Source organism: Pseudomonas sp. FG35 (assembly GCF_057809295.1).
On the sequence record NZ_JBMDJR010000010.1, the window covers coordinates 55,810 to 171,152 of the forward strand.

Sequence of the window (115,343 nt, forward strand, 5' to 3'; positions counted from 1 at the left end):
GTGGACAGCAACGGCGCGGGCGATGCGCATGCCGGCGTATTCGTCGCCGGGCTGGCACAAGGACTGGCCGCTCACGAAGCCGCAAGGCGCGCCAACGCTGCGGCTGCGTTAGCGGTCACTCGCTGGGGCCCGGCGACCGCTCCTGGCACGGCGGAGGTTGATGTGCTGATCAGCAAAAAATGCACTGACTGAACGATCGCAATTGCTGGCAGGCCAGCTCCCATAGGTTTCAGTAGGGGGTGCAGTTTTTGCCAGCCCTTTGATTTCTGTGGGAGCGCTTGCCAGCGATAAGGCCTTCATCCGTTACATCCAGTCTGGACCTAGCCGGCTCTGCGCAACGCCGCAATCAACTCATCTTTACGCATCGACGAACGCCCGGGGATTTTCCGCTCCCGGGCCTCCTTGCGCAGGCTGTCGACCGTCTGCACTTCGCGTGAAGCCTTGCTATCGCGCGAATGTCCCTCGCGGCTTGCTGTCGCGCGCCGCGCCGACTCCTTGCGATCCGCAGCTTTGGCGCTGGCCGGTTTCCGACGCCCGGAACCTCCGGCCTTCTCGCCGCCGCCGGACTGTTTGTTCACCGTCGCCCAGGCGCGGGCCTCGGCTTCGTCCTTGGACATCCCTTTGTTTTGATAACTGTCTTCGATGTGTTCGGCTTTGCGCTTCTGTTCTTCAGTGTATTTGGCTTTGCTTCCACGAGGCATGGCGAGTCTCCTGGTGGCTGGATGAATCTCTGAATGAGGTCTGGCGCAGGCGGCGCATTCAACCACTGCCTGCGCCAGTGACTGGAGGCGTCAGGTATCGAGTTTACGGGCCGCTTCCACACCCGCAGCGCTGAGCTTGATCGGCAGATTCAGCGAATGCTCTCCCGCTTCATTGCACGTGATGTGTCCGTGGTGAATCAGTCCACGCTCCTGCAGGGCGGCGAGGGCACTGGCCACGACTTTCTCGCCGCGATAATTGTCCAGCACCTCTTTGCCGAGGCCGCTCGGATGGGCATGCAACAGGCGGGTGAGGACTTCTTTTTCCAGGTTTTTATCGACGTTCATGGTTACCTCTTCAGGGAAGTGGATAAGACACGTTGCGTGGATGAAGCATGGATCACTGTCCTGCGCCTTCAGAACCCGAACCACCCGTGGTGGTTTTCGAGCCGACGCCGGGACCGGCGTTGTCGGGGGCGGCCGGAGCGTCGGGGGTGTTCATGCCGCCCTGGCGACCGGGATCGCTGCCCTGGGTGCGAGGATCGGTTCCCGTCGCGGGTGGCTGATTGATCAGCGGTACACCCGAACCGTCGGTATTCATACCGGGGGCACTGTTGATGGCGGGGGCTCTTGGCTGGGTAACCGGATCGGTCGGCCCGGTGCCGGCGGCGGTAGTCGAGGCGGCGAATACCGCCGGACTGAGGAGGGTTGCGAATACGAGCGCAGTCAACCTTGACGGGATCATAGGGGGTCTCCAGTGATTGAAATCCTTACCTCACGTTGGTCTGCCCTCGTGAAAGATTGGTGCCTGATGAGCGACGAACGGTTCAGAAGGGCTGAGCGCTTTCGAGGCCGATCTCTTCATTGAATTGCTCCATGAAGCCTTTCAGGCGTTGATGGCGGAGCTGTGCCAGACGTTGACCGGCAGCGGTGTGGAAACCGTCGGCAAGGTGCAGCAGTTTGATCTGGAAATGGTCGAGGCAGAATCGCTTGTCGTCGTAGTCCCTGTCCCGGGCCTCGGGATCGTGCGGGTCATACAGCGCGCTGCCCATCCGTCCGGCTGTGTAGAAGGTGCGGGCGACGCCGAGCATGCCGAGGGAATCGAGACGGTCGGCGTCCTGCATCAGTCGGGCTTCGAGGGTTAGCGGGGTGATGTTGGCGGAAAAGCTGTGGGCTTCGATGGCGTGGGTGACGGCATCTATTTTGGCCTCGGGCCAGTTCAGGTTTGTCAGCACCTTTGAAGCTTTTTCCGCTGCCAGACGCGATGCCTGTGAGCGCAGTGGCGAGTTCTTTTCCACCGCCACGCAATCGTGCAGCAGCACGGCCGCGAGCAGTACTTCAAGGTCGCCACCTTCCTCGATCTGCAAGGTGCGCGCGTTGTGCCAGACCCGTTGCAGGTGCGACAGATCGTGGGCGCCGTCCTCCGACGGTTCCAGCGCGTGGGGCAGCAGTTCGGCGGCGAGCTCCGTGAGAGGTGAAAAAACGAGATTGTTCATGGGAGTCCTTGCGAGTCATCGGCCGCGCTAGCCTAATCCGTGGATTGCCATGTGACGAGCGCCGCGCGCCGCCTTAGTATGGCGTTTTACTTTTTCCGACAAGGCCCGTCCATGACGATCGAGATCCGCCCGGCGACCCCCAGCGATGCACCGCAAATCCTCGCGTTCATCACCGAATTGGCAGACTTCGAAAAGGCCCGTCACGAAGTCATCGCCAGCGTCGCGGACATTGAACGCAGCCTGTTCAGCGAAGGCGCCACGGCACATGGCCTGATCTGCCTGCGCGACGGCTTGCCGATCGGTTTTGCGGTGTTCTTCTTCAGCTATTCGACCTGGCTGGGCAGCAACTGCCTGTACCTCGAAGACCTCTACATCACCCCGGAACAACGGGGCGGCGGCGCCGGAAAAACCCTGCTGCGCCACCTCGCAAAAATCGCCTGCGCCAACGACTGCGGCCGCTTCGAATGGAGCGTGCTGGACTGGAACACCCCGGCCATTGAATTCTACAAATCCCTCGGCGCCCAGCCGCAGGAAGAGTGGGTGAGGTATCGCATGGATGGCAAGGTATTGCGGGAGTTTGCCGAGGGCTGAATAAATAGTGGCAATCTGATTATTGATTCGATTGTCCAAACCGCTCTGGTCCGGCATTCTACGCGCCATTTTTGCGCGCTCACGGACGACACCTGCAATGCCTCTGGCACTCTTTCTCCACGCCCGTGGAGCCTTCGCTGCGTCAACGAGTGACCGGCGATGAGCGGACTACGGGCGTCGATCCGCCTGTACGGTCTGGTCAAAAAACTCGGTTCAAGCGACAACCCGAACCGCCAACTGGTGGACATCCTCTGCACCGTTAACCGCCTCGGTGGCAAAGCCATCCGTGCGTTTTTCTCGGGCCTCGATGCCGAGCTGATGACGCCTAGTGCAAACCACCTACGACCAGCATCGACTGACCGGCTACAACACCTTGCTCAACCAGCTCGACGACGCCACATCTACCGAGCTGAACTGGTTTGCCGATGAAACCTGGCAACAACTGCAAACCCTCACCCCGAACAGCCGCGAGCATTGTCACGCGCTTTTCGATTCCGTCGACAACCGCTGGCGTTTCGCCGCGACCGATGTCGACCTCTATCAGCCACACCTGGAACCTCTGAAGCAAGGAGCTTTGAATTGAGTGGTAAACCCGCTGCACGCGTCACCGACCCAACCGGCTGCCCACTGCCTGGTCATGGCAACAACCCGATCGTCTCCGGCTCGCCGGACGTGTTCTTCGACGGGCTCCCCGCCGCGCGCATGACCGATAAATCGGCGTGTGGCAGCCCGATAACCGGCGGTGTTTCCGCCACGGTCTTCATCAACGGCCTGAATGCCGCGATGCTCGACAGCACCGGCGGGCACGGCAATGTCGTGGTCGGTGGGTCGGGGACGGTGATTATTGGACAGAGCGGGGGAGGGGCGGCGTTTAGCGGGTTGTCGCCGATGCCGGTGCATTTCAATGATCGGATGCAGGTGATTAACGAAATTACTGGTGAGCCCATGCCAAATCACCCTTACGCGATTCAACGCGCTGATGGGAGCGTGGAGCACGGCGTAACCAATGACGCGGGGTTTACCCATACCGTGAGTTCGCATTTGCCTGAGTCGATCAAGCTGTTCGTGGAGTAGGAAGATATGACTACTGAAAATCCTGCTCTGAAAGGCTGTAAAAGACTGGTCGTGACCCACGACCTGACCTGCAAAACGGACGGAACAGTCAAGCAGGCCACGATCACTCCCAAAAAGATTGTTCTGTTTTTTGTGGGTGGTGCGGGTGATAAAGAAAGTTATTACGGCACAGGCCCCAATAATAACGTTGCTGACGTCATGAAGGTGTTCGTCAGGGATATGGAGGCTGAGGGTATTTGTTCTGATAATTATGATATCCACCATGTTGGTTATAACTATTTTATTAGTGAAGATGATCTGAAAAAGAATGTGCTGGAGAAGATTGCTGATGTGACCACGCCTGTATATATCATTGGGCATAGCTTGGGCGGATGGAATGGTGCGCACCTGTCAGCTGTATTGACTGATAAGGGATATCGAATTCCGTGTCTGGTTACACTCGATCCGGTTGGCGAAGGAAAAATTGTGTGGGGAGTTTCTAACATCTACCGTCAGGAGCCGAAGCCGAAGGCGGAATATTGGGTTAACGTCAGAGCCGATGCCAAAGACTGGAATTTTTCCGATCTCGTAGCCGATTTTGGAGAGCAATGGGATATGAAAAGTGGGCCCAATATGAACGGGCGAGTGAATGTGAATCACGCCGATGCCTGGGTCATCTTCACATCAGTCCTGCAAAGTGGCCTCTCGGCCAGAGACGCTTTGATGCAGGTTGTTGTTACTCATTTTAAAGGACGGAAATGTGCGTAATATAATTTTATGTATGGCTTTCTTGCTTTGCACTTCCTGTGCGATGAATCATGGTAAGCCCATTGCTCATTTACAATACGTTGGTGTTGAACGTTATTTGGATAGGAATATTTATCAGGTGCGTTTTACGTCTGATGTTGATGTTGTCAATCTTTTTAAATCAAAAATAAGCCAGACGCTGCTGTGTTCTTTTGAGGACGATTTTGATTTTTCGGCACCTCACTCTGCGGGTAGATACGGAGAGGGTTTTGTCGAGCCTGAAATTTCAAGTGCCGGGCCGGTTTACAGGGCGGATGTTTTATTTTTCAAAAGAAAAAACGATACCAGTGAAAAAATCATTGAAGGTGAGGCATTGAGGTCTTTATTAGTGGGCCGAGAGTCTATTGTCTGTAAGGTCAGAATTAATTCCTACTCCTATAAAATATATTTGTCGGAGGACATGAAAGTTCCAACGGCAGATCTGTTAAGAGAGATCGATAAGTTTTAAACGGGATGCGATCCGTCCGGACAGGCGGTGCTCGTTGCTCAATTCGCTGTCCGGGCTTTTAAGAAAGGCAAATCCCAAAATATGGGATGCAAAATTACATATTGAGATTTCCCGCCTGAGAGGTCTATAGTCCAGCTCACTCACTGCCAATAACAAAACAGGTGAAGCGATGCTGGCGCAATTGATCGCGCTCGATTGGGGGACGACCTCACTACGTGCTTACAAACTCGCAGCGGGCGGGCAGGTGCTGGCGCAGCGGTCGCTGTCGTTCGGGATCATGCAGTTGCCGAAGACGCCGCGGGTCATCAACGGTCGTGAATGCGCTGATGGTTTTGAACTGGCGTTCGACGAGGCGTGCGGCGACTGGCTCGACGCGCAACCCGACTTGCCGGTGATTGCCTGTGGCATGGTCGGCAGCGCCCAGGGCTGGCGCGAAGCGTCCTACCGCGATACGCCGGCCAACGTGGCCGATCTCGGAAAATCCCTGCAAACCGTTCACAGTCTTCGCGGTGTCGACGTGCATATCGTGCCGGGTGTGATTCAGCGTTCGGCGCTGCCGAACGTGATGCGCGGCGAGGAAACCCAGGTCCTCGGCGTCCTGCAGAATCTGCCGGTCGAGGCGGGCACTGATCTGTTGATCGGCCTGCCCGGCAGTCATTCGAAATGGGTGGAAGTGGCCGACGGCTGCATCACCCGTTTCGACACCTTCATGACCGGCGAAGTGTTCGCCGTGCTCAGCGAACACAGCATTCTCGGCCGTACCCAACAGCACAGCGCGACGTTCGACGCCGCCGCCTTCGATCGCGGCGTACAGGTGGCGTTGTCGGCAGAGGGCGAGATTGGCGTGCTGTCGACGCTGTTCAGCGCCCGCAGCCTGGGGCTGTCCGGTGAGCTCAGTGCCACCGCGCAACCGGACTATCTGTCCGGCCTGCTGATCGGCCACGAGCTGACGGCGCTGGCCGCCGTGCAACGGCGCCGACGCAACAGCACAGATCTTCCTTCGATCATCCTCATCGGCAACGCACAGTTGTGCGCCCGCTACAGCCGTGCCCTCGACACCTGCGGTTTTGCCCGGTTGACCCTGGCCGAGCAAGCCACCGAGCGTGGACTGTGGCAACTGGCGCTCGCCGCCGGACTGATCGATTCCTCATCCCGTTAACCCTGACTGGAGGCCTGACATGCTCAAGCAAGCACTGGCGCAAAACGGTCTGATCGCGATTCTGCGCGGCCTGCATCCGCAGGAAGCCGCCGCTGTCGGAGAAGTCCTGTATGCGGCCGGATTTCGCGTCATCGAAGTACCGCTCAATTCCCCCTCGCCGTACGAAAGCATCCGTATTCTGCGTAAGGCCTTGCCCGCCGATTGTCTGATCGGTGCCGGCACGGTGCTGACCCCGGAACAGGTCGAATTGGTGAAGGAGGCCGGCGGCCAGGTGATCGTCATGCCCCACAGCGATGCCAAGGTGCTGCGGGCGGCGAAAGCGGCGGGGCTGTACCTGTCGCCGGGCGTTGCCACACCGACCGAAGCCTTTGCGGCACTGGAGGAGGGTGCTGACATTCTCAAGCTGTTCCCGGCCGAACAGATGGGTCCGGCGGTGGTGAAAGCCTGGCTGGCGGTGTTGCCCGTCGGGACGATCCTGGCGCCGGTCGGTGGCATCACGCCGGACAACATGCAGGCGTTTATCGACGCCGGCGTCAAAGGCTTTGGCCTCGGTTCCGGGCTGTTCAAGCCGGGCATGACGACTGAGCAAGTGGCGACCAATGCCAAGGCCTACGTGGCGGCCTGGAAAGCCCTTCGCTAAGACTTTTCCGGCGCTGCGTGCGCTGCATCTAACAAGAGAGACAAGCAGATGAAAATCACCAAACTCACCACCTTCATCGTCCCGCCGCGCTGGTGCTTCCTGAAAGTCGAAACCGACGAAGGCGTGACCGGTTGGGGCGAGCCCGTGGTCGAGGGCCGCGCCCACACGGTCGCTGCTGCGGTTGAGGAATTGTCCGACTACCTGATCGGCAAAGACCCACGCAATATCGAAGACATCTGGACCGTGCTGTATCGCGGTGGCTTCTACCGAGGCGGCGCGATCCACATGAGCGCGCTGGCCGGTATCGATCAGGCGCTGTGGGACATCAAGGGCAAGGCCCTCGGTGTATCGGTCAGCGATCTGCTCGGCGGTCAGGTGCGGGACAAGATCCGCGTGTATTCGTGGATCGGCGGCGACCGCCCGGCGGACACTGCGCGGGCCGCGAAAGAGGCGGTGGGCCGAGGTTTTACGGCGGTGAAAATGAACGGCACCGAGGAACTGCAATTCCTCGATACCTTCGAAAAGGTCGATCTGGCCCTGGCCAACGTTGCCGCCGTGCGCGATGCGGTCGGGCCGAACGTCGGCATCGGCGTCGACTTCCATGGCCGGGTGCACAAACCCATGGCCAAGGTGCTGATGAAGGAACTCGACCCGTACAAACTGATGTTCATCGAAGAGCCGGTGCTCAGCGAAAACTACGAAGCGCTGAAAGAACTGGCTCCGCTGACCAGCACCCCGATTGCCCTCGGTGAGCGGCTGTTTTCGCGCTGGGACTTTAAACGGGTGTTGAGCGAAGGTTACGTCGACATCATCCAGCCGGACGCGTCCCACGCCGGCGGCATCACCGAGACCCGCAAGATCGCCAACATGGCCGAAGCCTACGACGTGGCGCTGGCACTGCATTGCCCGCTGGGTCCGATTGCACTGGCGGCGTGTCTGCAACTGGACGCCGCTTGTTACAACGCGTTTATCCAGGAGCAGAGCCTGGGCATCCATTACAACGAGAGCAATGACTTGCTCGATTATGTGAAGGATCCGCGGGTGTTCGACTACGACAAGGGCTTCGTGAAAATCCCGAACGGCCCGGGCATGGGGATCGAGATCAACGAGGAATACGTGATCGAACGCGCGGCGGTCGGTCATCGCTGGCGCAACCCGATCTGGCGGCATGCCGATGGCAGTTTTGCCGAGTGGTGAGTCGCTGACTCTCTGCCGCATCCAGTAAGTCAGATCTCCAGGGAGCGGAGATCTGCATAACCCTCGACCTCAATAAACATAAAAAGAGGCGCTCCCCATGCAACCGCAAACCCTCACCGGGCAAGCGACGTTAGTCACGCCCAGCCGCAAGCGATTTTTCATCATGGTGTTGCTGTTCATCACCGTGGTCATCAACTACCTCGACCGCAGCAACCTGTCGATTGCCGCCCCGGCTCTGACGACGGATCTGGGCATCGACCCGGTGCACGTCGGGCTGATCTTCTCGGCGTTCGGCTGGACCTACGCCGCCATGCAGATCCCCGGCGGCTGGCTGGTGGACCGGGTGCCGCCGCGCATCCTTTATAGCGTCGCACTGTTGCTGTGGTCGCTGGCTACGGTGATGCTCGGGTTCGCCGCCAGTTTCATCGCGCTGTTCGTGCTGCGCATGGCGGTCGGTGCGCTGGAAGCGCCGGCGTATCCGATCAACAGCCGCGTGGTGACGACCTGGTTCCCCGAGCGTGAGCGGGCCACGGCCATCGGTTTCTACACCTCCGGGCAGTTTGTCGGGCTGGCGTTTCTGACCCCGGTGCTGGCGTGGCTGCAACATGAATTCGGCTGGCACATGGTGTTTGTCGTGACCGGCACTGTGGGCATCGTGTGGGCGGCGATCTGGTACGCGGTGTATCGCGAGCCGCGTGATTTCAAAGGCGCCAACCAAGGTGAAATCGACCTGATCCGCGAGGGCGGCGGGTTGGTGGACATCGCCGCCGAAACCGCCAAGGTGAAGGCGAAATTCAGCTGGACCGATCTCGGCATTGTCCTGAGCAAACGCAAGTTGTGGGGGATCTACCTCGGCCAGTTCTGCCTGAACTCGACGTTGTGGTTTTTCCTGACTTGGTTCCCGACCTACCTGGTGAAGTATCGCGGCATGGACTTCATCAAGTCCGGTCTGCTGGCGTCGCTGCCGTTTCTCGCCGCGTTCATCGGCGTGCTGTGCTCCGGGTTCTTTTCCGACTTCCTGATCCGTCGCGGCTGCACCGTCGGGTTTGCGCGCAAGCTGCCGATCATTGGCGGGCTGCTGATTTCCACCTCGATCATTGGTGCCAACTTCGTCGAGTCGACGCCGTTGGTGATTGCCTTCCTGGCCTTGGCGTTTTTCGGCAACGGGTTGGCGTCGATCACCTGGTCGCTGGTCTCGACACTGGCGCCGGCGCGGTTGCTGGGCTTGACCGGTGGGGTGTTCAACTTCATCGGCAACCTGTCGGCGATTGCCACGCCGATTGTCATCGGCTTCCTGGCCAGCGGCGATTCGTTCGCTCCGGCGATCACCTACATCGCGGTTCTGGCGTTGATCGGTGCTTTGTCCTACGTGCTGCTGGTGGGCAAGGTCGAGCGCATCGAGTTGTAGTCGGCTATGTCGGGCGACCATAATGCCGCCCGTTCCCTCGCTCAACGCTAAAGGCTGGATATGCAGGAAGACGCCCCGAAAACCGCCAAGGACGCCGCGCCGACCGGCACCCAGACCCTGCTTCGCGGGTTGGGTGTGGTGCAGGCCGTCGCCAGTGGCGCCCGTGATCTCAAAGAGATCGCCCGCCTGATCGGCACCACGCGCAGCACCACCCATCGTCTGGCCAGTTGTCTGGTGGACGAACGTTACCTGCGCGTCGTGCCGCAAGTCGGTTATCTGCTGGGGCCGAAGCTGATCGAACTGGGTTTCCAGGCGCGCGAAGAGTTACCGCTGGTGACCCTGGCCGGGCCTTATCTGGACGAGTTGTCGGCGCTGACCGGCGACACCGTTCACCTGGGCATTCGTGAAGGCGACGAGGTGCTTTATTTGCTGAAGAATCCGGGGCGCAACGGCCCGGAAATGCGCTCGCGGGTCGGCCATCGCATGCCGCTGGCGCGGACCGGGATCGGCAAGGCGCTGATGCTGGATGACGCGCCGCAGGACTGGCAGCGTCTGTATGACATCAGCCTGCCGGCGGCTGGGAAAAGTCAGTTCTGGCCCCAGCATCCCCAGCAGTCGTGGGAGCAGCTTGAGCAGCGGATGACCGAGTACGTGGCCGGTGGCTATGCGTTCGATCTGGAAGACAACGAGCCGTCGATCCGCTGCGTGGCGGCGCCGATCCGCGACGCGAGCAAGCGCATCGTCGCGGCCATCAGCATCGCCAGCACCGTGCCGTACATGCCGCTGGAAAAAATGGCCGAGCTGATTCCCCTGATCAAAGGGGTCACGGCCCGGCTCTCGGCGGAGCTTGGCTTGAAGGTCTGAGGAATCAGAGCTTCAGAGTCGCCATATCGATCACGAAGCGGTACTTCACATCGCCAGCGATCATGCGGGCGTAGGCCTCGTTGATCTGGCGGATGTCGAGCATTTCGATGTCGCAGCTGATGTTGTGCTCGGCGCAGAAATCCAGCACTTCCTGGGTTTCGGCGACGCCACCGATCAACGAACCGGCCAATACGCGACGACCCAGCACCAGTTTCGCGGCGTGGACCGGCGGATCGATCGGTTCGATCAGACCCACCAGAATGTGCACGCCGTCGAAGCGCAGGGTGTCGAGGTACGGGTTCAGATCGTGCTGCACCGGAATGGTGTCCAGCAGGAAGTCGAAACGGCCGGCAGCGGCTTTCATCTGCTCTTCGTCGGTGGAGACAATGACGTGATCGGCGCCCTGTCGACGACCTTCCTCGGCTTTGCTTGCCGAACGGGTGAACAGCGTCACTTCGGCGCCCATGGCCTTGGCGAACTTGATGCCCATGTGGCCGAGGCCGCCCATGCCGAGAATCCCGACCTTGTCGCCGGCCTTCACGCCGTAGTGCTTGAGTGGCGAGTAGGTGGTGATGCCGGCGCAGAGAATCGGCGCGGCAGCCGCCAGATCCAGCTTCTCGGGAATGCGCACCACGAAGTGTTCGCTGACCACGATGCTGTCCGAATAACCGCCCATGGTGTTACTGCCATCGACCCGGTCCGGAGTGGCGTAGGTCATGGTCGGGCCTTCGAGGCAGTATTGCTCGAGGTTCGACTGGCAGGCTTCGCAGGTGCGGCAAGAGTCGACCATGCAGCCGACACCGACCAGGTCGCCGACCTTGTGTTTGGTGACGTTCGCACCGACGGCGGTGACTTTTCCGACGATCTCGTGGCCGGGCATCAACGGGTAAACGGCGATGCCCCATTCGTTGCGCGCCTGGTGGATGTCGGAGTGGCAGACGCCGCAGTACAGGATCTCGATGGCGACGTCGTCGGCCCGTGGGCTGCGGCGTTCGAACTTCATCGGGGCGAGGGGGGTGGTGGCCGTTTGAGCGGCATAGCCGATGGCGGTGTACATGTGAAACCTCGCAAAAGCAGTGACAGGTGAGGCGGCGCATTCTGGGCGCCGTCCGGTCGTCCGGCCATGGCGATTCCTCCGGGTGTCATGCCTAATCCTCCGGCATGCGGGGTTGATCGGCCGCATTGGCAAAAGGATCTGCGATGATGCTTTTATCCCTTTTTCCGTGATTTTTTCTGAAGAGCCACCCGATGCAATTGACCCGTCACCTTGATGCCAACGCCACCCTGGTTTCGCTGATCGAACCGCTGGCGCTGCGCGATGGTTACAGCCAGACCGGGCTGCCAGGCGTGCAGGTGTTGCGCGCCAGTTGCGACGTCGCCCGTGGCCCGCACATTTATGAGCCGAGCCTGATGATCATCGCCCAGGGCAGCAAACTGGCGTATCTGGGGCCGCGCACCATGGAATACGGCGCCGGGCATTACCTGATTCAGGCTTTGCCGGTGCCCTTTGAGTGCGAGACCTACGCGTTGCCGGACGCACCGCTGCTTGGCGTATCGGTGGCGATCGACCGGGTGCTGCTCGGTGAACTGGTGCTGGCCATGGGGCTGGCGCCGGGGCGGCATATTCCGGCGCAGACACCTGAGTCGATGACCTCGGTGGTGCTCGACAATGACATGCGTGGTTGTGTCGAACGCTTGCTGCGTTGTCTGCACGATCCGCTGGAATGCCAGATTCTCGGACCGGCGCGGGTGCGAGAGTTATTGTTTGTGGCGTTGCGCGGTCCCCAGGCGGATGTGTTGCGAGCGCTGGTGGAGCAGCAGGGGCAGTTCGCCCGGGTGGCGGCTTCGATCAGTCATCTGCATGCGCATTACACCGAACCGTTGAACGTCGAGACATTGGCCAGTTGCGCGAACATGAGCGTTTCGACCTTTCACGAACACTTCAAACGCAGCACGTTGCTGTCGCCGGTGCAGTACCTGAAGCGTTTGCGCTTGTTGAAGGCGCAGACGTTGTTGATCGCCGAAGGACTGGGGGTGGCGCAGGTGGCGCATCGGGTGGGATACCAGAGCACGTCGCAGTTCAGTCGCGAATACAAACGCTATTTCGAACGCAGTCCGGGGGATGAGCGTGCTGCGTGATTTTCACCAAATCGCGGGGAACAAAAAGGCCCCCGTTTCGGGAGCCTTGATGTTCAGCAATTCGACTTACATGTTTGGATAGGTCGGGCCGCCAGCGCCTTCCGGCGTCACCCAGGTGATGTTCTGCGAAGGATCCTTGATGTCACAGGTCTTGCAGTGCACGCAGTTCTGGGCGTTGATCTGGAAGCGCTTCTCGCCGTCTTCCTTGGTGATCACTTCATACACGCCGGCCGGGCAGTAGCGCTGCGCCGGCTCGTCGTACAGCGGCAGGTTCTTGCTCAGCGGGATGGTCGGATCGGTCAGTTTCAGGTGGCACGGCTGTTCTTCTTCATGGTTGGTACCGGAGATGAACACCGAGCTCAGCTTGTCGAAGCTAATCTTGCCGTCGGGTTTCGGGTAGTCGATCTTCTTGCAGTCGGCCGCGAGCTTGAGGCAGGCGTAGTCCGGCTTGGTGTCGTGCAGGGTGAACGGCAGTTTGCCGCCGAAGATGTTCTGGTCCAGCCAGTTGAAACCGCCGCCGACGATAGCGCCGAACTTGTGGATCGCCGGGCCGAAGTTGCGGCTGGCGAACAGTTCTTCGTAGAGCCAGCTCTTCTTGAAGGCGTCGACGTAGGTGGTCAGCTCTTCCGTGCCGTCCTTTTCAGCGAACAGCGCGTCGGCCACGGATTCAGCGGCGAGCATGCCGGACTTCATCGCGGTGTGGCTGCCTTTGATCTTGGCGAAGTTCAGAGTGCCGAGGTCGCAACCGATCAGTGCGCCGCCCTTGAAGACCATTTTCGGCAGCGAGTTCAGGCCACCCTTGCAGATCGCACGTGCGCCGTAGCTGATGCGCTTGCCGCCTTCCAGATATTGCTTGAGTACCGGGTGATGCTTGAGGCGCTGGAATTCGTCGAACGGCGACAGGTAGGTGTTGCTGTAGGAAAGGTCGACGATCAGACCGACCACCACCTGGTTGTTTTCCAGGTGATAGAGGAAGGAGCCGCCGGTGTTCTCGGTGCCCATGATGTCCATCGGCCAACCGGCAGTGTGCACCACCAGGCCTGGCTGGTGTTTGGCCGGGTCGATTTCCCAGATTTCCTTCAGCCCGATGCCGTAGTGCTGGGCGTCGGCATCGCTGTCCAGGTTATAGCGCTTGATCAGTTGCTTGCCGATGTGGCCACGGCAACCTTCGGCGAACAGCGTGTACTTGCCACGCAGTTCCATGCCCGGGGTGTACAGGCCTTCTTTCGGATGACCTTCGCGGTCGACGCCGAGGTCGCCGGTGATGATCCCGCGCACCACGCCGTTTTCATCGATCAGCGCTTCCTGAGCGGCGAAGCCCGGGTAGATTTCCACGCCCAGGTTTTCGGCCTGCTGAGCGAGCCAGCGGCACAGGTTGCCGAGGGAGATAATGTAGTTACCTTCGTTGTGCATGGTCTTGGGCACAAAGAAGTCAGGAATTTTTTGCGCGCTTTCGGCGTTTTTCAGCACGAAGATGTCATCGCGGGTGACTGGCGTGTTCAGCGGGGCGCCGAGTTCTTTCCAGTCCGGGAACAGTTCGTTCAAGGCCCGTGGTTCGAATACGGCACCGGACAGGATATGTGCGCCGACTTCGGAGCCTTTTTCGACCACGCAGACGCTGATTTCCTTACCGGCTTCGGCGGCCTTCTGCTTCAGACGGCAGGCGGCGGACAGGCCAGCGGGGCCGGCACCGACGATGACCACGTCGAATTCCATGTATTCGCGTTCCACAGGCTATCTCCTACTCAAGGCTCAACAGTTTTTTTTCTAATTTGGAGGTTCGGTGTCGTATCCGTTATTGCCTTTACGTTAACGTCAAGGGTAATAATGGGCAAACCACCTTTCTCTCTAGGCGGCGCATTATATCTACACCACTCCTAGCGTCCAATACAAACGTTTGTTTGAATCGGCTCCAGCCCAGAGAAATCAAAGAAGCGCGGCTTATGACAGGGCATTTTGGCGTATTGACCAGAATGGGCGTTCCGGTCAAGATACGGGCGGTTTTGCGCTCGCCGTAGGCTGAATGGTGGTTTCAAGAGCACCTCTAAAGACAGGGCGTAGGCGGTAACCGGTGATGCGCAGCGCAGGTTCGGCGCGCAGTTTACACACCGCGAAGCGGCATGACTCGTCGGTCACGACTGACGAACGGTCATCCCGTTCAGCCGGCGTTTTTAGAGGTGCCCTTGTGCCCGATGAGCATCAACCGCCAGGTTCGCCTAGGCGACTTTCTTTTCACCGGAGAGTAACGAGGAATCCATGAAGGTTCTTGTAGCTGTCAAACGCGTTGTGGATTACAACGTCAAGGTTCGCGTCAAGGCGGACAATTCCGGCGTAGACCTCGCCAACGTCAAGATGTCGATGAACCCGTTCTGCGAAATCGCAGTGGAAGAAGCCGTACGCCTGAAAGAAAAAGGCGTTGCGACTGAAATCGTCGTCGTCTCCATCGGCCCGTCCACCGCTCAGGAACAGCTGCGTACCGCACTGGCTCTGGGTGCCGATCGCGCCATCCTCGTCGAATCCGCTGAAGACCTGACTTCCCTGGCCGTGGCCAAGCTGCTCAAGGCCGTGGTCGACAAGGAACAGCCTCAGCTGGTGATCCTGGGCAAACAGGCCATCGACAGCGACAACAACCAGACCGGCCAGATGCTCGCTGCACTGAGCGGCTACGGTCAGGGCACTTTCGCCTCGAAAGTCGAAGTCTCCGGCGACAGCGTTGCCGTGACCCGCGAAATCGACGGCGGCGCGCAGACCGTTTCTCTGAAACTGCCAGCGATCGTCACCACCGACCTGCGTTTGAACGAGCCGCGCTACGCGTCCCTGCCAAACATCATGAAAGCCAAGAAGAAGCCTCTCGAGACGCTGACTCCGGACGCTTTGGGCGTTTCCACCGCCTCCACCAACAAGACTCTGAAAGTCGAAGCGCCAGCTGCACGCAGCGCGGGTATCAAGGTCAAGTCGGTGGCTGAACTGGTCGAGAAACTGAAAAACGAAGCGAAGGTAATCTGATCATGACTATCTTGGTAATCGCCGAACACGACAACAAGGTGCTGGCTCCGGCCACCCTGAACACCGTGGCTGCCGCTGCCAAAATCGGCGGCGACATCCACGTTCTGGTTGCAGGCCAGGGCGCTGGCGCCGTGGCTGAAGCCGCTGCGAAAATCGCTGGCGTGAGCAAAGTCCTGAACGCTGACAATGCTGCCTACGCGCATCAGCTGCCGGAAAACGTTGCTCCGCTGGTAGCCGAACTGGGCGCTGGCTACAGCCACATCCTGGCTGCCGCTACTTCCAACGGCAAAAACATCCTGCCGCGCGTTGCCGCCCAGCTGGACGTTGACCAGATCTCCGAGATCATCTCGGTAGAAAGCGCTGACACCTTCAAGCGTCCGATCTACGCCGGTAACGCCATCGCTACCGTGCAATCGACCGCAGCGATCAAAGTGATCACCGTGCGTGCCACCGGTTTCGACCCGGTTGCCGCTGAAGGCGGTTCGGCTGCCGTTGAAGCGGTTGCTGCTGCTCACAACGCCGGCACTTCCAGCTTCGTCAGCGAAGAACTGGCCAAGTCCGATCGTCCTGAGCTGACCGCTGCCAAAATCGTCGTTTCCGGCGGCCGCGGCATGCAGAACGGCGATAACTTCAAACACCTCTACGCGCTCGCCGACAAGCTGGGCGCTGCTGTGGGTGCTTCGCGCGCCGCGGTCGACGCAGGTTTCGTACCGAACGACATGCAGGTCGGTCAGACCGGCAAGATCGTTGCGCCACAGCTGTACATCGCCGTCGGTATCTCCGGCGCGATCCAGCACCTGGCCGGCATGAAAGACTCCAAAGTGATCGTTGCGATCAACAAGGACGAAGAAGCACCGATCTTCCAGGTGGCCGATTACGGCCTGGTGGCGGACTTGTTCGAAGCCGTACCTGAGCTGGAGAAGCTGGTCTAATCCGGCTGCTTCACTTATAAAGAGCCCGACCTTTTGGTCGGGCTTTTTTTTGTCTCGGATTTGAGTGGGAGCGTTTCGCCATGGATCTGCATCATCGGTTGAGCTGCTCGTGGTTGCTGGCGCTGGCATTGTTGCCGGGCCTGTCGGTGGCGGCGGGCAAATGCGAGCGGCTGGTCGTCACCGGCAGCCCGGATGCGCCGCCGTACCTTTGGCAGGATCCGCAGAACCCCAAGCAACTGATCGGTGCCAGTGCGGACCTGTTGCGACAGGTGGCCAAGGAGCTGGGGATCAAAGTCGATCTGCTGTACGCCGGCAAGCGTTCCCAGGCCCTCGACGAAGTGCGCAGCGGGCGCATGGATATGCTGGCCGACGCGCCAATGAACCTCAATGAGCTGGAAAACCTTGACTACATTCACCCGCCGTTGCTGGAAAACGATTATCTGGTGTGGACGCGCAAGGGCTCGACCCTCGTTTATAGCGAAGCCAGGGACCTGCACGGGCATACCGGCGGTTTGTCGGAAAAGTCTCGAATGACCCCGGCATTTGGCACTTTTGCCGAGCAGCAATTGACCCTGACCCGTACGGCAAACCTGACCCAGGCGTTTCAGAAACTTCTGCTGGGCGAGGTGGAATATGTACTAGCCGGTCGCTACTCGGGCATGGCGGCCGCGCAGGCATTGGGCATGGCCAATGATCTGCTGGCCTTTGAACAACCCATCGACCGCCCCGGTCTGTTCCTCGCGGTTTCGCACAACTCGGCCTGCAACGATCCGTGGTTGCGCGGACAGCTGGCCAAAAAGATGACAGAATTGCCCGCGTCCGGCCTGACGGAAGCCGCGCTGCAACGCAACATCGAGCGCTGGAAGGCGCAGCAGCAACAGCCGCCGCAACCACCTGTCAGCGCCCCAAAACAGTAGGGATTCTTAGTGAGTAATCGACTTCTTTTCGCGGCCATGGCCGTCCTGGCCCTGGCCGGTTGCGCCAGCGATCCGGCACCCAACGAACAAATGCGTCTGACCGAGCAGGCCCTTGAGCAAGCCAAGGCCGTCGGCGCCACCGCCGAAGACGTGCCGGAAATGAAACTGGCCGAGGACAAGTTCAACCGGGCCAAAGGCAGCATGGCGGGTGAGTCTTACAAGAATGCGCGGATGCGCTTCGAACAGGCCGAACTCGACGCACGCCTGGCGGAGGCCAAAGTCCTGACCCAGAAGAGCGAGGAGCAAGTGAACGTGCTCAACACCCGCATCGTCCGACTGCGCAAGCAACTGGGGAATGCCCAATGAGCCTGAAGTCCAAAACTCTCGGCGCTCTGATCCTCGCCGGTTGCGCCAGCCTGTACGGCTGCGCCGGTCAGCACAGCGAAACGGCATTGCAGCAGGCCAGCAGCGACTTCCAGAAGGTCAAGGAAGATTCCAACGTGCTGCGTATCGCGCCGAAAGATGTGATCCGCGCCGGTGAGTCCCTGGCCCGCGCCGATCGTCTGTCGACGTACTGGGGCAGCGGCTCGGACGTGGTGCATTACGCCTACCTGAGTCAGCGCTACAGCGAAATCGCCCGTGAGCACACCAATCAGGTGCTCAACGAAGAACGTGTGGCGAAGCTGGAACTTGAACGCCAGCGCCTGCAACTGGCCCTGCGCGAGTCCAAACTGTTGAGCGTGCAACAGCAGGGCAAATGGCTGGAAGAGCAGATCGTTGCGCTGGCCACCACCCAGACCGATCGTGGTCTGGTGATGACCCTCGGTGACGTGCTGTTCGATACCGGCGAAGCTGAACTGAAAAACTCGGCCAACCGCGTGGTGCTGAAGATCGTGCAGTTTCTGCAACTGAACCCGAAACGCATCGTGCGCATCGAGGGCTACACCGACAGCACCGGCGGCAAGCAGGAAAACCTCAAGCTTTCCCGCGACCGCGCACAGTCGGTGGCCAACGTGTTGACGGACCTGGGCATCGACGAAAAACGCATTCAGGTCGAAGGCTACGGCGATGAATACCCGGTGGACGCGAACGCTTCCGAGCGTGGACGTGCGCAGAACCGTCGGGTGGAAATCGTGTTCTCCGACGAAAAAGGCCAGCTCGGCGCCGCCCGCTGAGGGGGGCGTTACTGGAAAGCCCGGGCTGTCAGGCAGCGCCGGGCTTTTTTACGTCTGTCGATTACCTCACAAAGCAGTACAGATTTAACCGACACAGCACTGTATGGTTGACTAATATGGCAACTGTCCCAGTACACTTCCAAACTGTTCCGGTATTGTTTCACACAAGAATAAAACGCCCGTGAAATCGAGTGCTGCGTCATGACCAATCTCTTGCTCTACCAACGTATTGCTCAACAGCTGGCCGAAGATATCCGCCGTGGCGTCTATCAACCGGGCGAGCGCGTACCTTCGGTGCGCAAGATGAGTTCGCAGCTCAACGTCAGCCATGCCACGGTGTTGCAAGCTTACGCCAATCTCGAGGATCAGGGCCTGATCCGTGCGCGGCCGCAGTCCGGTTACTACGTGCACCAGACTCCCGCACTGACGGCGCCCACGCCGGACATCGCCCGGGTCGAACGGCCAGGCCTGGTCACCCGCAGCAGCATCATTCAGCAAGTGCTGGTCGAATCCCGTCGTGAAGGCGTGTTCCCGCTGGGGGCGGCGGTGCCGAGTGTCGATTATTTGCCGGTGCGCGCCCTGCATCAGCAGTTGGCCAAGGTCACCCGGTTTCACAGCCCTCGGGCGTTCAGCTACATGTTCAGCCCGGGTTTCGAGCCGCTGCGCCGGCAGGTCGCGATTCGCATGCGCGATGCAGGCGTGGTCGTTGACCCTTCGGAAGTGGTAATCACCCACGGCTGCGTCGACGCATTGCAGATGTCATTGCGAGTGCTGACCCGCCCCGGCGACCTGATCGCCGCCGAATCCCCCACCTATTACGGCCTGTTGCAACTGGCCGACCTGCTGGGCCTGAAGGTCATCGAGATTCCCAGCGACCCCGCCACCGGCATGAGCCTCGAAGCCCTGCAACTGGCGGCCAATCAATGGTCGATCAAGGCGCTGGTACTGACCACTCGCCTGAGCAATCCACTCGGCGGCACCATGCCCGAAGAGCGGCAGAAACAGCTGCTGCGACTGGCCTCGGATTTCGATATCCAGATCGTCGAAGACGACATCTACGGCGAGTTGATGTTCGAGCAGGGGCGCACCAAGTCGCTCAAGGCTTACGACCGGCTAGACCGGGTGATTTATTGCTCGAGTTTTTCCAAGACCTTATCGCCCGGTGTGCGCATCGGCTGGATGATCGCCGGCAAGTACCAGCAGGAAATCCAGCGCTTGCAGACCTTCAGCACTCATTCGGCGTGCAGCGTCACCCAAATGGCCATCGCGGCGTACCTGGAAAACGGCGGCTATGACCGGCATTTAAGGTACATCCGCCAGGAATACCGAAAAAATCTCAGCGCATTCCAGCTGGCGGTTCAGCAGTATTTTCCCGAAGGCACGCAGATGACCCGGCCCACCGGCGGATTCATTCTGTGGGTCAGTCTGCCGGGGCGGGTCAACACCCAGGAGTTGCACGTGCGGGCACTGCAACAGGGCATCAGCATTGCGCCGGGTCTGATCTTCAGCAACACCGAGCAGTTCAACCACTGCATCCGGTTGAACTGCGGCATCCCGTGGAATCGCGAGGCGGAACGGGCGCTGATGACCCTCGGCATGTTGGCGACACAGCTCTGCCAGGAGATGGCCGGCGGATTCTGAAACAATGGCGGAGCTTGTCATGTGGCGTCCAACAGGCGAGCATATGGCCCTCTGCCGTCAGCTTCGTTGGGTTCATGAAAGCGAAATTTTCTGCCGCCTGGGTTGTGCTATGCCTGCTGTTGATGGGTCATGTACCCGGTGTTTTGGCGGCTGCAGCGCAGGAAAAGGCGCCGGCCACTGCCAACGCGAAGAAACCGGCGACGACCAAAAAAATCGCTCCAGCGAAAACCACGCAGCAGAAAAAGGCTGCTCCGGTCAAGAAGCGCGCACCGGTCGCTACCAAGTCAAAGTCGGCGAAAGAAGTGGCCAAGACGCCATTGCCGTCTGCGAAGCTCGACTTGAGTCTGCCCAAAGACATGGTTCAGGAATTGAAACCCCCCGGCTCAGTGACGCTGCCCAAGCGCGAAGCGATCCTGCCGCAGATGTTCGGTGACAAGAACAGCGGGTTCCAGCTCAATGGACGCTTGCTCAGCAACGAAATGCAGCTGCAACTGCGCAATGAAGAGCGCCGGGAAGTCGAAGGCGCGGCGCTGGATTTCGAGTTCAAGCAATAAATCGTCCCCGTCGGTGACCCGCAGACCAGACGCTTTGTCGGAGACTGGTCAGTCATTTTCGTTTCTGCGTAAAAACCCCGGCTCAGGGAATTTAAAACAGCCGTTTAAGCGGTTACCCTGTCCCGCGTCCCTTTAACACATTGCCCGCTGCGAGGAACGCGTCGTCATGAAATGCCGTGAAGGCTGTGGCGCCTGCTGTATTGCCCCTTCCATCAGTTCGCCGATTCCAGGCATGCCCGATGGCAAACCTGCCGGTGAACGCTGCGTTCAGTTGTCGGTCGATAACCTGTGCAACATTTTCGGCCGACCGGAGCGTCCGGCGGTCTGTTCAGGATTCAAGGCCGATCCGGAAGTCTGCGGCAGCAGCCAGGAAGATGCGATCAGACTGCTCGGCTGGTGGGAGCAGATGACGGCGGCGTGATGTGTCAAACGAACGGAACTTCAACAATAAGGAATAAGACTATGGGTTCGCTGCATCGTATCGCTGTGTTGTGTGGTTTGACTGCCGTGCTGGCCACCTCGGCTGCTCAGGCTGAAGACTGGAAAGTCGCCAAGAACGAAGACGGCATCAAAGTCTCCCTGAGCGAAGTGCCGGGTTCGGACTACAAGTCTTATCAAGGCGTGACCGTGATGAAGACCACCATCGCCAAACTGCGCGCCCTGCAGGAAGACGTCTCCGGTGCCTGCGCCTGGATTCACGAGTGCAAGACCCAGAAACTGCTCAAGCACGAAGGCGATCAGAGCTGGACCTACACTCAGTTCAACACGCCATGGCCGGTGACTCCGCGCGATTCGATCCTGCACGTCACTACTGTTGAAGGCGCCGATGGCAGCCTGACCCGTAATCTGGAAGGCGTTCCGAAGTACCTCCCTGAAGAAAAGGGCTTTGTGCGTGTCGCGCAGGTCAAAGGCTTTTGGAAGTTCGTGCCAAAGGGTGATCAGGTTGAAGTGACTTATCAGGTTCACACCGAGCCGGGCGGCAGCGTGCCGTCGATGATCGCCAACAAGTTTGTGGTCGACGCACCGTTCAATACCCTGAAAGCCTTGAGAGAACGCGCCGAGAAGTAAGCACCGCGTTCCTCCGTAAACGCCCCGAAGAACTCGGGGCGTTTTGTTGTGCAGGTTTTATTGTGTTTCCGAATATGCGTTGAACGAAATTTTCACAAACGCTTCAAGACAATTCGCCCGCACTGTTCGCACCTGTATCGATGCAGCATGCCTTGAATGAAAGCGTCCGGCGGCGGGCACTAATCAATGGCAATGCCGTCGGTGATCGTGCAACATTTGCGCTCCGCGCAAGCCCCGGGGCCTGGAATGGCCAACAGAGGGCAGGGCGCAGCCGTATTTTTTGCAACTTCAACTTCCAATGGGTCCTAAAACGACATGGCAAACCCGGACGCCCTGAGTCAGCAGCGATCTTCCAGTCGCCTGCTGCAACCGACCGTCAAATCGCATCTGGCCTACACGCTTCTGTGCGCGCTGGTCATGATGGTGATGTTTTCCGTGCTGCGCCTCGCGCTGCTGGTCTACAACCGCGAGATGATCCTCGACACCCCGGCCTCGACTTTCCTCGAAGCCTTCGCCAACGGCCTGCGTTTCGATGTGCGCCTGGTGGTGTATGTCTGCATTCCGCTGGTGCTGGCGCTGTTCAGTGCCCGGGCCATGGCGGCGCGCGGGTTCTTCCGTCTGTGGCTGACCATCGCTTCGAGCATCGCGCTGTTCCTCGGCCTGATGGAGATGGACTTCTACCGCGAATTCCACCAGCGCCTTAACGGCCTGGTGTTCCAGTACGTGAAGGAAGACCCGAAAACCGTGATGAGCATGCTCTGGTACGGTTTCCCGGTGGTGCGTTACCTGCTGGCGTGGGCCGTGGGCACGCTGATCCTGACCCTGGCGTTCAAGGGCGCCGACCGTCTGACCCGGCCGCGTGGCCCGTTCAGCGGCGGCAACGTCGGCACCCGTCAAGTGGCGCCATGGTATGCGCGTCTGGCGGTGTTCGTGGTGTGCCTGCTGATCTGCGTGGTGGCCGCTCGCGGCACCCTGCGTCAGGGCCCGCCGCTGCGCTGGGGTGACGTGTACACCACCGATTCGAACTTCGCCAACCAGCTCGGCCTCAACGGCACGCTGTCGCTGATCGCGGCAGCCAAGGACCGGATGGGCGAAGATCGTGACAACATCTGGAAAGCCACACTGCCGCAGGATCAGGCGCAGAAAGTGGTGCGCGAGATGCTGGTGATGCCGGACGACAAACTGGTGGATGCCGATATCGCCGCCGTGCGTCGTGAATACACACCGCCTGCCGACAAGACCCTGCCGATCAAGAACGTCGTCGTGATCCTGATGGAAAGCATGGCCGGTCACTCGGTGGGCGCACTGGGCGCGCCGGGCAACATCACGCCGTACCTCGACAAGCTGTCGAAGGAAGGCCTGCTGTTCGACCGTTTCTTCTCCAACGGCACCCACACCCACCAGGGCATGTTTGCCACCATGGCGTGCTTCCCGAACCTGCCGGGTTTCGAATACCTGATGCAGACCCCGGAAGGCAGCCACAAACTGTCCGGCCTGCCGCAGTTGCTCAGCGCTCGTGACTATGACGATGTCTACGTCTACAACGGCGACTTTGCCTGGGACAACCAGTCCGGTTTCTTCAGCAACCAGGGCATGACCAACTTCGTCGGCCGTAACGACTTCGTAAACCCGGTGTTCTCCGATCCGACCTGGGGCGTGTCCGACCAGGACATGTTCGACCGTGGTCTGGTGGAGCTCAAGTCGCGGGAAAACGGCAAGCCGTTCTACGCGCTGCTGCAGACCCTGTCCAACCACACGCCGTACGCCTTGCCGACGCCGCTGCCGGTCGAGCGCGTCACCGATCGTGGCCCGCTCAACGAGCACCTGACCGCCATGCGTTACGCGGACTGGGCGCTGGGCCAGTTCTTCGAGAAGGCCCGCAAAGAGCCGTACTTCAAGGAAACCCTGTTCGTCATCGTCGGCGACCACGGTTTCGGCAACGAGCGTCAGATCACCGAAATGGATCTGGGCCGCTTCAACGTACCGATGCTGATGATCGCACCGGGCATCCAGGAAAAATTCGGTACCCGTGACCACACCGTGGGCACGCAAATCGACATCGTGCCGACCATCATGGGTCGTCTGGGTGGCGAAGTGCGCCATCAGTGCTGGGGCCGCGATCTGCTGAACCTGCCGGCAGGCGACACCGGTTTTGGTGTGATCAAACCGTCGGGCAGCGAGCAGACCACCGCTATCGTTACCGCCGACCAGATTCTGGTGCTGCCGAAAGAGAAGGAAATGGCGCCGAAGATCTACCAGTACCAACTGGGCGCGAACCCTTCTGCCGAAATCATTCCGGACGCCCCGCGTACTGCCGAGCTGAAACTCAAGCTCGAAGCGTTCCTGCAAACGGCCACCAAGAGCCTGATCGACAACACCGCCGGTGTCATAAACGGCAAGCCGGACTGATCATTCGGCGCAATAAAAAAGAGGCCCTCTAGAGGGCCTCTTTTTTTGTCGGTCAAACAGTCATATCCGACCGAGTAACAACAGCACCAGCAGTACAACCAGCACTACGCCGATAATGCCCGAAGGACCATAACCCCAACTTCTGGAGTGCGGGAAGACCGGCAGACCACCGATCAGCAACAGGATCAGGATAATGATAAGAATTGTGCCCATGTCGATTTCCTTGTTGATAGCGTCTGAGAAGTCTTGGTGTTCAAGGGCAGCTGGAAGTTGAACTAAATCCAGCCGGCTTATAAATTCCGACTGGTGCGCATGAAAGAAAATTCAATGTTTTTTTAAGGTATTTGGCTCGCGCTCTTATTTCGTTTGCTGTCGCGGTTTGCTCTCGCCATTCAGCAATCTGATGGAGCGTGGGTCGCCCCGTATCCTTCGCTACACTCCGCGGATCTTCCCCGGAACAACAAGGCTGTCTGCTATGCAAAATCGCATGATGATCACTGGCGCGGGCTCAGGCCTGGGTCGCGAAATCGCGCTGCGCTGGGCGCGTGAAGGCTGGCAACTGGCCTTGTCCGACGTCAGCGAGCCCGGTTTGCAAGAGACCCTGAAGCTGGTTCGCGAGGCCGGCGGCGACGGCTTCATCCAGCGCTGCGACGTGCGCGATTACAGCCAGCTGACCGCGTTTGCCCAGGCTTGCGAAGTGAAACTTGGCGGCATCGACATCATCGTCAACAACGCCGGTGTCGCCTCGGGCGGTTTCTTCAGCGAGCTGTCGCTGGAGGACTGGGACTGGCAGATCGCGATCAACCTGATGGGCGTGGTCAAGGGTTGCAAGGCGTTCCTGCCGCTGCTGGAGCAGAGCAAGGGCAAGATCATCAATATCGCGTCCATGGCCGCGCTGATGCAGGGCCCGGCGATGAGTAACTACAACGTGGCCAAGGCCGGGGTAGTGGCGCTGTCGGAGAGCCTGTTGATCGAACTGGCCCAACAGGAAGTCGGGGTTCATGTGGTCTGCCCGTCGTTCTTCCAGACCAATCTGCTGGATTCTTTCCGTGGCCCGACGCCGGCGATGAAAGCCCAGGTCGGCAAGTTGCTGGAAAGTTCGCCCATCACCGCCAGCGATATTGCCGATTACATCTACAAACAGGTCGCAGCCGGCGAGTTCATGATTCTCCCCCACGAACAAGGGCGCATGGCCTGGGCGCTCAAACAGAAAAATCCGCAGCTGCTGTACAACGAAATGACCGCAATGGCCGAAAAGATGCGCGCCAAGGCCAAACAGAACAACGGCTGAACTTGCCCGGGGTTCGCCGCATCGTTAGGGTGGCCGCAACAGTCACCCTGACGAGATGTCTTGCATGCTCAATTACCTGTGGTTTTTCCTCGCCGCGCTGTTCGAAATCGCCGGCTGTTTCGCGTTCTGGATGTGGTTGCGCCAGGGCAAGAGCGCCTTGTGGGTGATCCCGGCGCTGATCAGCCTGACCCTGTTCGCGCTGCTGTTGACGCGCGTCGAAGCGACCTACGCCGGTCGCGCCTACGCCGCTTATGGCGGCATCTACATCATTGCTTCGATTGGCTGGCTGGCGGTGGTCGAACGCATCCGCCCGTTGGGGTCGGACTGGATCGGTGTGGCGCTGTGTGTGATCGGGGCGAGTGTGATCCTGTTCGGTCCACGATTCACTGCGACTTGAATGGCTGGCTTGAAGGAAATGTCTGAAGGCTTGCGCGCCTTGCTGTGTAGGGAATGACTGAATTGCCCACAGCGCATTGTAGGGCGGTCGAAACCCGCGCATCTTCAAGGCTCGCAAACCTTGAAGGACACCTCCCATGCTTGTACTCAGCCGTGTTGTCGGTGAACTGATTTCCATCGGCGACAACATCACTCTGCGCGTTCTGGCGGTCAACGGCTCCAGCGTGCGGTTCGGCGTCGAAGCGCCGGAGCAGGTCGGCGTGCACCGCGCCGAGGTCTACGAACGGATCCAGCGCAAACAGGCCAGCGGCAAGGCCCGCTGACCGTTTTCAGTCGAACAGGTGCTTGGGCACGTCGTGCTTGAGCATCAACTGGCATTGCTCGCTTTCCGGATCGAAGACAATCAACGCCTGGCCTTTGGTCAGCGCCTGGCGAACCCGCAGTACGCGAGTTTCCAGCGGCGTGTCGTCACCGTTGTCGGTACCGTCGCGGGTGACGAAATCCTCGATCAGGCGGGTGAGGGTGTCGACTTCAAGCGCGTCGTAGGGAATCAGCATGGGCACCTCGGCTAAATCAATGTCGGGATGCTACGGCGAATGATCGCCGAGGGCCAGACTCAACTGTCCGAACGCTGCCCCACCAGGCTGTCCACCGACGGCACACGGGTGTCGCTCTCCATCTGCGTTTCGTGTTCGATCTGATGACTGAAGCGATCCAGTGACCCGGTGGCCGGTTGCGCATCGCTGGCGAACACCGGCGGACTCAGAATGTACGCTCCCAGCAAGCGACTGAGCGCCGCCAGGCTGTCGATGTGCGTGCGCTCGTAGCCGTGGGTCGCGTCGCAGCCGAAGGCGAGCAGGGCGGTGCGAATGTCGTGACCGGCGGTGACCGCCGAGTGGGCGTCACTGAAGTAATAGCGGAACAGGTCGCGGCGCACAGGCAGTTCGTGCTCACCCGCCAGACGCAACAAGTGCCGCGACAAGTGATAGTCGTAGGGCCCGCCGGAATCCTGCATCGCCACGCTCACCGCGTGTTCGCTGGAGTGCTGGCCCGGCGCGACCGGGGCGATGTCGATGCCGACGAATTCGCTGACGTCCCACGGCAACGCCGCCGCTGCGCCGCTGCCGGTTTCTTCGGTGATGGTGAACAGCGGATGGCAGTCGATCATCAGTTCCTGGCCGCTGTCGACGATGGCTTTCAACGCGGCCAGCAGCGCCGCGACGCCGGCCTTGTCGTCCAGGTGACGGGCGCTGATGTGGCCGCTTTCGGTGAACTCCGGCAGCGGATCGAAGGCCACCACGTCGCCGACGCTGATACCCAGCGAATCGCAATCGGCACGGGTCGCGCAGTAGGCGTCCAGACGCAGCTCGACGTGATCCCAACTGATCGGCATCTCGTCCACGGCTGTGTTGAAGGCATGCCCGGACGCCATCAGCGGCAACACGCTGCCGCGAATCACACCGTTGTCGGTGAACAGGCTGACGCGGCTGCCCTCGGCGAATCGGCTCGACCAGCAACCCACCGGCGCCAGGGTCAGACGCCCGTTGTCCTTCACCGCGCGCACGGCGGCGCCGATGGTGTCCAGGTGCGCCGAGACCGCACGGTCGGGGCTGTTTTTCTTGCCTTTAAGGGTGGCGCGGATCGTGCCGCGACGGGTCATCTCGAAGGGAATGCCGAGTTCTTCCAGACGCTCGGCGACGTAGCGCACGATGGTGTCGGTGAACCCGGTCGGGCTCGGGATGGCGAGCATTTCCAGCAGGACTTTCTGCAGGTAGTTCAGATCCGGTTCGGGAATTTGGGTGGTCATGGAAACTCCTGTTGCGGGGCGTCATTCGCGCGTTGAACGCGTGAATGACGCTGAAGAGAGATCAAACGGCCGGCTGACTGTGCGGAAACAGCAGATCGACAAACCGCTCCGCCGTCGGCTGCGGCTCATGGTTGGCGAGCCCCGCCCGTTCGTTGGCTTCGATGAACACGTACGTCGGTTGATCCGCCGCCGGCACCATCAGGTCGAGGCCGACCATCGGGATCTCCAGCGCCCGAGCCGCGCGCACGGCAGCCTCGGCCAGGGTCGGGTGCAGAATCGCCGTGACGTCTTCCAGTGTGCCGCCGGTGTGCAGGTTCGCCGTGCGCCGCACGAACAGATGCTCACCGGCCGGCAGGATGCTGTTGTAGTCGTAACCGGCGGCGTGCAAGGTGCGTTGGGTTTCGTGGTCCAGCGGAATCTTGCTTTCGCCGCTGGTCGCCGCTTGCCGTCGCCGGCTCTGTGCTTCAATCAGTGCGCCGATGGAATGATGACCATCGCCGACCACCTCCGCCGGGCGGCGAATCGCCGCTGCAACTACCTCGAAACCGATCACCAGAACCCGCAGGTCGAAGCCTTCGTGGAAGCTTTCGAGCAGCACGCGCGTGTCGAACTGCCTGGCCGCTTCGATGGCCTGCTGCACTTCCTCGATGGTTTGCAGGTCGACCGCCACGCCCTGGCCCTGTTCGCCATCCAGCGGTTTGACCACCACTCGCTGGTGTTCATCGAGGAACGCCAGATTGTCGTCCGCGTTACCTGCCAATTGCTGCGACGGCACATTCAACCCGGCGGCTTTCAAGACTTTGTGGGTCAGGCTCTTGTCCTGGCACAGGTTCATGCTGATGGCGCTGGTCAGGTCGCTCAGCGATTCGCGGCAACGCACCCGGCGCCCGCCATGACTGAGGGTGAACAGCCCGGCATCGGCATCATCCACTTGCACGTCGATGCCGCGCCGATGCGCTTCCTCGACGATGATCCGCGCATAAGGGTTGAACTGCGCCTCCGGGCCAGGGCCGAGAAACAGCGGCTGATTGATGCCGTTCTTGCGCTTGATGGCGAACGTCGGCAGGTTGCGAAAGCCGAGTTTGGCGTAGAGGTTTTTCGCCTGGCGGTTATCGTGCAGCACCGATAGATCGAGGTAGCTCAGACCGCGACTCATGAAGTGCTCGATCAGGTGCCGCACCAGCACTTCGCCGACACCGGGACGCGAACACTGCGGATCGACCGCCAGGCACCACAGGCTGCTGCCGTTTTCCGGGTCGTTGTAGGCTTTCTGGTGATTGAGCCCCATGACGCTGCCGATCACCGCGCCGCTGTCATCGTCTTCCGCCAGCCAGTACACCGGGCCGCCCTGATGGTGCGGGGTGAGCAGGGTGGCGTCGATTGGCAGCATGCCGCGCGCCTGATACAGCTGATTGATCCCCTGCCAGTCCGCGTCACTTTGTGCACGGCGAATGCGAAAGCCACGAAAAACGCGGGTGGCTTGACGATAATCGCTGAACCACAAACGCAGGGTGTCGGACGGGTCGAGAAACAGTTGGGTCGGTTCCAGCCCGAGAATCTGCTGCGGCGCGGCGACGTACAAGGCGATATCGCGCTCGCCCGGCTGTTCGTTAAGCAGTTCCTGAGCAAGGCTGGCCGGATCGGGAAAGGTATGACCGATCAGCAGCCGGCCCCAGCCACAGTGCACTGCAATCGGCTCGGCAGCCGGCTCGCTGCCATCTTCGGCCAGACGCGCCTGCAAGCGTTCGTAGGACGGTGTCTGACCGCGCAGCAGGCGTTGGCTGTAAGCCGTGGCGTGAGGTTTCATCGATCAGATTCCTTGTTCGCTGAGCCACAGGTTCAGGGCCGCCAGTTGCCACAGCTTGGAGCCGCGCAGCGGGGTCAACTGGCCTTGCGGATCGGTCAGCAATTTGTCGAGCATGGCCGGGTTGAACAGGCCGCGATCCTGACTCGGATCGAGCAGCAGTTCGCGCACCCAGCTCAGGGTATCGCCCTGCAAATGCTTGAGACCCGGCACCGGGAAGTAACCTTTCTTGCGGTCGATCACTTCGCTCGGAATCACCCGTCGCGCGGCTTCTTTCAACACCTGCTTGCCGCCGTCCGGCAGTTTGAACTGGCCCGGAATGCGGGCCGACAATTCCACCAGGCGATAGTCGAGAAACGGCGTGCGCGCCTCCAGGCCCCAGGCCATGGTCATGTTGTCGACGCGTTTGACCGGGTCGTCCACCAGCATCACCGTGCTGTCCAGGCGCAGGGCCTTGTCGACCGCCGCATCGGCGCCGGGCTGTGCGAAATGTTCCTTCACGAAGTCGCCGGCAGCGTCATTGGCGGTCAGCCATTTTGGCTGCACCGTGGCCGCATAGTCGTCGTAGCTGCGGTCGAAAAATGCCTCGCGATAAGCCGCATAGGGATCGGCTGCACCGTCGACTTGCGGATACCAGTGATAACCGGCGAACAACTCGTCGGCGCCCTGGCCGCTTTGCACAACCTTGCAGTGCTTGGCCACTTCGCGGGACAGCAGATAGAAGGCGATGCAATCGTGGCTGACCATCGGCTCGCTCATCGCGCGGAACGCGGCGGGCAGTTGCTCGATGATCTCTTTTTCGTCGATGCGCAGTTGATGGTGCTGGGTGCCGTAGTGCTTGGCGATCAGATCGGAGTACTGGAATTCGTCGCCGCGCTCGCCGCCGGCATCCTGAAAACCGATGGAAAAGGTCGACAGGTTTTCCACGCCGACTTCGCGTAACAGGCCGACGAGCATGCTCGAATCGACGCCGCCGGAAAGCAGCACGCCGACATCCACCGCCGCCCGTTGGCGGATGGCCACGGCTTCACGGGTGCTGTCGAGCACGCGGTCGCGCCAGTCTTCCAGGGTCAGGTTTTTCTCGTCGTCGTGGGGGCCGTAGGGCAGGGTCCACCAGGTTTTCTGCTCGGTGGTGCCGTCCGCTTCAATGCGCATCCAGCTCGCGGGTGGCAGCTTTTCGATGCCCGCCAGCAAGGTGCGCGGCGCAGGCACCACGGCGTGGAAATTCAGGTAATGATTGAGCGCCACCGGATCGAGGATCGGGTTGATGTCACCGCCCTTGAGCAGCGCCGGCAGCGCCGAGGCAAAGCGCAGGCGCTGGCCGGTGCGCGACAGGTACAGCGGCTTTACGCCGAGACGGTCGCGAGCAATGAACAGACGCTGGGCATCGCGCTCCCAGATGGCGAAGGCAAACATGCCGTTGAGTTTCGGCAGCAGCGCTTCGCCCCAGGCGTGATAACCCTTGAGCAGCACTTCGGTGTCGCCGCCGGAGTAGAACGCATAACCGAGCGCTTCGAGTTCGGCGCGCAGTTCCGGGAAGTTGTAGATCGCGCCATTGAAGGCCAGGGACAGGCCCAGTCGGCTGTCGATCATCGGCTGCGCCGAACCGTCCGACAGGTCCATGATTTTCAGGCGTCGATGGCCCAGGGCAATCGGCCCTTGGGCATGGAAGCCCCACGCATCAGGGCCGCGAGGGGCCAGGTGATGGGTGATTCGCTCAATGGCTGCAAGGTCTGCAGGTTGTTGATCAAAACGTAACTCGCCAGCTAATCCGCACATAAAGTCCTTACCGGTTTTTCCGTTGGGGAAGGTGTCGCTGTACCGCGCCGAAATGGCCGGTACCCAGAAACTGACCCGGCTCGGATGTGGGAGTTTTAGAACGATCAGTTATAAGTACATCGATCTGACCGGTGGGCCGTTAACATCTGGGTTGAGGTTGCGGGTGGTAGATATGTATTCAAAACATACGGATTGCTGCTGGTTTTCCGGCTCGAACATGCAGGTTTTCGTGTTTTTTATTCGCCCTCGGGATCGCTAGGGTGGGGAGACTCAATAGCAATAAAGGAATATTGCCCATGACCACTCCACTGCTATCGGGGACACCGGCCACCCTCACGGAAGAACAGACACTGAGCATTTTGCTGGAGGCCACCGGCGATCTGGACACGGCCCAGGCCTTGCAGAAAAACCTGCCTCCCGCGCTGCTCAAAACCGGTGCCGACACACTGGCCGCGCTGGATAAGGCTGCGCGTGATCTGCAGGCCATTCAGTGGAAAGTCGAGACGCATCTTGACCGGCTGCAACCGCTGAACAGTTTTTGCATTGATGTATTGAACCGCGCTCTGAGCGCCCGATGGCCCGCAGTGTTCAATGTCGAGAAAGATCATCTGCAATTGCCCGGCAATTACTGTGGATGCGAGCCCGTGGTCCCGCCGGGGGGCGGTCCGGCGATCATTCCGTTCGCCACGCCCACGCTGCTCGAGGCCGCGATGCAGAACTTCACGGAGGACGAGGCGCAGCCCGATTATTTCCCCGAGGGCAGTGAGATACGGATCTCCAGCGCGCCTGCCGGGGTTCCGGGCCTGACGCCCACATCGTTCGCCGCCTTTTGTCGAGAGCTGAACCTGGGGCAGCGGTATCAGCAACATTTCCTGCAGGTGTTCGGTGTCAAGGAAGTGGATGGAAACCTGGCGGCCACTGGTCCCGTGGTTCTCGACATCACCGCAATGAAAAAACAACTGCTGCAACTGGACCTGCATCTGGCGATGTTGAGGGAACACGTCTCTCGGGAGGGGGTGCAGACGATACAGCGCTTGATTGATGCCGGTGGCGTCGCCACTGCCAGAAGCCTTCAGTTCAAGGGGCGTGCGCTGATCATGCAAGGGATCGAATTGCTCGGCAGTTGTATCTGGGGTGTGGTGGTGTTCTCTGAGTCTTCGGTCGAGCTGAACCCGGATCAATGGTGCCTGGTGTACATGCCGGGAGAGCCGGATCAACCCCTTTACGAGTACGCCCGTTTCACGGCGTTCATGGCGTATCTTGAGTTCAGGCTGAGGGTGGGCAGCTACAGAAGCTATTTCACGCATTGCATCGGCGAAGGCGACAGGCTCGACTTTTTCAAGACCTTCGCGGATAACGGCAGCCTGGGGCACGTCAGGCAATTGGAGATGCCTGGTCCGCTGTTCGAGTTCATGCTCAAGAGTCATGTCGGCAAGCTGCAACTCGATGCCCGTGTGCTCGCTGTACCGACTGAAGATGTCGATGAGGAGGCGCGCAGGACGCGACTGCTGCATTACCTGGACGCCGGCATGACGGTGGCTAACGTAGCGGGTTTTGTCGTACCGGTGCTGGGAGAGTTGATGATGGGCGTTGCCATCGGGCAGATGCTCGCCCAGGTATATGAAGGCGTCGATGACTGGAGCCGGGGAGATCGTCAGGAAGCGTTTTCACACCTGCTGAGCGTCGCCGAGAACCTTGTCCTGATGGCCGTCGTGGGGGCCGGCATCAAAGGCTTGAAATCCCTGGCGATCAGAACGGTTCGAAAACATCCTGATTTCTTCCAGCCATTCACTGCCATTCTCGACGGGAAGGGGCAGTCACGGTTGTGGAAGCCGGACCTGCAAGCATATGAACAATCCTTACCGGTGGGGGCTGCCCCCGATTCTGAAGTCATGGACTTGTACCGGGGCGACGACAGGTTTTTTGCCCGTGTCGACCAACGCTTCTATGAGGTGGTGCATGATCCGGCTTCCGATACCTGGAGTATCCGGCATCCTGTCCGTCCCGATGCTTACGCTCCGCCACTCAAGCCCCATCGACATGGAGGCTGGCGCCATGCCTGGGAGGAAAGCGAGCAGTGGAGCGGTGCCTACACCCTCAGGCGCATCGACCCGAGCCTGGGCAGGTTCGAGGACAGTCGCCTGGAGATGATCCGGCGGTTGACCGACACTCGATTCGAAGAGTTGCACCGTCTGAGTGACGACAATCTGTCTTGGCCCCCGCGTTTGCGCGACATGATCGAGCGCTTTGGCATCGAACGCAGATTGCGTGATTTCGTTTCCGCCATGGAACGGGGCGAGGCAACCGATGCCCGTCATGTTCAGGAGCAATTGCACGCGTTGCCCGAACTCGCCAACTGGCCGACTGATCGCTACATCAAGGTCGTGGACGAAAAAGGCCGTCTCACCGCGACCTATCCTCCCGTGTCAATTGACGATGACACTCTGAGCATTGTCGTGAGCCATGAGCAACTGGAAAAAGGCGAGTTGCTGCAAACCGTTCTGGACGGCATCTACCCCAGTGAAGCCGAAGCATTGGTGGGTGCGAACATTGCCCCGGCTGATGCAAGCGTCAAGTTGGCGCAAGTGATCGGGGCGGCGGTCAAGGCTGATCGTCGCTCGGTTTTCGAGCACCTGTACCGGCAGTTCGATCGTGTTCTCGCCGGTGAGTCGGTCAAGCTGCACAGCGCCTTTCCCGGGCTGCCGGTACGGTATGCGCGAGAATTGCTCAGGCGCACGCCGACTGTCGAGCGGATGCACCTGCGCAGCACCGGGCGAGTGCCCATGGGCCTGGCACAGAGGGCCCGTCAGGCCTTGAGCGATGTCCGTGTGGATCGGGCGCTGGCCGGCTTTTACCTGGCGGACATCGCCAGTGCCGATACCAGGAAACTGGCGCTGCGCCTGTTACCCCGGCTCGCTGGCTGGAATACCGAGTTCTACCTTGAACTGCGGGCCAACACACTCAACGGTGAGGTACTGGAGACGTCAGGCGAGAAACCGCTTTTGACTTCGAATTCATGCACGCTGGTCCGACTCGACAATGGTTACGAAGTGTTCGGCAGCGACAGGAAGTCGCTCGGCAAAGTGGTGCCCGGACCGGAGGACGTCTATCTCGCGATCCTCAAAGGCCTTCCAATGCGGCAGCGCAAGGCCATCGGATTTGCGCAGCCGAAGCCGGAAGATGGCTGGCGCTTGCGCCATAAACTGTTGGCAAGCGCTCTGGATGAGCGTGAAGGCTGTGCCCGGGTGTTGGCAGGCGGTCGGATGCCACCGGCGATTTCCGAGCCTGCGTGTACGCTCGCCAATTCGCCCGTCGGGCCGGCAAGGCATTCGCAACGTTTGCTGCGCAAAGTGAAGAAACTCTATCCCTTGATGACTGACGTACAAGCCGATGAGTTTCTTGACCAGGCGGGCAGCGAGCCAGTGACCAGGGCGATCCGGGTTCGGCAGTTGCAGGAGGATCTGCGCCGGCTGCAGGAAGTTCTGGACATCTGGAGCGAGGATGAAACGGCCATGAAGGCCTTGGACGGCGATCTGAATGAGGTACACGAGTGTCGACAGGTCGTGGCGTTCGAAATCGAAGACTGTTTTCGACGTCTGGTTTTCCTGCCTGATGACTTTCAGCGTCCCGTCTACGGTCTGAAACTCGACGGCATGCAATTCGGCAAGTTTCCGACCTTGCCGACCGGCCTGAATTTCGATCATGTCAGGCAATTGTCGCTGCGGGACATGCAGCTGGACAACGACGCCGCTTACTTTCTCAAGGCCTTCAGGCAAGTCGAATCGCTGGAACTGGACCGTAATCAACTGACCTTGTTGCCCGAGGTCATTTCGCATATGCCCAACCTCAAACGACTGAGCCTGGCCAACAACAGGATTCAATTGACCGAGCATTCGCTGGTGAAACTGGCGAAGTTGTACTCCCTGCAGAGCCTGAATCTGAGTGGCAATCCCCTGGGGGCGACAGTGGATGTCAGTCGTCTGTTCGAGTTGACTCACCTCTCCTTGCGCAATACCCGCACCACAGAACTGCCCGAAGGCCTGCAGTTTCTACCCAACCTGGATTGGGTGGACCTGCGTGACAATGAAATACGCGATCTGCCTGCCTGGCTTTTTGAAACGCCCCGACGTTTCAGTGAAACCATCAATCTGCGTCACAACCCGATTTCCGCTGCCAGCAGAATTCACCTCGATGACTACCGGAAGACCTTCGGAGTCGGCATGGGCTATCTGGATAACGATATCGCGCGACTGGACGAAAACCAGGCCCGCTCGATCTGGCTGACTGAAACGGGAGGGGAGGAGGGCTCCCGGCATCTGCAGACGTGGAACGCGATCAAGGATGATACGAGGGCCGAAGGACTGTTCAGTCTGCTGGCGGAACTGGGCAATTCCGCCGAATCCGCCAGCGTACGCGAGGATATGACCCGGCGGGTCTGGACGGTGCTGGATGCGACACAGGCCGATACCGAACTGAGGGAGCAGATTTTCGATCTGGCGGCCAATCCGATCAATTGCACGGACAATGCGGCGTTGAACTTCAGCCACCTGGAAGTGGCGGTGCAAGTGCACCATGTGACCCGTGCCTCAAGGGGGCAACGGTCTTCTGCGGCGGCGCTCGTGAAGCTGGCGCGAGGGTTGTTCCGGCTTGAGCAGATTGACCGGATCGCAGCCGAACATACGCAGGCACATGGGGCCGCTGATCCTCTGGAAGTGACGCTGGCTTACCGCTCCGGTCTGGCGCAGGCACTTGAACTGCCCGGGCAGCCTTCGCACATGCGTTATGCCTCGCTTGCGCAGGTGACAGGAGCGGATCTGGTGGCGGCGATCAATCGAATCCAGACCGCGGAGCTGTCTTCCGAGTGGTTGGCGTTTCTGGTTCGCCAGCCCTTCTGGAGTGAATACGTGAAAAGCAGTTTTACCCGGCAGTTCGACGATGCGCGCGCACCTCACCAACAGGAAGCACTGGCGTTATTCGAGAAGGCTGAAACACTCAGCTCGGCCGACTACCTGAGTGAGATGCACCTGTGTGCCGCCCGACAGGAGCGAACGGAAAGCGCCTTGCTCGAGCAACTGACCGACCAGGTGTTGCGGCTGCTGGAGGGCAACCTCTGCGTGTTGCCCGCTGGTTGATCATTCTCCCGATGATCCGCTCATTTGCCCCGGATCAGTCGCCGCAAGGCAAACCGGTTCGGATGACACGCCTCTGCGACACTTCTGGGCAGGGGCAGCGGTTCGTTGTCCAGCCAGGCCGCAAGCAGTTCACCGGACAAGGGTGCGGTGATCAGACCTCGGGAGCCATGACCGCTGTTGACGTACAGTCCGTCGAGCCAGGGACAAGGCATGTCCGGCACCTGCCGTGCATCCTTGCTCAATGCGGCGTAGATCCGGGTAAACGCTTCGCGGTCGGCGAGCGGGCCGACCATCGGCAGGTAATCGGGGCTGGTGCAACGGAAGGCTGCCCGGCCCTGAAGACTTTCGGCGTCGCGCTCGCTGACGTGCAGGCGCGCGACCAGATCGGTGGAGATCTCTTCGAGCATCGCCAGATTGCCCAGGTGTTCGGCGGTGGTCGGGGTCAGGTCGTCGCTGCTGAAGTCGAAACTGGCGCCGAGGGTGTGCTCGCCCCATCGTGCCGGTGCGACATAACCTTCGGCACACACGACAGTGGCCAGCGCCTGGCTTTGCGCAGTCTGCGCCAGGCGGGTGATCTGCCCGCGAATGCGCTTGAGGGGCAGCTCGCCGCTTTGGGCAAAACGCTTGATTTCGGCGGCACCGGCCAGCACCACGACGGGCGCTGTTGCAATCAATCGTTCACCGTCGAAGGCTTGCCATTGATCGCCCACTTTGCGCAGCTCGACGGCTTCCTGATGGGGAAGCAGTGTGACGCCCGGCTGTGCCGATTGCGCCTGACACAACGCCGGCGGATGTACCCAGCCACCCTCGGGGTAATACAAACCGCCGTGAGCCAGACCGACTCCGGCGCGGGCCTGTGCCTCGGGTTGATCGAGCCATTGCAGCAGGTCTTCGGGAAACGCGGCTGCCAGTTGTGCCTGACGCTCGCGCTCCTTCTCATTGAACGCCAGTTGCAGCACCCCGCAATCATCCCAGTCGGTGCCACGCTGCAAGGTTTCCAGCACGCGCCGGGTGTAGCCGAAACCGCTGACGATCAACTGCGAAAGTGCCGTGCCATGGGCGGACAGTTTCAGATACAGCACGCCCTGCGGATTGCCCGACGCTTCCTGTGCCACCGCGTCATGCCGTTCCAGCAGACTGACCTGCCAGCCCCGCGCCGCGAGGCTGGCCGCCGTGGCACAACCGGCCAGACCGGCGCCGATCACCAGGGCTCGACGGTCACCTGTCAACGGTGTCGGGCGGGCGAACCACGGTTTTGCCGCCGCAGGTGGCGCAACACCCTCGGGCCAGCCGAGAAATTCGCCGCGCAGGATTTCCCATTTGTGGCCGATGCCCGGCGTGCGTTTCATCTTGAAGCCGGCGGCGTTGAGCAGGCGTCGCACCCAACCGGTGCTGGTAAACGTGCTGATGGTCGAGCCGGGTGCCGCCAGCCGGGCCAGTTCGGCGAACAGTTCGGCGGTCCACATCTCGGGGTTTTTCGCTGGCGCGAAACCGTCGAGAAACCAGGCGTCGATCTGGCCGTCCAGTTGTGGCAACTGCTCCAGCGCGTCACCGATCAACAGGGTCAGGGTTATGCGCCCGTTATCCAGAACAATGCGCTGAAATCCCTGATGGATTGCCACGTAATGCTTGAGCAACTGATCGGAGAATCGCTTCAGGTCGGGCCACAACGCCAGCGCCCGTTGCAGGTCGGCAGGGCTCAACGGAAATTTTTCGATGCTGACAAAATGCAGTCGCGCACCGGCCACCGCGTGCTGTTCGAACAACTGCCAGGCGCAGAGAAAATTCAGCCCGGTGCCGAAGCCGGTTTCACCGATCACCAGTCGCCCACCCGCCGACAACGCGGCAAAACGCTCGGCCAGACGGTTCTGTTCAAGGAACACGTAGCGGGTTTCATCCAGCCCCGACTGGTCGGAAAAATACACATCGTCGAACACTCGCGAACGCGGGCGTCCCTGGTCATCCCAGTCGAGTTGGGCGTGGGGCATTACAGGTTTCATGGCAGGCTCGGCAACGGCAAGGCGGCCATTCTAGCCGATCACGCGGGCGGCGCTTGATCCATGGCAAACCTTGCCACAGATGACTCAAGGACAATCCGCCGCCGGCGGGAATTTCTGTGCCGCGTCAGAGCCCAATCCGCTAGTCTTGCTGAATCCTGGAAGGAGCCGTCCCATGTTCGAATCCGCTGAAATCGGTCACGCCATCGACAAAGACACCTACGAAGCCGCCGTGCCCGCCCTGCGTGAAGCGTTGCTTGAAGCCCAGTTCGAGTTGCAGCAGCAAAAGCGTTTCCCGGTGATCGTTTTGATCAACGGTATCGAAGGCGCCGGCAAGGGCGAGACGGTGAAGTTGCTCAACGAGTGGATGGACCCGCGCCTGATCGAAGTACGCACCTTCGATCAACAGACCGATGAAGAGCTGGCGCGGCCACCGGCCTGGCGCTACTGGCGGATGCTGCCGGCCAAGGGGCGGATGGGGATTTTCTTCGGCAACTGGTACAGCCAGATGCTGCAGGGCAGGGTACACGGCTTGTTCAAGGACCCGCGTCTGGATCAGGCGATTGCCGGCGCCGAGCGCATGGAAAAGATGTTCTGCGATGAAGGCGCGCTGATCTTCAAGTTCTGGTTCCACCTGTCCAAGAAACAAATGAAAGCGCGGCTCAAGGCGCTGGCCGATGACCCTCTGCACAGCTGGCGCATCAGTCCGCTGGACTGGCAGCAATCGCAGACCTACGACAAGTTCGTCAAATACGGTGAACGCGTGTTGCGCCGCACCAGTCGCGATTACGCGCCGTGGCATGTCATCGAGGGTGTCGACCCGTATTACCGCAGTCTGACGGTCGGCAAGATTCTGCTCGAAGGCCTGCAAAACGCTTTGAAGCGTCCCGATGTGCATCCCCATGAGGTCAACGCTGCACCGCTGGGGACTTCCGTAGACCAGTTGAACCTGCTCGATAGCCTCGACCTGACCCAGCGTCTTGAGAAGAAAGACTACGAAGAACAACTGATCACCGAACAGGCGCGGCTGTCCGGCCTGATGCGTGACAAACGCATGCGCCGGCATGCGCTGGTGGCCGTGTTCGAAGGTAACGATGCGGCGGGCAAGGGTGGTTCGATTCGCCGGGTCGCGGCGGCGCTCGATCCGCGCCAATACAGCATCGTGCCGATTGCCGCACCGACCGAAGAAGAGCGGGCGCAGCCTTATCTGTGGCGGTTCTGGCGGCACATTCCGGCGCGGGGCAAATTCACCGTGTTCGACCGCTCGTGGTACGGGCGGGTGCTGGTGGAGCGGGTTGAGGGCTTTTGCAGCACCGCCGACTGGATGCGCGCCTATGGCGAGATCAATGACTTTGAGGAGCAACTGGCCGATGCCGGGGTGATCGTGGTCAAGTTCTGGCTGGCGATCGACAAGGACACGCAGATGGAGCGGTTCCAGGAGCGCGAAGAAATCCCGTTCAAGCGCTTCAAGATCACTGAAGACGACTGGCGCAACCGCGACAAGTGGGATGCCTATCGTGCCGCCGTGGGCGACATGGTCGACCGCACCAGCACCGAAATTGCGCCGTGGACGTTGGTCGAGGCCAATGACAAGCGCTGGGCCCGGGTCAAGGTGCTGCGCACGATCAACCGCGCGTTGGAAGAGGCTTTCGAGAAGTCCGACAAGCGAGCCAAAAAGCACAAGGACTGAACCGATGGGCCCGCATACGCGAGGTGAATGATTGTCGCGGTCGGCGATCGGGTGGACTTATGCTCGGTCCACTCTCAACCGATTGCAACAATGAGGTATGCCATGCGTGAAGTGGTGATCGTCGACAGCGTACGGACCGGCCTGGCCAAGTCCTTTCGCGGCAAGTTCAACCAGACCCGTCCCGATGACATGGCGGCCCATTGCGTCAATGCGTTGCTCTCGCGCAACGACATTGACCCGGCCAGCGTCGAGGATTGCATCGTCGGCGCCGGCTCCAACGAGGGCGCCCAGGGCTACAACATCGGCCGTAACGTGGCGGTGCTCTCGCAATTGGGCACGGGCACGGCGGGCATGACTCTCAACCGTTTCTGCTCTTCGGGCTTGCAGGCGATTGCGATTGCCGCCAACCAGATCGCGTCGGGTTGCAGCGACATCATCGTCGCCGGCGGCGTCGAGTCGATCAGCCTGACCCTGAAAAGCGTCAACACCGATCACCTGATCAACCCGTTGCTCAAGCAGCAGACGCCGGGCATCTACTACACCATGGGCCAGACTGCCGAAGTGGTGGCGCGCCGTTATGGCGTCAGCCGCGAGGCGCAGGATCGTTACTCGCTGCAAAGTCAGATCCGCACCGCCCAGGCGCAGGCAGCCGGCCTGTTCAACGATGAAATCGTGCCGATGGCGGTGAAGTACCGCGTTGAAGACAAGACCAGCGGTGACGTGCAGATCCTCGACGGCATCGTCGATCGCGACGACTGCAATCGCCCGGACACCACCTATGAAAGTCTCGCCGGGTTGAAACCGGTGTTCGCCGAGGACGGGTCGGTGACCGCCGGCAACTCGTCGCAGTTGTCCGACGGCGCCTCGATGACGCTGGTGATGAGCCTGGAAAAAGCCCTGCAACTGGGGCTCAAGCCGAAGGCGTTTTTCCGGGGGTTCACCGTGGCCGGTTGCGAGCCGGACGAAATGGGCATCGGCCCGGTGTTCTCGGTGCCGAAGCTGCTCAAGGCCAAGGGCTTGCAGGTAGCAGACATCGATCTGTGGGAATTGAACGAAGCGTTTGCCTCGCAGTGCCTGTACGCCCGTGACCGGCTGGAAATCGACAACGAGAAGTACAACGTCAACGGTGGCTCGATTTCCATCGGTCACCCGTTCGGCATGACCGGGTCACGGCAGGTCGGGCATCTGGTGCGCGAGTTGCAGCGGCGCAATCTGCGCTACGGAATCGTGACCATGTGTGTGGGCGGGGGGATGGGCGCGACCGGGTTGTTTGAGGCCGTACGCTAGGCCGGCCTGCCGGAATCCATCAATCGCATCCGCGCGATGTACGCGCGGATTTCCTGCTCGGCTTTCTCGGGGCTGTCGAACGGCCCTTCGAGGGTGTTTTCCCGGGTGCTGAAATACAGTTCGCCGTTGACCCGGCACACGCGGTCGCTGCGAAAGTGCGTGGCGGGGGCGGTGTCCTGGGCGCGCATGCCTAACATGTCGGGGTCTCCTTGGTGAGTGTTGTCCCGGGCTGGATCCAATCAGCTTATGCCTGAACCACTTACCTTGCCCGGCCGGCCGATCAACGGCCCATCGTCAATTTTCTGCTGCGACCTGCACAGTTTCATTTGCGGCTGGAGCGCAACTGTCCCTGTGTCGCGCAGGGTCTGTGCGCCTAGAATGAGCGCTCCTGTCTCTGGCGCTTGGGGTTCTCATGCACGTTTCATCGGGTCGTTGGGTGTACGGCATGTTCCTGGCGTTATTGACGGCGTTTCTGTGGGGAATCCTGCCGATCAAGCTCAAACAGGTGCTGGTGGTGATGGATCCGGTCACGGTGACCTGGTTTCGTTTGCTGGTGTCCGGCGGTTGCCTGTTCATTTATCTGGCCGCGACCAAACGCTTGCCGAGTCGCAAGGTGCTCGGGCCGAAGGGCGGCTGGCTGGTGCTGATGGCGGTGCTCGGGTTGGTGGGCAACTACGTGCTTTACCTGATGGGCCTGAACCGGCTCAGCCCCGGCACCGCGCAACTGGTGGTGCAGATGGGGCCGATCATGTTGCTGATCGCCAGCCTGTTCGTGTTCAAGGAACGCTTCAGTATTGGTCAGGGCATTGGTCTGGCAGTGCTGCTGATCGGTTTTGCGTTGTTCTTCAATCAGCGTCTGGCGGAATTGCTCACGTCTTTGTCTGATTACACCGCTGGTGTGTTGCTGGTGCTGCTGGCCTCGACCGTCTGGACCTTCTATGCGCTGGGCCAGAAACAACTGCTGACCGTGTGGAATTCGCTGCAGGTGATGATGGTGATCTACCTGTTCTGCGCCCTGTTGCTGACGCCTTGGGTGCATCCGCTCGAAGCACTGTCGCTGAACCCGCTGCAGGGCTGGCTGCTGCTGGCGTGCTGCATGAACACCCTGATCGCCTACGGCGCGTTTGCCGAGGCGCTGGCGCATTGGGAGGCTTCGCGGGTCAGTGCGACGCTGGCGATCACGCCGTTGGTGACGTTCGGTGCGGTGGCCGTGGCGGCGGGGGTGTGGCCTGAATATGTGCATGCCGAGCAAATCAATCTGCTGGGGTATGGCGGGGCGGTGCTGGTGGTGCTGGGTTCGGCGCTGGTGGCGCTGGGGCCTTCGTTGATTGCCGGGCTCAAGGCCCGGCGGGCAAAACTGTTGGTCGGATGACCTTCCCGTGCGGGGCACGGGAAGGATCGGTATGACTCAGCCCTTGGCGCCGGCTTCGATCATGTTCTCCGGCCGCACCCAGGCATCGAACTCTTCATCGGTCAGGTAACCCAGCTCCAGCGCTGCTTCGCGCAGGGTCTTGCCTTCGCTGTAGGCTTTCTTGGCGATTTCCGCCGACTTGTCGTAGCCGATGTGCGGGTTGAGCGCCGTCACCAGCATCAGGCCGCGCTCCAGATGTTTCGCCATGACGTCGGCATCCGGCTCAAGACCGGCGATGCAATGCTGCTGGAAGTTGCTGCAGCCATCAGCCAGCAGGCGGATCGATTGCAGCAGGTTGTGGATGATCACCGGTTTGAACACGTTCAGTTGCAGGTGACCCTGGCTGGCGGCGAAACCGATCGCGACGTCGTTGCCCAGCACCTGACAGGCCAGCATCGACAACGCCTCGCACTGGGTAGGGTTGACCTTGCCGGGCATGATCGAGCTGCCCGGTTCGTTGGCCGGCAGGCGCACTTCGGCGAACCCGGCTCGTGGGCCGGAGCCCAGCAGGCGCAGATCGTTTGCAATTTTCATCAGCGCCACGGCGAGGGTTTTCAGGGCGCCGGAAAGGGTGGTCAATGGTTCATGACCGGCAAGGGCGGCAAACTTGTTCGGCGCGGTGACGAACGGCAGGCCGGACAACGCCGCCAGTTCAGCGGCAATCGCTTCGCCGAAGCCGTGGGGCGAGTTGAGCCCGGTGCCGACGGCAGTGCCGCCCTGCGCCAGTTCGCAGACCGCCGGCAACGCCGCGCGAATCGCCCGTTCGGCGTAATCCAGCTGCGCTATGAATCCGGAAAGCTCCTGACCAAAGGTGATCGGCGTGGCGTCCATCATGTGGGTGCGACCGGTCTTCACCAGTTTCATGTGCCGCGCCGACAGTTCGGCCAGTCCGCCAGACAGCTCGGCGATGGCTGGCAGCAGTTGGGTCTGCACCGCTTGCGCGGTGGCGATGCTCATGGAGGTGGGGAAGCAGTCGTTGGAGCTCTGCGAGCGGTTGACGTGATCGTTGGGGTGCACCGGCGTCTTGCCGCCGCGCGGGTTGCCGGCCAGTTCGTTGGCGCGCCCGGCAATCACTTCGTTGACGTTCATGTTGCTTTGCGTGCCGCTGCCGGTCTGCCAGACCACCAGCGGGAACTGGTCGTCATGCTGGCCGTCGAGCACTTCGTCGGCGGCCTGTTCGATCAGGCGGGCAATGTCGGCGGGCAGGTCGCCGTTGCGGTCGTTGACCCGGGCCGCGGCTTTCTTGATCAGGGCCAGGGCGTGCAGTACCGGCAAGGGCATGCGTTCCTGGCCGATGGCGAAGTTGATCAGCGAGCGTTGCGTCTGAGCGCCCCAGTAAGCGTCGTCCGGGACCTCGATCTGGCCCAGGCTGTCGGTTTCGATACGGCTCATCGTGCACACTCCTGTTGGTCTGTTTGCGCAGTTTAGGCCGGTGTCGGCCCAGGTGGTTCCATCCAGTCGATTGTTGACCGGCAAATCCCCGCCAATCAAGCACGGCAAGGGCCAGGGGTTGAGCCGCAGCGTTATTCAGGCGCAGAATGGTCGCCCTTGGGGTTTTACCTCGCCTAGCTGAAAAGGAAACTCGATGACTCGTCTTCGTGCCATCTGCACCGCGGTTGCCCTGGTCTGCGCCAGCGGCCAGGTGCTTGCCGATACCGCCAGCCACAACGCCAGTGCCGAAACTTTCCTGACCCTGGCGCACGCTGACAAGCTGGGCACTCCGGTGTACATGCAGGTGCAGCAGATGTTTGCCCAGCGTTTTGAACAGACCAAGGCGCCGGAATCCAAGAAAGCCGTGCTGGATACCTACCAGGCCAAGGCCAACGCCGCTCTGGACCAGGCCATCGGCTGGAACAAGCTGAAACCGGACATGGTCAAGCTCTACACCAGCAACTTCAGCGAGCAGGAATTGAAAGATCTGGTCGCGTTCTACCAGTCGCCACTGGGCAAGAAAGTCCTGGAAAAAATGCCGCAACTGACCCAGCAGTCGGCTCAGATGACCCAGGCCAAACTGGAAAGCGCCGTACCGGTGGTCAACAAGTTGCTGGACGACATGACCAACGAGCTGGCACCGAAAGGCGCAGCTCCAGCCAAGAAGAAGTAAGCGGAGTTCGTGATGACCATGCAACAACGCATCGAATCGACGCTGGCGCTGCTTCAGCCTGAGCATCTGCAAGTGCTGGACGAAAGCCACATGCACAGTCGCGGGTTGCAGACCCACTTCAAGGCAGTGGTGGTCAGTGCGCAGTTCGAAGGCCTGAACCGGGTCAAGCGCCACCAGAAAGTCTACGGCACGCTTGGCGAGCTGATGGGCGAGTTCCATGCGTTGGCGCTGCACACCTACACCCCGCAGGAATGGGCAGAGACAGGCGTCGCTCCGGCGTCGCCGACCTGTGCCGGCGGCAGCAAGCATTGAGCCTTGCAGCAATGAACTGAGGTTTTTTGCTAGAATCCGCAACGCGCCGCTCACCCGGCGCGTTTTTTTTCGCATCCGGTTCACCCTTTACGAGGGTAGCCACCTGGAGAAATACCCATGACACAACCGATTGTCGTGGCGGCACTGTACAAGTTCGTCACCCTCGAAGATTACGTCAACCTGCGCGAGCCCCTGCTGCAAGCGATGGTCGACAACGGCATCAAAGGAACCCTGCTGATCGCCGAAGAAGGAATCAACGGCACGGTTTCCGGCAGCCGTGAAGGCATCGACGGCCTGCTGGCCTGGCTGCGCAACGATCCGCGCATGGTCGATATCGATCACAAGGAATCGTACTGCGACGAGCAGCCGTTCTATCGCACCAAGGTCAAGCTCAAGAAAGAGATCGTGACCCTGGGCGTTGAAGGCGTCGACCCGAACAAGAAAGTCGGCACCTACGTCGAGCCCAAGGACTGGAACGCACTGATCAGCGATCCGGAAGTGCTGCTGATCGACACCCGTAACGATTACGAGGTCTCGATCGGCACCTTCGAAGGCGCCATCGATCCGAAAACCACCAGTTTTCGCGAATTCCCCGACTACATCAAAGAACACTTCGATCCGGCCGTGCACAAGAAGGTCGCGATGTTCTGCACCGGCGGCATTCGCTGCGAGAAGGCCTCGAGCTACATGCTCGGCGAAGGCTTCGAAGAGGTCTATCACCTCAAGGGCGGCATTCTGAAGTACCTCGAAGAAGTGCCGCAGGAAGAAACCAAATGGCAGGGCGACTGCTTCGTCTTCGACAACCGCGTGACCGTGCGGCATGACCTGAGCGAAGGCGACTACGATCAATGTCATGCCTGCCGTACCCCGGTCAGCGTTGAAGATCGCGCCTCCGAGCATTACGTGGCCGGCATCAGCTGCCCGCATTGCTGGGACACCCTGAGCGAGAAGACCCGCCGCAGCGCCATCGACCGTCAGAAGCAGATCGAACTGGCAAAAGCGCGCAACATGCCGCACCCGATCGGCTACAACTATAAGCAAGCATCCACCGAGGCTTAATCATGTCTGCACGCCTGCTCTATGTGATGGATCCGATGTGTTCGTGGTGCTGGGGATTTGCCCCGGTGGCCAAGGCATTGGTGGAGCAGGCGCAGGCCGCCGGGGTGGAACTGCACCTGGTGGTCGGCGGGTTGCGCACCGGTAGCGGTTCGGCGCTGGAGCCAACCACCCGGCGCTACATTCTCGAACACTGGCAGGCGGTCACCGAGGCCACCGGCCAGCCGTTCAAGTTCGAAGGCGCGTTGCCCGACGGTTTTGTCTACGATACCGAGCCTGCCTGCCGGGCCATCGTTACGGCGCGCAGCCTGGCGCCGGATTGCGCGTGGAAACTGGTCGGGCTGATCCAGCACGCGTTTTACGCTGAAGGTCGCGATGTCACCCAGGCCAGCGTTCTGGTGGAGCTGGCGGAGAAGGCCGGCGTCCCGCGCATCGAATTTGCTGCCCTGTTCGATCATGCCGATCAACACAAGGCGACCCAGGCCGATTTTACTTGGGTCCAGGATCTGGGCATCGCCGGATTCCCGACCCTGCTCGCCGAACGCAACGGCCAACTGGCGTTGCTGACCAACGGCTACCAGCCGCTCAGTGAACTGTCGCCGCTGCTCGGTCGATGGCTGGAGCGCGCGGCCTGTGTCTGACCCGGCCGATGACACGCCAGCCGTCAAGCGTGTCGACCGGCTGAGCTGGGCTGAAGTCCGGCGACTGGCACTTCATCACAAAAAATCCCTGTGGATCGCCAACGGCGTGGCCGTACTGGCGACGCTGTGCAGCGTGCCGATTCCGCTGCTGTTGCCGTTGCTGGTGGACGAAGTCTTGCTCGGCCATGGCGACGCCGCGCTGAAAGTCATGAACCATCTGCTGCCCTCGATGTGGCAGCAGGCGGCGGGCTATATCGGCCTGATGCTGGTGGTGACGCTGACCCTGCGTTGCAGCGCCCTGTGTTTTGGCGTGTTGCAAGCGCGATTGTTTGCGCGACTGGCCAAGGACATCGTCTACCGCATCCGCGTTCGGCTGATCGAGCGTCTGAAACGGATCTCGCTGGGTGAATACGAAAGCCTGGGCAGCGGCACCGTTACCACGCACCTGGTCACCGACCTCGACACCCTCGACAAGTTTGTCGGCGAAACCCTCAGCCGTTTTCTGGTGGCGATGCTGACGCTGGTCGGCACTGCCAGCATCCTGATGTGGATGCACTGGAAACTGGCGCTGCTGATCCTGCTGTTCAACCCCTTGGTGATTTACGCCACGGTGCAGTTGGGCAAACGGGTCAAACACCTGAAGAAACTGGAGAACGACAGCACCTCACGTTTCACCCAGGCGCTGAGCGAAACCCTCGATGCGATCCAGGAAGTGCGTGCCGGCAACCGTCAGGGCTTCTTCCTGGGGCGCCTTGGCCTGCGGGCTCAGGAAGTGCGCAACTACGCGGTCAACTCACAGTGGAAGACCGACGCTTCGAACCGCGCCAGCGGCCTGTTGTTTCAGTTCGGCATCGATATCTTTCGCGCGGCAGCCATGTTGACGGTGTTGTTCTCTGACCTGTCGATTGGCCAGATGCTCGCGGTGTTCAGCTACCTGTGGTTCATGATCGGCCCGGTCGAACAACTGCTGAACCTGCAATACGCCTATTACGCGGCAGGCGGGGCGCTGTCGCGGATCAATGAACTGCTGGCCCGCGCCGACGAGCCGCAATACCCCGGCGGCGTCGACCCGTTCAAGGGCCGCGATACGGTCGGGATTCAGGTGCAGGGTCTGAGCTTCGGTTACGGCGACGAACTGGTGCTGGATCAGTTGAACCTGTCCATCGCCCCCGGTGAAAAAGTGGCGATTGTCGGCGCCAGCGGTGGCGGCAAAAGTACCCTCGTGCAATTGCTACTGGGCCTGTACACGCCACTGGCGGGGACGATCCGTTTCGGCGGCTCGAGCCAGCAGGAAATCGGCCTGGAAACGGTTCGGGAAAACGTCGCTGTGGTGTTGCAACATCCGGCGCTGTTCAACGACACCGTGCGCGCCAACCTGACCATGGGCCGTACCCGCAGCGATGAAGCCTGCTGGCAGGCACTGGAAATCGCCCAGCTCGAACCCACCATCCGCGCCTTGCCGGACGGCCTCGACAGCATCGTCGGCCGCTCCGGCGTGCGTCTGTCCGGAGGGCAGCGGCAACGGCTGGCTATCGCCCGGATGATCCTCGCCGAACCCAAAGTGGTGATCCTCGACGAAGCGACGTCAGCCCTCGATGCCGCGACCGAGTACAACCTGCACCAGGCCATGGCGCGCTTCCTCCATGGCCGCACAACGCTGATCATCGCCCACCGCTTGTCGGCGGTGAAACAGGCAGACCGGGTGCTGGTGTTCGACGGCGGGCAAGTGGCCGAAGATGGCGACCATCAGCAACTGATTGCCGATGGTGGGTTGTACGCCAAGCTTTATGGGCATTTGCAGCGGTTGTAGTTCAGCTCCATAAAACCTGTAGCGCGCCTGCTTCGCCTTTATGCCCGAACTCCTTCATGACCAGTGAACATGACCCGCAGGGTGGCATCGTGGTTGCGACGTCCACCGACTTCAATTCCAGCGGGTCAGGATATTTCTCGCGTATCACGCGAATCAGCTTGCTTTCACTGTCCAGAGAGGTTGGCCGGGCTGCCAGCTCAGGTGTGTAGTTGTCGATGTCCTTGATGGTCAGCGGTACCGCAGCCAGACGCCCTCTATCCGTCAATTCCAGGTTGGTCTTGCCGACAGTCAGGCTGTAGTCGATGTTGATGTAGGTGGTGTCGCCGATTTTTACGTGATTGGCACCCAGATGGCGGAAAACCGGCAGGTGTCTGGTTGTGCCCTGAGCACCGGAGACGCTGACGTAAACCTCTCGCATGCCTTTTGCGTTGATGACTTCGGCATAGGCGATGTTTCGAGCGTTGCCTGTACGGTCAAATCTGCGCATCAAATGTTGCAACTTTTGCATCGTGACCTCGATGCGCAGCGCCGCGTTGGTGTCCGGTGGTTTGATCACCGGTGACAGGAACAAGGTGTCGAAAATTTCTGCTGTGCGCTTTCGCAAGGCTTCTGGTGCGTCTTTGCTTCGCGCCCAGGTCGTGGCGCCTTCGGCACGGCGGGCGACGATCATCCGCGTCGAATGGTCGAACATCAGGGCTTCGCCGGGGCTGGTATCCACTTTGAGCCATTTCATCCCGGCCGGCGGGCTGGCTGCGGTGCCCAGCGCAATCGCGATGTCGTCCATGGTTGTCAGGGCGCGTTCGACCTCTGCAGCCGAATGGATTCGTGCGGTGTTGTTGGCGTTGAGCGACCCGGTATAAACCCTCTTCAATTCTTCGGCCAGGTCAGCGGGCAGGGTTTGAGCCTTGCGCAAAACCAAGGGGTCGGAAAAGGCCTGTGTCGGCAAGCGCTCGGTGACGTAGAAGTCTGCGGCGTTCAGTCGGGTAAATACATAGTGCTTTGAATCGTCCTTCGCAGGCACGATGATCGCCCCGACCTCAAGCGTATCGAACTGTTTTGAACCTTTGGACGGGAGGCTGACCTTGATTCGTGCATAGATTCCCTTTTGAAACGCTATCGAGGCATTGAGTTGTTTGTAGGTCCTTATGACACTTTTCGGCAAGGGTCGCGTCGAGTTGGCCGGTCTATAGAGGGTATCCCCGAACCAGGGGGCCCAGCCTTTGCTGTCATCGAAGCTCCCGGCTGCGGGCGTCGGCGCCGGATTGCGGGTGACATAACTTGTTCGGCAAACGTCCCCTGGCGCACGGCTCACCCGACATGGCAGGGGTTTGAAGAGGGCCTTTTCCTCAATCAGATCGGCCCGACGCAATTGATCGCCATCCAGACGATAGGGGATGTCATCAATCAACAGCGTGGTTCGGCCATCGACCTCCAGCATTTCACGAACATGGGCGTGTTCCGGGACTTCGGCCAGAGCGTGGGATTCGGTGGGCGGCAGCTTCCTGAAAGTGGATCTGCCCTGGATGAGATCCCGGCTGTTGTTGCGCAGGCGCGGGCCATAGGGCAGGGATGTCAACGGGTCGACCAGATGCAGTTGTTCCAGATCCAACGCATTTGTGTGACGCACAATGACGTCATCGATGCCGTTGACCGTTGCCAGCTCGTCAGTATTGGCCAGCGGCTTCCAGTTCCCCGGATCGATGGCCTGGGGCAGGTTATGAACCAGTCGGTAGCCGTCAGCATGTCCCGTGAGTTTTCTGATGCCGCCGATACTCGCCCGACCGATGAACAGCAGTCCTCTGCCGGCACCGCTTCCCAGACTTTTAAGCAGTGTGGGAATGCCATCGAGCGGGTTGAGATTTGCCAGTGAATTGGTCAGAAGCTTGCGAGTCAGCGTCGAGAAGGACGGCAGGCTCGCTTTGATAGCCATTCGACTGCTGCCGACAGTGGCACGAAGCAGGCGCACCGAGCCCGAGATGAATTTGCCGATAGGGCAAAGGAACGATGCGAGATCAAACAGGAGTCCGACCCCGCCCATGATTTTGCCTGAGGTGCTGTCCGACAGTAGATCATCGATGCTGCCCCAGAAAGGCACGAATCCCTTGACGATGGAAACGAACGTTTCCAGGCGCTTCTCGGTTTTCGCCCGAGCGGCGTCGAAGGACGTCATGCCGCGGGCCTGTATGTGCAGTTGCTGTTCATCTACATAGAGAAAGTTCGTTGCGATATAACCCGCCAATTCATTCAGTCGGGATGTCGTCAGGAGGGCTTCACCCTCGGCATCCGTCGAGCCGGATGATACCGCTGCCGGCATGAACCCCATGATATCGAGGTATCCCGGACACGATGCCCGCTCTGCCGGCACTCTGCCGTGGAAGTGGGCTGACCAGTCGAGCAGGAGGGAAGTGCTCAGATTGCGCTCGGGCGAATAGCTTTGTCCCGGGATCGAGGCGTGCAGTGGAAACTCTGTTCGAACGCCATCGATTGTGGAAAACCTCAAACCGGTTCGCTGACGAACGACGCCCGCGCTCGGGATGAGCTCGTAGTAAGTGATGTCTGTGTTGCAAATCACTTTCAGAACGAATCCTTTCCTTGCCCGGATCTGCTCCGACTTCTCGTTCGGCGCGGTTTTCTGCCGCAGGCTCAGCACCTGGACTTCACCTCGAGCCAGCGCCCGGCGATCTGCCGCTGGCAGTGATCTCAGCAAGCTGGCAATCAGCGATTGATAAGCCTGCCTGATGGTTGTCAGGTAGTCGTTGAACGCAGTTTCGAACCGGGCGTTGATGTCAGGCAAGAAATTGCCGGCCCAACTGTAGACGCCGTCTTCGACCCGGTCATAACCGCCGCGCCAGTTTTCCCGCTCGGCATGGAGCACTCGCTGTCCATCGAGCCTCAGTGCTGTGGTCGAACGCGTTGTACCATCGGGCATGGAGACGATCCATCGCTTGCTGCCATCAAGCTGACCGTCTGCATAGACGTCGAGAAAGTCCTGGCCCTGCTGCTTGTTCAGATCCAGTGGTGCCCTGGAATGGCTGTGACTCGGATCCGCCGACAACAATTTGCGCCCGTCCCGTGCGAACGTGACGCCTCTGAAAACGTTCGTCATGACCTGCCTGGCCATCTGCAGTCGCTCAGGTGGACGCAAGTCCAGTGTCTTCACGGCGTTGTTCAGGCGCTCGGTGTGTTCTTCCAGAGCCGACAGTGCGCGGTTGATATCTTCCTGGTCGTAAGCGGTTGTCGTTCGCTGCGCAATGGCGCCCGTGCAGACGGCCCATTCCAGGGCAGGAGCCATACGCAGTCGTGCAATCGCCTCGAGTTGTTCGGCCGATGCGCCGGCGCTGCGTTGCAGCGGCAGATCAACCAGTTGCTGGAAGGACAAGGGCGCTGATTGATCCAGACCGGTTTCCTCGGCCAGCAGTACGCCGTGCATGAAGTTCACCCAGACCACGGAGGTCTTGTAACGAAGCTCCGGTGGTACATCGCGCACGCTGAAGTCTTTCGAAAGGCGGGTCTGGAATACCCGAGCCAGAAGGATCGCCTCTTTGGTGTTGGCAACCCGGCCGCTGCGCAGCAAATGCTGTTCGAATTCGTGGCGCAAGGTCTGGTAGCTCTTGCCCCAGTGGGCCGGGTCTTGCCAGTGAAAACCGGCGAGCGCTTGCGGCTCGTCAGCTGAGGGGGTGTGCAGATAGAGGCAGATGGCTTTGCAGATCAATTGATAACGCACCGACGCCGGCGTCTGTTCGCCTGGGGAAGCGCCGTACCATTTGAGCTTTTTCAGTAGCCGTTCTGTCAGATCCAGTGATTCCGGGGTATTGAGTATTCGCTGGAGGAAAACCGAAGGTGTTGCGCGCAGCGCTTCCGGGGCTGCGAGGCGCAGGATATCGCCGCTCAAATGACGAATCAGCGAGGGCTTGCCGATCAGAAAGGATTTGACCGTTTCGATCATTCGTTCATTGATGCTTTTCGCCGTGTACTGTTCAAGGGTCATGGAGGGCGCAGGGGCTGGTGTCGCAAGCTGCGCGGCCTTGAACCTTTTCCGGTCCCTGGCGGTCGGTCGGGGAACCAGGGATTCGATATCCGGGCCGGCATCCAGACCCAGCGTCTTGCGAGCGCTCGATTCTGCGATTGCCGATGGATCGATTGAAGCTGGAGACGTCGAGGTCATGTCACACTCCTTGTGAAAGCATTCCCGCCACAAAGGGAGAATGCCTGGAGTGCCCAGTTAATCGGTCCCGCCTGCGAGTGTGGCCGTATATATGTCTATCCGGCTTCTGTCCTGAACTGAGGCGGATCCGTCGCTTGCCGGAACCGGGAAGGCCTCCTAGTCTTGGGGGGATGTTCGCAGGACGATCAGGCAGTGCTCATGCAAGGAATACCATGAAGCAAAAGCGGACTCTCGGAACGCCTCGGTTGTTGGGCATCGTCTGGCCATTCATCGCCGTCGTGTTGTTTCAGGCGTTGCTGGGGGGCGTGAGTCTTTATGTCCTGTCGGCCGTTCGCGGTTATGTGGCGGGCGAGAGCCTGTGGTCCAAGGGCCAGAAAGACGCCATCTATTACCTCAACCTGTACGCCGACAGCCGTGATGATGCGATCTACCTCAAGTACCAGAACGCCATTGCCGTGCCTCAGGGCGGTCATCAGTTGCGTCTGGCACTGGACAAGCAACCGCCCGACCTGCAGGCGGCACGCGAGGGCATTCTCAAGGGCGGCAACCACCCGGACGATGTCTCCAGCCTGATCTGGCTGTACCTGAATTTCCGTCACTTCAGTTATCTGGAAATTGCCATCGACCGCTGGACCCTGGGCGATGCCTATCTGGTAGAGCTCGACGGCGTGGCGCAGGAGATGCATCAGCGCATCACCGCCAATGCCGCCACCGAGGCCGATATCCGCCGCTGGAAGGACCGGATCTTTGCGATCAACGACGGCGTGACCCCGGCCGCCAAGGCGTTCAGCGATGCCCTGGGTGAAGGCTCGCGGATGATTCTGCGTCTGCTGCTGTTTACCAACCTGGCCACCGCGCTGGGCCTGATCGTGCTGGCGCTGCTGCGTACCCGCAAGTTGCTCAAGCAGCGGCATGCCTTCGCCGAAGCGCTGCAACTGGAAAAAGATCGCGCGCATGTCACCCTGCATTCGATTGGCGACGGGGTGATCACCACCGATGTGAGCGGGGCGATCGACTATATGAACCCGGCGGCCGAGGCGTTGACCCACTGGAAGGCCGAGCAGGCGTCCGGTCTGCCGCTGGCGGCGTTGTTCAATTTGCTGGATGACAACGCCCAGACGGAAGGGCTGACCCTGATCGAGCACATTCTCAGTGGCCAGTTGACCGGCGGCAGCGAACACTCGAAGCTGATCCAGCGACTGGACGGCAGCACGGTGTCGGTGACCCTGGTCGGCGCGCCGATCCGCAATGCCGGCAAGGTCAGTGGGGCGGTGCTGGTGCTGCATGACATGACCCAGGAGCGGCAATACATCGCCAATCTGTCATGGCAGGCCACCCACGATGCACTGACCGGGCTGGCCAACCGTCGCGAGTTCGAATACCGGCTCGAACAGGCGCTGCACAACCTGACGCGCCAGGCCGGGCGGCATGCGCTGATGTTCCTCGATCTGGATCAATTCAAACTGGTCAATGACACCTGCGGGCATGCGGCCGGCGATGAGTTGCTGCGGCATATCTGCGCGTTGCTGCAATCGGGTTTGCGCGAAGGCGACACCCTGGCGCGGCTGGGCGGCGACGAGTTTGGCATCCTGCTGGAGAACTGCGCACCGGAGGCGGCCGAGAAGATCGCCGAGAGCCTGCGTCAGACCGTGCAAAACCTGCATTTTGTCTGGAAGGGGCGGCCATTCCTGACCACCGTCAGCATTGGTCTGGTGCACGTCGCACAGACCCCGACCACTCTCGAAGCCTCGTTGCGGGCCGCCGACATGGCTTGCTACATGGCCAAGGAAAAGGGCCGCAACCGGGTGCAGGTCTACCATGCCGACGATTCGGAACTGTCCCTGCGTTTTGGCGAGATGGCCTGGGTGCAACGCCTGCATATGGCTCTGGAGGAAAACCGCTTCTGTCTCTACGCCCAGGAAATCGCCCCGTTGGGGTCGGTTGCCGGGGGCACCCGCGGACACATCGAAATTCTGCTGCGTCTGCATGACGAAGCGGGCCGGATGATTCTGCCGGACAGTTTCATACCGGCGGCGGAACGTTACGGTTTGATGACCTCGCTGGATCGATGGGTTGTTCAGAATGTATTTAAGGTTATTGCTCAATGTATTAACGATAAGTGCGAAGGCCCTCTGGCAATGTGTGCGATTAATCTTTCAGGCATTACTATCGGAGATGACGCGTTCTTGCACTTTCTGCGGGAACAGTTTGATAACTACGGCATACCGCCTGAAATGATTTGTTTTGAAATTACAGAAACCAGTGCCATTGCAAATCTCGGGAGCGCAATCAGATTTATTAATGAACTCAAAGGCTTGGGCTGTTATTTTTCGCTGGATGACTTTTGCGCCGGAATGTCTTCATTCGCTTATCTGAAACATTTGCCTGTAGACTTCCTGAAGATCGACGGGAGTTTCGTAAAGGATATGCTGGACGACCCGATTAACCGTGCAATGGTCGAAGTGATCAATCACATCGGGCATGTCATGGGTAAGCAGACAATTGCCGAGTTTGTCGAAACAGCGCAGATCGAGCAGGCATTGCTTGAAATCGGCGTGGATTACGCTCAGGGTTATGTAGTGGAGCGTCCGCAGTTGTTTACCTGTGACAGTTTGCAAAGTCGGCCCGCCAGACCGCAGCCGTTGTTATTCAAGGCGCCTGGCACGTTCCGTTGAAATCTCTTGCCGATCCTTACAATCACAAATCAAAAGGAGCCGAACAGTGATCGACACATTCAACCGAACCGGACCACTCATGGAAGCTGCAAGTTATCCCGCCTGGGCGCAACAACTGATCCAGGATTGCAGCGAGAGCAAACGCCGGGTTGTCGAACATGAACTTTATCTGCGCATGCGTGATAACAAGCTCAGCGCCAGAACCATGCGCCAGTATCTGATCGGGGGCTGGCCCGTCGTTGAGCAATTCGCGTTGTACATGGCGCAGAATCTCACCAAGACCAAATTCGCCCGTCATCCGGGTGAAGACATGGCGCGGCGCTGGTTGATGCGCAATATTCGCGTCGAACTCAACCACGCCGATTATTGGCTGCACTGGAGCCGGGCCCATGGGGTGAGCCTGGAAGATCTGCAGGCGCAGCAAGTGCCGCCGGAATTGCACGCCCTGAGCCACTGGTGCTGGCACACCAGTTCGGCGGATTCACTGATCGTGGCCATCGCAGCCACCAACTACGCCATCGAAGGCGCGACCGGGGAGTGGTCGGCGCTGGTGTGTTCGACGGGTGTCTATGCCGCCGCTTTTCCTGAAGAGGATCGCAAGCGGGCCATGAAGTGGCTGAAGATGCACGCCCAGTACGATGATGCCCATCCGTGGGAAGCGCTGGAGATCATCTGCACCCTGGCCGGGATGAACCCGAGCAAAGCCTTGCAGGCGGAGCTGCGACAGGCGATCTGCAAGAGTTATGACTACATGTACCTGTTCCTCGAGCGCTGCATGCAGCTCGAACTGTCGGAGCGGGTGATGGTCGGGCGTGAGCGTCGGGCACTGGTCGAGAGCTAGTTTCGGCGACATCAATAAAAAAAACGGGAGCCCTGGCTCCCGTTTTTTGTTGGCAGCGAATTTCTAGCCCGCCATGGTCAGGCGATTGCGACCCTCGCGCTTGGCCACATACAGCGCGCTGTCGGCACGGCGCAGCAGGCTTTCGGCGGATTCGCCCGGCAACAGGGTCGAGCAGCCGAGACTCACGGTCAGTTCGATCAATCGATTATTGGCATAGTAATCCTGGGCCTGGGCTGCCTGACGCAGGCGCTCACCGACCATGGCGGCCGCATCACGCCCGGTGTTGGACAGCAGAATCAGAAACTCTTCCCCGCCATAACGGAACACCATATCGACATTGCGCAACTGGCCCTTGATCGATGCCGCCACGGCTTTGAGCACGTCGTCGCCGGCGCTGTGACCATGGAGGTCGTTGACCTGTTTGAAATGGTCGATGTCCAGCATCAGCAACGACAACGGTTGCAGGTGCCGGCGGGACATCTCGATTTCACGTTGCAGTGTCTGCTCCATGGCAATGCGGTTGCCGGCACCGGTCAGCGGATCACGCAGCGCGCTTTGCGTGGCGGCGCGGTACAGCAGGGCATTGCGCATCGGATACAGCAGCGCAGACAGCAACGATTCGAGATTGCCCAGTTCCTGTTCGCTGAAGCGCTGGTTGCGGCGGAACACCAGCTCACCCATGTGCTCGCCTTCGTGGCTGAGGCGGTAGCTGGCCGAGTGGTGGCCGCGGGCACCGAACTCCAGGCGCAGGTCGCAACCGTTGTGCACGTAGGTCAAGGCGTCCAGCGGCACCAGACGCTGAACTTCGCGGAAAAACAGACCGAGGATGCGTTGAGGCTCAAGGCTGGTTTGCAGTTGCAGGCTCATTTGCTGGCGCAATTGCGCCAGGCTGACAGGTCGCGCCAAGAGAGGTGGCTGCTGACCAAAGCCCAGGCGTTGCAATTTGGCATTGTCGAAGTCAATTGCAGTGGTCTGGGAGGGTGATTTCATATGGCGTGAGCCCCTAAGCAGTAAGTCTGTCTTACAGGCTGGGTGAGAGCGGCTATGGGCTGCGCGTCATACTGATCCATCAGTCCCGTAGGACATTTGGCGTAAGTTTAGTCTGCCCGATGACGATTAGTCAGCTATCGAATCAGGCCTTGCCCGACTGCCTTCACACGGCGTGCTTTGAGGAAATGTAGAGCGAAAGTCGTGCCATACGGTTCATATTTTATTAAAACCGTTTTGGATCAATGGCTTGAGATACTTTCGAAAGGAGGGGCGGTGGTTATTTGACTGAATTTGCCGCGTTCAGACCGGCAATTGCATGCCGCGACGGTATTCCGCCACGGCAACAAATGCGACGTATGGCACTACTGGGCGTTGAAGGCCTGGCCATTGATACCGGTGCTGTCGGGTCCCATCAGGTACAGATAGACCGGCATGATCTCTTCCGGTGTCGGGTTGTTCAGCGGGTTTTCGCCCGGGTAAGCCTGCGCACGCATGCTGGTGCGAGTGGCGCCCGGATTGATGCTGTTGGAGCGTACCGGAGCGACGTTTTCGACTTCGTCGGCCAGGGTTTGCATCAGGCCTTCAGTGGCGAACTTCGATACGCCATAGGCGCCCCAGTAAGCACGCCCCTTGCGCCCGACGCTGCTGGAGGTGAACACCACCGAGGCATCCTGCGAAAGTTTGAGCAGTGGCAACAGCGTGCTGGTGAGCATGAACATCGCGTTGACGTTGACCTGCATGACGCGCATGAAGTTTTCACCGGACAACTGCTCGATCGGCGTGCGCGGGCCGATGATCGAGGCATTGTGCAGCAGACCGTCGAGGTGGCCGAACTCGGTTTCGATCATCGCCGCCAGCTCATCGTATTGATGGGGCAGGGCGGTTTCGAGGTTGAACGGGATCACGGCGGGCTGTGGATGCCCGGCTGCTTCGATCTCGTCGTAGACTTCGGTCAGGTTGGCTTCGGTCTTGCCCAGCAGCAATACGGTCGCGCCGTGGGCGGCGTAGGTCTTGGCGGCAGCCGCGCCGATGCCGCGCCCGGCACCGGTGACCAGAATGATCCGATCCTTGAGCAATTCGGGGCGAGCGGAGTAATCAAACATAAGAAACCTCTAATCCATTAACTTCTGATCGCTCCCGCGTCTTGCGCGGGAACGCAGCGATGGTCGCTTTGCAGCACCACTCAGCAACTGCACAGAGCGTTATCCAGCACCTTGCGCAACTCCAGCGGATGATCCACCACCACGTCCGCGCCCCAGTGCCGAGGGTTGTCGTCCGGGTGGATGTAGCCATAGGTCACGGCAGCGGTTTTGGTGCCGGCGTCACGGCCGGATTCGATATCGCGCAGATCATCGCCGATAAACAGCACGGTCGACGGATCCAGATCAAGCATCTTGCAGGCCAGCGTCAGCATCTCGGGATCCGGCTTGCTGTTCTTCACGTGATCCGGGCAGATCAACAGGGCAGAGCGTTCGGCCAGCCCCAGTTGCCGCATGATTGGCTCGGCGAAGCGCAGCGGCTTGTTGGTGACCACGCCCCAGACCAGATTGGCCTTCTCGATGTCGGCCAGCAATTCGCCCATGCCGTCGAACAGCTTGCTGTGCACGGCGCAACCCACGAGATAGCGTTCGAGGAACTCAAGACGCAGTTCCTCGAAGCCCGGCGACTCCGGATCCATCGAGAACGTCACCGCGACCATGGCCCTGGCGCCGCCGGAGATTTCATCGCGGATGTGTTTGTCGTTCATCGGCGGCAAGCCACGATCCGCGCGCATCGCCTGGCAGATGGCGATGAAGTCCGGCGCGGTGTCGAGCAGAGTGCCGTCCATGTCGAAAAGGACTGCTCTGATGGCCATCGGCTTACTCCTCGCGCAGGGTCTGGATCATGTAGTTGACGTCAACGTCCGCCGCCAGCTTGTAGTGCTTGGTCAGCGGGTTGTAAGTCAGGCCGATGATGTCCTTGACGGTCAGGCCGGCCATACGGCTCCAGGCGCCGAGCTCGGACGGGCGGATGAATTTCTTGAAGTCGTGGGTGCCGCGCGGCAGCAGCTTCATGATGTATTCGGCGCCGACGATGGCGAACAGGTACGCCTTCGGATTGCGGTTGATGGTGGAGAAGAACACCTGGCCGCCGGGCTTGACCATGCGGAAGCAGGCACGGATCACCGAGGACGGGTCCGGCACGTGTTCGAGCATTTCCAGGCAGGTGACGACGTCGAACTGCTCGGGCATTTCTTCGGCCAGGGCTTCGGCGGTGATCTGGCGGTACTCGACGTTCACCCCGGATTCCAGTTGGTGCAGTTGCGCGACCGCCAGTGGCGCTTCGCCCATGTCGATACCGGTCACGGTCGCGCCGCGCTGGGCCATGGCTTCGCTGAGAATGCCGCCGCCGCAACCGACGTCGAGAACCTTTTTGCCGGCCAGATTTACGCGCTCGTCAATCCAGTTGACCCGCAGCGGGTTGATGTCGTGCAGCGGTTTGAACTCGCTTTCGCGGTCCCACCAGCGATGGGCCAGGGCTTCGAATTTGGCGATTTCGGCGTGGTCGACGTTGCTCATGATTCAATCCTCTAAAACTTGAAAAAGGCTGTAGCCCTGGAGTTTGACCCAGGGTGTTTACGATTCGGTGTGGCCGCTGATGCGTCGGCCCCAGGCCCGGGCGGTTTCGCCGAGCAGTTGTTCGTCAAGTCGGGTCAGGCGGCGGTCGTCGAGCAACTGCTTGCCGGCAACCCACAGGTGTTTCACGCAGTCGCGACCGGTGGCGTATATAAGCTGCGAGACCGGGTCATAGACCGGTTGTTGCGCCAGGCCGGACAGGTCGAAGGCGACGATGTCTGCGGCCTTGCCGAGCTCCAGCGAGCCGGTCTCGGCTTCGATTCCCAAGGCACGCGCGCCGTTCAGCGTGGCCATGCGCAAGGCCCGATGGGCGTCCAGCGCGGTGGCCGAGCCGGCGACGGCTTTGGCCAGCAGGGCGGCGGTGCGGGTTTCGCCCAGCAGATCCAGGTCATTGTTGCTCGCGGCGCCATCGGTGCCGACCGCGACGTTGACCCCGGCCTGCCACAGGCGCTCCACCGGGCAGAAGCCGCTGGCCAGCTTCAGGTTCGACTCCGGGCAATGGATCACGCTGGTGTTGCTTTCTACCAGCAACGCCAGGTCGTCATCGCTGATCTGGGTCATGTGCACGGCCTGGAAGCGCGGGCCGAGCAGGCCGAGACGACCGAGGCGGGCCAGCGGGCGTTCGCCGCGCTGTTCGACCGCTTGCTGTACTTCGAAAGCGGTTTCGTGGACGTGCATGTGGATCGAGGCGTCCAGTTCTTCGGCGATCACGCGGATTTTTTCCAGGTTCTCGTCGCCTACGGTGTAGGGTGCATGAGGGCCGAAGGTGATCTTGATGCGTTCGTGATGCTTCAGGTCGCCGAACAGTTCGACGCCCTGACGAATGGCTTCATCGGCGCTGGCGGCACCCGGAATCGGGAAATCGAGGATCGGAATCGCGATCTGCGCGCGGATTCCGCTGTTGTGCACGCGCTCGCTGGCAACCTTCGGGAAGAAGTACATGTCCGAGAAACAGGTGATGCCACCTTTTATCTGCTCGGCGATGGCCAGGTCGGTGCCGTCACGCACAAAATCTTCATCGACCCATTTGCCCTCGGCCGGCCAGATGTGGTTTTCCAGCCAGGTCATCAGCGGCAGATCGTCGGCCAGGCCACGGAACAGGGTCATCGCGGCGTGGCCGTGGGCGTTGATCAGGCCGGGGCTGAGCAGGACGTCCGGCAGTTCGCGGACTTCGGCGGCGTTACACTTCAGCGCTTCGGCACGCGGGCCGATGAACACGATGCGCCCGTCGCGGATGCCCAGGCCATGCTCCTTGAGCACAACGCCTGCGGGTTCGACGGGTACCAGCCAGGTCGGCAGCAATAATAAGTCGAGCGCAATGGCAGGTTTCGGCATCGAGGGTCGGTTCCAGTGCTTTTGTAAAGGATGGCGAAGTATACCCGAGCGTCTTCGCGGGGGGATCGCTATAATCGGCGGCTTTTGTTCATGAGTGCGGGGTGAGGGATGCGCGATCGACTGTTGGCTGCGGAGAAAGTAAAGGCCATCGATTGGCGTGATGGCGCGCTCCACCTGCTGGATCAGCGCGTTTTGCCGTTCGAGGAAAACTGGATCGCCTACACCAGCGCCGCCGGCGTGGCCGAAGCGATTCGTTCGATGGTGGTGCGCGGTGCACCGGCCATCGGCATCAGTGCCGCCTACGGCATCGTGCTGGCGGCCCGTGCCCGGATTGCCGAAGGTGGCGACTGGTATGCGGCGCTGGAAGAGGATTTCATGTTGCTGGCCGATTCCCGTCCGACAGCGGTCAACCTGTTCTGGGCGTTGAACCGCATGCACGACCGGCTGGACCGCTTGAAGGAAAACGCCGATCCGCTGGCGGCGCTGGAAGCCGAAGCCATTGCGATTCATGAAAGCGATCGTGAAGCCAACCTGACCATGGCCCAGCTCGGTGTCGACCTGATCCGCAAGCATCAGGGCAATGCCCAGGCGATTCTGACTCACTGCAACACCGGCGCCCTGGCCACTGGCGGTTTCGGCACGGCACTCGGGGTGATTCGCGCAGCGTTCATCGAGGGCATGGTCGAGCGTGTCTACGCCGACGAAACCCGGCCGTGGCTGCAAGGCTCGCGGCTGACCGCGTGGGAGCTGGCCAACGAAGGCATTCCGGTGACCCTGAACGCTGACTCCGCCGCTGCGCACATCATGAAAACCAAAGGGGTGACCTGGGTGATCGTCGGCGCCGACCGGATTACCGCCAACGGTGACGTGGCGAACAAGATCGGCACCTATCAACTGGCGGTCAACGCCATGCACCACGGCGTGCGTTTCATGGTGGTGGCACCGAGCTCGACCATCGACATGAATCTGGCCAGCGGTGACGACATCCCGATCGAAGAGCGCGACGGCGCCGAGTTGCTGGAGGTTGGCGGCAAGCGTGTCGGGGCTGACGTTGAGGCGTTCAACCCGGTGTTTGACGTGACCCCGGCGGATCTGATCGATGCGATCGTCACCGAAAAAGGCATCGTCGAGCGCCCGGACACCGCGAAAATGGCGCAGTTGATGTGCCGCAAGCGCTTGCATTGATTGGTTTGATGTCTACGTTGTCTTCTTCGCGAGCAGGCTCGCTCCCACAGGTTTTGTGATCGTTACAGAACCTTGTGAGAGTAAGCCTGCTCGCGAAGAGGCCTTGAAAGTCAATAAACATCCGCAATTTCGTCCCGAAATTTGCATTCAGGGAAGCTCTGAGCCTCTCTCGTCCCCGTTAAGCCTGTCATCGGTCATCTAACTATGCTCCATGCGCATCTGGGGGATAGGTGCGTGGCGGCTCTTGTGATAACATCCGGCGTTTTCCGAGGCAGTCCCACGGGGTTGTCTTCACTGCGCAAATCCAGGGTCAACTTGTCGATTTGTCGTAAGTCGGCGCATGGCACTCGGCCTGCATCGACGAGCTTCGTGCGTCCCCTATGGATATGGCGAAGTTTCACCAGAAAAAGGAATCAGGCTTCTCATGGGCGAACTGGCCAAAGAAATCCTCCCGGTCAATATCGAAGACGAGCTGAAACAGTCCTATCTCGACTACGCGATGAGCGTGATCGTCGGCCGTGCACTGCCGGATGCGCGCGATGGCTTGAAGCCCGTGCACCGTCGCGTGCTGTTCGCGATGAGCGAGCTGGGCAACGACTTCAACAAGCCGTACAAGAAATCTGCCCGTGTCGTCGGTGACGTGATCGGTAAGTATCACCCGCACGGTGATACCGCGGTGTACGACACCATCGTCCGCATGGCGCAGCCTTTCTCCCTGCGTTACCTGCTGGTCGACGGCCAGGGCAACTTCGGATCGGTGGACGGCGACAATGCCGCGGCCATGCGATACACCGAAGTGCGCATGACCAAGCTGGCGCACGAGCTGCTGGCCGACCTGCACAAGGAAACCGTGGACTGGGTGCCGAACTACGACGGCACCGAACTGATCCCGGCGGTCATGCCGACCCGCGTACCGAACCTGCTGGTCAACGGTTCCAGCGGTATCGCCGTGGGCATGGCGACCAACATTCCGCCGCACAACCTTGGTGAAGTCATCGACGGTTGCCTGGCCCTCATCGACAACCCCGAGCTGACCGTCGATGAGCTGATGCAATACATTCCCGGTCCGGACTTCCCGACTGCCGCGATCATCAACGGTCGCGCTGGCATCATCGAAGCCTACCGCACCGGCCGTGGCCGCATTTACATGCGCGCCCGCTCGATCATCGAAGACATCGACAAGGTCGGTGGCCGTCAGCAGATCGTCATCACCGAACTCCCTTACCAGCTGAACAAGGCGCGTCTGATCGAGAAGATCGCCGAGCTGGTAAAAGAGAAGAAACTCGAAGGCATCACCGAACTGCGCGACGAGTCCGACAAGGACGGTATGCGCGTCGTGATCGAACTGCGTCGCGGCGAAGTGCCTGAGGTGATCCTCAACAACCTCTACGCCCAGACCCAGCTGCAATCGGTATTCGGCATCAACATCGTTGCGCTGATCGACGGCCGTCCGCGGATCCTGAACCTCAAGGACCTGCTGGAAGCCTTCGTCCGTCACCGTCGCGAAGTGGTTACCCGCCGTACCGTGTTCGAACTGCGCAAGGCGCGCGAGCGTGGTCACATCCTCGAAGGTCAGGCCGTTGCCCTGTCGAACATCGACCCGGTCATCGCTCTGATCAAGGCTTCGCCGACCCCGTCGGAAGCCAAGGAAGCGCTGGTCAGCACGCCGTGGGAATCCACTGCCGTGGTCGCGATGGTGGAGCGTGCCGGTGCCGATTCTTGCCGTCCCGAAAACCTCGATCCGCAATACGGTCTGCGCGACGGCAAGTACTTCCTGTCGCCAGAGCAGGCGCAAGCCATTCTGGAACTGCGTCTGCACCGCCTGACCGGTCTGGAACACGAAAAGCTGCTGGCCGAGTATCAAGAGATCCTCAATCAGATCGGCGAGCTGATCCGCATCCTCAACAGCGCCGTGCGCCTGATGGAAGTGATCCGCGAAGAGCTGGAAGTGATCCGCGCCGAATACGGCGACGTGCGCCGCACCGAGATCCTCGATGCCCGTCTCGACCTGACCCTGGGCGACATGATCCCGGAAGAAGAGCGCGTCGTGACCATTTCCCACGGCGGTTATGCCAAGACCCAGCCGCTGGCGGCTTACCAGGCCCAGCGTCGTGGCGGTAAAGGCAAATCGGCTACCGGCGTGAAGGATGAGGACTACATCGCTCACCTGCTGGTCGCCAACAGCCATACCACGCTGCTGCTGTTCTCCAGCAAGGGCAAGGTGTACTGGCTGAAAACCTACGAAATTCCGGAGGCGTCCCGCGCCGCCCGTGGTCGTCCGCTGGTCAACCTGCTGCCGCTGGATGACGGTGAATACATCACCACCATGCTGCCGGTCGAGGAATACACCGAAGGTCACTACATCTTCATGGCCACCGCCAACGGCACCGTGAAGAAGACCCCGCTGGAATCCTTCAGCCGTCAGCGCAGCGTCGGTCTGATCGCGCTGGAGCTGGACGAAGGCGACGTGTTGATCTCCGCGGCCATCACCGATGGCGAGCGTGAGGTAATGCTGTTCTCCGACGGCGGCAAAGTGACCCGCTTCAAGGAATCCGACGTGCGTGCCATGGGCCGTACCGCCCGCGGTGTGCGCGGCATGCGTCTGCCGGAAGGGCAGAAGTTGATTTCGATGCTGATCCCGGAAGAAGGCAGCCAGATCCTCACCGCTTCCGAGCGTGGTTATGGCAAGCGTACCGCGATCACCGAGTTCCCTGAGTATAAACGTGGCGGCCAGGGCGTGATCGCCATGGTCAGCAACGAGCGTAACGGCCGTCTGGTCGGTGCGGTCCAGGTGCTCGACGGCGAGGAGATCATGCTGATTTCCGACCAGGGCACGCTGGTGCGTACCCGTGTCGACGAAGTCTCCAGTCTGGGTCGTAATACCCAGGGCGTGACCCTGATCAAACTGGCCAAGGATGAAACCCTGGTCGGTCTGGAGCGGGTTCAGGAGCCGTCGGAAGTCGAGGGTGAAGAGCTGGAAGGTGAAGAAGGTGTCGAACTGGAAGGTGGCGTGATCGGCGCCGAACCGGACGATGCGGTCGACAACCTGCAGGCGGACGCCGCAGACGAAGAAGAGTCGCAAGACTAACCAAATCGTAGCAGGGCAGAGTGTTTGCTCTGTCCGCTACCGTGATTGCATAGCGAGAGTGGATGTGAGCAAACGAGCCTATAACTTCTGCGCAGGTCCCGCTGCGCTGCCTGAAGCTGTCCTGTTGCGTGCCCAGTCCGAGATGCTCGACTGGCACGGCAAGGGTCTGTCGGTCATGGAAATGAGCCATCGCAGTGATGACTACGTGGCCATCGCCGAGAAGGCCGAACAAGACCTGCGCGACCTGCTGTCCATCCCCTCCAATTACAAAGTGCTGTTCCTGCAGGGCGGCGCGAGCCAGCAGTTCGCCGAGATTCCGCTGAACCTGCTGCCCGAGAACGGTACTGCCGACTATGTCGAAACCGGCATCTGGTCGAAGAAAGCCATCGAGGAAGCGCGTCGCTTCGGCAACATCAACGTTGCTGCCAGCGCCAAGCCTTATGACTACCTGGCCATCCCTGGCCAGAACGAGTGGAAGCTGACCCCGGGTGCGGCCTATCTGCACTACGCATCCAACGAAACCATCGGCGGCCTGCAGTTCGACTGGGTTCCCGAGGCCGGTGACGTTCCGCTGGTGGTCGACATGTCCTCCGATATCCTCTCGCGTCCGATCGATGTGTCGCAGTACGGCCTGATCTACGCCGGCGCGCAAAAGAACATCGGCCCGAGCGGTCTGGTGGTAGTGATCGTCCGTGAAGACCTGCTGGGCCGCGCCCGCAGTTCGTGCCCGACCATGCTCGACTACAAGATCTCGGCCGATAACGGTTCGATGTACAACACCCCGGCCACCTATTCCTGGTACCTCTCGGGTCTCGTCTTCGAATGGCTCAAGGAGCAGGGCGGCGTCGCCGCGATGGAGCAGCGCAACAAGGCGAAGAAAGATCGCCTGTACGGCTTCATCGACAACAGCGACTTCTATACCAACCCGATCAGCACCAACGCCCGCTCGTGGATGAACGTGCCGTTCCGCCTGGCTGACGAGCGTCTGGACAAGGCGTTCCTGGCTGGCGCCGACGCCCGTGGCCTGCTCAACCTCAAGGGTCATCGTTCGGTCGGCGGCATGCGTGCCTCGATCTACAACGCCTTGGGTCTGGACGCCGTCGAAGCGCTGGTCGACTACATGGCTGAATTCGAGAAGGAGCATTCCTGATGTCCGAGCAGGAGCTCAAGGCGCTGCGCGTTCGCATTGATAACCTGGATGAGAAGATTCTCCAGCTGATCAGCGATCGCGCGCGCTGCGCCGAAGAAGTTGCCCGGGTCAAGATGGCCAGTCTGGCCGAAGGCGAGCAGCCGGTGTTCTACCGTCCCGAGCGTGAGGCGCAGGTCCTCAAGCGCGTGATGGAGCGCAACAAGGGGCCGCTGGGCAACGAAGAGATGGCGCGCTTGTTCCGCGAAATCATGTCTTCGTGCCTGGCCCTCGAGAACCCGCTGAAAGTGGCTTATCTCGGTCCGGAAGGCACCTTCACCCAGGCGGCGGCCATGAAGCACTTCGGTCACGCGGTGATCAGCAAGCCGATGGCGGCGATCGACGAAGTGTTCCGTGAAGTGGCAGCCGGTGCGGTGAATTTTGGCGTGGTGCCGGTGGAAAACTCCACTGAAGGCGCGGTCAACCACACCCTCGACAGCTTCCTCGAGCACGACATGGTGATCTGCGGCGAAGTCGAGCTGCGCATTCACCACCACCTGCTGGTCGGTGAAAACACCAAGACCGACAGCATCAGCCGTATCTATTCCCACGCCCAGTCGCTGGCCCAGTGCCGCAAATGGCTGGACGCCCATTATCCGAATGTCGAGCGCGTGGCGGTGTCCAGCAACGCCGAGGCGGCCAAGCGGGTCAAGGGCGAGTGGAACTCGGCGGCGATCGCCGGTGACATGGCGGCTGGGCTCTATGGCCTGGCCCGTCTGGCCGAGAAGATCGAGGATCGCCCGGACAACTCCACGCGCTTCCTGATGATCGGTAACCAGGAAGTGCCGCCGACCGGCGACGACAAGACTTCGATCATCGTGTCCATGAGCAACAAGCCCGGCGCACTCCACGAGCTGCTGGTGCCGTTCCATGACAATGGGATCGACCTGACCCGGATCGAAACCCGTCCGTCGCGCAGCGGCAAATGGACCTACGTGTTCTTCATCGACTTCGTCGGTCATCACCGTGATCCGCTGATCAAAGGTGTACTGGAAAAGATCAGTCAGGAAGCAGTAGCACTCAAGGTGCTGGGTTCCTACCCGAAAGCAGTTCTTTAAGGGGTGGTAGCAATGAGTGGCAACTTCCTCGCTCTGGCACAGCCGGGCGTGCAGCAACTTTCGCCATACGTGCCGGGCAAGCCTGTGGACGAACTGGCCCGCGAACTGGACCTGGATCCGGCAAGCATCGTCAAGCTGGCGAGCAACGAAAACCCGTTGGGCGCCAGCCCGAAAGCGCTGGCCGCGATCCGCGAGGCGCTGGATGAGCTGACCCGTTATCCGGACGGCAACGGCTTTGCCCTGAAATCCCTGCTGGCCGAGCAGTGCCGTGTCGAGCTGAACCAAGTGACTTTGGGCAACGGTTCCAACGACATTCTCGAGCTGGTGGCGCGCGCCTATCTGGCGCCGGGCCTGAATGCGGTGTTCAGCGAGCACGCGTTCGCGGTTTACCCGATCGCGACCCAGGCGGTCGGTGCGCAGGCCAAAGTCGTTCCGGCCAAGGATTGGGGGCATGACCTGCCGGCGATGCTGGCGGCCATCGATGCGAACACCCGTGTCGTGTTCATCGCCAACCCGAACAACCCGACCGGCACCTGGTTCGGCGCCGAAGCGCTGGAGGAGTTTCTGCAGGACGTGCCGGAGCATGTGCTGGTAGTGCTGGACGAGGCCTACATCGAATACGCCGAAGGCAGCGATCTGCCGGACGGTCTGGATTTCCTCGCGGCTTATCCGAACCTGCTGGTCTCGCGCACGTTCTCCAAGGCCTACGGTCTGGCGGCGCTGCGCGTCGGTTACGGCTTGTCCACCCCGGTGGTGGCGGACGTGCTGAACCGGGTACGTCAGCCATTCAACGTCAACAGCCTGGCCCTGGCCGCGGCGTGTGCGGCGTTGAAAGACGAGGAATATCTGGCGCAGAGCCGCCAGCTCAACGAATCCGGCATGCAACAGCTGGAGGCGGGTTTTCGCGAGTTGGGTCTGAGCTGGATTCCGTCCAAGGGCAACTTTATCTGCGTCGACCTTGGTCAGGTGGCGGCTCCGGTGTTCCAGGGCCTGCTGCGCGAAGGCGTGATTGTGCGTCCGGTGGCCAACTACGGCATGCCGAACCATCTGCGGGTGACCATCGGTCTGCCGGCGGAAAACAGCCGCTTCCTCGAAGCGCTGCGCAAGGTTCTGGCTCGTGGGTGATGTCACTGCGCTGCAATCTGCTGCACCTATGATCGGGCGCCTGGTGGTGGTTGGTCTGGGGTTGATCGGTGGTTCGTTTGCCAAAGGCTTGCGTGAAAGCGGCGTCTGTCGCGAAGTGGTCGGGGTCGATCTCGACCCGCAATCGCGCAAGCTGGCGGTCGAGTTGGGCGTGGTGGATCGTTGCGAAGACGACCTGGTGGCGGCTTGCCGGGGCGCGGACGTGATCCAGTTGGCGGTGCCGATCCTGGCCATGGAAAAAGTGCTGGCCCGTCTGGCCGGCATGGATCTGGGGCAGGCGATCCTGACGGATGTCGGCAGCGCCAAGGGCAATGTGGTGCGTGCGGCGACCGAAGCGTTCGGCGGCATGCCGGCGCGTTTCGTGCCGGGCCATCCGATTGCCGGCTCCGAGCAGAGCGGGGTGGAAGCTTCCAACTCAGAGCTGTTCCGTCGTCATAAAGTGATTCTGACCCCGTTGGAGCAGACCGATCCGGCCGCCCTGGCCGTGGTCGATCGCTTGTGGCGTGAGCTGGGCGCCGACGTCGAGCACATGCAGGTCGAACGTCACGATGAAGTGCTGGCCGCGACCAGTCATCTGCCGCACCTGCTGGCCTTCGGTCTGGTCGATTCACTGGCCAAGCGCAATGAAAACCTTGAGATCTTCCGTTACGCTGCGGGCGGTTTCCGTGATTTCACAAGAATCGCCGGAAGCGACCCGGTCATGTGGCATGACATCTTTCTCGCCAACCGCGAGGCTGTCCTGCGCACACTCGATACATTTCGCAGCGACCTCGACGCCTTGCGCGACGCGGTCGATGCAGGGGATGGGCACCAATTGTTGGGCGTCTTCACGCGCGCCCGGGTTGCCCGCGAGCATTTCAGTAAAATCCTGGCCCGCAGGGCCTATGTGGACGCTATGAATTCCAACGATCTGATTTTCCTGGCTCAACCTGGTGGCCGCCTGTCCGGTCGGATTCGCGTACCGGGTGACAAATCGATTTCCCACCGTTCGATCATGCTCGGTTCTCTGGCTGAAGGCGTCACCGAAGTCGAAGGCTTCCTCGAGGGCGAAGACGCCCTGGCGACCTTGCAGGCGTTCCGCGACATGGGCGTGGTCATCGAAGGCCCGCATCACGGCCGCGTGACCATCCACGGTGTCGGCCTGCACGGCTTGAAGCCTGCGCCGGGCCCGATCTATCTGGGCAACTCCGGCACTTCGATGCGCCTGCTGTCCGGCCTGCTGGCCGCGCAGGACTTCGACAGCACCCTGACCGGTGATGCGTCGCTGTCCAAGCGCCCGATGAATCGCGTCGCCAACCCGCTGCGGGAAATGGGCGCCGTGATCGAAACCGCTGCCGACGGTCGTCCACCGATGACCATTCGTGGCGGTCACAAGCTCAAAGGCCTGACCTACACCATGCCGATGGCCAGCGCTCAGGTTAAATCCTGCCTGTTGCTCGCCGGTCTGTATGCCGAAGGCAAGACCACCGTCACCGAGCCGGCTCCGACCCGTGACCACACCGAGCGCATGCTGCGCGGCTTCGGCTATCCGGTGAGCGTTGACGGTGCCACGGCATCGGTTGAGTCCGGCGGCAAGCTGACCGCGACCCACATCGAAGTGCCGGGCGACATCTCGTCGTCGGCGTTCTTCCTGGTGGCCGCATCGATCGCTGAAGGCTCGGAGCTGGTGCTTGAGCACGTTGGCATCAACCCGACCCGCACCGGCGTGATCGACATCCTGCGTCTGATGGGCGCCGACATCACTCTGGAAAACCAGCGTGAAGTGGGTGGCGAGCCGGTAGCGGATCTTCGTGTACGGGCAGCTAAACTCAAGGGTATCGAGATTCCGGAAGCGCTGGTTCCACTGGCCATCGACGAATTCCCGGTGCTGTTCGTGGCCGCGGCCTGTGCTGAAGGGCGCACCGTGCTGACCGGCGCCGAAGAGCTGCGGGTCAAGGAGTCTGACCGTATCCAGGTCATGGCGGACGGTCTGCTGGCGCTGGGCGTCAAGTGCGAACCGACCCCGGACGGCATCATCATCGACGGCGGCCAGATCGGCGGCGGCGAAGTGCATGGTCATGGCGATCACCGTATCGCGATGGCTTTCAGCGTGGCCTCGCTGCGCGCCACGGCACCGATCCGCATCCATGACTGCGCCAACGTCGCGACATCGTTCCCGAACTTCCTGGCGCTCTGCGCGCAGGTCGGCATTCGTGTGGCGCAAGAGGCTCAGTCGTGAACAACATTGCACCGGTCATCACCATCGACGGGCCAAGCGGCTCGGGCAAAGGCACCGTAGCCGGGATTCTGGCCAAGCGTCTTGGCTGGAACCTGCTGGACTCCGGTGCATTGTATCGCCTGCTGGCGTTTGCGGCGCACAACCATGGTGTCGACCTGACCAATGAAGAGCTGCTGAAGAAACTGGCCGCTCATCTGGATGTGCAGTTCATTGCGGCGACCGACGGTCAGTTGCAACGCATCATTCTGGAAGGTGACGAAGTCAGCGATGTCATCCGCACTGAAAGCGTCGGTTCCGGCGCTTCTCAGGTGGCGGCATTGCCGGCTGTACGCGAAGCGCTGTTGCAGCGCCAGCGTGCTTTTCAGGAAGCCCCTGGCCTGGTGGCCGATGGTCGCGACATGGGTACGGTGGTATTTCCGAATGCCCCCCTGAAGATTTTCCTGACCGCCAGTGCCGAGGAGAGGGCGCGCCGTCGATATTTGCAGTTGAAGGGCAAAGTCGAGGGTGTTAGTCTGTCGAGTCTGCTAGATGAGATCCGTGCGCGCGACGAGCGTGACACCCAGCGAGCGGTGGCCCCGCTCAAGCCGGCGGCCGACGCGATACAGCTGGATTCCACGGAGTTGTCCATCGATCAGGTGCTTGAACGCATCATGAGTGAGATCGCCATTCGCGATATCGCCGGGTGACCAAGAAGGCCGCAGGGGACCAGTCATAGTCCTGTGGCGCTTCTTTTAAATGAAACTAACCCACATTGTCTGGGATGTGGAGATGGGCGTATTTTTCGCCCTAATCAACAGGAATTAAAATGAGCGAAAGCTTTGCGGAACTCTTTGAAGAAAGCCTAAAGACCCTGAACCTTCAGGCAGGCTCCATCATCACCGGTGTTATCGTTGATATCGATTACCAGGCTCGCTGGGTAACCGTTCACGCTGGCCTGAAGTCCGAAGCACTGATCCCTCTGGAGCAGTTCTACAACGACGCTGGCGAACTGAACATCAACGTCGGTGACGAAGTTCACGTTGCTCTGGACTCGGTTGAAGACGGTTTCGGTGAAACCAAGCTGTCCCGTGAAAAAGCCAAGCGCGCTGAATGCTGGATCGTTCTGGAAGCAGCCTTCGCAGCTGAGGAAGTGGTCAAGGGCGTTATCAACGGTAAGGTTAAAGGCGGCTTCACTGTCGACGTTAACGGCATCCGTGCGTTCCTGCCAGGTTCCCTGGTTGACGTCCGTCCAGTGCGCGACACCACGCACCTGGAAGGCAAAGAGCTGGAATTCAAGGTCATCAAACTGGACCAGAAGCGCAACAACGTTGTCGTTTCCCGTCGCAGCGTCCTGGAAGCCGAGAACTCCGCCGAGCGTGAAGCTCTGCTGGAATCCCTGCAGGAAGGCCAGCAAGTCAAAGGTATCGTCAAAAACCTCACCGATTACGGCGCATTCGTCGATCTGGGTGGCGTGGACGGCCTGCTGCACATCACCGACATGGCCTGGAAGCGCATCAAGCATCCTTCCGAGATCGTCAACGTTGGTGACGAAATCGACGTCAAGGTTCTGAAATACGATCGCGAACGCAACCGTGTTTCCCTGGGCCTGAAGCAACTGGGCGAAGATCCATGGGTTGCTATCAAAGCCCGTTACCCAGAAGGCACTCGCGTTACCGCTCGTGTAACCAACCTGACCGACTACGGCTGCTTCGCTGAGCTGGAAGAAGGCGTTGAAGGTCTGGTACACGTTTCGGAAATGGACTGGACCAACAAGAACATCCACCCTTCGAAAGTCGTACAAGTCGGCGACGAAGTGGAAGTCATGGTTCTGGACATCGACGAAGAGCGTCGTCGTATCTCCCTGGGCATCAAGCAGTGCAAGTCGAACCCATGGGAAGACTTCTCTGGCCAGTTCAACAAGGGCGACAAGATCTCCGGCACCATCAAGTCGATCACCGATTTCGGTATCTTCATTGGTCTGGACGGCGGCATCGACGGTCTGGTTCACCTGTCCGACATCTCCTGGAACGAAGTGGGCGAAGAAGCCGTACGTCGTTTCAAGAAGGGCGACGAGCTGGACACCGTTATCCTGTCGGTTGACCCGGAGCGCGAGCGTATCTCCCTGGGTATCAAGCAACTGGAAAGCGATCCATTCTCCGAGTACGTCTCGGTTAACGACAAAGGCGCAATCGTTAAGGGCACTGTGAAAGAAGTTGACGCCAAAGGCGCCATCATCGTTCTGGCCGACGATATCGAAGCGACTCTGAAAGCCTCCGAAATCAGCCGTGACCGCGTTGAAGACGCGCGCAACGCTCTGAAAGAAGGCCAGGAAGTAGAAGCCAAGATCATCAGCGTTGATCGTAAGAGCCGTCAGATCAGCCTCTCCATCAAGTCGAAAGACGACGCTGAAGAGAAAGAAGCCATCCAGAGCCTGAAAGCAGCTCCGGAAGGTGAAGCAGCTGACACCACCATGGCGGCACTGCTGCGTCAAGCAATGGCCAAACAGAACTGAGTTCTGTCTGATCATTAAAAAGGGCGACTTCGGTCGCCCTTTTTTGTGCCTGGAATTCGACAAAAAAAAACGCCGGATCACAATATCCGGCGTCTTTTGATGGCTGAACGATAAGAGCATCAGCTGATGTTGTAGAAGTCCTTGTACCAGTTCACAAAGCGCTGTATCCCGCTTTCAATCGGCGTGTCGGGTGCATACCCGGTATCGATCTTCAACTGCTCGACATCGGCATAGGTGTGTTCGACATCGCCCGGCTGCAACGGCAGAAGCTCTTTATGAGTGGTTTTGCCGAGCGCTTGTTCGATGTGCTTGATGTAGTCCAGCAATTCGACCGGTTGACTGTTGCCAATGTTGTAAAGCCTCCAGGGCGCCGCACTGGAGGCCGGATCCGGCTTGAGTCCTGACCATTGAGCGTTCGGTGCAGCAACATGGTCCAGGACCCGTATGACGCCGTCGACGATGTCGTCGATGTACGTGAAGTCTCGGCGATGCTTTCCGTAATTGAAAACCTTCAGCGGTTTGCCTTCAAGGATTGCCCGCACGAACAGGAACGGCGACATGTCCGGCCGGCCCCAAGGGCCGTAGACCGTGAAAAAGCGCAATCCGGTAGTCGGCAACCGATAGAGATGACTGTACGAGTGCGCCATCAATTCGTTGGCTTTCTTCGTGGCGGCATACAGCGAGACGGGATGGTCAACGTTGTCTTGCACGGCGAAGGGCATGCTCTCGTTAGCGCCATACACTGAACTGGACGAGGCATATACCAAGTGTTTGACGTGAGTTTGTCGACAGCCCTCGAGAACGTTCAAGAAGCCTGTAAGGTTGCTGTCTGCATACGCGTGAGGATTCTCCAGCGAGTACCGCACGCCGGCTTGCGCCGCGAGATGGACAACTTTTTCAAAGCCTTCTGTCTCGAACAGTTCCGCCATCGCAGTCCGGTCGCCGATATCCATGCGGATAAACCGGAAGCCCTCCTGCGGCGTCAATTGCGCGAGGCGAGCATCCTTGAGAGCCACTTCGTAATAGTCGTTCAGATTATCGATGCCAACGACTTCATCGCCGCGGGCAAGCAGCGCCTGGCTGACATGAAAGCCGATGAAACCGGCTGCGCCAGTCACGAGTATCTTCATGGGACAGCTCCTTAAGGTTGCAGAACGGGCATGAGCGAGTCAGCACGACCGATTGCGTAGTACATGAACCCTGCCTCCTTGGCCGCGGCAGGGTCAAACAGGTTACGCCCGTCGACCAGTACCGGGTAATTAAGGCAGGTTTTCAGCTTCTTGAAGTCGACAGTGCGAAATTGTTTCCATTCTGTGCAAATTACCAGGGCATCGGCGCCTTCCAGTGCCATTTCACGATTGGCTGTCAGTTGCAGATCGTCGCGTGCTCCGTAAATGCGCGTGGCCTCGCTCATGGCGGCCGGGTCGAATGCCTGGACTTTTCCACCTGCCGCCCAGATTGCTTCGATCAGATTGCGACTGGGCGCTGCGCGCATGTCGTCAGTGTTGGGTTTGAAAGACAGGCCCCAGACAGCGATGGTCTTGTTCTTCAGGTCGTGATCGAAGGCGAGGGACAGCTTCTCGAACATCACGTTCTTCTGGCGGTTGTTGACGGCCTCGACGGCGTTCAACAGTTGCGCCTCATAGCCGATTTCCTGAGCCGTGCGGGCAAGCGCCTGAACGTCTTTCGGGAAGCATGAGCCGCCGTATCCACAACCGGGGTAAATGAACTGGAAACCGATACGTGGATCGGAGCCGATACCCAGCCGGACCTGTTCGATATCGGCCCCCAGCCGCTCTGCCATCTGTGCGATTTCGTTCATGAAGCTGATCTTGGTCGCCAGCATCGCATTGGCCGCATACTTCGTCAGTTCGGCGGCGCGCACATCCATGAAAATCAATTTGTCGTGGTTGCGGCTATAAGGTGCGTAGCACTCGCGCATGATTGCTTTGACCGTTTCGGATTCGGTCCCGACGATAATACGGGCACCTTTGGCAAAGTCCTCGATGGCCGAGCCTTCCTTGAGAAACTCGGGATTGGAACAGACATCGAAGTCGAGCCCGGCGTCTCTGGCCTGCAGGATCGCGTCGACGGTCCGGCTGACTTTGTCGGCAGTGCCTACTGGAACCGTCGACTTGTTCACGATTACTTTGTGCTCGGTCATGTACTCGCCGATGGTGCGAGCGACGGCCAGCACATGCTGCAGGTCGGCAGAACCATCCTCGTTGGGCGGGGTGCCCACCGCGATCATTTGCAATTGGCCAAAGTCCACGGCTTGCCTGGCGTCGGTTGTGAAGTGCAGGCGGCCCTCGCGTTGGTTCTGTGCCACCAGTGCGTCCAGTCCCGGTTCGTAGATCGGGATGATGCCTTGCTTCAAGCTCTCGATTTTCGCGTTATCGACATCGACACACATCACGTCATGTCCAACATCTGCAAGGCAAGCGCCCGTGACGAGTCCGACATACCCGGTGCCGAAAACTGTAACTCGCATAATTTACATCCTGATAAATTCGGGGCCGCTATCAAGGGGCTGATTAAAGAGAATCACTGCGTGAGAAGGCGAATTTGATCCGATTGATCAGTTTGTGTACCAGCAAACGTATTCCGCCTTGGGAATACACGGTTGCTGCGCGTACCCAAAGCGATTCGAATCGAAGAAAGCGCGTCATGACGTAGGATCTGAGTCGGTTGGTTCGCAACGGACTGATCTTGCGGCGTTTCATGTGCTGATGAACTTGAGCGAAGTGCTCGGACCATATGGTCGCCACGTGGGCGACCGAGTGTTTTTTGAAAACATCGTCGTAGGCTTTTGCTGCGATGCGTTCTCGCAGCGTCTTGTCTTCAATCAACCGACTGATCGCCGAATACCACGCGTCGGAGGTATTGGGCGAAAGAACCCCGGTTTCACCCTGGACGATTGATCGTTGATAGGGCGGCATGTCCGAATAGACACCGGGCAGGCCGCATGCCGAGTATTCCCTGTACTTGTTATTGGTCTTGCAGCGATTCGATGCATTGTCGATGAGCGGCGCGAGGCCTATCGACCATTGGCGCTCCTGCTTGAAATGCAGGAAGCCCGCATAGTCCGCAGTGTGGGGGAAGCAGCGAATACGATCGTTGAGCTCAAGATCGTTTGGGGCAGCACCGATAAACTCGAAAACGACCTGCGGGTAGGCTTGAAGAAGAGGGGATATGACAGGCTTGATAATATCCAGATCGTCAGCCCTCGAAGGGCTGCCGGCAAAACCTATTCGCAGTTCATCAAGCTCGATCTTTCGGGTGGGCTGCAACAAGGAAAAATCGAAGAACGAAGGCAATATTTCGATCTTTTCATTGAACTGAAATAAAAACTCCGCAAGCAAGTCAGAATTCGTCAGTACTCTGTGAGCGCTTGAAACGGCCATTTCCAGTGTGTGCCGAATCAATGGGTGCTGGTAATACTTGGCGATCGGTGAGTCGCCTTCGATTTTCCAGAAGTTGTCATCGATGTAGTAAATGTAAGGATGATTGGCGTTCTGCAGTTTCTCTATCCACAGTCGCAGGGAAGGATCGCCGCTGCGCACGAACAGTGGAATAGTGGTTTTGCGAATATCCGCTATCGTCAGTTCGGACAGAAACTTCTTCCGGTAGACAACACCATAGGATCGACAGGCGGACAGCATGTGCTCAATTAAATGAGTCGTTGCTATCTCGCCTTCGATAACCATCAGGATATCTATTTTTCCCTTCATCAAGCTGCGACCTTTGACCATTACTGGAGAGCAGCAAACGGGAAGTATTTGGTGCGCTTTTTCATGATGGAATACTGGCTGACTTCGTAAAGGGCAACCGGTACATCGGAGTCCCTGACGAAGACACGCAGATACCAATTGGCGTCCAGGGTGGCCGCTGTCGGAAGTTCGAATCGAGTCGGCACCTCGGGATCGATGTCGGCGAGAGGTAGAACGACATGGGCAACAACTTCGTCATTGCTGGAGACGATCTCTACGCCCAGCAGGCCGAGTTGCCCGCGCATCAACGGTCGAACCGCGAGCAATACGCCGCCCAGGTTCTCCTGACGAAGTGGCATCAGGTATTCGCGATAGGGAACGTTGCGCAAGTCATCGCCAAGTGTCAGCACGGGCCGAGAGGTCTTGAGCAGGTGTTTCTCAGTAAAGCTTCTGAGCGGCGTGAAGGCCGGGGAAATCGAATTCCACAGCGAGCTTTTACTCTTGTACAGCGACACCAGTTGCAGGGAACGCGAGGAGCGATACTCCCGGACTTCCGATTGAAGACTGTCAATGACCTGCAATGCTTCGTGGCGCGATTGACTGGCCTGGCTCTTTGCAGTGCTGAGAGCCAGGTTCAGATGTTGCACTTCCTGGGCGAGAGGCGATTGAGTCAGTGCTGCTTTCTTCGTCGCCTGCTGGGCGTTGATTACGTCCTGCTGGAGGCGATGCTGTTCGATGTTCCAGGTTTCTTCCTTGGCGCGATACCAGTCGATGATGCCGTTGGCTGCAACGAGTTCGGCTTTGACCAGAGCAACTTTGGCATTGGCAATGGCCGACACTTCCAGGCGGGAGCGCAGCTCCTTGTTTTCCTGCGTCTGATCCAGCAGGGCCTGATGAGCCGCCGAGGTATTGGACTGGGCTTCTGCCAGGCGTTCATGCAGTTCATTGACGAGCAGCAAGGCGTCGACATTGTCGCTTTCAAGTTTGGCGTTCTGTTCGCTCAGGCGGTTTATCTGTTCGCTCAGTTGTTCCTGTTCCAGTTGAGACTTCATCAACCGGGTCTTGCCTTCGTGGATCTGAGCCGAGAGGGCTTCAGCCTTTTCATAGGCACTCATCACCTGCAACCGCAACTGGTGGTTGTCCGCCCGGGCTTCATGCAGCAGACGGTCAGTCAGTGCACGGTCCTCGGTCAGCTCATTGATGCGCCGCTCCAGCAGCGTATCGGTGGTAATCGCCGAGGCCGCCGCAGCGGCTTGTGCTGCCAGTGCCTGAGCAGCTGCGGCTGCTGTCGATTGTTCCGCCGCCGCGGCTTGTGCCGCGTTTGTCGCTTGTGCCAGTTCGGTTTTCAGGCCCTCGATTCGCTGACGAAGAGCGGCTTCCGACTGAGTGAACTTCTGGATGATTTCGTTTTGCTCGTGCATCTTGAGGTGCCTGATGTAATGAGGTTCATAAGGTTTGAATGCGCTGACGTGATCTTCGTAGCTGACGCCAGGCGAGCATTCATCACCTTTCCAAACGATCAACTGGTACATGATCTGGTCACATACGTTGAAGCGCTCGTTACGAAACTTTCTCTTTTGCTCGAGCGGTAGATGCAGGTACTCGGGGAAGTAGAAGAACTCCATGTTGATCAGTCGAATATCGAGACCGGGATTGGAGTTGTCTGACTTTGAAAGTCCCCAGGGGCGCTTTACCGGATCCGCATAGTCCGCTTCATCCACCGGTGTTTCCGTGTGGTCAGTCCAGAAGCGAGGCGTGTGCTCGTTGAAAATCGTGATGTGGTAAGGGTTGGCGATATTCAGTTTCTGTTCGTTATAGGGGGCGATAATGCATACCTGTGCCCCATGCTTACAGACGCGATAGATTTCGCGCATGGTGAACATCAGATCCCGGGCGTGTTCCAGGAAGTGCGACGAGAACAACATATCGACCGAATCATCTTGCAGCGGAATGCCAAGATCGATATCGGCCAGCATATCGACTTCCGGCATCGGGAATCGATCGATGCCGAAAAATCCTTCCTGTTTGCGTTTCCCGCAACCCAGGTCAACGTTCACCACTTCATTCTCTAATGTCATTTATCCAGCGCTCTGCTTAATTGGCTGATCTGACTGCGGGTGGTGTTCAGAGTTGCAAGCAGCATCTGTTCATACGAAGACGCCGAGGTCCTGGACGAGTTGTCGCCGGGCTTTTGTGCAGCTTTGCGGTGCCGGGCGAACTCCTCGAATGCCTGGTTGTACAGATCCACCAGTTCGGAGCGGACGTAGGTCGGGCGGGCAAGGAATTTCATGGATCGCTGCGCACGATCGATGATTTCCAGACGCTGCAATTGTGACAACCGGATGTACTGCGATACTGCCGCTGCCATGGCCTCTGGACTGTCGTCCTGGGCGAGGAAGCCGCTGTAGCGATGTTTGATGATTTCCCCTACGCCGCCGACAATTGTTGAAACAACGGGTATACCCATGGCCATTGCCTGCAACATGGTTTGAGGCATGGACTCATCGGTAGCCGATATCAACAACAAGTCGCACTTATCATAAAACGGTTTTGGATCATCGATAAAACCATGAATGATGAATTTATCTTTATATTGGCTGGCTTCAATTAATGAAGTGCACTCGGCCAGGTATTGATTGTGAAACACCGTGTAGCCGATCAGGTCCAGCGAAACATCGAAGCCGGCATCGTTGAGCAGGATTGCCGCCTGAATTGCGCCGAGTTGGTTCTTTCGCGGCTGCAGCGTGCCGGAGACAAGAATTCGCAAGGCATTGCCGCTCTTGGCTGCACGGGCGCGATTGGTAGCGAAACTGGCGAAGTAATCGTCGGCGACCGGGCAGACGATACGCCGGGCCGGACTTTTCGACAGGCTCGACCATTTGAAGCCATGAGTCAGCGAGGAGCAGTGGATCGAGTCGGCAAAGTGAACGATGGAGTTGCCGGCGCCCTCATAAAACTGGTGGACACTGGCGCTGCAGGGAATGCCCAGTTGTTTGGCCAGCAGGCTCATGGTCGGTGACCATGTCGCAAAGTGCAGGAAGCCGACTCTTTCCGGCTCGAGGCAATTGGACAGATGCCTTGCTGCCGCCTCATCCTGCGGCTGAAACGGACGCTGCGGTTGCGGACTGTCGATATACCCCGAAGGCCATTGCTCTTCGAGCAGGCACGCCCCATTCGTTGCGGCGTCCCAGCGCGCCTTGAAGATCGGGCCGTAGGTGGCATCCTGCGGAACGATGCCGACAACGCGGAAACCCAGCGAAGCCACGAGGCTGGCGTGGCGGATCAGGTGCAGCGTGGCGCCGCCCAGCGCTGTTTCGTGGAAGGCATAGGCAATGGCTTTGTCACCCAGTCTGGAATGCAGGCGAACGGCTTCGCAGCTGGCAAGGAAGTCGTAGAACTGCGATTCGGTGGTATAGCGCGAAAGCACCAGTTCCCGGGCGTTTTCCAGCATCTGGTCACGCTTTTGCTGGCCCATTTCGTAGCAATGATTCAGCGCCTGTTCCCAGGCCTCGACCGTGTTTTCGACCTTCACACAACAGGCATCTGGAATGTCGGAGTAGGGTACGGCATCGGTGAAGATGCCGATGGCGCCGGCGGCGACTGATTCCAGCAATTTGACCGGGCTTTTGCTGCGCGCGGCGCGGGTGCTGAAGTCCAGGGGAACCAGTGCGATGTCGAAGCTGGTTTCGCTCAGGTCGCGAATATAGCTTTCGTAGACGTGAGTGAACGGTTTGAAGAAGACCGGACATTCCAGTGTGCCGAATTTCTCCGGATCCAGACCCCAGAAGTGAAACTCTACCGAATTGGCGTGGGCGCTGGCGAAGTTCGCAAGTGCTTGCCAGAGCTCGCGCAGAATATCCTCGCGCACGGCACCGGACATGATTGCAACTTTCAGACGCTTGCCGCGGCTATAGGTGCGTTTTTGCACGAACCGGGCATGAATGTTGGTATTGAGCCGAACTGTTTTACTGTTGAGCTCGCGCAGGTCTTCATTGATTGCATCGCTGTAACCGATGCAGGTGTCGACCGACTGGATCTGTTGCGCGATGTTCTGATAGGTCGGTGTGCCAGGCGCAAGAAAGCTGTGTTGGGGACCGACTTCATGGAAGTGCAGCATGTTGTCGTCCATCAAGTAGGCCAAAGGCATATTGCCTTTCTGGTTCTTGACGAACTGGCTGCCGGCAACGCCGACAGTGCGATAGAGCACGGTCACATCCACGCCCGCCAGATCGATGACCGGCAGGTCGTTTTCCTTGACGAAAGTGCTGGTGATCGCCCGCTGTTCTGCCAGTTGCGTGAAGTTGTGGATCGTGACATCCACCGATGTCGAATAATCCGGTTTCACGGTCAACAAGTGCAGCTTGCGTCCTCGAGCGGCCGCTGCGACCGCCATTTCGGAGTCGCTGCAGTAATCATTGAACTTGGTCAGGAACGGCGCGGCTTCCATGCGCCGGTATTCAATGATTTCCGCATCGGTGAACGTATCGGCAAATTGCGACAGATCGATGACGTCGTAGTCGTTGATTTTTGCAGGGGTCAGCAAATGATCGCGTGATATCGCCAGGCTCTTTCTGTACCGCGCGAAGAACAATGGAATTTCCTTGCCCAGCGAGTCGACCAGGTTGGCCCGTACATGCGACGTCACTTCGTCGACCCAGATAAAGTCGGCGTGTTTGGCGAATCGCAACCACAGATCATAGTCCGAGTAACGGCGCATCATGACGTGCGAGTCATACATGCCTGCGATATCAAACAGGGACTTGTGGTGCATGACCGTGTTGTTGGCAATGTAGTTGCCGTTCATCAACAGGCCATAGTTGAACGGTCCGCCCAGCTTGCGGGTAGTGATCGACCCGTCGGCGAGAGCGATGTCGACGCTGGCGTTGGCATAGGCCACTGCAGGTCTGGTGCACTTTTCCAGCTGCTCGACACGCACTTGCAGGCTGTGCTCGGTCCACATGTCGTCGTCGAACTGGTAGGCAATGTATTTGCCTTTCGCCCGCAGTGCCGCCTGGTTGACGCGCAAGGCCGGCAGGCCGCTGTTCTTGTGGTACGAATGAACAATGATGCGCGGATCTTTCTTCAGGTATTCCTGCAGGACGGCCGCAGAGCCGTCCCGTGAACCGTCGTCGACAATGATCAGTTCAAAGTTTCGGTAACTTTGTGCCAATACACTGTCGATGGATTCCTGCAGCGGCCCGTGGCCGCGGGAATAGGTCGGGAGAATCACCGTGACCTTCGGTTTCGACGGTGCCTTGGAACTGGCATGAATCTTCAGGTCAGAGGAGAAATCACTAAATTTCATGGCTGCTCCAGGGGCTGGTTCTGATGAAGCGAGCTTTGGCGGGTCAGAAGTTTATCTACGGCCGGGCGAATTTTGGTCTGATAGAGCCAGTACTCGAACTTGCCGAACAGAAAGGCTGCCGGCAATGCAATCGCGGTCATGATCGCAATCGAGGTGTAGAGATCCACACCGTGAGGTTTGAGGGCCAGGAACAGGCAAAAGATCACCGGCATGTGCATCAGGTAGATGCCGTAGGAGTAGTCGCCCAGTTTGATGAGAAATGCTGGAAGTGCGGGCAGTCTGATCAGTGCCAGGATAGCGATGGCGCCCATTGTGCAGATGATGGCGGTATAGCGCTGTTCAGGAAAATACACCGCCTCCAATGCCATGACGAAGAGAGCGGCATAGGCAATCCCGTTTGTCGGCTGGAAAAGCAGGCGCGACAGGAAGAAACCGACGATGAAGTAAATGTTCAGCGTCGAAATAACGATTTCACTCAATGTCGGCATGGCGACACTGGTCTTGATGCCTGCATTGGCAAACCCAAGGATGACCAGCAACCAGGCAAACATGGCAATGTTCAACAGTTGTGGTCTGGCCTTGAAGGCAATCATCGCCAGGAACACCAGTGCGTAGAAAAATACTTCGTAGATCAATGTCCAGTATGGGATCTGGAACGTCCCGTTCAGCGAGCCGACCGGAATCAGCAGCATCGAAAGTGTGCCGCTGTTCAAAACAGGACGGTAACTGGAGAAAACAAGGAAAATCAGCGAGGCAACAATGACGGCAATGAAAAAGGCCGGGTAGATGCGCGCGAGTCGGTGCGCAGCGAACAGGCTTGGTTTCTTGTCTGTCTGCAAGGCGATGACGAAGCCGGAAATGATGAAAAATACGAAGACACCGATCGATCCGAAGCTCAGTCGCAAGAAGCCTTGCAGGGAATCGTTATTGATTTGTCCGGAGAAGTACACCGCGTGTTGAATGAAAACCAGCAGTGCAGCAAGCCACCGCAGGGCTTGAATGTTCTTTAAGTTATAGGGGGTCGTCATGTTGGCTCGCTATCCTAGCTGTAAGTCTTGGCCGGAAAAGGTTGAGATTTTTATTGAGCGTTGGTGTGCGCTTCGTTGTAACGCTTGACGATTTCGTCGGTCGGGCCATCCGCGACAATCTGGCCTTTATGCAGCCACACCGTGCGGGTGCAGAAGTCATTCAGCAGATTGAAGTTATGGGTGGTGAACACCAGGATTTTTCCCTGTTCCATAAATTCGAACATGCGGCGTTTGGCTTTTTCCGCGAAGGAAATGTCACCGGCGCCCATGACTTCGTCGATCAGCAGGATTTCCGGGTTGATGCTGGTCGACACGGCAAATGCCAGACGAATGAACATCCCGGAGGAGTAAGTACGTACCGGGTAGTCGAGAAAGTCGCCGAGCTCAGTGAACGCGGCGATTTCCGGCAGCTTTTCTTCGATGGCATCGGCGGACATGCCCAGCAACAGTCCGCGAATACGGATGTTGTCCCAGCCCGACTGATTCATCTCGAAACCGGTGGCGAACTCGAACATCGGGCAGACGTGCCCTTTGATCGAAACCGATCCTGCGGTGGGCGGATAAATGTCCGCCATGACTTTGAGCAAGGTGCTCTTGCCGGCGCCATTGAGCCCGATCAGCCCGACACGCTCACCATGGTTGATTTCCAGGTTGATGCCTTTGAGCGCTTCGATACGATAGTTGGTGGCCGTATCGACATTGCGCGTCAGCAACTTGCGCTTGAGCCAGCTTTTCAGTCCCTCTTCACTGCTGAGTGCACCTTCGAAGGTGATGTCGACGTTTTTCAGAATCAGCGATGCACGAGTCATAAGAGGAAAACCACACGAGAATCAAGCTTGTAGGCGACAAGCAAAGCGGCTACCCAGGTGGCCAGTACATACACACCGGCGTACAGGTAGTTTTCCGGCAGGGCAAGTTCACCCTGAATGATGGGGTGTCGTACCACGTCGATGAGGTAATAGAGCGGGTTGAACTGATAGATGAACCCAAGTCCTTTCTCATGGAGCAGTTTGATCGGGAACATGATCGGCGTGATGAAGAACATCATCTGCAGCATGACGGCCATGGCATGGGGAAAGTCGCGAAAACGTGCGCCCAGATAGGCGCTGACCGCGATATGACCCAGTGCCGCCATGATCAGCAGGGCCAGCCCCGGAAGAGCGTACAGCCAGCCGAGCGGAGTGATCTCGTTGAAGAACAGTTGCACGGGGATCACGACGGCAATGCCGATCAACAATACGATCACGCTCGAGATCAGCGTTCTCAGCAGGTAAATCTGCTTTGGATAGGAGAACTGTTTTATGTAGCCCTCGGCCCTGACGAACGTGGCGCTGGCATCGGTGATCGATGCCACGATAAAGCCCCAAAGGGCGAAACCGCAGGCCAGGTAAGGCAGAAACTCGTGAACAGGTTGGCCGAACAGCAGACCGTAGATGAGCCCGACACCCGTCACAAAAAAACCGGTCGTCAGCACGATCCACAGGGGACCGAAGAATGACCGGTGAAATTTTGCCTTGATGTCCTGAACGCCCAGGTAAGTCCAGACGCGCCACATTTTCAATGCGCGCGTGCTATCGATAAACAGCCTCGTGACACTCGTCATTCAGTTCTCGCCTGTTTTTTTCGAAGGCCCATTCTGATGAGGCCGTCGTAACGCTGCTCTTCACAAAAACCGTGTTTGCGGTAAAGGTGAATGGCGCGATCGTTGGTCTCGATGACTTCGAGAAAGACATAGTCCAGATCAAGCGTGTGCCAGCAGATATCCAGCAGTACACCACAGGCACGACCGATATGGCCGCGACCCGCCTGATCGGCGTCAACCAGAAAACGACCGACTTCAGCGGTGCGGTTCTGCCAGTCGATGCCATAGACGGACGCCTGGCCGACCAGCTTGCCGTCTGCTTCGACGACAAACAGAAAGTCGGTCTCGCTCGGCTGATAACGCTGATGAAACCAGTTGGCATGCTGCTCGTAAGTGAGAGGCGTCGAAGTTTTGAACCAGACACGTGCCTCGTCCCGGTTTCTCCAGGACAAGGTCTCGTGCAGGTCACTCTCTTCGATCAAGCGAAGGCGCATTGCGCCTTCATCAAACGAGGGGAGTGAGCGCTTCATTTTGCGTAGCGGATCAGCAGTTCGCACACGGTGTCGACGTCGGCACGGGTCAGCCCCAGATGCATCGGCAGCGACAGGATTTCCTGGCTGGCCTTGGCTGCATTCGGGCAGGTGCCGGCACCGAACGAATACATCGAGTACTCGGTGTTATCGCGGTAGTGCACGCCCGGGTAGATCTGGTGCTCGTTCAGCGCGAGCATCAGAGCATCGCGATCCTTGACGCGAATCTGCAGCAGGTGGGTCGAGGACTCGCAACCTGGTGTTACGTTGACGATGTCGATCTTGGTCTGGCCGGCCAGGTTCTCACGGTACCAGCTCGCCAGCTGACGACGGTAGGCGTTGTCCAGGTCCAGGTATTTGAGCTGAACCAGGCCCATGGCCGCCATGATCGAGTTGCCGTGGTATTTGTAGCCCAGCTCTTCAACGTCGTACATCCACTTGTACGCGCCTTGTGCGGCGGTGCGAGCGAAGGTGTCTTTGTTGATGCCCAGCCAGCTCAGCTTGCGAACCCGCTCGTCGTCTTCTTTACTCTTGAAGCAGATCATGCCGGAGTCGGCGGTCGGCAGGTTTTTCACAGCCTGGAAGCTGAACACGACGCAGTCGGCTTCTTGGCCAACATGTTTGCCGTTGACGCGAGTGCCTGCCATGTGGGCGGCATCCAGGATCAGCTTGATGTCGTGCTCTTTGCAGATTTCGACGATTTTCTGGTACTGGCCGATGTTGCCACCGATGCCGACAAAGATCAGAGCCTTGGTTTTTGGCGTGATGCGCTCGATAACGCTTTCCGGGTCAAGGCACAGCGATGCGTCGACGTCCGCGAATACAGGCTTCATGCCCGCATACAGAATGGCGTGGTTGGTCGAAATGAAGGTCAGTGGCGTGGTGATGACTTCATCTTCATCGCTCCAGCCGAACTTGGTCTTGTACAGTTCTACTGCCAGGTGCAGGCCAACGGTGTTGGAGCTCAGGAAGTGGGCATTCGGCAAACCGGTATAGGTTTTCCATTCCTCTTCCATGGTCGCGGTTTTGAAGCCGAGACCGGTCCAGCCTTTTTCGAGGCATTCGCGAATGGCAGCGAGGCATTCATCAATACGGAATTTTGGTACGAACAGCTGAATCGACATGGAATGTCCTTATAGGTAGATCAGGCTACAAACTGGGGGGTTGCCTTACTTACCGATCGAGGTTGTGCAAGAGTTGGGCGTATGAACCTGGATCAATGCGGTGACATCGACACCAGATCGCAATTTTTTTGAGGGTGGATCCGGTCAAGCTGGGTATCGCGGTGCTGGCAGATATGTGAACTCCATGTCTCGACTCCAGTAAAAGCTGGAGAAAAGTCTTCTCACAGGTGAACGTCAGTTTTTGCAATGACTCTGCTGGCCTCGCAACGTCAGAAACACGTATACGCTTTTGAGCCAAACCTCGGCATTCGAGCTGCGGAGGCTTTGAAAAACTTCGTGAGTTGCCTATATGCAAGGTAAAACATCAGCGCTTTTCGTGGGGGCCAAGTCGGCTTTTTCATCACTTAACTCGTGACTTTTCCGATGATGCGTACAGGTTTTTCCTACGCTTGGCGCGGCGATAATAACCATTTATGACGGTCTAGACCATCATTGGGATCCGACTGGTATCGGTTCTCGTCTGAAAGTGGATTGCATTTCGCGCCCCCGTGGCGGCAGGTTTGGGGCGTGACAGGCTGTGCTTTTGTGGTGTTTGGAAGTGTTCATTGAATTATTTTGTAACAAGAACGGGGTAAGGTTTTAAGGGGGTTGGTCGGGCTGAATCCGTCTTTTTTCTCGTGAGGCGTGCGTCCCGTTCTGCCTGAGGTGAAATGGGCTTTTTCAAGTGACGGGCATTAAAAAGGAAACCAAGTTCGGTGCCTTGTGGTCTTTTCTGGACGGGGCGGATCTGAGCTGCCTTTGCAGGGTGTTGGTTGTGTCGGGGGTAGGTAGGGGGATGAACAGGTTTATCGTTGTTGCGATGTTGCTGATCCTGGCGGGCTGTACAACCAACAGTAAAACCCATGTCGTTCGTGGCGAAACCGGTGTACGTATCGATTGTTCGGGGCTTGGCTCCAGTTGGGAGAAGTGCGAAAAGCGTGCGGCTCGCGAGTGTCCGGCGAAGGGGTACAAGGTCGTGGCCAGGTCCAGTGATTCCAAGGAGGACGCCGAGGACTATCCATTCGGCTGGAACCCGGCCGGATACCTGACGCGAACGATGTTTGTGATCTGCAAACCGTGAAAAACACTGCCGGGACGGGGTCGGAGTTCCTGAGGTTCGGGCTGGCGCCCGCCGCGGCTCCGGGCCCTGTAAAGTTGAACTTGCGGGTTCGTCAATACTCAGGCTGTTCAAAATCTTCAGCGCATGCTAAAACCCTTTGTAGCGCGGATCTAGCTGCTTGAAAAAGAAGGGAAAAACATGACGAAGTCGGAGTTGATCGAACGAATTGTCACCCATCAAGGGCTGCTCTCATCCAAAGATGTGGAGTTGGCCATCAAGACCATGCTTGAGCAAATGTCCCAATGCCTTGCTACCGGTGATCGCATAGAGATCCGCGGGTTTGGCAGCTTCTCCCTGCACTATCGCGCACCGCGTGTTGGGCGGAACCCGAAAACCGGGCAATCCGTCAGCCTTGACGGTAAGTTCGTTCCACATTTCAAGCCGGGCAAGGAGTTGCGTGACCGCGTGAACGAGGAAGAGGAGGGCGAGCTTTGATTTCGTCGAGATTTCGGAGTGTCGGTCATGCGTAACTTCAAGCGTGCAGGCTTCGTCGTATTTTTCCTGTTATTGGTCCTGATGCTGCTGGCATTTGTCCTTGAGAATCAACAATCGGTCTCGTTGCTGTTTCTGGGATGGGCGGGGCCCCAGTTGCCTGTCTCTTTGATCGTGGTGCTGGCATTGCTGGCGGGCATGATAGTTGGCCCGCTTATAAGAGGTATTCTACGTATTGTGCCGCGTGTTTCACGCAAGCGGCCTGTTTAAGGCCGATGCCCTTCAGACGTGCGTATGAAATTGCACAGCAGCTTGTCCATATCCATTAGTAAATCTTCCGGTAAACTGTAAAATGCTACGCCGTTCCGATGGTGGTTATCCCTGTCGGTGCAGGCTGTTTCTATCGAAAGCCTCCGCAAAGTTGATGGCTTTTGCATTCATGGATCAGGCAGGGCCCGGTTGGCGGTCCTCTCAGTAACTCAAGGGTATGGTTTCGCGTGAAAATTCTAGTCACCGGCGGTGCAGGTTTTATCGGTTCGGCAGTCATCCGACACATCATTTCCAATACCACCGACTCCGTTGTCAATGTCGATAAGCTCACCTATGCCGGCAACCTTGAGTCGCTCGCCGAAGTCAGCCAGGATTCGCGTTACGCATTCGAGCGAGTCGATATCTGTGATCGTGATCAGATCGACCGTGTTCTGCGTGAACATCAACCAGATGCCATCATGCACCTGGCGGCCGAATCCCACGTCGATCGTTCCATTTCCGGCCCGTCCGAGTTTATCCAGACCAATATCATTGGCACCTACACTCTTCTCGAAGCGGCCCGCCACTACTGGGCGGCCCTCGATGATCAACGCAAGGCCGCTTTCCGTTTTCACCATATCTCCACCGACGAAGTTTACGGAGACCTTGAGGGTCCCGAAGATCTCTTCACGGAAACCACGCCGTATCAGCCAAGTTCGCCTTACTCGGCCAGCAAGGCCAGCTCCGACCACCTGGTTCGCGCCTGGGCTCGTACCTATGGCCTGCCAACGCTCGTTACCAACTGCTCGAACAACTATGGTCCTTGCCACTTCCCCGAGAAGCTGATCCCGCTGATCATTCTCAACGCGCTGGAAGGCAAGCCGCTGCCTGTTTACGGCAAGGGTAACCAGGTGCGTGACTGGCTTTATGTCGAGGATCACGCACGCGCCCTGTACAAGGTCGTGACCGAGGGCGTTATCGGCGAGACCTATAACATTGGCGGCCACAACGAAAAGCAGAACATCGAAGTGGTGAATACCCTTTGCGCCCTGCTTGACGAACTGCGTCCTGACTCCGCTCACCGTCCGCATGCCAGCCTGATCACCTATGTTCAGGATCGTCCGGGACACGATCAGCGTTACGCGATTGACGCCAGTAAAATCCAGCGTGAGCTGGGCTGGACGCCCGAGGAGACCTTTGAAAGTGGAATCCGTAAAACGGTCGAGTGGTATTTGAGCAATACTGAGTGGGTCGCTCACGTGAAGAGTGGCAGCTACCAACAGTGGATTGACCAGAACTACGCAGGTCGTTCGACAAAGGCATGAGAATCCTCCTTCTAGGAAAAAATGGCCAGGTGGGCTGGGAGCTGCAACGCTCCCTGGCGCCACTGGGCGAGCTGTTGTCCCTTGATCGTCAAACCGTGGGCGGTTTGTGTGGTGATCTCACTGATCTCGAAGGTCTGCGCGCGACCATTCGCACGGTCAGGCCAGACGTGATCGTTAATGCCGCCGCCTACACTGCCGTAGACAAAGCCGAATCCGAGCGGGAGCTGGTTGATCTGGTGAACGTCAAGGCGGTGCAGGCCTTGGCCGAGGAGGCATTATCCCTGGGCGCATGGCTGGTTCACTATTCAACGGACTACGTTTTCAGCGGAGAGGGCACTACCCCCTGGCTGGAAGACGCTGCAGTTGCACCGGTCAATCACTACGGTGCCAGCAAGTTTGCCGGGGAAGAGGCGGTCGTTGCATCCGGCTGCAAGTACCTGATCTTTCGTCCAAGCTGGATCTACAGTGCTCGCGGCAACAACTTCGCCAAGACCATGCTTCGCCTGGCCAGAGAGCGTGAAGAACTGAATGTGATCAACGATCAGATCGGTGCGCCGACCGGTGCGGATCTGATCGCCGATGTCACTGCACACGCCATTCGCCAGGTTTTGCAGCGCCCGGATCTGGCAGGTGTCTACCACCTGGCGGCGGCGGGTGAGGTGTCATGGCATGGCTATGCCCAACATGTTGTCGAAGTGGCGAAAGCGCATGGCGAGACGCTGGCTGTGATGTCGATCAATCCGATTGAAACGGCAGCCTATTCGACGCCTGCGCGTCGTCCCCGGAATTCGCGATTGAATACCCGGAAGCTGCGTGACAATTTTTCTCTACACTTGCCGGATTGGCAAAGTGGTGTAACCCGAATGCTTATGGAAGTTCTGAATAAATGACCACGACAAATCGTAAAGGCATCATCCTCGCTGGCGGCTCGGGCACTCGTCTGCATCCGTTGACCCTTGGTGTTTCCAAGCAGATGTTGCCGATTTACGACAAGCCGATGATCTTCTATCCGTTGTCGGTACTGATGCTGGCCGGCATGCGTGAAATCCTGATTATCTCCACGCCGGAAGATTTGCCCTGTTTCAAGAAGCTGCTGGGTGACGGCAGCCTGTACGGTATCAAGTTGAGCTATGCCGAACAGCCATCTCCGGATGGTCTGGCGCAGGCGTTCATCATCGGCGAAGAGTTCATCGGCAAGGATCCTTGCTGCCTGATTCTGGGCGACAACATCTTTTACGGTCAGCACTTCTCGGACAATCTGCGTTCTGCCAGTGCCCAGGCGTCCGGTGCTACCGTGTTTGGCTACCACGTTTCCGATCCGGAGCGTTTCGGTGTCGTCGAGTTCGACAAGACGGGCCAGGCACTGAGTATTGAAGAGAAGCCACTGAAGCCGAAGTCCAACTACGCTGTTACCGGCTTGTACTTCTACGACAACGATGTGGTCAGGATCGCCAAAGGCATCAAGCCATCGGAGCGCGGAGAGCTGGAAATCACCGACGTCAACCGTGCCTATCTCGAGCAGAAGTCGCTCAAGGTGGAGATGTTGGGTCGTGGTTTTGCGTGGCTCGACACCGGTACGCATGACTCGCTGCTTGAGGCCAGTCACTTCGTTCATACGATCGAGCAGCGTCAGGGCTTGAAAGTGGCATGTCTCGAAGAGATCGCCTATCACAATGGCTGGATCACTGCCGAGCAGCTGTCCGCTCAGGCCGACGCGTTGAAGAAAACCGGATACGGGCAATACCTGCAGAAACTGCTGGATTCACCTGCTCACTGATTGGAAATTCGTTTTCCTTTCAATGCTGCGTTCAACCGGTAAGCAGGATAGGCATGCCAGTAAACCCTCCTAAAGTTGCCGTGTTGCTGGCGGCCTACAACGGCATGCAATGGATCGAGGAGCAACTTTGCTCGATCCTTTCTCAGACAGGCGTTGATGTGACTATTCACATCAGCGTCGATCCCTCCAATGATGGCACCGAATCCTGGTGCGCATCGTTCGCCGCTCGGCATTCGAATGTCGTTCTGTTGCCGCCGGCAGGGCGTTTCGGAGGAGCATCGCGCAACTTCTTTCGTTTGATGCGTGATGTCGAGCTGGGCGCTTACGATTATGTCGCTTTCGCCGATCAGGACGACATATGGCGTCTCGACAAGCTGGAGCGTGCCTGCCGTTTGTTGCGCCAGCAGAGCGCGGACGCTTACTCGAGCAATGTGTCGGCTTTCTGGCCTGATGGTCGTACTCACTTGCTGGACAAGGCTCAGGCTCAAGTCGAATGGGATTATCTGTTCGAGGCTGCCGGCCCCGGCTGCACTTATGTTTTCACTCGGTCATTGGCAGGCGCGATCAAGGCGTCCATGGTTGCCAACTGGCAGGCGTTGCAGGAGGTCAGTCTGCATGACTGGTATTGCTATGCATTTGCCCGAAGTCATCGGTATTCATGGGTGATCGATCCTGAATCGACCCTGCAATACCGGCAGCATGAGCGCAATCAGGTCGGTGCCAACACTGGGCTCGGTTCATTGGTTGTCCGGTACAAGAAAATCCACAACGGTTGGTGGTTTTCCCAGGCTCGACTGATCGCCCTGCTGGTTGGTAAGGAGCAGGATCCTTTCGTTCGTGGCTGGCAGGATTTGCGACGCTGGCAGTTACTGAAGCTGTCCCTGAGTGCCTGCAGGTGCCGGCGCCGGGGCAGGGACAAGTTGTTCTTTTTCTTCGTGTGCTGGCTGACCGCGCTGGTTGGAAACAAGGCCGAATGAACATGCCAAGAGTGTTGGTAACCGGCGCCAGAGGATTTGTCGGTGAGGCGGTGGTCTTCAGGTTGCTGCTTGATCGGCGAGTGGTTCCGGTGGCTGCCGCCAGGGGCGAGACGCGTCTCAAGGGTTTGTGTCCGATTGTGTCGCTGGAGCTCGGCGATCAAGCTGCGCTTCCTGATTTGAACGGCATTGACGTCATTGTGCATGCCGCTGCGCGGGTGCACGTCATGGACGATTCGTCCTCTGATCCGCTGGCGGAATATCGGCGGGTGAATGTCGATGGGACCCTCCAGCTGGCGCAGCAGGCCTCAGCGGCGGGCGTCAAACGGTTTATTTTCATCAGCAGTATCAAGGTCAATGGCGAGCAGACCGAGCCTGATCGGCCATTTACTGCGCTGGATCGGCCCATGCCGAAAGACCCGTATGGCGTTTCCAAGCTGGAGGCGGAGCTTGCCTTGCAAAAGCTCGCTCAGGAGACCGGCATGGAAGTGGTCATCATCCGGCCGCCGTTGGTCTACGGGCCGGGAGTCCGGGCAAACTTTCTCAGCATGATGCGCTGGCTCGATAAAGGCGTGCCGTTGCCGTTCGGTGCGATCGATAATCGTCGAAGTCTGGTTTCGCTGACCAATCTTGTCGATCTCGTGGTGACCTGTATCGATCACCCGAAGGCTGCGGGGCAGGTGTTTCTTGTCAGTGATGGCGAGGATCTGTCGACGACCACGCTCTTGAGCGGCATGGCGCGTGCGCTCGGGAAAACAGCGGCGCTGGTGCCGCTCCCTGCGGTATTGCTGACATGGCCTGCCAAGCTGCTTGGAAAAGGAGCGTTGGCGCAGAGGCTCTGTGGCTCCTTGCAAGTCGATATCAGGCATACACGAGAGGTGTTGGGTTGGACACCTCCCTCTAGGGTGGAGAGGGCATTGCGCCAGACCGCTGACTACTACCTGGATACCAAGAACAGATGATTTTCTGGAGTATTTTGCTTGTCGTTTTTCTCCTGTCCTGGGGGTTGACGCTGGTCTTGCGGCGTTACGCGCTGGCCAGAAGCCTGATGGATGTGCCGAATGAGCGCAGTTCCCATTCGATTCCAACGCCCAGGGGAGGCGGTGTTGCGATTGTGGTGGCATTTGCCCTGGCTTTGCCGTTGCTGGTCGCGGCAGGGCTTTTCGAACAGGCCGCGATGATCGGTATTCTGGGCGCCGGATTGTTGGTTGCAGTGATTGGCTTCGCCGATGATCACGGACATATCGCTGCCCGTTGGCGTCTGCTTGGGCACTTTATTGCTGCCGGCTGGGCGTTGTTCTGGATCAAGGGTCTGGCGCCTGTCCCATTGTTTGGCGCACTGGTTGACCTGCGATTGCTTGGCGACCTGCTTGCCGTGATCTATCTGGTGTGGATGCTCAATCTGTATAACTTCATGGATGGCATTGACGGCCTGGCCAGTGCTGAAGCCATCAGTGTCTGTCTGGCGGTCTGCGTTGTTTACGGCTGGTGCGGCCATCCCGACTTGATCGGTGGCGCGCTGGTTCTGGCTGCGGCTGTCGCCGGTTTTCTTTGCTGGAATTTCCCGCCTGCACGGATCTTCATGGGGGATGCGGGCAGCGGGTTTCTCGGCATGGTGCTGGGAGCCATGGCGCTTCAAGCGGCGTGGGAGAAACCGGAGCTGCTGTGGAGTTGGTTGATTCTGTTGGGGGTTTTCATTGTTGACGCTACCTGGACGCTGGTCCGGCGGTTGCTAAAGGGCGACAAGGTGTATCAGGCTCACCGTAGTCATGCCTATCAGCATGCTGCGCAACGCACTTCGAGTCATCTGGCCGTCACATCGGCGGTGGTGGTGATCAACGTGGTCTGGTTGTTGCCATGGGCGTTGCTGGCTGGAACCGGTGTTGTGCCAGGTGTTCTGGGCTGTATGGTCGCCTACGTGCCGTTGGCATTCATCGCCTGGAAGTACAGGGCTGGCCTGGCAGCGTAAATCGTCGTACTGACAGGCGCGGGCCCGTCAGTCGTCCGCTTAGATCTTGTTCATCAGCGTAGCGACGATCAGGCTGATGTTGCCTTTGAGTGTCTGGCGGTGGACTCCGCTTTTTCGCATCCGGTAAAGCCGTCCCGGCAGGCTGCTGCGTCGAGCGGTTTCGAACAGCTCCAGTACCTGCCTGTTTCTGTCGGTCAACCTGTCGCGAACGGTATGCAGGATGCTGAGGTTCTGGGTGCTCCACTGGCTGAAGCGTCCCGTGAACATTTTGCGCAGTCGCAGGATCTGGTTTTTCAGATCGGCGTTGGCGCCGATCAGATTCCCTTCATGCTGACGGTAATGGAGAGAGGGGGTCGGGTCGTAGATTACCCGTCCGCCGCAGCCGGTGACCAGCAAGTAGGTCAGCCAGTCATGTGCGACGACCGGAGCGTCATCGGCTACTCGCAGCAAAAGTGCGCGTGCAGCATTATTGATCAACATTGTGTTGGCGCCGGCGATGCTTTGAACCAGTGCGTTCTCGAAGCAGGGTGTTCGCAGAAACAGAGGCGAATAGCCGATAGGCTCGAGACTTGAATTGACCAGTGCAGTTCGAGAGCAGTACAGGGCTGGGGCATTCCCTTCTTCAGGCAGCAAGTCGAGACTTCGGCTAAGTTTGTTTTTAAACCATATATCGTCTTGGTCGCTGAAACAAAAATAGTCGGCAATGATTGACGGGTTTTTCACAAGTGACAGAAAGTTTCTGGCAAACCCCTTTCGAGGTCCCTGCAGAATGACCAGTCGCTCACTGCCCAGTCGAAGTTGGTAGTCTTTCAATATGTCCAGTGTTTCGTCAGACGAACCGTCATCCGAGACGTAGATTGCCCAGTTCTGATGGGACTGTTCAATAAATGAATCGAGTTGCTCTTTTAGAAAACGCGCGCCGTTATAGGTACAGACCAGAATTGCAATTTTCTTGTTGTTTTGATCAGGCGTATCGGGTGCTGAGGAGTGCTGTATTTCAGGGGTTGATTCTTGGTTCGGCTTGTCCATGAATTTGATCTCTGGCTCCCTGATCATGCAGCGATTCGACATAAAGATATTACGGAAAGAAAAAGGCGTTAACGGCTGGCTTTGATATCGGGCGGGGTCGCTGAGCAGCAGGCGTCGAGCGCCGGTAAAGGGGTGCAGCTTAACAGACGCGCCGGGGTGCTGACGAGCGGTCAGGGCGCAGATGGCGTAACGCGGGGCGCCGGCCGGTCACTTGGCAGTCGTATTCTCTGGTTGAAGGAGGATACAATGCAGGTTGGTTTATAGTTCATGGAGTGGGACGGTGATCGGGCGATTCAATGGATAAAATGCGAGCATTTCTGCTGGGTTTGCCGCGTCGTCAAAAACGACTGCTGCAGGTGGCCACCGACGTCGTTCTCGTCTGGGGGGCGCTGTGGCTGGCATTCATCGTTCGCCTCGGAATCGATGATATGTACAACCCCATCAAAGTGCATGCCTGGCTATTCGTCTGTGCCCCGCTTGTTGCAATACCGCTGTTTATTCGATTTGGCATGTATCGCGCGGTCATGCGCTACTTCGGCAATGATGCACTAATTGCCATCATCAAGGCGGTCAGCCTTTCTTCACTGATACTCGCAGTAGTTGTCTACTGGTACAGCAATCATGAAAGTGTTGTCCCCAGATCCATCATTTTCAACTACTGGTGGCTGAGTCTGGTGATCATTGGCGGATTGCGCCTGTGCATGCGTCAGTATTTCATGGGTGACTGGTTCACCGCAGCCCAGCACGTACCGTTCACCAGTCGCGACGATGGCCTGACCAAGGTGGCGATCTATGGTGCCGGAGTCGCCGGTAATCAGTTGGTCGCGGCTCTGCGAATGGGGCGAGTCATGCGCCCGGTGGCGTTCATCGATGATGATGCGAGTATCGCTGATCGGGCCATTTCGGGTCTGCAGGTCTATAAGCCCAAGCACATTCAGCAAATGATCGACGTGACGGGAGCGCAGGAAATTCTCCTGGCGCTGCCTTCATCCACTCGTGCCCGTCGCCGGGAAATCCTCAATTTGCTGGAAGGATTCCCACTGCATATTCGCAGTGTTCCAAGTTTTACCGACCTGGCCAGCGGCCGGGTGAAGGTCGATGACATTCAGGAAGTCGACATCGCGGACCTGCTGGGGCGCGACTCGGTGCCGGCCCAATCCGACCTGCTGGCTCACTGCATTACCGGCAAAGTGGTGATGGTGACAGGCGCGGGCGGGTCGATCGGTTCGGAGCTCTGCCGGCAAATCTTTCTGCTTGGGCCGATAACGCTTCTGCTGTTCGATCACAGTGAGTTCAATCTATACAGCATTCTGTCCGAGCTCGAACAGCGCATCGCGCGCGAGTCTGTCTCTATTCGTCTACTGCCGATTCTCGGTTCCATCCGGCATCCTCACAAACTCCTGGATGTCATGAAGACGTGGGGCGTGGACACTGTCTATCACGCGGCCGCCTATAAACATGTGCCCATGGTTGAACACAATATTGCCGAAGGTGTGCTGAATAACGTGATCGGCACCCTCAATACGGCGCAGGCAGCACTGCAGGCAGGTGTTTCCAACTTTGTTCTGATTTCCACCGACAAGGCTGTGCGCCCCACCAATATCATGGGCAGCACCAAGCGACTTGCCGAGCTGACCCTGCAGGCGCTGAGTCGTGAGCTGGCCCCTGTACTGTTCGGCGACAAGGCCAATGTGTCTCGCGTCAACAAGACGCGATTCACCATGGTGCGTTTCGGAAATGTGCTGGGTTCGTCGGGGTCGGTGATTCCGCTGTTCCATAGCCAGATCAAATCCGGCGGTCCGCTGACGGTCACTCATCCCAAGATCACCCGCTATTTCATGACGATCCCGGAAGCCGCGCAGTTGGTGATCCAGGCCGGCTCCATGGGGCAGGGGGGAGATGTCTTTGTGCTGGACATGGGAGAGCCGGTCAAAATTGTCGAGCTCGCTGAAAAGATGATTCACCTGTCCGGCCTCAGTGTGCGTTCGGAAAAGAATGTGCACGGCGATATTGCAATCGAATTCACCGGGTTGCGGCCAGGGGAGAAGCTCTATGAAGAACTCCTGATCGGTGACAATGTTTCGGCGACGCCTCACCCCATGATCATGAGTGCCAACGAGGACCTCATTCCCTGGGACGTGCTCAAGGTTCGGCTGTCGGAATTGCTGGCTGCAGTCGAAAAGGACGACTACTCCCGCGTTCGGCAGATTTTGCGCGAAACCGTCAGTGGCTATGCGCCTGATGGAGAAATTGTCGACTGGATCTATCAGCAGCGTCGCCTCGACCCTTGAACGTGCGCGTGTGAGTAAAGAACGCGTTGCGAGTGATAGCTGATCCGGCCTGTAAGCGTCATTGCCAGCCGCCCGGTTGGTGGAGCCCCAACCGGGCGGCGGTGTTCTCCGATGGCGTTTTACGGTATCCTCGGCGGGCCTTTCTGGCTGGGGTCAGGGCGCTGTTTTTTATATTTGCACAGGATTGCGCGGATGTCCGGATTCAACAAATCTCATGCTTCTCATTGATAATGAAGGCATGGATTTTTCATATTTCGAGAAACTTTCGAACTGTAAACCTTTAGATGCTATTTCGTGGCCATGGACTGCAATAAAAAGGGCGGCGTTGTTGTGATTGTCGCGTTTTTTTGTCGTTCGTTTTTGTATTCAAAGAATGGAAGATGTTTGGTATGACGGGCAGTGCGGTCCAGCGTAAGTTTGGTGTCAACTCAGAGGCCATTGCCTGATGCAAGATTTTTCTACATTACCGCGTGAAATGGTTGCCAGTCTGGTTCGTAACCGGACGTTGATAAGGGCATCTATCAAGCGGGAGGTACTGGGGCGCTATCGTGGATCGGTTCTGGGTGTGCTCTGGTCGTTTTTCAACCCGGTCTTCATGCTGGCTGTCTACACATTTGTCTTCAGTGTTGTATTCAAGGCGCGCTGGAGCGGTGGCAGCGATTCGAAAACCGAGTTTGCCCTGATCCTGTTCGCCGGTCTGATGGTATTCAGCCTGTTTGCGGAATGCATCAACCGGGCGCCGGGCCTTATCGTGTCCAATGCCAACTATGTGAAAAAGGTGGTGTATCCCCTGGAAATTCTTCCCTGGGTAAGCCTCGGCGCAGCCATGTTCCATGCGTTGATCAGCCTGGGTGTGTGGATGCTGGCCTACCTGATTTTCTTCGGCGTGCCACACCTGACGGCTCTGTATCTGCCCCTGGTGATCATGCCCCTGGTGTTGGTGATGATGGGGCTTTCCTGGGGATTGGCGTCTCTGGGAGTCTATTTGCGGGATATCGCGCAGTTCATCGGCATTCTCACTTCCGTGCTGATGTTTCTGTCGCCTATTTTCTATCCGGCCAGTGCGTTGCCCGAGGCGTATCGGCCGGTACTGATGCTTAACCCGTTGACGCCAGTCATCGAGCAGGCCCGGGATGTACTGTTTTTTGGCCGTGCTCCGGATTTTTCAATTATCGGTATTTATTTCCTTATAGGGCTGCTGGTCATGTGGTTAGGCTTTGCCTGGTTCCAGAAAACACGCAAGGGGTTTGCCGATGTCCTCTGATTCGGATATTGCGATCAAGGTTGAAAATCTGAGCAAGTGTTACCAGATTTACGACCAGCCCCACGATCGTCTGAAGCAGTTCCTGGTGAAGGGCCGCAAATTCTATCGAGAGTTCTGGGCGCTCAACGACGTTTCCTTTGAGATCAGGAAAGGTGAGACAGTCGGTATCATCGGTCGTAACGGCAGTGGCAAGTCCACGCTGTTGCAGATGATTTGCGGCACGCTCAATCCAACCAGCGGCAGTGTACAGACCCATGGTCGTATCGCTGCGCTTCTGGAGCTGGGTTCAGGGTTCAACCCCGAGTTCACCGGACGCGAAAACATCTACATGAATGCTGCGGTGCTGGGTTTGAGCACCGAGGAAACCGACGCCCGCTACGACAGAATCGTCGAGTTCGCGGACATCGGCAGCTTTATCGAGCAGCCTGTCAAAACCTATTCCAGCGGGATGATGGTGCGTCTGGCGTTCTCGGTGGCGATTCACGTGGAACCGGACATCCTGATCGTCGATGAAGCGTTGTCGGTCGGCGACGCCTACTTCCAGGCCAAGTGCGCAAAAATGATCCAGGGGATCATCGCGGCAGGCTCGACGGTCTTGTTCGTCAGCCATGACACCGCCTCAGTCAAGTCACTTTGCAGTCGGGCCCTGTTGCTCGAGTCCGGGCGAAGTCAGTATCTGGGCGATGTGAACACGGCAGTGGAAAAGTATTACTCTGCCTTGATCGAAAGCCAGCGTGTGGACCGAGGCCCCGAGGAAGTTGTCAAGCAGACTGCGGCGGTGGCGTCGGAATATACCGATGGTGTCGAGTCATTCCAGTCCATGGCCAGTTTTCAGCGGATACAGAATGGTGTTGCCGAATTCATCAACGTAGCGTTGCTGAACGAAAGCGGTCTGATGATCGACACTGTGGACTTCGGCCAGACGGTGGTGCTGCGCCAGGTGGTGCAGGTCCACAAGTCTGTTCCCAGCCTTGGCCTGGCGTACCACATCCGTGACAAGAATGGGCAGGACATCATCTACTCCGATACCGGTATCGAAGGTAACCGGCATCTGGTCGATGTCAAGGCCGGCAGTGTGCACGTGATTGAGTGGACGTTTACCGCGCATCTGAGAGAAGGACACTACTCTGTTTCTTCAATGCTCGCAGAACCGGTCAATCTGAATATCGGTGAGGTCGTCGTCGCGGACTTTGTTCCCATTTCGACGAAGTTCTCACTTTCCAGCGCGGGACATCCACAGATTTACGGAGCCGCGTACTGGGGTAACAAGGTAAGCATGCGAGAAATCAAAAATGGCACAGACTGATCAGAAACTTCACCTCGGATGTGGCTCGGTCACATTCCCCGGCTGGATCAATATCGATCTTGACTCCCCCACGGCCGATCGATTGCTCGATCTCACTGAGCCGTTGCCGTTTGCGGATTCCTCGGTCAGCCATATTTTCAACGAGCATTTCATTGAACATGTCACTCGGGAACAGGCCGTAGCGTTCCTGAAAGAATGCTTTCGGGTACTGACGCCTGGTGGCGCGATTCGGATCACCACGCCCAACCTGCGTTTCCTGACCCACTCCTATTTTTCGGACAGCAAAAACGAGTGGGGCGATCTCTGGCAACCGAATTCGCGATGCCAGATGATGAACGAGGGAATGCGTTCCTGGGGGCATCAGTTTGTCTACGATGCGGAAGAGCTGACCCGGGCGATTGGTGAGGCCGGATTCAAGTCCATTGTCTTTCAGTCGTATCGCAAGAGTGCGGATGAAGTTTTTTCCGGCCTTGAGTCCCGTCCGTTTCACAACGAGCTGATTGTCGAGGCACGCAAGTCTTCGGCCGTTGACGTGGACGTCGATTTTTCCGCGGTCACTGAAAATGAAGCGACCTGGCTTTCAAGCGGCGCCGGCAGCGTACAGGCCAATGAACACGCTTCGGTGCAAATGGCGCTGGAGTCTGCTGCACGCGCGGAGTTCATCGAAGTTCAGTCCGCGCGCATTCGCGAGGTCGAAGCGGAGTTGCTTGCCCAGCAAGCGCTCGTTCAGCAACAGGCCGGCAATGCCGATGCAAGGGTTGCGGAAGTTGCGGGCATCTCCCGATCGCTAGCGGCTCAAGTGCAGGCGAACGAAGCGCTCAAGTCGCAACTCGATGAGGCCAGGGCTGAGCTGCAGGCCTATCAGGCGTCCTGGTGTGGACGCATCAAATCTTTCTTTAACAGAACTGCACAATAAGTTTCGATTTCGGGGCGCGCATGAATATTACTGTTACCAAGCCGTTTGTTCCTCCTTTCGACGAGTATGAAAAGTACCTGCGAGGGGTTTGGGGCCGTGAATGGTTCACCAACAATGGACCATTGGTTAACGAGCTTGAATTGAAGCTCAAGGAAAAGCTCGACGTCGATCATCTGCTGTTTCTGAGTAACGGTACCATTGCCCTGCAAATTGCAATTCGAGCCTTGGAACTGAAAGGTGAAATCATCACCACGCCTTTCAGCTATGTAGCCACGACGTCCAGCATCGTCTGGGAAAATTGCACGCCGATCATGGTGGATATCTGCCAGGACACGCTGAATATCGATCCGGCGAAAATCGAACAAGCGATCACTCCGCGAACCACGGCCATTCTGGCTACCCATGTGTTCGGCAATCCCTGCGATGTCGAAGCGATCGATGCGGTGGCCAAAAAGCATGGCTTGAAAGTCATCTATGATGCCGCTCACGCCTTTGGTACGACCCATAAAGGGCGTTCCCTGCTGGCGTACGGCGATATTGCAACTTGCAGTTTTCATGCAACCAAGCTTTTTCACACCATCGAAGGTGGCGCGGTCGTTACTTCCGATCCTGAAATCCTGAAAAGCATGGCCATGAAGAGAAACTTCGGCCATACCTCGTTGACTGATTTCGGTGGCGTCGGCGTCAATGGCAAGAACTCGGAAGTTCACGCTGCAATGGGACTGACGAATCTGAAGTACGTCGAAGAGATCCTGGAGAAGCGCAAGGAACTCTGCGACTACTACAAAGAGAACCTGACTGACCTGCCTGTCGAGTTCCAGAAGATTGCAGCGGATACGCAATACAATCACTCCTACTTCCCGGTGATCTTCGAAAGTGAAAAAGTGCTTCTGGCTGTCATGGAAGTGCTCAACCTCCACAATATTTATCCTCGGCGCTATTTTTACCCGTCGCTTTCCGAGCTTCCGTACGTCGAGGGGCAAAGTTCTCCGATCTCGGAGGATGTTTCCCGCCGCATCATTTGCCTGCCGCTCTACCACACCCTGTCGCGGGAAGAGATCGACATGATCTGCCGACTCATCAAGCGCTCTGTCAGGTATTGAGTGAATTTTCGGATCAGGAGATTTTGATGAAAAAGTATTACGGAATCATCGGTGCAGGAGGTTATGGCAGAGAGGTCATTCCCCTGGCGCGTGCTTCTCTTTCAGCATCGCTTGCAGGCGGTGACGCGGAGCTGTTTTTCGTTGTTGAGGGCGAGGGTTCGGCCGAAACGGTCAATGGCTTTCCGGTGGTGAGCATGGATGCGTTCCTGGCGCTGTCCGGGGAGCGTTATTTCAGTATCGCTATTGGTGCTTCCGATGTCAGGGAGCGTATCGCCCGGCTGTGCGAAGAACAGGGCGCGATGCCTTTTTCCGTGATTGCTCAAAACGTCGTGATCCTCGATGCCAATGAAATCGGTGAGGGGGCGGTGCTGTCCCCGTTCGTGACCGTGACGTCGAACGCGAAGATCGGCAAACATTTTCACGCCAACCTCTATTCCTATGTGGCGCACGACTGTGTGGTCGGCGACTTCGTGACCTTTGCCCCTGGCGTCAAATGTAACGGCAATGTCGTCATCGAAGATCATGCCTACATCGGTACTGGCGCCGTGATCAAGCAAGGCACGTCCAAGCGACCCTTGACGATCGGGCGTGGGGCCATTGTCGGGATGGGGGCCGTGGTGACCAAGAGTGTCGCGCCAGGCGACACGGTCATCGGCAACCCCGCACGGCCTCTGCGCGAGGCGCTGCGCAAATGACAACGCTGAATGATTTTCTGAGCGGGCTCTCCATCGAGCAGATTGAAGTCGGGATGCAGGTTTCCTATTCCCAGACCATCACGGATGCCGATGTGAAAGCCTATGCCGGGTTGTCCGGAGACAATAACCCGGTGCACATGAGCGACGAGTACGCGAAGGACTCGCGGTTCAAGGCGCGTATTGCTCACGGGCTGTTTTCCGCCGGGTTCTTTTCCGCATTGTTCGGCACCCGATTGCCGGGTCCGGGTTGTGTGTATGTCTCGCAGAATCTGGTGTTCAAGGCGCCGGTCTATCTGCAGGACACCGTCGTTGCCATCGTCTGTGTCAAAGACGTCAACGTGCGCAAGAGAATTGTCACGTTCCGTACCTACTGCACGGTCAAGGACCAACTGGTCATTGATGGTGAGGCGCAAATCTATGTTCCGAAGAAACCAGCAGCTGCAGAGGGTTCGGTAAGTGCTTAAGGAAAAGGTTGCTCTCTCGGTTCTACTGGTTTCCTACAACCATGAAAACCATATCCGTCAGGCGTTGAATGCCTTGTTCGGGCAGGTTTTCGACGGGCCGATAGAACTGGTGGTCGCGGATGACAAATCGACGGACAGTACGCTTTCCATCATCAGGGAATATGAAGGAATCGACAGTCGCTTTACATTCAAGTATCTGGATTACAGCGAAAACCTCGGTATTACCAAAAACTATAAACGCGGCTTCAATGCCTGTTCCAATGAATACGTGGCAGTGCTTGAAGGCGACGATTACTGGGTCAGTCCGCACAAGTTGAGTCGCCAGGCAACATTCCTCTCGGAACATTGGGAATCCGACGTGTGCGGGGTCAACTACTTTGTCTACGAAGAAGACCGCGCCCAGCTTACCCCGCGGGTGCCTGTTTCCACCGGGCACCGGTTCATCACCGCCAGAGAGCTGATTGCCGACAACATCATCGGCAATTTTTCCACGTGCATGTATCGCCGCTCGGCGTTTGCCAGGCTGCCGGATGCCTTGTTCGATATCAAATCCTACGACTGGATCACCAATATCGTACTGGCACGCACCAGCGTGATCGGTTTTCTACAGGAGCCCATGTCTGTCTATCGTCTGCACACCGCCGGCGTCTGGACGCAAACACCTCACGTGGAAAAGCTCAAGGCCCAGCTCGATGTGTTGCCTGCGTACGATGAACTGACCGACGGCGTGTTCCATGAGGACTTTGAACTGCTTGCCAGTCGTCTGCGCCACGTCATTACCGCGTCGCAGATCGGACACGTGGCCGAGACGGTCAGTCAGCCGGTCATTCGTGCCGTCCCGACGCTGCTCAACTTCATGCCGCCGATCCTGATTGTCGTGATCAAGGCGCTCATGCCTGTTGCGCTCAAAAATCTTATTGTCAGAGTTGTGAAGCGGAGTCGGTCGGTATGAGTTCCCCTACAGTTTCCGTGATCATGGCGACCTATAATCACGCCCCTTTTGTGGCCGAGGCGATCCAGAGTGTCCTTGGGCAGACCGGTGTGGATTTCGAGTTCCTCATCTCTGATGACGGCTCGGCCGACAACACGCGGGACGTGGTTGCGTCCATCAAGGACGAGCGGATCAGGTTCTATCCCAATGAAGTCAACCGCGGCGCCGGTGTCGTCACCAATGAACTGATCCAGCGTGCATCGGGCGAGTTCATCGCACTGCTCAACTCGGACGATTACTGGTGCGACAGCGACAAGCTGGCTGTCCAGGTTCAGTTCCTTCGGGATAACCCACAGGTAGGCGCCTGCTTTGGCCGGGCTCGTTTTGTCGATAAGGACGGCCGCCCAATGGACAAGGCGAGCATTCCGTCCGGCGATGTATTCGACCAGCCGAACCGCTCTCAGGGTGAATGGCTGCGGCGGTTCTTCGAGCTGGGCAACTGCATCTGTCATCCGACCATGCTCATCCGCAAAGCGTGCTACGACGAGTTGGGCATGTACAGCAACAGGATGCGCCAGCTCCCCGATCTGGATATGTGGATACGTCTGCTCAAGCATTACCAGATCCATATTTTCGACAAGGAAATGATTACGTTCCGTTTAATGCCGGGTGAAAACGCCAGCAGCCAGACCGTGACCAACTCGATCCGGACCATCAACGAACATTACCTGATTGCCGAGAATTTCTTTGAGGGTGTGACGGCCGAGCAGTTGACTGACGGGTTCTCGGATCTGTTGCGCATCAAGCCCATCGCGTCCGACATCCACCTTGATATCGAAAAGGCACTTCTATACCTGGCTCACAATCAGTGGCTCGGAAAGCCTTACCAGATGATCGGAATCCTGAAACTCAATGCACTGCTGAACAGTCCTGAGCACCACAAGGTCATGGTCGAGCAATACGGGATGGATGACCGCTGGTACCAGAAGGAGCTGGGGGAAATCGATGTGCTGCGGCCCCGGGTCGTGGCGGTCATGAGTCAGCAGAAATCCCGGGCGAGACATTTTCTGCAGCGTTTTTTTCCCAAGGGATAAGTGCTGATGATCGGGTTTGCTTGAAGATCTGATTGTTACATAAGCGGTAACAGAAGCGTTTTTGACATCGCCCATCCATCGCCTAAGTTTGAGAGGCAGCTTCGGAAAAGCTGCTTTCTCAAAACATGTCATGGAGCGTCAATTATGCGTACCGGTTATTTCTACTCGTTGCTCTTCGCTTTTCTCGCCAGCGCCTCGATTGCCGCCGTTGCGGCGCCAGGGGTGTCCTCCGAGAACATCAGGGCGCCATTGGTGCTTGACGCTGCCGCTTCATCCCAAAGCGAAAAGGTCGATCTCAACGGTGCCGATGCAGCGACGCTGCAGAAGGAGTTGGCCGGGGTGGGAGAGGCGAAGGCAAAAGCGATTGTTGCCTATCGTGAGGCTAATGGACCTTTTGCATCGGTGGACGAACTGCTTGAAGTGAAAGGTATCGGCAAGGCGATCCTCGATCGCAATCGCGACAAGCTGGAAGTGAACTAAGCTGATTGTTCAACGCCAAGGGGCCGGTCATTGACCGGCCCTTTTTGCTTCCGGGTTCCTTGAACCGTCGAAGGAGGTGGATTGCCTTTCCGTCGGATAATGGAAAATTACGGCTATCATATTAGTGTGAGATTATGCCTATAATAATTTCAGTCCCCCTGAAGCCCTCTGCTTTTCAGCGGTCGCCCATTCCTTACGCATTCCAGGAGTATCGTCATGAATTCCCCGAAATCCCAAGGCACGGCGCTGGTCACCGGCGCTTCTTCCGGCATCGGTGCGGTGTATGCCGAGCGATTGGCGGCACGTGGTTTTGACCTGTTGCTGGTGGCTCGCGATCAGGAGCGTCTGGAGTCCGCGGCCAGCAAGCTGCGAGACGCACATGGCGTTCAGGTCGAAGTGCTGAAGGCCGACCTGACGCAAAAGGGTGAAGTGCTCAAGCTTGAACAACGTCTGCGCAGCGATTCCAGTATCAGCCTGCTGGTCAACAATGCGGGCGTAGCGGTCAATGGCTTGTTGGCTAATGCCGACCCCGAGACCCTGGAGCAACTGATCCAGTTGAACGTCACCACGCTGACCCGACTGGCAGCCGCAGCCGCCTCGGCGTTCACCCGCGCCGGGCGCGGCACGATCATCAATATCGCGTCCGTGGTCGCACTGTTCCCCGAACGTTTCAACGCCACCTACAGCGCCAGCAAGGCTTACGTGTTGAGTCTGACTCAATCGCTCAATACCGAACTCGAAGGCACCGGGGTCAAGGTGCAAGCGGTATTGCCCGGTGTGACCCGCACTGAAATCTGGGAGCGTTCCGGATTCGATGCCAGCGGTATCCCTGCGGAGATGGTCATGGAGGCGGGCGAGATGGTCGATGCCGCGCTGTCCGGTCTGGATCAGGGCGAACTGGTCACGATTCCTTCGCTGCCCGATGCGGGCGAGTGGCAAGCCTTTGTCGCCGCCCGCCATGTAATGGCGCCCAACCTGTCCCACAGTTCGGCGGCCAGCCGCTACAAGTAAAAGACTTTTGAGTCGCGAGAGGTCAACCCGATATGGATCAGCGTCGAGTAGTTGTCACGGGTATGGGCCTGGTATCGCCCTTGGGAAGCGGCGTCGAAGTGGTCTGGCAGCGCTTGCTGGCCGGGCGTTCGGGATTGCGAAACCTGCCGGACGCGGTCATCGCCGATCTGCCGACCCGGGTCGGCGGCGTGGTGCCGACGATGGAGGAGGATGCCGAAGCCGGTTTCGATCCGGATCGCGCCACGCCGCCCAAAGAACAGAAGAAAATGGATCGTTTCATTCTGTTCGCGATGGAGGCTGCGCGGCAGGCGCTTGAACAGGCCGGCTGGCACCCGACCGAATCCGGCGCTCAGGAACGCACCGCCACGATCATCGGCTCCGGTGTCGGCGGCTTCGGCGCTATCGCCGATGCGGTACGCACCACCGACAGTCGTGGTCCGCGACGGTTGTCGCCGTTCACCATTCCCTCGTTTCTGGTCAATCTCGCCGCAGGGCATGTCTCGATCCAGCACGGTCTCAAGGGCCCGCTCGGCGCTCCGGTCACCGCGTGTGCCGCCGGCGTGCAGGCGATCGGTGACGCTGCGCGATTGATTCGTGCCGGTGAGGCCGACATCGCGGTGTGCGGCGGTGCGGAAGCCTGCATCGATCGCGTCAGTCTTGCCGGTTTTGCGGCAGCGCGGGCTTTGTCCAGTGGCTACAACGACACCCCTGAGCGCGCCTCGCGCCCGTTCGACAGCGGACGTGACGGTTTCGTGATGGGCGAGGGCGCCGGTCTGCTGGTGATCGAGTCGCTGGAGCACGCGCTGGCGCGCGGCGCACAGCCGTTGGTCGAACTGGTCGGCTACGGCACGAGCGCTGACGCCTATCACCTGACCGCCGGGCCGGAGGATGGTAGCGGTGCCCGCCGGGCGATGGCATTGGCGCTGGCCCAGGCCGGTATCACGCCGGATCAGGTGCAGCATCTGAACGCCCATGCGACATCGACGCCTGTGGGCGACCTCGGTGAGCTGGCGGCGATCAAGTCGGTGTTTGGCGCGCAAAGCGCAATCGCCGTGACCTCGACCAAATCCGCGACGGGGCATTTGCTGGGTGCGGCGGGGGGGCTGGAAGCGATCTTCACGCTGTTGGCGATCCGCGATCAAATCGTTCCGCCGACCCTCAACCTGGAAAATCCAGATCCGGTGAGCGAAGGCGTGGATATCGTCCACGGTCAGGCGCGGTCGATGCCGATCGAGTATGCGTTGTCCAACGGGTTCGGTTTCGGCGGGGTCAATGCCAGCGTGCTGTTCAAGCGCTGGCAGGCTTAGTCTTCCGAGCGTTTGAGGTGTTCGCGGGTGACGTCCAGGATGCGTTGCGCCAACCCGGCATCCGCGACACTGCGTGACAGCAGGAGCGCCCCGACCAGTGTCGCCATGATGACGACGCTGCGCTCGGCGGTGCTCTCGCCTTCAAGGGTGCCTTCGATCTGGTCGAGGCGAGCCTTGAGCACTGCATCGCTGGTCGGGCTAGGCTGGCCGCGCAACCCCAGTTCCGACGAAATGGTCAGCAACGGGCAGCCTTCGTCGGGCGTGGTCTGATGCCATTCGGACAGGTAAGTGTCGATAAAAGCTTCCAGCGGTTTTTCCTGGGCGAAGAGTTCGGCACATAACCCCGCAACCTGATCGCCGGCGGCTTGCAATGCCTTTTCAACGAGTTCGTCCTTGGACTTGAAGTGCGAGTAGAAACCGCCGTGCGTCAGGCCCAGTGCTTTCATCAACGGCTGCAGGCCGGTCGCACCAATGCCGTCCTTGCGAAACCGCTCGGACGCTTCCTTGATGATGCGTTGATGGGTCTGGGCTTTATGATCCTGCGAGTAACGCATTTAAACTCTCCGCAACAAGAGCGCCATCTTAACCAATGCAAATTGAATGGTGACTGTACTTCTACTTCTAAAAAAACGGCCGGTGACTCCGACATGTTCGTGACAGCCATCAACGGTTGGCACGGATAGTGGTTGCAGCTTGCAAAGTTGCCATCACTTGAGGAGCAGGAGAATCATGTACAAAGACTACCCGGCCGCCTATCAGGTCAGCAAAGGCTCGGCGTTACAGGTCAATACACCTTTCTACGAACGGATTCGCGACCGCAAGGACGGGCGCACGCTGATCGAACAATTCGAAGTGCCGATCCGCACCGGGCGTGCCTGGCATGTTCCGGCGGGGCATGTGTTTCGTGTCACCACACCGGTCGGGCCCCAGGTGGGCGATTTCAATGTGTGGAACGCACACGATCCGCGTGAACGGATGTGGGCGGCACGCACCCGGCAGTTGCAGGGCACGCATGTCAGCACCCACGACCGGTTGTGGTCGAACCTGCCTTTTCTGCGACCTCTGGTGACCATCACCGATGACAGCCTGGCCGACTATGGCATCGACGAGCACGGCGGGCGCCTGCACGATTTGCTCGGCACGCGCTGCGATCCGTATGTGAACAAAATGCTCACTGGCGAGGACTTCCATCATCACTGCCATTCCAACCTGACTCGTGCCGTGTTGCCTCATGGCCTGACCGAGTTCGACGTGCATGATGTGCTGAACATCTTTCAGTGCACAGGCCTGAATCACGATGATCTGTATTTCATGAAGGCCTGTCCGGCGCAGAAAGGTGACTACCTGGAGTTCTTCGCCGAAATCGACTTGCTGTGCGCTTTGTCGACCTGCCCGGGTGGTGACCTGTCATTGGCGATGTGGGGGCCGGACGCGCAGGATCCATTGACCGTGTGCCGCCCGCTCGGCGTGGAAATTTATCGTCTGGACGAGGCGCTGCTCGAAGGCTGGAGCCAGCCTGAACGCGCGGCTTACAAAGGCCTGCACGGGTTGCACATCGCCAAGGCCGACTGGGAAAAGTAACCGCGACAAAAAAACAAACCCCGCCGATTCAGGCGGGGTTTTTCGTTCAGCGGTCCTGCGCGTCCTTGATGTCCGCTTCGGCATTGCGTTCAGCGACACGCTTGCGTTGTTCATCGGTCAGTTCGACCTTGTTGGCGGTGTCACGCAACATCATCAGACCGCCGACGATCGAGCCGATTGCAACGACCAGAATCAACCAGGCATACCAGGGCATAACGGCTCTCCTTAAAGGCAGGTCGACGGGCGAGGGTTTCGCCGTGCAACGCTGCATACCACTTTGAGCGAAGTGCATTCGCAGTGGTTCCATTCTAGGCCGGTTATGCCCTTCGCGGTTTACAGTCCGGTGAGCATGGCGTCTGCCGGGGCGTTGGCGCGCAATTGGCCGGTCAACAGGAAGTAGCCGAAACCGACCGCCATGAAGCCGAGGAAGATCAGCCCGATCAGCGCATTGAACCAGGCCATCGCCACCAGACACACCACGGCCAGCACCAGTGCAATCAATGGAATCAGCGGATAGCACGGCGCGCGGAAGGTGCGCTCCAGATTCGGTTCGGATTTGCGCAGTTTGAACAGGCTGAGCATGCTCATGATGTACATCACGATCGCGCCGAACACCGCCATGGTGATCATCGCGGCAGTGAGGGTCATGCCGCCGAGGTTGATCAGGCCGTCGCTGTAGATCGCCGCGATGCCGATCACGCCGCCGGCGATGATGGCGCGGTGCGGAGTCTGGAAGCGCGACAGTTTCGCCAGCGAGGCGGGCAGGTAACCGGCGCGTGCGAGGGCGAAGAATTGCCGCGAGTAGCCAAGAATGATCCCGTGGAAACTCGCCACCAGCCCGAACAGACCGATCCAGACCAGCATGTGCAGCCAGCCGGAGTTGTCACCGACCACGGTTTTCATTGCCTGAGGCAGCGGGTCGTTGATGTTCGACAGGGTGCGCCAGTCACCGACGCCACCGGCGAAGAACATCACGCCCATGGCCAGCAACACCAAGGTCAGAATGCCGCTGATGTAGGCCTTGGGAATCGTGCGTTTCGGGTCCTTGGCTTCTTCGGCGGCCATGGCGGCGCCTTCGATGGCGAGGAAAAACCAGATCGCAAACGGAATCGCCGCGAACATCCCGGCGATCGCCGGAGCACCAAAGACGTCCGAACCGGCCCAGCCGTTGAGGGCGAAGTTGCTGAAGCTGAAGGCCGGGGCGACGACGCCCATGAACACCAGCAATTCGGCAACGGCCAGGACGCAGACGATCAACTCGAACGTTGCGGCCAGTTTCACGCCAAGAATGTTCAGACCCATGAACACGATGTAAGCGCCGACCGCCGCATGTTTCGGGTCGAGGGCCGGAAACTGCACGTTCAGATACGCACCAATCGCCAAGGCAATCGCCGGCGGGGCGAAGACGAATTCGATCAGTGTCGCCAGTCCGGCAATCAATCCACCTTTTTCACCGAAAGCCCGGCGACTGTAGGCAAACGGCCCGCCCGCGTGGGGGATCGCCGTGGTCAGTTCGGTAAAGCTGAAGATAAAGCAGGTGTACATGGTCGCGACCATGAACGAGGTCACCAGGAAACCCAGGGTTCCCGCGACGCCCCAGCCGTAACTCCAGCCGAAGTACTCCCCGGAAATCACCAGCCCCACCGCGATGCCCCACAGGTGCAAGGTGCCCAGCGTGGGTTTGAGTTGTGTGTTCATGTGTTTGCTCCCTGAACGGTTTGGAAAGCTCGGGGAAGGGCGTGTGCAGTGGGCGTGCCATTTTGTATTGGCGGGTCGTAAAGAGCTGAAAGCTGTCGTATCGGGGATGTTCGCGGCTTGATGGCTGCATTATTGTGCGCCAGTTGGGTGCGATGTTGTCAGTGCTGCCGTCTTCGCGGGCAAGCCCGCTCCCACAGGTGTCAGCGGTGCCTGGACGCGCGCATTTCAAATTGTGGGAGCGAGCCTGCTCGCGAAGAGGCCCGTCCACACGACGCAAAACTCACCTGTAACGCCCGCGTAAACCCACTCTTTACGCTTTCTTTATGCCCCGCACACACCCTCGCTCTCGTTCCTTTACAGCCTCCTTTCCGACAATGCCTCCACACGCGGCAATACGCCGTAACACGGAGATCTTCCATGAGCGTTCTGGACGGGGTGTCACTGCTATTGGCAGTGGGGCTGTTCATTTATCTGTTGGTTGCGCTGTTGCGCGCGGATCGGACTTAGGAGCGGCTATGCACAGTTATGACTATTGGCTGATCCTCGCATTCTTCGCGGTGGTCTTGCTGCCGGCGCCGTTCCTCGGGCGCTTCTACTACAAGGTGATGGAAGGTCAGCGCACCTGGCTGACGCCGATTCTCGGCCCGGTGGAGCGCGGCTGTTACCGCATCGCCGGGGTCAATCCGCAGGACGAACAGAGCTGGCAGAAGTACACGCTGGCGCTGCTGGCATTCAACCTCGCCGGTTTTCTGCTGCTGTTCGCGATCCTGCTGTTTCAGGATCACCTGCCGCTGAACCCGCAAAACCTGCCGGGTCAGGAGTGGACCCTCGCGTTCAACACCGCCGTCAGTTTCATGACCAACACCAACTGGCAGGCCTACAGCGGCGAAGCGTCGCTCAGCTACCTCAGCCAGATGGTCGGCCTCACCGTACAGAACTTTGTCAGCGCCGCCACCGGCCTCGCCGTGCTGGTTGCCCTGTGCCGTGGCATCGGGCGCAAGTCCACCAAGACTCTCGGCAACTTCTGGGTCGACATGACCCGCGCGACCCTCTACGGCTTGCTGCCGCTGTGCCTGCTGCTGGCGCTGTACCTGGTGTGGCAGGGCGTGCCGCAGACCTTCGCGCAATATGTGAATGCAGTGACGATGCAGGGTGTTGATCAAGTGATCCCGCTAGGCCCGGCCGCCAGCCAGATTGCGATCAAGCAACTGGGTACCAACGGTGGCGGCTTCTTCGGCGTCAACTCGGCGCATCCGTTCGAGAACCCGACTGCCTGGAGCAACCTGTTCGAAGTAGCGTCGATCATTCTGATCCCGGTAGCGCTGGTGTTCACCTTCGGCCACTACGTGAAGGATCTGCGTCAGAGCCGCGCCATCATCGGCTGCATGCTCGCGCTGTTCATCATCGGCGGCGCCACTTCGCTGTGGGCCGAGTATCAACCGAACCCTGCCTTGAACAACGTCGCCGTTGAACAGACCGCGCCGCTGGAAGGCAAGGAAGCGCGCTTCGGCACCACTGCCACTGTTCTTTGGTCGGTGACCACCACCGCAGCGTCGAACGGCTCGGTCAACGGTATGCATGACAGCCTCAACCCGCTCAGCGGCATGGTCGCGCTGGTCAACATGATGGTCGGCGAAGTGATCTTCGGCGGCGTCGGCGCGGGGCTCTACGGCATGTTGCTGAACGTGCTGATCGCGGTGTTCCTTGCCGGTCTGATGATCGGCCGCACCCCGGAATACCTCGGCAAGAAACTCCAGGCCCGTGAAGTGCAGCTGCTGGTCGTCACCCTGCTGGTGATGCCGGTCGGCGTGCTGGTGCTGGGCGCGATCGCTGCGAGCCTGCCCGGCCCGGTGGCGGCGGTGAGCAACCCCGGCCCGCACGGTTTCAGTCAGTTGCTCTACGCCTACACCTCGGCCAGTGCGAACAACGGTTCGGCGTTCGGCGGCTTCGGCGCCAACACCGCGTTCCACAACCTGATGCTCGGCCTTGGCATGTTGATCGGTCGCTTCGGTTACATCCTCCCGGTACTGGCCCTGGCCGGCAGCCTGGCGATGAAGAAAACCGCACCGATTGGCCAGAACAGCTTCCCGACCCACGGCCCGCTGTTCGTGACCCTGTTGACCGTGACCATTTTGCTGGTGGGCGGCCTGACCTTCTTGCCGACCCTGGCGCTCGGCCCGATTGCCGAACACCTGAGCATGGGCTTCTAAGGAATCCATCATGAATATGCATGTTCCAGCTTCAAAACCAGCGGCAGCTGCCAAGTCGGCTGAAGCTCCGAAAACCGCGATCAGCGCCCTGTGGCGCCCGGCGCTGGTGCAAGCGTTCGTCAAGCTCGACCCGCGTCAGTTGCAGCGCTCGCCAGTGATGCTGGTGGTCGAACTGACAGCGATCCTGACCACCGTGCTGTGCTTCATTCCCGACAGCAGCGTGCCGACCTTCGTTGCTGCGCAAATCGCCCTGTGGCTGTGGTTCACCGTGCTGTTCGCCAACTTCGCCGAAGCGCTGGCCGAAGGTCGCGGCAAGGCCCGCGCCGACAGCCTCAAGGCCGGCAGCGAAGGCCTCAGCGCCCGACGCAAACTGGCCAACGGCAGCTTCCAGGTCGTACCGGCCAGCAGCCTGCGCAAGGGCGATGTGGTGCGCGTTGAAGCCGGCGAAATGATCCCCGGTGACGGCGAGGTCATCGAAGGCATCGCGGCGGTCAACGAAGCGGCGATTACCGGTGAATCGGCGCCGGTGATTCGTGAGTCCGGCGGCGACCGTTCCGCCGTTACCGGCAACACCCGGCTGGTGTCCGACTGGCTGCTGGTGAAGATCACCGCCAATCCTGGAGAATCGACACTGGATCGGATGATCGCGCTGGTCGAAGGCGCCAAACGCCAGAAGACCCCGAACGAAGTGGCGCTGGACATCCTGCTGATCGGCCTGACCCTGATCTTCCTGCTGGTGGTCGTGACCCTGCAACCGTTCGCCCACTTCGCCAACGGCAGCCTGCCGCTGGTGTTCCTGGTGGCGTTATTGGTCACGCTGATTCCGACCACCATCGGCGGTCTGCTGTCGGCGATCGGTATCGCCGGGATGGATCGTCTGGTGCGCCTGAACGTGATTGCCAAGTCCGGTCGTGCGGTGGAAGCCGCGGGTGACGTGCACGTGTTGCTGCTGGACAAGACCGGCACCATCACCTTCGGTAACCGTCGCTGCAGTGCGGTATATGCCGCGCCGGGTGTGAACGCCCGTGAACTGGCCGAAGGCGCGTTGTTCGCCTCGCTGGCCGACGAAACCGCTGAAGGCAAGTCCATC

General features: G+C 59.0%; 103 protein-coding genes (2 of these 103 only partly in view). 69 read left to right on the forward strand and 34 right to left on the reverse strand.

Translation table 11 applies throughout. From position 1 onward, the window contains the following. Positions 1–192, forward strand: the 3' portion of a protein-coding gene (locus ACODTD_RS20015; RefSeq protein WP_201815870.1) for a PfkB family carbohydrate kinase. The gene continues 738 nt to the left of window position 1, outside the view; only the last 192 of its 930 coding nucleotides appear in the window; the start codon falls outside the window, past its left edge; its stop codon occupies positions 190–192. Between the two features lie 128 nt (positions 193–320). Here the strand turns inward: ACODTD_RS20015 and ACODTD_RS20020 are convergent, their stop codons facing one another. From ACODTD_RS20020 to ACODTD_RS20035, 4 genes are all read right to left on the reverse strand, one after another. After that, a complete protein-coding gene (locus ACODTD_RS20020) occupies positions 321–701 on the reverse strand; it encodes a Rho termination factor N-terminal domain-containing protein (protein ID WP_011335417.1) in 381 nt (126 codons plus the stop codon). Between the two features lie 90 nt (positions 702–791). Then, positions 792–1,046, reverse strand: a complete 255-nt coding sequence (locus ACODTD_RS20025; protein ID WP_011335416.1) for a hypothetical protein — start codon at positions 1,044–1,046, stop codon at positions 792–794. A gap of 52 nt (positions 1,047–1,098) precedes the next feature. After that, positions 1,099–1,443, reverse strand: a complete 345-nt coding sequence (locus tag ACODTD_RS20030; RefSeq protein ID WP_011335415.1) for a hypothetical protein — start codon at positions 1,441–1,443, stop codon at positions 1,099–1,101. Between the two features lie 82 nt (positions 1,444–1,525). Next, entirely contained in the window at positions 1,526–2,194 is a 669-nt protein-coding gene (locus tag ACODTD_RS20035; protein WP_011335414.1) for an HD domain-containing protein, read from the reverse strand. 111 nt (positions 2,195–2,305) lie between these two features. Here ACODTD_RS20035 and ACODTD_RS20040 point away from each other — a divergent pair, with 111 nt between their 5' ends. The 10 genes from ACODTD_RS20040 to ACODTD_RS20085 all read left to right on the forward strand — a co-directional run bounded on the left by ACODTD_RS20040 (position 2,306) and on the right by ACODTD_RS20085 (position 10,361). Beyond that, positions 2,306–2,785, forward strand: coding sequence for a GNAT family N-acetyltransferase (locus tag ACODTD_RS20040; protein WP_041475599.1), 480 nt, complete (start codon positions 2,306–2,308; stop codon positions 2,783–2,785). 328 nt (positions 2,786–3,113) lie between these two features. Next, positions 3,114–3,368 (forward strand): hypothetical protein, encoded by a 255-nt coding sequence (locus ACODTD_RS20045; protein WP_011335412.1) that lies wholly within the window; start codon positions 3,114–3,116, stop codon positions 3,366–3,368. Next, positions 3,365–3,859, forward strand: a complete 495-nt coding sequence (locus ACODTD_RS20050) for a PAAR domain-containing protein (protein ID WP_011335411.1) — start codon at positions 3,365–3,367, stop codon at positions 3,857–3,859. The genes ACODTD_RS20045 and ACODTD_RS20050 overlap by 4 nt, the downstream gene beginning before the upstream one ends. Positions 3,860–3,865: 6 nt before the next feature. Beyond that, entirely contained in the window at positions 3,866–4,606 is a 741-nt protein-coding gene (locus ACODTD_RS20055) for an alpha/beta hydrolase family protein (protein WP_285354789.1), read from the forward strand. Continuing rightward, entirely contained in the window at positions 4,599–5,093 is a 495-nt protein-coding gene (locus ACODTD_RS20060; protein ID WP_041475394.1) for a hypothetical protein, read from the forward strand. The genes ACODTD_RS20055 and ACODTD_RS20060 overlap by 8 nt, the downstream gene beginning before the upstream one ends. A gap of 169 nt (positions 5,094–5,262) precedes the next feature. Then, complete coding sequence (locus tag ACODTD_RS20065) at positions 5,263–6,252, forward strand: 2-dehydro-3-deoxygalactonokinase (protein WP_221615412.1); 990 nt, start codon at positions 5,263–5,265, stop codon at positions 6,250–6,252. Between the two features lie 19 nt (positions 6,253–6,271). Then, positions 6,272–6,892 (forward strand): 2-dehydro-3-deoxy-6-phosphogalactonate aldolase, encoded by a 621-nt coding sequence (locus ACODTD_RS20070; RefSeq protein WP_011335407.1) that lies wholly within the window; start codon positions 6,272–6,274, stop codon positions 6,890–6,892. Positions 6,893–6,940: 48 nt separating this feature from the next. Further along, the gene (gene dgoD / locus ACODTD_RS20075; protein ID WP_489105121.1) at positions 6,941–8,089 is read left to right on the forward strand and encodes a galactonate dehydratase; all 1,149 of its coding nucleotides are present in this window, start codon (positions 6,941–6,943) and stop codon (positions 8,087–8,089) included. Between the two features lie 97 nt (positions 8,090–8,186). Then, positions 8,187–9,497, forward strand: a complete 1,311-nt coding sequence (locus ACODTD_RS20080) for an MFS transporter (RefSeq protein WP_489105122.1) — start codon at positions 8,187–8,189, stop codon at positions 9,495–9,497. A 60-nt stretch (positions 9,498–9,557) separates the two neighbouring features. Then, positions 9,558–10,361: an IclR family transcriptional regulator gene (locus ACODTD_RS20085; RefSeq protein ID WP_489105123.1), complete on the forward strand. Its 804-nt coding sequence runs from the start codon at positions 9,558–9,560 to the stop codon at positions 10,359–10,361. A 4-nt stretch (positions 10,362–10,365) separates the two neighbouring features. On the opposite strand, the gene ACODTD_RS20090 is transcribed toward ACODTD_RS20085, so the two are convergent. After that, complete coding sequence (locus ACODTD_RS20090) at positions 10,366–11,418, reverse strand: NAD(P)-dependent alcohol dehydrogenase (RefSeq protein WP_011335405.1); 1,053 nt, start codon at positions 11,416–11,418, stop codon at positions 10,366–10,368. 191 nt (positions 11,419–11,609) lie between these two features. Between ACODTD_RS20090 and ACODTD_RS20095 the strand changes: the two genes are divergently transcribed. Then, complete coding sequence (locus ACODTD_RS20095) at positions 11,610–12,500, forward strand: AraC family transcriptional regulator (RefSeq protein ID WP_201815861.1); 891 nt, start codon at positions 11,610–11,612, stop codon at positions 12,498–12,500. Between the two features lie 66 nt (positions 12,501–12,566). On the opposite strand, the gene ACODTD_RS20100 is transcribed toward ACODTD_RS20095, so the two are convergent. Beyond that, complete coding sequence (locus tag ACODTD_RS20100; RefSeq protein WP_007950858.1) at positions 12,567–14,231, reverse strand: electron transfer flavoprotein-ubiquinone oxidoreductase; 1,665 nt, start codon at positions 14,229–14,231, stop codon at positions 12,567–12,569. Positions 14,232–14,756: 525 nt separating this feature from the next. On the opposite strand from ACODTD_RS20100, the gene ACODTD_RS20105 reads away from it, so the two are divergent. The 10 genes from ACODTD_RS20105 (at position 14,757) to ACODTD_RS20150 (ending at position 24,202) form a co-directional block, all read left to right on the forward strand. Beyond that, on the forward strand, positions 14,757–15,506 hold the full coding sequence (locus tag ACODTD_RS20105) for an electron transfer flavoprotein subunit beta/FixA family protein (protein ID WP_007950859.1): 750 nt from the start codon (positions 14,757–14,759) through the stop codon (positions 15,504–15,506). A 2-nt stretch (positions 15,507–15,508) separates the two neighbouring features. Beyond that, the gene (locus ACODTD_RS20110; RefSeq protein ID WP_011335403.1) at positions 15,509–16,438 is read left to right on the forward strand and encodes an electron transfer flavoprotein subunit alpha/FixB family protein; all 930 of its coding nucleotides are present in this window, start codon (positions 15,509–15,511) and stop codon (positions 16,436–16,438) included. Between the two features lie 80 nt (positions 16,439–16,518). Further along, positions 16,519–17,355, forward strand: a complete 837-nt coding sequence (locus ACODTD_RS20115; RefSeq protein ID WP_108562953.1) for a substrate-binding periplasmic protein — start codon at positions 16,519–16,521, stop codon at positions 17,353–17,355. Positions 17,356–17,364: 9 nt separating this feature from the next. Then, on the forward strand, positions 17,365–17,721 hold the full coding sequence (locus tag ACODTD_RS20120) for a DUF4398 domain-containing protein (RefSeq protein ID WP_170928976.1): 357 nt from the start codon (positions 17,365–17,367) through the stop codon (positions 17,719–17,721). Continuing rightward, positions 17,718–18,530 (forward strand): OmpA family protein, encoded by an 813-nt coding sequence (locus ACODTD_RS20125; RefSeq protein WP_489105124.1) that lies wholly within the window; start codon positions 17,718–17,720, stop codon positions 18,528–18,530. Before ACODTD_RS20120 ends, ACODTD_RS20125 begins: the two co-directional genes overlap by 4 nt. A 201-nt stretch (positions 18,531–18,731) precedes the next feature. Beyond that, positions 18,732–20,171: an aminotransferase-like domain-containing protein gene (locus ACODTD_RS20130; RefSeq protein WP_007950868.1), complete on the forward strand. Its 1,440-nt coding sequence runs from the start codon at positions 18,732–18,734 to the stop codon at positions 20,169–20,171. Positions 20,172–20,245: 74 nt separating this feature from the next. Continuing rightward, entirely contained in the window at positions 20,246–20,725 is a 480-nt protein-coding gene (locus ACODTD_RS20135) for a hypothetical protein (protein WP_064383436.1), read from the forward strand. Positions 20,726–20,891: 166 nt separating this feature from the next. Further along, positions 20,892–21,146, forward strand: coding sequence for a YkgJ family cysteine cluster protein (locus tag ACODTD_RS20140; RefSeq protein WP_007950870.1), 255 nt, complete (start codon positions 20,892–20,894; stop codon positions 21,144–21,146). Positions 21,147–21,187: 41 nt separating this feature from the next. Continuing rightward, positions 21,188–21,793 (forward strand): START domain-containing protein, encoded by a 606-nt coding sequence (locus ACODTD_RS20145; protein WP_085655150.1) that lies wholly within the window; start codon positions 21,188–21,190, stop codon positions 21,791–21,793. A gap of 315 nt (positions 21,794–22,108) precedes the next feature. Continuing rightward, a complete protein-coding gene (locus ACODTD_RS20150) occupies positions 22,109–24,202 on the forward strand; it encodes an LTA synthase family protein (RefSeq protein ID WP_201815858.1) in 2,094 nt (697 codons plus the stop codon). Positions 24,203–24,262: 60 nt separating this feature from the next. Here ACODTD_RS20150 and ACODTD_RS20155 read toward each other — a convergent pair whose 3' ends face one another. Further along, positions 24,263–24,421, reverse strand: a complete 159-nt coding sequence (locus tag ACODTD_RS20155) for a DUF3309 family protein (RefSeq protein ID WP_169432680.1) — start codon at positions 24,419–24,421, stop codon at positions 24,263–24,265. A gap of 256 nt (positions 24,422–24,677) precedes the next feature. On the opposite strand from ACODTD_RS20155, the gene ACODTD_RS20160 reads away from it, so the two are divergent. The 3 genes from ACODTD_RS20160 to csrA all read left to right on the forward strand — a co-directional run bounded on the left by ACODTD_RS20160 (position 24,678) and on the right by csrA (position 26,212). After that, complete coding sequence (locus ACODTD_RS20160) at positions 24,678–25,493, forward strand: SDR family oxidoreductase (protein WP_007950873.1); 816 nt, start codon at positions 24,678–24,680, stop codon at positions 25,491–25,493. 64 nt (positions 25,494–25,557) lie between these two features. Continuing rightward, positions 25,558–25,890, forward strand: coding sequence for a YnfA family protein (locus ACODTD_RS20165; RefSeq protein WP_197869157.1), 333 nt, complete (start codon positions 25,558–25,560; stop codon positions 25,888–25,890). A 136-nt stretch (positions 25,891–26,026) separates the two neighbouring features. After that, entirely contained in the window at positions 26,027–26,212 is a 186-nt protein-coding gene (gene csrA, locus ACODTD_RS20170; protein WP_201815855.1) for a carbon storage regulator CsrA, read from the forward strand. A gap of 6 nt (positions 26,213–26,218) precedes the next feature. On the opposite strand, the gene ACODTD_RS20175 is transcribed toward csrA, so the two are convergent. The 4 genes from ACODTD_RS20175 to ACODTD_RS20190 form a co-directional block, all read right to left on the reverse strand. Then, positions 26,219–26,446 (reverse strand): YheU family protein, encoded by a 228-nt coding sequence (locus ACODTD_RS20175; RefSeq protein WP_003192759.1) that lies wholly within the window; start codon positions 26,444–26,446, stop codon positions 26,219–26,221. A 59-nt stretch (positions 26,447–26,505) separates the two neighbouring features. Next, positions 26,506–27,696, reverse strand: a complete 1,191-nt coding sequence (locus ACODTD_RS20180; RefSeq protein ID WP_007950879.1) for an osmoprotectant NAGGN system M42 family peptidase — start codon at positions 27,694–27,696, stop codon at positions 26,506–26,508. Positions 27,697–27,757: 61 nt separating this feature from the next. Then, positions 27,758–29,503: an N-acetylglutaminylglutamine synthetase gene (ngg, locus tag ACODTD_RS20185; RefSeq protein WP_201815853.1), complete on the reverse strand. Its 1,746-nt coding sequence runs from the start codon at positions 29,501–29,503 to the stop codon at positions 27,758–27,760. Positions 29,504–29,506: 3 nt separating this feature from the next. Continuing rightward, the gene (locus ACODTD_RS20190; protein WP_489105125.1) at positions 29,507–31,279 is read right to left on the reverse strand and encodes an N-acetylglutaminylglutamine amidotransferase; all 1,773 of its coding nucleotides are present in this window, start codon (positions 31,277–31,279) and stop codon (positions 29,507–29,509) included. 296 nt (positions 31,280–31,575) lie between these two features. Between ACODTD_RS20190 and ACODTD_RS20195 the strand changes: the two genes are divergently transcribed. After that, positions 31,576–36,411 carry an NEL-type E3 ubiquitin ligase domain-containing protein gene (locus tag ACODTD_RS20195; protein WP_489105126.1) on the forward strand — a complete coding sequence of 1,612 codons (4,836 nt, stop codon included), beginning with the start codon at positions 31,576–31,578 and terminating at the stop codon, positions 36,409–36,411. A 20-nt stretch (positions 36,412–36,431) separates the two neighbouring features. Here ACODTD_RS20195 and mnmC read toward each other — a convergent pair whose 3' ends face one another. Further along, complete coding sequence (mnmC, locus tag ACODTD_RS20200) at positions 36,432–38,411, reverse strand: bifunctional tRNA (5-methylaminomethyl-2-thiouridine)(34)-methyltransferase MnmC2/FAD-dependent 5-carboxymethylaminomethyl-2-thiouridine(34) oxidoreductase MnmC1 (RefSeq protein ID WP_201815746.1); 1,980 nt, start codon at positions 38,409–38,411, stop codon at positions 36,432–36,434. Positions 38,412–38,583: 172 nt separating this feature from the next. Between mnmC and pap the strand changes: the two genes are divergently transcribed. Both pap and ACODTD_RS20210 read left to right on the forward strand, forming a co-directional pair. Continuing rightward, positions 38,584–40,098: a polyphosphate:AMP phosphotransferase gene (gene pap, locus ACODTD_RS20205; RefSeq protein WP_011335390.1), complete on the forward strand. Its 1,515-nt coding sequence runs from the start codon at positions 38,584–38,586 to the stop codon at positions 40,096–40,098. 102 nt (positions 40,099–40,200) lie between these two features. Continuing rightward, the gene (locus ACODTD_RS20210; protein ID WP_201815744.1) at positions 40,201–41,385 is read left to right on the forward strand and encodes a thiolase family protein; all 1,185 of its coding nucleotides are present in this window, start codon (positions 40,201–40,203) and stop codon (positions 41,383–41,385) included. Here ACODTD_RS20210 and ACODTD_RS20215 read toward each other — a convergent pair. Then, positions 41,382–41,582: a DUF6316 family protein gene (locus ACODTD_RS20215; protein ID WP_011335388.1), complete on the reverse strand. Its 201-nt coding sequence runs from the start codon at positions 41,580–41,582 to the stop codon at positions 41,382–41,384. The genes ACODTD_RS20210 and ACODTD_RS20215 overlap by 4 nt on opposite strands. Positions 41,583–41,797: 215 nt before the next feature. Between ACODTD_RS20215 and ACODTD_RS20220 the strand changes: the two genes are divergently transcribed. Next, positions 41,798–42,757: a DMT family transporter gene (locus ACODTD_RS20220; RefSeq protein ID WP_011335387.1), complete on the forward strand. Its 960-nt coding sequence runs from the start codon at positions 41,798–41,800 to the stop codon at positions 42,755–42,757. 36 nt (positions 42,758–42,793) lie between these two features. On the opposite strand, the gene ACODTD_RS20225 is transcribed toward ACODTD_RS20220, so the two are convergent. After that, positions 42,794–44,188: a class II fumarate hydratase gene (locus ACODTD_RS20225; RefSeq protein ID WP_489105127.1), complete on the reverse strand. Its 1,395-nt coding sequence runs from the start codon at positions 44,186–44,188 to the stop codon at positions 42,794–42,796. Between the two features lie 193 nt (positions 44,189–44,381). On the opposite strand from ACODTD_RS20225, the gene ACODTD_RS20230 reads away from it, so the two are divergent. From ACODTD_RS20230 to ACODTD_RS20250, 5 genes are all read left to right on the forward strand, one after another. Continuing rightward, positions 44,382–44,900 carry a DUF2059 domain-containing protein gene (locus tag ACODTD_RS20230; RefSeq protein ID WP_011335385.1) on the forward strand — a complete coding sequence of 173 codons (519 nt, stop codon included), beginning with the start codon at positions 44,382–44,384 and terminating at the stop codon, positions 44,898–44,900. A 12-nt stretch (positions 44,901–44,912) separates the two neighbouring features. Continuing rightward, positions 44,913–45,212 (forward strand): BolA family protein, encoded by a 300-nt coding sequence (locus ACODTD_RS20235; protein WP_007950896.1) that lies wholly within the window; start codon positions 44,913–44,915, stop codon positions 45,210–45,212. Between the two features lie 117 nt (positions 45,213–45,329). Next, entirely contained in the window at positions 45,330–46,271 is a 942-nt protein-coding gene (gene trhO / locus ACODTD_RS20240; protein ID WP_011335384.1) for an oxygen-dependent tRNA uridine(34) hydroxylase TrhO, read from the forward strand. Positions 46,272–46,306: 35 nt separating this feature from the next. After that, positions 46,307–46,909, forward strand: coding sequence for a DsbA family protein (locus ACODTD_RS20245; RefSeq protein WP_170928299.1), 603 nt, complete (start codon positions 46,307–46,309; stop codon positions 46,907–46,909). Continuing rightward, positions 46,902–48,719, forward strand: coding sequence for an ABC transporter ATP-binding protein (locus tag ACODTD_RS20250; protein ID WP_011335382.1), 1,818 nt, complete (start codon positions 46,902–46,904; stop codon positions 48,717–48,719). The genes ACODTD_RS20245 and ACODTD_RS20250 overlap by 8 nt, the downstream gene beginning before the upstream one ends. A 1-nt stretch (position 48,720) precedes the next feature. Here ACODTD_RS20250 and ACODTD_RS20255 read toward each other — a convergent pair whose 3' ends face one another. Continuing rightward, on the reverse strand, positions 48,721–52,884 hold the full coding sequence (locus tag ACODTD_RS20255) for a hypothetical protein (RefSeq protein WP_489105128.1): 4,164 nt from the start codon (positions 52,882–52,884) through the stop codon (positions 48,721–48,723). A gap of 212 nt (positions 52,885–53,096) precedes the next feature. On the opposite strand from ACODTD_RS20255, the gene ACODTD_RS20260 reads away from it, so the two are divergent. Both ACODTD_RS20260 and ACODTD_RS20265 read left to right on the forward strand, forming a co-directional pair. Further along, entirely contained in the window at positions 53,097–55,559 is a 2,463-nt protein-coding gene (locus ACODTD_RS20260) for an EAL domain-containing protein (RefSeq protein ID WP_489105129.1), read from the forward strand. Positions 55,560–55,605: 46 nt separating this feature from the next. Then, entirely contained in the window at positions 55,606–56,400 is a 795-nt protein-coding gene (locus tag ACODTD_RS20265) for an iron-containing redox enzyme family protein (RefSeq protein ID WP_064383403.1), read from the forward strand. 63 nt (positions 56,401–56,463) lie between these two features. On the opposite strand, the gene ACODTD_RS20270 is transcribed toward ACODTD_RS20265, so the two are convergent. The 5 genes from ACODTD_RS20270 to ACODTD_RS20290 form a co-directional block, all read right to left on the reverse strand. Next, on the reverse strand, positions 56,464–57,390 hold the full coding sequence (locus ACODTD_RS20270) for a GGDEF domain-containing protein (protein ID WP_285354842.1): 927 nt from the start codon (positions 57,388–57,390) through the stop codon (positions 56,464–56,466). A 362-nt stretch (positions 57,391–57,752) separates the two neighbouring features. Next, entirely contained in the window at positions 57,753–58,493 is a 741-nt protein-coding gene (locus ACODTD_RS20275; RefSeq protein ID WP_011335377.1) for a YciK family oxidoreductase, read from the reverse strand. An 80-nt stretch (positions 58,494–58,573) separates the two neighbouring features. After that, a complete protein-coding gene (mupP, locus tag ACODTD_RS20280; RefSeq protein WP_285354844.1) occupies positions 58,574–59,245 on the reverse strand; it encodes an N-acetylmuramic acid 6-phosphate phosphatase MupP in 672 nt (223 codons plus the stop codon). 4 nt (positions 59,246–59,249) lie between these two features. Beyond that, on the reverse strand, positions 59,250–59,948 hold the full coding sequence (ubiG, locus tag ACODTD_RS20285) for a bifunctional 2-polyprenyl-6-hydroxyphenol methylase/3-demethylubiquinol 3-O-methyltransferase UbiG (protein WP_007950906.1): 699 nt from the start codon (positions 59,946–59,948) through the stop codon (positions 59,250–59,252). Positions 59,949–60,005: 57 nt separating this feature from the next. Beyond that, positions 60,006–61,340, reverse strand: a complete 1,335-nt coding sequence (locus tag ACODTD_RS20290; RefSeq protein ID WP_489105130.1) for a TRZ/ATZ family hydrolase — start codon at positions 61,338–61,340, stop codon at positions 60,006–60,008. Between the two features lie 108 nt (positions 61,341–61,448). Between ACODTD_RS20290 and mtnA the strand changes: the two genes are divergently transcribed. The 8 genes from mtnA (at position 61,449) to rpsA (ending at position 73,709) form a co-directional block, all read left to right on the forward strand. Beyond that, entirely contained in the window at positions 61,449–62,525 is a 1,077-nt protein-coding gene (mtnA, locus tag ACODTD_RS20295) for an S-methyl-5-thioribose-1-phosphate isomerase (RefSeq protein WP_011335374.1), read from the forward strand. A gap of 424 nt (positions 62,526–62,949) precedes the next feature. Continuing rightward, a complete protein-coding gene (gyrA, locus tag ACODTD_RS20300) occupies positions 62,950–65,613 on the forward strand; it encodes a DNA gyrase subunit A (protein WP_489105131.1) in 2,664 nt (887 codons plus the stop codon). Positions 65,614–65,677: 64 nt separating this feature from the next. After that, on the forward strand, positions 65,678–66,763 hold the full coding sequence (serC, locus tag ACODTD_RS20305; protein WP_489105132.1) for a 3-phosphoserine/phosphohydroxythreonine transaminase: 1,086 nt from the start codon (positions 65,678–65,680) through the stop codon (positions 66,761–66,763). Next, entirely contained in the window at positions 66,763–67,857 is a 1,095-nt protein-coding gene (gene pheA / locus ACODTD_RS20310; protein WP_489105133.1) for a prephenate dehydratase, read from the forward strand. The genes serC and pheA overlap by 1 nt, the downstream gene beginning before the upstream one ends. 12 nt (positions 67,858–67,869) lie before the next feature. Continuing rightward, positions 67,870–68,982, forward strand: a complete 1,113-nt coding sequence (gene hisC / locus ACODTD_RS20315; protein WP_489105134.1) for a histidinol-phosphate transaminase — start codon at positions 67,870–67,872, stop codon at positions 68,980–68,982. 28 nt (positions 68,983–69,010) lie between these two features. Further along, positions 69,011–71,218: a bifunctional prephenate dehydrogenase/3-phosphoshikimate 1-carboxyvinyltransferase gene (locus tag ACODTD_RS20320; protein WP_489105157.1), complete on the forward strand. Its 2,208-nt coding sequence runs from the start codon at positions 69,011–69,013 to the stop codon at positions 71,216–71,218. Beyond that, the gene (cmk, locus tag ACODTD_RS20325; RefSeq protein WP_011335369.1) at positions 71,215–71,904 is read left to right on the forward strand and encodes a (d)CMP kinase; all 690 of its coding nucleotides are present in this window, start codon (positions 71,215–71,217) and stop codon (positions 71,902–71,904) included. Before ACODTD_RS20320 ends, cmk begins: the two co-directional genes overlap by 4 nt. 119 nt (positions 71,905–72,023) lie before the next feature. Next, positions 72,024–73,709 carry a 30S ribosomal protein S1 gene (rpsA, locus tag ACODTD_RS20330; protein ID WP_011335368.1) on the forward strand — a complete coding sequence of 562 codons (1,686 nt, stop codon included), beginning with the start codon at positions 72,024–72,026 and terminating at the stop codon, positions 73,707–73,709. A gap of 119 nt (positions 73,710–73,828) precedes the next feature. On the opposite strand, the gene ACODTD_RS20335 is transcribed toward rpsA, so the two are convergent. From ACODTD_RS20335 to ACODTD_RS20380, 10 genes are read right to left on the reverse strand one after another with little or no spacing between them, the layout of a single operon-like run. Further along, positions 73,829–74,839 (reverse strand): NAD-dependent epimerase, encoded by a 1,011-nt coding sequence (locus ACODTD_RS20335; RefSeq protein WP_011335367.1) that lies wholly within the window; start codon positions 74,837–74,839, stop codon positions 73,829–73,831. Between the two features lie 11 nt (positions 74,840–74,850). Further along, a complete protein-coding gene (locus ACODTD_RS20340) occupies positions 74,851–76,200 on the reverse strand; it encodes a UDP-glucose dehydrogenase family protein (RefSeq protein ID WP_011335366.1) in 1,350 nt (449 codons plus the stop codon). A 43-nt stretch (positions 76,201–76,243) separates the two neighbouring features. Continuing rightward, positions 76,244–77,416 carry a glycosyltransferase gene (locus ACODTD_RS20345; RefSeq protein ID WP_181457891.1) on the reverse strand — a complete coding sequence of 391 codons (1,173 nt, stop codon included), beginning with the start codon at positions 77,414–77,416 and terminating at the stop codon, positions 76,244–76,246. Positions 77,417–77,460: 44 nt separating this feature from the next. Next, a complete protein-coding gene (locus tag ACODTD_RS20350; RefSeq protein WP_011335364.1) occupies positions 77,461–79,497 on the reverse strand; it encodes a class I SAM-dependent methyltransferase in 2,037 nt (678 codons plus the stop codon). Next, positions 79,494–82,724, reverse strand: coding sequence for a glycosyltransferase (locus tag ACODTD_RS20355; RefSeq protein WP_489105135.1), 3,231 nt, complete (start codon positions 82,722–82,724; stop codon positions 79,494–79,496). Before ACODTD_RS20355 ends, ACODTD_RS20350 begins: the two co-directional genes overlap by 4 nt. Next, positions 82,721–83,752 carry an acyltransferase family protein gene (locus tag ACODTD_RS20360; RefSeq protein WP_011335362.1) on the reverse strand — a complete coding sequence of 344 codons (1,032 nt, stop codon included), beginning with the start codon at positions 83,750–83,752 and terminating at the stop codon, positions 82,721–82,723. Before ACODTD_RS20360 ends, ACODTD_RS20355 begins: the two co-directional genes overlap by 4 nt. Before the next feature lie 50 nt (positions 83,753–83,802). After that, the gene (locus ACODTD_RS20365; RefSeq protein ID WP_011335361.1) at positions 83,803–84,561 is read right to left on the reverse strand and encodes an ABC transporter ATP-binding protein; all 759 of its coding nucleotides are present in this window, start codon (positions 84,559–84,561) and stop codon (positions 83,803–83,805) included. Then, entirely contained in the window at positions 84,558–85,355 is a 798-nt protein-coding gene (locus ACODTD_RS20370) for an ABC transporter permease (RefSeq protein ID WP_011335360.1), read from the reverse strand. The genes ACODTD_RS20365 and ACODTD_RS20370 overlap by 4 nt, the downstream gene beginning before the upstream one ends. Then, complete coding sequence (locus ACODTD_RS20375) at positions 85,352–85,828, reverse strand: GNAT family N-acetyltransferase (RefSeq protein WP_221616033.1); 477 nt, start codon at positions 85,826–85,828, stop codon at positions 85,352–85,354. Before ACODTD_RS20375 ends, ACODTD_RS20370 begins: the two co-directional genes overlap by 4 nt. 32 nt (positions 85,829–85,860) lie before the next feature. Then, positions 85,861–86,988, reverse strand: a complete 1,128-nt coding sequence (locus ACODTD_RS20380) for a DegT/DnrJ/EryC1/StrS family aminotransferase (protein WP_011335358.1) — start codon at positions 86,986–86,988, stop codon at positions 85,861–85,863. 835 nt (positions 86,989–87,823) lie between these two features. Here ACODTD_RS20380 and ACODTD_RS20385 point away from each other — a divergent pair. The 9 genes from ACODTD_RS20385 to ACODTD_RS20425 all read left to right on the forward strand — a co-directional run bounded on the left by ACODTD_RS20385 (position 87,824) and on the right by ACODTD_RS20425 (position 94,873). Beyond that, positions 87,824–88,108, forward strand: a complete 285-nt coding sequence (locus ACODTD_RS20385; protein WP_011335357.1) for a hypothetical protein — start codon at positions 87,824–87,826, stop codon at positions 88,106–88,108. Between the two features lie 177 nt (positions 88,109–88,285). Then, positions 88,286–88,582, forward strand: a complete 297-nt coding sequence (ihfB, locus tag ACODTD_RS20390; RefSeq protein WP_011335356.1) for an integration host factor subunit beta — start codon at positions 88,286–88,288, stop codon at positions 88,580–88,582. 27 nt (positions 88,583–88,609) lie between these two features. Next, on the forward strand, positions 88,610–88,849 hold the full coding sequence (locus ACODTD_RS20395) for a lipopolysaccharide assembly protein LapA domain-containing protein (RefSeq protein WP_041475389.1): 240 nt from the start codon (positions 88,610–88,612) through the stop codon (positions 88,847–88,849). A 227-nt stretch (positions 88,850–89,076) separates the two neighbouring features. After that, positions 89,077–90,153, forward strand: coding sequence for a dTDP-glucose 4,6-dehydratase (gene rfbB, locus ACODTD_RS20400; RefSeq protein WP_011335354.1), 1,077 nt, complete (start codon positions 89,077–89,079; stop codon positions 90,151–90,153). Further along, positions 90,150–91,043, forward strand: a complete 894-nt coding sequence (gene rfbD, locus ACODTD_RS20405) for a dTDP-4-dehydrorhamnose reductase (RefSeq protein ID WP_011335353.1) — start codon at positions 90,150–90,152, stop codon at positions 91,041–91,043. The genes rfbB and rfbD overlap by 4 nt, the downstream gene beginning before the upstream one ends. Continuing rightward, entirely contained in the window at positions 91,040–91,930 is an 891-nt protein-coding gene (gene rfbA, locus ACODTD_RS20410) for a glucose-1-phosphate thymidylyltransferase RfbA (RefSeq protein WP_285354868.1), read from the forward strand. Before rfbD ends, rfbA begins: the two co-directional genes overlap by 4 nt. Positions 91,931–91,983: 53 nt before the next feature. Further along, entirely contained in the window at positions 91,984–92,907 is a 924-nt protein-coding gene (locus ACODTD_RS20415) for a glycosyltransferase (RefSeq protein ID WP_011335351.1), read from the forward strand. Beyond that, complete coding sequence (locus ACODTD_RS20420) at positions 92,904–93,866, forward strand: UDP-glucose 4-epimerase family protein (protein ID WP_011335350.1); 963 nt, start codon at positions 92,904–92,906, stop codon at positions 93,864–93,866. The genes ACODTD_RS20415 and ACODTD_RS20420 overlap by 4 nt, the downstream gene beginning before the upstream one ends. Next, the gene (locus ACODTD_RS20425; protein WP_011335349.1) at positions 93,863–94,873 is read left to right on the forward strand and encodes an MraY family glycosyltransferase; all 1,011 of its coding nucleotides are present in this window, start codon (positions 93,863–93,865) and stop codon (positions 94,871–94,873) included. The genes ACODTD_RS20420 and ACODTD_RS20425 overlap by 4 nt, the downstream gene beginning before the upstream one ends. 39 nt (positions 94,874–94,912) lie before the next feature. Here the strand turns inward: ACODTD_RS20425 and ACODTD_RS20430 are convergent, their stop codons facing one another. Beyond that, the gene (locus tag ACODTD_RS20430) at positions 94,913–95,902 is read right to left on the reverse strand and encodes a glycosyltransferase family 2 protein (protein WP_011335348.1); all 990 of its coding nucleotides are present in this window, start codon (positions 95,900–95,902) and stop codon (positions 94,913–94,915) included. A 296-nt stretch (positions 95,903–96,198) separates the two neighbouring features. On the opposite strand from ACODTD_RS20430, the gene ACODTD_RS20435 reads away from it, so the two are divergent. From ACODTD_RS20435 to fabF, 12 genes are all read left to right on the forward strand, one after another. Further along, positions 96,199–98,193, forward strand: a complete 1,995-nt coding sequence (locus ACODTD_RS20435; protein ID WP_011335347.1) for a polysaccharide biosynthesis protein — start codon at positions 96,199–96,201, stop codon at positions 98,191–98,193. A gap of 445 nt (positions 98,194–98,638) precedes the next feature. Further along, a complete protein-coding gene (locus ACODTD_RS20440) occupies positions 98,639–99,457 on the forward strand; it encodes an ABC transporter permease (protein ID WP_011335345.1) in 819 nt (272 codons plus the stop codon). After that, positions 99,447–100,763 (forward strand): ABC transporter ATP-binding protein, encoded by a 1,317-nt coding sequence (locus tag ACODTD_RS20445; RefSeq protein WP_489105136.1) that lies wholly within the window; start codon positions 99,447–99,449, stop codon positions 100,761–100,763. Before ACODTD_RS20440 ends, ACODTD_RS20445 begins: the two co-directional genes overlap by 11 nt. Continuing rightward, entirely contained in the window at positions 100,750–101,679 is a 930-nt protein-coding gene (locus ACODTD_RS20450; RefSeq protein WP_011335343.1) for a methyltransferase domain-containing protein, read from the forward strand. Before ACODTD_RS20445 ends, ACODTD_RS20450 begins: the two co-directional genes overlap by 14 nt. Positions 101,680–101,699: 20 nt before the next feature. Then, positions 101,700–102,782, forward strand: a complete 1,083-nt coding sequence (locus tag ACODTD_RS20455; protein WP_011335342.1) for a DegT/DnrJ/EryC1/StrS family aminotransferase — start codon at positions 101,700–101,702, stop codon at positions 102,780–102,782. A gap of 26 nt (positions 102,783–102,808) precedes the next feature. Beyond that, a complete protein-coding gene (locus ACODTD_RS20460) occupies positions 102,809–103,477 on the forward strand; it encodes an acetyltransferase (protein WP_221616038.1) in 669 nt (222 codons plus the stop codon). Beyond that, entirely contained in the window at positions 103,474–103,941 is a 468-nt protein-coding gene (locus ACODTD_RS20465; RefSeq protein WP_011335340.1) for a MaoC family dehydratase, read from the forward strand. The genes ACODTD_RS20460 and ACODTD_RS20465 overlap by 4 nt, the downstream gene beginning before the upstream one ends. Further along, positions 103,934–104,893: a glycosyltransferase family 2 protein gene (locus ACODTD_RS20470; RefSeq protein ID WP_011335339.1), complete on the forward strand. Its 960-nt coding sequence runs from the start codon at positions 103,934–103,936 to the stop codon at positions 104,891–104,893. The genes ACODTD_RS20465 and ACODTD_RS20470 overlap by 8 nt, the downstream gene beginning before the upstream one ends. Further along, on the forward strand, positions 104,890–105,966 hold the full coding sequence (locus ACODTD_RS20475) for a glycosyltransferase (protein WP_011335338.1): 1,077 nt from the start codon (positions 104,890–104,892) through the stop codon (positions 105,964–105,966). Before ACODTD_RS20470 ends, ACODTD_RS20475 begins: the two co-directional genes overlap by 4 nt. Positions 105,967–106,110: 144 nt before the next feature. After that, entirely contained in the window at positions 106,111–106,446 is a 336-nt protein-coding gene (locus ACODTD_RS20480) for a ComEA family DNA-binding protein (RefSeq protein WP_011335337.1), read from the forward strand. A 216-nt stretch (positions 106,447–106,662) separates the two neighbouring features. Then, on the forward strand, positions 106,663–107,457 hold the full coding sequence (locus tag ACODTD_RS20485; RefSeq protein WP_011335336.1) for an SDR family NAD(P)-dependent oxidoreductase: 795 nt from the start codon (positions 106,663–106,665) through the stop codon (positions 107,455–107,457). 32 nt (positions 107,458–107,489) lie between these two features. Next, the gene (fabF, locus tag ACODTD_RS20490; RefSeq protein ID WP_201815741.1) at positions 107,490–108,764 is read left to right on the forward strand and encodes a beta-ketoacyl-ACP synthase II; all 1,275 of its coding nucleotides are present in this window, start codon (positions 107,490–107,492) and stop codon (positions 108,762–108,764) included. Here the strand turns inward: fabF and ACODTD_RS20495 are convergent. Beyond that, positions 108,761–109,318 carry a TetR/AcrR family transcriptional regulator gene (locus ACODTD_RS20495; RefSeq protein WP_011335333.1) on the reverse strand — a complete coding sequence of 186 codons (558 nt, stop codon included), beginning with the start codon at positions 109,316–109,318 and terminating at the stop codon, positions 108,761–108,763. The two genes, fabF and ACODTD_RS20495, sit on opposite strands and share 4 nt — an antisense overlap. Positions 109,319–109,493: 175 nt before the next feature. Here ACODTD_RS20495 and ACODTD_RS20500 point away from each other — a divergent pair, with 175 nt between their 5' ends. After that, on the forward strand, positions 109,494–110,345 hold the full coding sequence (locus tag ACODTD_RS20500) for an urea carboxylase-associated family protein (protein ID WP_489105137.1): 852 nt from the start codon (positions 109,494–109,496) through the stop codon (positions 110,343–110,345). Between the two features lie 46 nt (positions 110,346–110,391). Here ACODTD_RS20500 and ACODTD_RS20505 read toward each other — a convergent pair whose 3' ends face one another. Next, on the reverse strand, positions 110,392–110,559 hold the full coding sequence (locus tag ACODTD_RS20505) for a DUF2897 family protein (protein ID WP_007950938.1): 168 nt from the start codon (positions 110,557–110,559) through the stop codon (positions 110,392–110,394). 119 nt (positions 110,560–110,678) lie between these two features. Next, positions 110,679–112,043, reverse strand: a complete 1,365-nt coding sequence (gene eat, locus ACODTD_RS20510) for an ethanolamine permease (RefSeq protein ID WP_221533130.1) — start codon at positions 112,041–112,043, stop codon at positions 110,679–110,681. A 417-nt stretch (positions 112,044–112,460) separates the two neighbouring features. Between eat and kdpF the strand changes: the two genes are divergently transcribed. The 3 genes in view from kdpF to kdpB are tightly spaced (at most 10 nt apart) and all read left to right on the forward strand, a layout consistent with a single transcriptional unit that may run on beyond the window. Then, positions 112,461–112,550, forward strand: a complete 90-nt coding sequence (kdpF, locus tag ACODTD_RS20515) for a K(+)-transporting ATPase subunit F (RefSeq protein ID WP_007950940.1) — start codon at positions 112,461–112,463, stop codon at positions 112,548–112,550. Positions 112,551–112,558: 8 nt separating this feature from the next. Further along, positions 112,559–114,253 carry a potassium-transporting ATPase subunit KdpA gene (gene kdpA / locus ACODTD_RS20520; protein ID WP_039770510.1) on the forward strand — a complete coding sequence of 565 codons (1,695 nt, stop codon included), beginning with the start codon at positions 112,559–112,561 and terminating at the stop codon, positions 114,251–114,253. Between the two features lie 10 nt (positions 114,254–114,263). Then, positions 114,264–115,343, forward strand: partial view of a potassium-transporting ATPase subunit KdpB gene (kdpB, locus tag ACODTD_RS20525; protein WP_011335329.1) — the 5' portion only. The gene runs 987 nt beyond the window's last position; 1,080 of the gene's 2,067 nt are visible here — the first part of the coding sequence; the start codon lies at positions 114,264–114,266; its stop codon lies off the right edge, out of view.

Excerpts from the sequence above, each read along its gene's own strand:
- ACODTD_RS20380 (WP_011335358.1), bottom strand. The coding sequence starts at position 86,988 with ATGTCGATTCAGCTGTTCGTACCAAAATTCCGTATTGATGAATGCCTC.
- ACODTD_RS20095 (WP_201815861.1), top strand. The coding sequence starts at position 11,610 with ATGCAATTGACCCGTCACCTTGATGCCAACGCCACCCTGGTTTCGCTG.
- ACODTD_RS20190 (WP_489105125.1), bottom strand. The coding sequence starts at position 31,279 with ATGTGCGGATTAGCTGGCGAGTTACGTTTTGATCAACAACCTGCAGAC.
- mtnA (WP_011335374.1), top strand. The coding sequence starts at position 61,449 with ATGCGCGATCGACTGTTGGCTGCGGAGAAAGTAAAGGCCATCGATTGG.
- ACODTD_RS20350 (WP_011335364.1), bottom strand. The coding sequence starts at position 79,497 with ATGACATTAGAGAATGAAGTGGTGAACGTTGACCTGGGTTGCGGGAAA.
- ACODTD_RS20145 (WP_085655150.1), top strand. The coding sequence starts at position 21,188 with ATGGGTTCGCTGCATCGTATCGCTGTGTTGTGTGGTTTGACTGCCGTG.
- ACODTD_RS20440 (WP_011335345.1), top strand. The coding sequence starts at position 98,639 with ATGCAAGATTTTTCTACATTACCGCGTGAAATGGTTGCCAGTCTGGTT.
- ACODTD_RS20455 (WP_011335342.1), top strand. The coding sequence starts at position 101,700 with ATGAATATTACTGTTACCAAGCCGTTTGTTCCTCCTTTCGACGAGTAT.
- ACODTD_RS20360 (WP_011335362.1), bottom strand. The coding sequence starts at position 83,752 with ATGACGACCCCCTATAACTTAAAGAACATTCAAGCCCTGCGGTGGCTT.
- ACODTD_RS20040 (WP_041475599.1), top strand. The coding sequence starts at position 2,306 with ATGACGATCGAGATCCGCCCGGCGACCCCCAGCGATGCACCGCAAATC.
- ACODTD_RS20195 (WP_489105126.1), top strand. The coding sequence starts at position 31,576 with ATGACCACTCCACTGCTATCGGGGACACCGGCCACCCTCACGGAAGAA.
- pap (WP_011335390.1), top strand. The coding sequence starts at position 38,584 with ATGTTCGAATCCGCTGAAATCGGTCACGCCATCGACAAAGACACCTAC.
- ACODTD_RS20115 (WP_108562953.1), top strand. The coding sequence starts at position 16,519 with ATGGATCTGCATCATCGGTTGAGCTGCTCGTGGTTGCTGGCGCTGGCA.
- gyrA (WP_489105131.1), top strand. The coding sequence starts at position 62,950 with ATGGGCGAACTGGCCAAAGAAATCCTCCCGGTCAATATCGAAGACGAG.
- ACODTD_RS20150 (WP_201815858.1), top strand. The coding sequence starts at position 22,109 with ATGGCAAACCCGGACGCCCTGAGTCAGCAGCGATCTTCCAGTCGCCTG.
- ACODTD_RS20080 (WP_489105122.1), top strand. The coding sequence starts at position 8,187 with ATGCAACCGCAAACCCTCACCGGGCAAGCGACGTTAGTCACGCCCAGC.
- kdpF (WP_007950940.1), top strand. The coding sequence starts at position 112,461 with ATGAGCGTTCTGGACGGGGTGTCACTGCTATTGGCAGTGGGGCTGTTC.
- ACODTD_RS20025 (WP_011335416.1), bottom strand. The coding sequence starts at position 1,046 with ATGAACGTCGATAAAAACCTGGAAAAAGAAGTCCTCACCCGCCTGTTG.
- ACODTD_RS20055 (WP_285354789.1), top strand. The coding sequence starts at position 3,866 with ATGACTACTGAAAATCCTGCTCTGAAAGGCTGTAAAAGACTGGTCGTG.
- ACODTD_RS20385 (WP_011335357.1), top strand. The coding sequence starts at position 87,824 with ATGAACAGGTTTATCGTTGTTGCGATGTTGCTGATCCTGGCGGGCTGT.
- ACODTD_RS20165 (WP_197869157.1), top strand. The coding sequence starts at position 25,558 with ATGCTCAATTACCTGTGGTTTTTCCTCGCCGCGCTGTTCGAAATCGCC.
- ACODTD_RS20415 (WP_011335351.1), top strand. The coding sequence starts at position 91,984 with ATGCCAGTAAACCCTCCTAAAGTTGCCGTGTTGCTGGCGGCCTACAAC.
- ACODTD_RS20270 (WP_285354842.1), bottom strand. The coding sequence starts at position 57,390 with ATGAAATCACCCTCCCAGACCACTGCAATTGACTTCGACAATGCCAAA.
- ACODTD_RS20395 (WP_041475389.1), top strand. The coding sequence starts at position 88,610 with ATGCGTAACTTCAAGCGTGCAGGCTTCGTCGTATTTTTCCTGTTATTG.
- ACODTD_RS20420 (WP_011335350.1), top strand. The coding sequence starts at position 92,904 with ATGAACATGCCAAGAGTGTTGGTAACCGGCGCCAGAGGATTTGTCGGT.
- ihfB (WP_011335356.1), top strand. The coding sequence starts at position 88,286 with ATGACGAAGTCGGAGTTGATCGAACGAATTGTCACCCATCAAGGGCTG.
- ACODTD_RS20500 (WP_489105137.1), top strand. The coding sequence starts at position 109,494 with ATGTACAAAGACTACCCGGCCGCCTATCAGGTCAGCAAAGGCTCGGCG.
- hisC (WP_489105134.1), top strand. The coding sequence starts at position 67,870 with ATGAGTGGCAACTTCCTCGCTCTGGCACAGCCGGGCGTGCAGCAACTT.
- ACODTD_RS20220 (WP_011335387.1), top strand. The coding sequence starts at position 41,798 with ATGCACGTTTCATCGGGTCGTTGGGTGTACGGCATGTTCCTGGCGTTA.
- ACODTD_RS20485 (WP_011335336.1), top strand. The coding sequence starts at position 106,663 with ATGAATTCCCCGAAATCCCAAGGCACGGCGCTGGTCACCGGCGCTTCT.
- ACODTD_RS20335 (WP_011335367.1), bottom strand. The coding sequence starts at position 74,839 with ATGAAGATACTCGTGACTGGCGCAGCCGGTTTCATCGGCTTTCATGTC.
- ACODTD_RS20445 (WP_489105136.1), top strand. The coding sequence starts at position 99,447 with ATGTCCTCTGATTCGGATATTGCGATCAAGGTTGAAAATCTGAGCAAG.
- ACODTD_RS20365 (WP_011335361.1), bottom strand. The coding sequence starts at position 84,561 with ATGACTCGTGCATCGCTGATTCTGAAAAACGTCGACATCACCTTCGAA.
- ACODTD_RS20090 (WP_011335405.1), bottom strand. The coding sequence starts at position 11,418 with ATGTACACCGCCATCGGCTATGCCGCTCAAACGGCCACCACCCCCCTC.
- ACODTD_RS20245 (WP_170928299.1), top strand. The coding sequence starts at position 46,307 with ATGTGTTCGTGGTGCTGGGGATTTGCCCCGGTGGCCAAGGCATTGGTG.
- rfbA (WP_285354868.1), top strand. The coding sequence starts at position 91,040 with ATGACCACGACAAATCGTAAAGGCATCATCCTCGCTGGCGGCTCGGGC.
- ACODTD_RS20140 (WP_007950870.1), top strand. The coding sequence starts at position 20,892 with ATGAAATGCCGTGAAGGCTGTGGCGCCTGCTGTATTGCCCCTTCCATC.
- ACODTD_RS20135 (WP_064383436.1), top strand. The coding sequence starts at position 20,246 with ATGAAAGCGAAATTTTCTGCCGCCTGGGTTGTGCTATGCCTGCTGTTG.
- ACODTD_RS20210 (WP_201815744.1), top strand. The coding sequence starts at position 40,201 with ATGCGTGAAGTGGTGATCGTCGACAGCGTACGGACCGGCCTGGCCAAG.
- ngg (WP_201815853.1), bottom strand. The coding sequence starts at position 29,503 with ATGAAACCTCACGCCACGGCTTACAGCCAACGCCTGCTGCGCGGTCAG.
- ACODTD_RS20065 (WP_221615412.1), top strand. The coding sequence starts at position 5,263 with ATGCTGGCGCAATTGATCGCGCTCGATTGGGGGACGACCTCACTACGT.
- ACODTD_RS20475 (WP_011335338.1), top strand. The coding sequence starts at position 104,890 with ATGAGTTCCCCTACAGTTTCCGTGATCATGGCGACCTATAATCACGCC.
- ACODTD_RS20275 (WP_011335377.1), bottom strand. The coding sequence starts at position 58,493 with ATGTTTGATTACTCCGCTCGCCCCGAATTGCTCAAGGATCGGATCATT.
- ACODTD_RS20480 (WP_011335337.1), top strand. The coding sequence starts at position 106,111 with ATGCGTACCGGTTATTTCTACTCGTTGCTCTTCGCTTTTCTCGCCAGC.
- ACODTD_RS20450 (WP_011335343.1), top strand. The coding sequence starts at position 100,750 with ATGGCACAGACTGATCAGAAACTTCACCTCGGATGTGGCTCGGTCACA.
- ACODTD_RS20125 (WP_489105124.1), top strand. The coding sequence starts at position 17,718 with ATGAGCCTGAAGTCCAAAACTCTCGGCGCTCTGATCCTCGCCGGTTGC.
- ACODTD_RS20460 (WP_221616038.1), top strand. The coding sequence starts at position 102,809 with ATGAAAAAGTATTACGGAATCATCGGTGCAGGAGGTTATGGCAGAGAG.
- ACODTD_RS20160 (WP_007950873.1), top strand. The coding sequence starts at position 24,678 with ATGCAAAATCGCATGATGATCACTGGCGCGGGCTCAGGCCTGGGTCGC.
- ACODTD_RS20425 (WP_011335349.1), top strand. The coding sequence starts at position 93,863 with ATGATTTTCTGGAGTATTTTGCTTGTCGTTTTTCTCCTGTCCTGGGGG.
- ACODTD_RS20180 (WP_007950879.1), bottom strand. The coding sequence starts at position 27,696 with ATGACCACCCAAATTCCCGAACCGGATCTGAACTACCTGCAGAAAGTC.
- fabF (WP_201815741.1), top strand. The coding sequence starts at position 107,490 with ATGGATCAGCGTCGAGTAGTTGTCACGGGTATGGGCCTGGTATCGCCC.
- ACODTD_RS20070 (WP_011335407.1), top strand. The coding sequence starts at position 6,272 with ATGCTCAAGCAAGCACTGGCGCAAAACGGTCTGATCGCGATTCTGCGC.
- ACODTD_RS20035 (WP_011335414.1), bottom strand. The coding sequence starts at position 2,194 with ATGAACAATCTCGTTTTTTCACCTCTCACGGAGCTCGCCGCCGAACTG.
- rpsA (WP_011335368.1), top strand. The coding sequence starts at position 72,024 with ATGAGCGAAAGCTTTGCGGAACTCTTTGAAGAAAGCCTAAAGACCCTG.
- ACODTD_RS20340 (WP_011335366.1), bottom strand. The coding sequence starts at position 76,200 with ATGCGAGTTACAGTTTTCGGCACCGGGTATGTCGGACTCGTCACGGGC.
- ACODTD_RS20435 (WP_011335347.1), top strand. The coding sequence starts at position 96,199 with ATGGATAAAATGCGAGCATTTCTGCTGGGTTTGCCGCGTCGTCAAAAA.
- rfbD (WP_011335353.1), top strand. The coding sequence starts at position 90,150 with ATGAGAATCCTCCTTCTAGGAAAAAATGGCCAGGTGGGCTGGGAGCTG.
- ACODTD_RS20255 (WP_489105128.1), bottom strand. The coding sequence starts at position 52,884 with ATGACCTCGACGTCTCCAGCTTCAATCGATCCATCGGCAATCGCAGAA.
- ACODTD_RS20345 (WP_181457891.1), bottom strand. The coding sequence starts at position 77,416 with ATGGTTATCGAAGGCGAGATAGCAACGACTCATTTAATTGAGCACATG.
- ACODTD_RS20230 (WP_011335385.1), top strand. The coding sequence starts at position 44,382 with ATGACTCGTCTTCGTGCCATCTGCACCGCGGTTGCCCTGGTCTGCGCC.
- ACODTD_RS20130 (WP_007950868.1), top strand. The coding sequence starts at position 18,732 with ATGACCAATCTCTTGCTCTACCAACGTATTGCTCAACAGCTGGCCGAA.
- ACODTD_RS20020 (WP_011335417.1), bottom strand. The coding sequence starts at position 701 with ATGCCTCGTGGAAGCAAAGCCAAATACACTGAAGAACAGAAGCGCAAA.
- trhO (WP_011335384.1), top strand. The coding sequence starts at position 45,330 with ATGACACAACCGATTGTCGTGGCGGCACTGTACAAGTTCGTCACCCTC.
- ACODTD_RS20215 (WP_011335388.1), bottom strand. The coding sequence starts at position 41,582 with ATGTTAGGCATGCGCGCCCAGGACACCGCCCCCGCCACGCACTTTCGC.
- mupP (WP_285354844.1), bottom strand. The coding sequence starts at position 59,245 with ATGGCCATCAGAGCAGTCCTTTTCGACATGGACGGCACTCTGCTCGAC.
- ACODTD_RS20375 (WP_221616033.1), bottom strand. The coding sequence starts at position 85,828 with ATGCGCCTTCGCTTGATCGAAGAGAGTGACCTGCACGAGACCTTGTCC.
- ACODTD_RS20290 (WP_489105130.1), bottom strand. The coding sequence starts at position 61,340 with ATGCCGAAACCTGCCATTGCGCTCGACTTATTATTGCTGCCGACCTGG.
- pheA (WP_489105133.1), top strand. The coding sequence starts at position 66,763 with ATGTCCGAGCAGGAGCTCAAGGCGCTGCGCGTTCGCATTGATAACCTG.
- ACODTD_RS20030 (WP_011335415.1), bottom strand. The coding sequence starts at position 1,443 with ATGATCCCGTCAAGGTTGACTGCGCTCGTATTCGCAACCCTCCTCAGT.
- ACODTD_RS20110 (WP_011335403.1), top strand. The coding sequence starts at position 15,509 with ATGACTATCTTGGTAATCGCCGAACACGACAACAAGGTGCTGGCTCCG.
- ACODTD_RS20430 (WP_011335348.1), bottom strand. The coding sequence starts at position 95,902 with ATGGACAAGCCGAACCAAGAATCAACCCCTGAAATACAGCACTCCTCA.
- csrA (WP_201815855.1), top strand. The coding sequence starts at position 26,027 with ATGCTTGTACTCAGCCGTGTTGTCGGTGAACTGATTTCCATCGGCGAC.
- kdpA (WP_039770510.1), top strand. The coding sequence starts at position 112,559 with ATGCACAGTTATGACTATTGGCTGATCCTCGCATTCTTCGCGGTGGTC.
- ACODTD_RS20175 (WP_003192759.1), bottom strand. The coding sequence starts at position 26,446 with ATGCTGATTCCCTACGACGCGCTTGAAGTCGACACCCTCACCCGCCTG.
- mnmC (WP_201815746.1), bottom strand. The coding sequence starts at position 38,411 with ATGAAACCTGTAATGCCCCACGCCCAACTCGACTGGGATGACCAGGGA.
- dgoD (WP_489105121.1), top strand. The coding sequence starts at position 6,941 with ATGAAAATCACCAAACTCACCACCTTCATCGTCCCGCCGCGCTGGTGC.
- ACODTD_RS20320 (WP_489105157.1), top strand. The coding sequence starts at position 69,011 with ATGATCGGGCGCCTGGTGGTGGTTGGTCTGGGGTTGATCGGTGGTTCG.
- ACODTD_RS20465 (WP_011335340.1), top strand. The coding sequence starts at position 103,474 with ATGACAACGCTGAATGATTTTCTGAGCGGGCTCTCCATCGAGCAGATT.
- ACODTD_RS20260 (WP_489105129.1), top strand. The coding sequence starts at position 53,097 with ATGAAGCAAAAGCGGACTCTCGGAACGCCTCGGTTGTTGGGCATCGTC.
- ACODTD_RS20505 (WP_007950938.1), bottom strand. The coding sequence starts at position 110,559 with ATGCCCTGGTATGCCTGGTTGATTCTGGTCGTTGCAATCGGCTCGATC.
- ACODTD_RS20105 (WP_007950859.1), top strand. The coding sequence starts at position 14,757 with ATGAAGGTTCTTGTAGCTGTCAAACGCGTTGTGGATTACAACGTCAAG.
- ACODTD_RS20495 (WP_011335333.1), bottom strand. The coding sequence starts at position 109,318 with ATGCGTTACTCGCAGGATCATAAAGCCCAGACCCATCAACGCATCATC.
- ACODTD_RS20235 (WP_007950896.1), top strand. The coding sequence starts at position 44,913 with ATGACCATGCAACAACGCATCGAATCGACGCTGGCGCTGCTTCAGCCT.
- eat (WP_221533130.1), bottom strand. The coding sequence starts at position 112,043 with ATGAACACACAACTCAAACCCACGCTGGGCACCTTGCACCTGTGGGGC.
- ACODTD_RS20355 (WP_489105135.1), bottom strand. The coding sequence starts at position 82,724 with ATGAAATTTAGTGATTTCTCCTCTGACCTGAAGATTCATGCCAGTTCC.
- ACODTD_RS20370 (WP_011335360.1), bottom strand. The coding sequence starts at position 85,355 with ATGACGAGTGTCACGAGGCTGTTTATCGATAGCACGCGCGCATTGAAA.
- ubiG (WP_007950906.1), bottom strand. The coding sequence starts at position 59,948 with ATGAGCAACGTCGACCACGCCGAAATCGCCAAATTCGAAGCCCTGGCC.
- ACODTD_RS20085 (WP_489105123.1), top strand. The coding sequence starts at position 9,558 with ATGCAGGAAGACGCCCCGAAAACCGCCAAGGACGCCGCGCCGACCGGC.
- ACODTD_RS20225 (WP_489105127.1), bottom strand. The coding sequence starts at position 44,188 with ATGAGCCGTATCGAAACCGACAGCCTGGGCCAGATCGAGGTCCCGGAC.